We start from the raw sequence: 80,965 nt of genomic DNA on the forward strand, positions 1-80,965 counted from the left end.
CGAGCAGCCGCCAGGATGCCAAGGGCCAGCGGGTTCGCTACGAGTACGACAAGGCCATTCGCCTGACCGCGCTGGTCAACGAGAACAACGCCACGTACAGCTTTGCCTACGACGTGTCGGACCGGCTGAGCGAAGAAGTACGGGTGGATAACCTGACCCGGCGCTTCAGCTACAACGTCGGTGGCCATCTCACACGACTGGATGAGATTGGCTATGGCGAAAATGCCGAGCGGCCAGAGCGCCATACGCTGTTCGAGCGTGATGCCATTGGCCGCCTGATCGCCAAACTGAATAGCGACGCACAACAGCGATTCACCTATGACGACGGTGACCGCCTGCTGAGCATCGCGCGGCAACCGACCGGGATCGGCAAGCAGCTTGGGATCACGGAAGAAAAGCTTGAATACACCTACGACCTGCTCGGCCGTCTGACCCAAGAAATCACCCCTGACGGCACGCTCGGCTACGAGTACGACCCACTCAGCAACCTGACCACGCTGAACCTGCCGGATGGGCGCAAGGTCAATCACCTGTACTACGGCAGCGGCCACCTGCACCAGTTGAACCTGGACGGGCTGGTGATCAGCGACATGGAGCGCGATGACCTGCACCGCGAGGTGTACCGGACCCAGGGCAAGCTCACCAGTTGCTTCGGTTATGACGCCATGGGGCGCAAGGCCTGGCAGTTTGCGTCAACCTTGTCGGCTGACAAGCTCTCGCAGGTGCATAACACTGGCGTGAATACGTCGCTGCTGGTGGAGCATGCGTACAACCCGATTCACCGCCGTTACCAGTACGACCCGGCCGGTGAACTGGTGCGCACCCTCGACAAGCTGCGTGGCGAGATCAAATACGAATATGAAGCCAACGGCCAGTTGCGTAGCCGTGATACCGGCTCGCTGGTAGGCAGTGAAGAGTTCCGCTACGACCCGGCGGCGAACCGCCTGGACTTCAATGCGCGGCAGTTCGACAAGGTCAAGGACAACCGGATCAAACAGTGGCGGGACCAGGAGTACCGCTACGACCCGTGGGGCAACCTGATCGAGAAGCGCTCGGGGCATAGCAAGCTGCAGAGCTTTAGCTATGACTGCGAGAACCGGCTGGTGCGGGCGGAGACGTTGGTTAACGGCAGGCTAGAAAGCCAAGGTGAGTATCGTTACGACAGCTTGGGGAGGCGAATAGCCAAGCAGGCTGAAATCAATGGCGAGGTCGAGCAGAAGCGCTTCCTCTGGCAAGGGCTAAGGATGCTGCGGGAGGAAACGCCAGGGCAGAGCATCTTGTACCTGTACGAGCCGGGAAGCTATGCGCCGTTGGCGCGGGTTGATCAGGTTGAAGGGGAAGGGCAGAAGGTCTATTACTTCCATACGGATCAGATTGGTACGCCCTTGGAGTTGACGGACAGCGACGGGCAGATCGCTTGGCAGGCGACCTATCGCTCTTGGGGGGCGATAGAGCATCTACCTGTTAGTAAGGTTGAGCAGAACCTACGCTTCCAAGGCCAGTACTTTGATTATGAATCAGGCCTGCACTACAATACCTTTAGATATTATGATCCGGAAGCTGGGCGCTTTGCTACTCAAGACCCGATTGGATTAGCGGGTGGGCTAAATTTATATTTTTATACGCTCAATCCCATCAATTGGATTGATCCGTGGGGGTGGTCTGGTGTAGACGGTAGCGGCCGTCCGCTATCTAGTTCACAATATAGCGTATGGACCAGTGTAGAGATGCCGCAAGAAATTCATAGTTTGAACAGGGGCGCGCATTTCAAATATGCTAATGAAGAGCTATACAATCGTACGCTACAATACCCTGAGCTTAAGGCTGCTTTACCCGCTGAAGTAGTGGAGCATATTCAACCCGGACCCAGAGGAGGCTTCAGTGACAGAAGCCCACCAAACCACTCTTGGCACCATAATGCTCAGTCTCCTAAAGATATAGAGCTTATTCCGAGAGCGCAACACCAAGCGAAGGGACCGGTGCAAGCCAGTTTACACCCTAATCAAAAGGGTGGATTTAAGGCATTACAAAACACATCGTGCTGAGGTGGTTATGAGAGTTTATAGCATACGGGAAGTTCTAGAGAATCTGGATAAAATGCCGGACTCTTGGTTCTATTTACCAAATAGCAATTGGACCCTGGATACAAAGGGTGCGTTCTCATTAGATAGTCGTGACTTCCCCCCAGATTCGACTGATTATCTCCCGCCGCAGGTGGCTAATGAAGGATGGATCGAAACGCTAGATACTCCAATGATACAGGATGTAATTAATTATACGGACCAGCAGCTTCCCTCGGCCACTGTTGAGGATTACTTTGAGGCTTTTAAATACTATTTTGAAAATGACGCTTTTTTAGAATTCTAGATTGCAAGGTTTACTAAGGGTTGTTTCTAGGGCAAGAAGTGGCAAAGAGCTTATGTTGAGCGCAAGCCCGACGGCGAAGCGCAGCGCATCAGCCACCCGGACGGCACCACCGAAACCTTCACCTACAACGTCTACGGCCAGGTGCTCAGCCACACCGACGGCAAGGGCCAGACCACCCGCCTGATGCGCACGGCCCGCGGCCTGCCGAGCAGCCGCCAGGATGCCAAGGGCCAGCGGGTTCGCTACGAGTACGACAAGGCCATTCGCCTGACCGCGCTGGTCAACGAGAACAACGCCACGTACAGCTTTGCCTACGACGCTTCGGACCGGCTGAGCGACGAAGTGCGGGTGAATAACCTGACCCGGCGTTTCAGCTACAACGTCGGTGGCCATCTCACGCGACTGGATGAGATTGGCTATGGCGAAAATGCCGTGCGGCCGGAGCGCCATACGCTGTTCGAGCGTGATGCCATTGGCCGTTTGGTTGCCAAGATCAACCGTGATGCGAGCCAGACATTCGCCTACGACGACGGCGACCGGCTGCTGAGCATCGCGCGGCAACCGACCGGCATCGGCAAGCAGCTCGGGGTGACCGAGGAAAAACTGGAGTACACCTATGATCTGTTGGGCCGGCTGACCAAAGAGATCACCCCCGCTGGCACCTTGGGCTATGAGTACGACCCACTCAGCAACCTGACCACACTGACCCTGCCGGATGGGCGCAAGGTCAATCACCTGTACTACGTCAGCGGCCACCTGCACCAGTTGAACCTGGACGGGCTGGTGATCAGCGACATGGAGCGCGATGACCTGCACCGCGAGGTGTACCGCACGCAGGGCAAGCTCACCAGTTGCTTCGGTTATGACGCCATGGGGCGCAAGGCGTGGCAGTTTGCGTCAACCTTGTCGGCTGACAAGCTCTCGCAAGTACACAACACCGGTGTGAATACCTCGTTGCTGGTGGAGCACGCCTACAACCCGATCCACCGCCGTTACCAGTACGACCCGGCCGGTGAACTGGTGCGTACCCTCGACAAGCTGCGTGGCGAGATCAAGTACGAATATGAAGCCAACGGCCAGTTGCGTAGCCGTGATACCGGCTCGCTGATAGGCAGTGAAGAGTTCCGCTACGACCCGGCGGCTAACCGCCTGGACTTCAATGCGCGGCAGTTCGACAAGGTCAAGGACAACCGGATCAAACAGTGGCGGGACCAGGAGTACCGCTACGACCCGTGGGGCAACCTGATCGAGAAACGCTCTGGGCACAGTAAGCTGCAGAGCTTTAGTTATGACTGCGAGAACCGGCTTGTGCGGGCGGAGACGTTGGTTAACGGCAAGCTGGAAAGCCAAGGTGAGTATCGGTACGACAGCCTTGGGCGGCGGGTCGCCAAGCAGGCGGAAATCAACGGTGAGGTCGAACAGAAGCGCTTCCTCTGGCAGGGGCTGAGGATGCTGCGGGAGGAAACGCCTGGACAGAACATCCTGTACCTGTACGAGCCGGGAAGTTATGCGCCGTTGGCGCGGGTTGATCGGGTTGATCGGGTTGAAGGGGAAGGGCAGAAGGTCTATTACTTCCATACCGATCAGATTGGTACGCCGTTGGAGCTGACGGATAGCGAGGGTGAGATTGTTTGGCAGGCAACGTATCGCTCGTGGGGGGCGGTAGAGCAACTGCCCGTTAGCAAGGTTGAGCAGAATCTACGCTTCCAAGGGCAATACTTTGATCGCGAAACAGGGCTGCATTACAACGTTTTCAGATTCTATGATCCTAATATTGGCCGTTTTTTGACTCAGGATCCCATAGGCTTGGCAGGGGGCTTAAATATATATTTGTACGCTGCAAACCCGGCCCAAGAGATCGATCCGCTGGGGTGGTGCTCTACGAAACTGGGTAATAACATGGGGGCCAGAAAAGGTGATGGAATGGCTAATCATCATTTAATCCCCGAAGAAATAATGAAAAAGCCTCGTTACCAAAAAATGTTTAACAAGCTTCGATCAATGGGTTTTAATGATGATGGCGCATCCAACGGTATATTTTTGCCCGGTAGTAAAAAGCTAGCGCAAAACATTGATCTGCCTGGGCATTGGTCAAATCATGCTAAATACACTAAGGTCGTGGAGACGAAGATTTCTGCTTTGAATGACGCCTTTAGGGCCGGTAAACTTTCTGATACGCAATTGGTATTAGGTATAAGTAAAATTCAGAGTTTCGCGAGAGAAGGTCTGGAGAGTAATAATTTTGTAGTGGATACGATCACTGGGAGGCTTTTATGAGTGGTTCCAATTATTATGTTCTGCGCTATCATCCACAGGACACTGGGTGTCCAATCGTGCTGTCAGGTTTTTTTAATCATGATGAGTTTGAGTGGGATTCGTTTGAATTAAGTCCGCTGGAGCTACAAATAACTAAACAGTATGTTTTAAAATTGTCAGGGCTTGAGATGGAGTTGTCGGATCTGGAGTTCGATTACTACAGCATCGGTGATACTTACGTCTCCAAAAAATTTTTAGAGGTTTGCGATAAGGTTGGGGCGAAATATAAGGCTATTCCTTTGGAGATAACATATAAGGAACAGTCTAGGAAAGGGGATTTTTTCTTTTTTCTTCCTGGTGAAAGCTTAGCGGCTCTCAATAAGGTTGAGTCAGTGTTCGAAACATCCAAGGATCTGGAAACCGGCCTAGAAATTGAAAGTCATATTTATAGGGGGAGCTTGAATATTGATGCTATAAGTAGGTTTGTGGTTTCAACAGAACTGCAGTCGGATATTTTTAGATGCCAAGAAACATTGGAGTTGTTTTGTAGTGAAAAGTTCAAGTTAGCGGCAACTGGTTTGAAAGGTGTTTCGTTTGAAAAGGTCGATGATAATTATTCGTATGATGCATGGGCTGAATTGAACGATATTTAAAGGTGCTAAGGGGGTTTTGCAAGGGGTTAGATGTCTTCGATTGTTGCGCGTCACGCCAGACCTTGAATAGTATGCGGCAGCGTTGGTGCTGCCTAACAAGCGGCAGGGTCAGCGTTGCCTTGTTAGCGCAACGCGGGTAATCAAGTCTTCGCTGCCCATGCTTTAGGCCGCGTGTCTGGGGGGGTATGGTAAGATGGCTTGGGATAGATGACTTTCAATAACATCACGTATCTCGTGGTAGCTATCTAAGAATAATGTCGAGCAGATGGGCAAGTAACGCTTCACGAGTTATATAATATTGTTTGGCTGCCAAAATGTGAGGGGAGTCATCGGGTCTGAACGGTACATCAAGGCTATTACGCGCAATATACTTGGGCTGTGAAGAAACTGGATATTATTCATGATTGCGTAAAAGAGGGCTGAATCAAGGCGAACTACCAAAAGGCTACTCACGGAGTCATAGCTGATGAAAGACAGGGGTTGCGCGCAGGTGGGTCGATGCAGATAAAAATTCTGTTAGAGGGTCAACTTGTGGCTAAGAACTTTATACTTTCCATTTCAGATGATTACCCTGAGAGTTATTGGCTGAAGATAAAGATATTGTCAGGTGAAGATTCTGGGGTTTTTAAAGAGGGCGTTGCTGTAAGCAAGGATATAAAGGTCTGTTTCGAGGGATCAAAAAGGGTCAGTGCCTCCAGACTCCTGAGCTATGATTTTCTTTACAGTGACGGGCCCAATTTGATTTCGCCACGACTCTACGAATTAATGAGGGCAGAAAATATTTCTGGTGTTCAGTTTGTGGATGCGGATCTACTGATAGGTGAGGTTTCCTATGCTGGTTACAAAGTTTTAAATGTGATTGATAAGTCACCAGCTTTTAACTTGAGGGAGTCCATTAGTGAACCGTTGCTTAGCTATATGCCAGATGGCCCTGAATGGTTCAGCAAGATAGTTTTGGATGATGAGGCAATACTTTCTAGTGATGTCGTTAGGGCTGAAGAGGACAGCCCCGTAATTGTGGTAACTGCTCGCGTCAAGTCTATTTTTGAAAATAGTTCGGTTCGCGGAGTGCAGTTTAAGGATTAGATGTCTTGTATTCTAGTTTTTCGAGAATTACTTTCTGCATAAGTTTTTGCTGTAAGGGTTTGATGGCGTGATCTTTAACAGTTAATAGTTGGACTGGCTCTGCCAAAGTGTTGGCGGAGTCAGTTTGTTACGGCATTTATCGGCTAGCGCATCTATAACCCTTACAAACAGGTGTACTTGGTGTGCACTGAGGGCGACCACTTCCTGCACTTCACCCGCACGCCCGACGGTACGCTGACCGACATCAGCGCCAGCGGCGGCACCCGCGTGCACCTGCACTACGACAACCCGCTGGGTCGCCTGACCGACATCAAGCGGGTGGTGAACAACGAAGCGGTGGAAACGCTCACCCAGTACCGCTACGACGAACACGGCCAGCTGAGCGCGGTGATCAGCCGCCAGGATGCCAAGGGCCAGCGGGTTCGCTACGAGTACGACAAGGCCATTCGCCTGACCGCGCTGGTCAACGAAAACAACGCCACGTACAGCTTTGCCTACGACGTGTCGGACCGGCTGAGCGAAGAAGTGCGGGTGGATAACCTGACCCGGCGTTTCAGCTACAACGTCGGTGGCCATCTCGCGCGACTGGATGAGATTGGTTATGGCGAGAATGCCGAACGGCCAGAGCGTCATACGCTGTTCGAGCGTGATGCCATTGGCCGTTTGATTACCAAGCTTAATAGCGATGCGCAGCAGCAGTTCAGCTATGACGACGGTGACCGGTTGCTGAGCATCGCGCGGCAACCGACCGGCATCGGCAAGCAGCTCGGGGTGACCGAGGAAAAACTGGAGTACACCTATGATCTTTTGGGCCGGCTGACCAAAGAGATCACACCCGCTGGCACCTTGGGCTATGAGTACGACCCACTCAGCAACCTGACCACGCTGACCCTGCCGGATGGGCGCAAGGTCAATCACCTGTACTACGGCAGCGGCCACCTGCACCAGTTGAACCTGGACGGGCTGGTGATCAGCGACATGGAGCATGACGACCTGCACCGCGAGGTGTACCGCACGCAGGGCAAGCTCACCAGCTGCTTCGGTTATGACGCCATGGGGCGTAAGGCCTGGCAGTATGCGTCAACCTTGTCGGCTGACAAGCTCTCGCAGGTGCATAACACTGGCGTGAATACGTCGCTGCTGGTGGAGCATGCGTACAACCCGATTCACCGCCGTTACCAGTACGACCCGGCCGGTGAACTGGTGCGCACCCTCGACAAGCTGCGTGGCGAGATCAAGTACGAATATGAAGCCAACGGCCAGTTGCGTAGCCGTGATACCGGCTCGCTGGTAGGCAGTGAAGAGTTCCGCTACGACCCGGCAGCCAACCGGTTGGACTTCAATGCGCGGCAGTTCGACAAGGTCAAGGACAACCGGATCAAACAGTGGCGGGACCAGGAGTACCGCTACGATCCGTGGGGCAACCTGATCGAGAAGCGCTCTGGGCACAGCAAGCTGCACAGCTTTAGCTATGACTGCGAGAACCGGCTGGTGCGCGCGGAGACGGTGGTCGATGGCAAGTTGGAGAGTACCGGGCACTACCGTTATGACAGCTTGGGGCGACGGGTGGCCAAGCGGGCTGAGATCGACGGTGAGGTCGAGCAGAAGCGCTTCCTGTGGCAAGGCTTGCGAATGCTGCGCGAGGAGACGCCAAAGCAGAACACCTTGTACCTGTATGAGCCGCGTAGCTATGCGCCATTGGCGCGGGTTGATCAGGTTGAAGGAGAGGGGCAGAAGGTTTACTACTTCCATACGGATCAGATTGGTACGCCGTTGGAGTTGACAGACAGTGACGGCAAGATCGTTTGGCAGGTGGCGTATCGTTCGTGGGGTGAGGTAGCGCTGCTGATAGTTAACCAAATTGAGCAGAACCTGCGGTTCCAAGGCCAATACTATGATTTTGAAACGGGGCTTTACTATAATACTTTCAGATATTATGAGTCCAGCGTAGGGAGATATACTACTCATGATCCGATAGGTCTCTTGGGTGGATTAACTGGCTGGCTGGACCCTCTTGGTTGGGCAGGTAATCCTGCTAATGCAACTCATATAACTTATGAAGGTATCAAAAATGGTAGGCCATATATTGGCTATGCCAGCAAACCAGGACTGGGGCATTCGGCGGAAGATGTGTTACGGTATAGATATCCAAATACATCAGGCTTCGATCAAGCCCCTAAACCAATATTTGTTGGTGACGGCCAATCTGGCAAAAATATTGCTAGGGGGCTGGAGCAGCGGGTTTTTGAAGATCGCGGTGGGCTTGCGAAAACTTCGAACTTACAAAATCCAGTCGGAGCCAAAAATCCGAATGCGGCCACGTACCTCGCAGCCGCAGATGAATATAGAGCAAAAACCAACGCGGCTAAAGTTATGAAAACAGGAGCTTCTGGATGTTGAAAAGTGTAAAGTGGGTTGAGGATTCGGTTTTGGTCGTAAAGTTAGATGATGCTCTCTTTACTCTAGCCCAAATGAGAACTAATGGCTTGATGGAATTTTTTGATGTTTTTAGCGTTCATGATGATTGGCGAGGTTGTGATCTGAATAATGCTAATTTGCTATTTTGTATTTTTGTTGCAGAAAAGCGACTAAAGTCTTTGTTTGTGAGAGTTCTTGAAATCGGCGAGGTGGTTGTGAATCATCGCTCCATTAATAAGCAAATGCTTTCTTTTGAATGGGTTGCCGAGGATACCTATACTGCCAATCTTATCGAGTTAACTGACCGATACTCAAGCTTCGGGGCGCGCGTGATTAAATCGAATCTCTCTATCAGCGCTGATTTGGACATTATCAATTCGCATGAGTTTTGTGGTGTCTTTGGTGATCCGGATAAGCTGAAAAATAGACTTAAATTCTTTCATGATACAGGTGTTAACTGGGATGAGCAAAAAAGAGTGATATATCCAGGTTTGGAGCGGCCTAAAAATTTTCCCGGAAATTAGCATGCTCTTTATGAGAGGACTGGAACTCGAATATGGGACTTTCAAAGGTGGATGTTTTTGTTGGGCAATTGCAGTTTTTGGAAGGTGATGCGAATTGCTTGACTGATTTGCTGCCTATATTGAATCAGTTGGCGGCCGATTTGGTTGAAGTCCCTTGTTCTCAATATGGTATGGCAATGCTTCCGCTGTTTAGGAGGTGTATGCTTGATATCAATGCGTTGGCACTGCCAATTGAAACAGCCGAAAGAGACTCCTTGTTGGACGTTCTGTATAGGCTTGGAGAGCTTGTAGGGATACCAAGAGAAAGCTTTTACCTCGAGGCATGGCGAGGAGATTGGTAGAGTTGAGTGTTTTTGTATATTGCTGTGTTTTTTGGCTCTTTAAAATATAATGAAACGTTGATCGACATCAGCGCCACCGGCGGCATCCGCGTGCACCTGCACTACGACAACCCGCTGGGTCGCCTGACCGACATCAAGCGCGTGGTCAACAATGAGGCGGTCGAAACGCTCACCCAGTACCGCTACGACGAACACGGCCAGCTGAGCGCGGTGATCAACCGCAACGGCGACACCGTGCGCAGCTTCAGCTACGCCGACGGCCTGATGGTGACCCACAGCAACGCCCTGGGCCTGGGCTGCCACTACCGTTGGCAAACCCTGGGCGACAAGCCGCGCGTGGTCGAGCACTGGACCAGCGACGGCGAGCATTACCACTTCCGCTACGACCTCGACAGCCGCACCAGCTGGGCCACCGATGTGCTCGGCCGTGAGCTGCAAGTGCAGTACAACGCCGACCACCGCGTGGTCGCCAGCCGCGACTACGGTGGCGAACGTTACGCCATCGAGCTGGACGAGCACGGCAACATGGTCGGCCTGGGCCTGCCAGACGGCAACCGGCTCGCCTTCAAGTACGATGAATACGCCCGCCTGCTGGAAGAAACCGATCCACTGGGGCGCAAGATCCAGTACGAGTACCACCACCTGACCACGCTGGTGACCAAAGTCAGCTACCCGGATGGCAGCACCTGGCAGGGGCGCTACGACGACAAGGGCAACCTGCTCGCCGAAATCGATGCCCTCGGCCAGATGACCGAGTACCTGAACAGCGATGACGGCCTGCCGCACACCATCATTGATGCGACCTACAAGTCCAAGTACCTGTGGTGGAACACCCTGGCCCAGGTCGAGCGTTTTCAGGACTGCTCGGGCAAGAGCACGTACTACCGCTATGACGAGCGCCAGCACCTGGTCGCGGTAACGGACGCGCTGAACCAGACCACCACGCTGGAACGCAAGCCCAACGGCGAAGTGCAGCGCATCAGCCACCCGGACGGCACCACCGAAACCTTTACCTACAACGTCTACGGCCAGGTACTCAGCCACACCGACGGCAAGGGCCAGACCACCCGCCTGATGCGCACCGCCCGCGGCCTGCCGAGCAGCCGCCAGGATGCCAAGGGCCAGCGGGTTCGCTACGAGTACGACAAGGCCATTCGCCTGACCGCGCTGGTCAACGAGAACAACGCCACGTACAGCTTTGCCTACGACGTGTCGGACCGGCTTAGCGAAGAAGTACGGGTGGATAACCTGACCCGGCGCTTCAGCTACAACGTCGGTGGCCATCTCACACGAGTGGATGAGATTGGCTATGGCGAAAATGCCGAGCGGCCCGAGCGCCATACGCTGTTCGAGCGTGATGCCATTGGCCGTTTGATTACCAAGCTTAATAGCGATGCGCAGCAGCAGTTCAGCTATGACGACGGTGACCGGTTGCTGAGCATCGAGCGCTACCCGACCGGCATCGGCAAGCAGCTCGGGATGACCGAGGAAAAGCTGGAGTACACCTATGATCTGTTGGGCCGGCTGACGAAAGAGATCACCCCCGCTGGCACCTTGGGCTATGAGTACGACCCACTCAGCAACCTGACCACGCTGACCCTGCCGGATGGGCGCAAGGTCAATCACCTGTACTACGGCAGCGGCCACCTGCACCAGTTGAACCTGGACGGGCTGCTGATCAGTGACATGGAGCGCGATGACCTGCACCGCGAGGTGTACCGCACCCAAGGCAAGCTCACCAGCTGCTTCGGTTATGACGCCATGGGGCGCAAGGCCTGGCAGTTTGCGTCAACCTTGTCGGCTGACAAGCTCTCGCAGGTGCATAACACTGGCGTGAATACGTCGCTGCTGGTGGAGCATGCGTACAACCCGATTCACCGCCGTTACCAGTACGACCCAGCCGGTGAACTGGTGCGCACCCTCGACAAGCTGCGTGGCGAGATCAAGTACGAATATGAAGCCAACGGCCAGTTGCGTAGCCGTGATACCGGCTCGCTGGTAGGCAGTGAGGAGTTCCGCTACGACCCGGCAGCCAACCGGTTGGACTTCAATGCGCGGCAGTTCGACAAGGTCAAGGACAACCGGATCAAACAGTGGCGGCACGCTGGCAACGCCACACAAGGGTGCCGGCATACATGGGAATGCCTACAAGCAACATGTGTATGATTCATTGGTTGGTAGAACAACGAAGAAAGAGTTTCTGAGTGGGCTTGCTGAGCTGAAGGAACAATTAAATAGTGGTAAAACTTTCGCTGTTAGGAGGTAACTGTGATTCCCGATAAATTTAAGAATTTGCTTGAGCTTCTAAAATCTAAGCTTGAGTCTGATTTTTCTGAAGCCGTAGGTATGCAGTGCGTCGCAAGTGAAGAAATAAAATGGTCCAAAGGTCCAGGTTTTTCTATATTGCCTTATGGGCTGGAACTGTCTGGGGTGACTCCGTCTCCCATTTTGAGTTCGGAGCCAAAGAATAAAAAAAATTGCTTTAAGTTTTATTGCTCGAAGCAGGGTGGATTTCACAGGTCGGATATATATGGTGTGAGCTCTACAGTAATAGAGACTGAAATATATCAGTTGGAGGGGCAGTCGACTTATTCAGTGCGTTATGACGATGACGGAGAAGCGATTAGGGCGTCTGGGGTTGTATTTGAGGGAGGAGTTCCAAATATATCATGTCGTTTGGATGAAGATGGTGAATACTGGTGTTATGAGTATAGGTGTGAGGCAGGGCGGACAGTGTCAATGATTACATATGCCAGTAATAGTGTTCCTGGTACAGAGATATGCGTAGAGCGAGAAGGTGAAAATGTCATAGGGCTATATTTTTGCAATAAAGGATCAAAAATTTACGTTTATAGAGTCTAGCTGTTGGGTTTCCGTGTGATTGTTTGCGGCGTCTCAAATGTAGGATACTATTTTGGCACCATAATGCTCAGCCCCCTAAAGGACCGGCTTAGCGAAGAAGTACGGGTGGATAACCTGACCCGGCGTTTCAGCTACAACGTCGGTGGCCATCTCACGCGACTGGATGAGATTGGCTATGGCGAGAATGCAGAACGGCCAGAGCGCCATACGCTGTTCGAGCGTGATGCCATTGGCCGCCTGATCGCCAAGATCAACCGTGATGCGAGCCAGACATTCGCGTACGACGACGGCGACCGGCTGCTGAGCATCGCGCGGCAACCGACCGGGATCGGCAACCAGCTTGGGATCACGGAAGAAAAGCTTGAGTACGCCTACGATCTGCTCGGTCGGCTGACGAAAGAAATCAGCCCTGGCGGCACGCTCGGATACGAGTACGACCCACTCAGCAACCTGGCCACGCTGACCCTGCCGGATGGGCGCAAGTCGGCTCTGCCGCGCCATGGGGAGAGCCCATATTTTTTTATACTGCATATTGTGGGTCGCATCTAAAACGCGCACGAGCAGTTGTACCTGGTCTGCCCCGAGAGTGGCCATTGAATCCTGCTAACCCTCGATACGTTGGCCTGGATTGATCTATTAGGCTTGTGCAAAAGCGCGGAACTTGATGGAAATCGTCATCCAACAGCCGAATACATAGGGAAGTCTCGATCGTCCGTGGGTAATGTTTCCGGCCATCAAGTCTGAGAGTTATTTATGGCATGTTGATGGGGTTAGTGTGAATGGCCGATCACCACTAACAGGAAATTGAAGCCATGCAAACCTACCAACAACCCCCAGTACAAACAGGCAATGATGCCCTGCTGCGGGCATACACACCCTATGGTTACCACGCGGTTCGGGGCAGGCCTTTGTTGGCCTTTGCCGGCGAGGCTGTTGCGCAAGCGCCGCACTGTTATCTGCTGGGTAATGGCAAACGTGGCTACCACATCGTGCAAATGCGCTTTCTCAGCCCCGATGCATTCAGCCCGTTTGGTCGGGGAGGCCTCAATGCATACGCCTATTGCACGGGTGACCCCATCAACCATGTTGACCGCGATGGCCATTCGCCCACACGTGCAGTAGGGCAGGCCACCGGACTCGTATGGGGAACGGTGGGGATGCTCTCGTCGCTGAACAAGGCATCCAAAGCAATAGTCAAACGTTCGATTGCCAAGGATGAAGGGCGGCCAATACCGAAGGAGTTTGATGACGCGAGCCGAACCAACAATGCGATGATATTTATTGGTGGGTTGGCCGGTACCGTGATCAAGGCACCCGGGGCAGCGCTCGCTCTTTCAGCGCCCTTTGAGTCAATAGGGGCTGAACTGGTGGCTGGGGCCGGGATAGGGGCTGCGTCTCTTGCGGGGGTGGGCAAAATCAGGCAACTGTTGACCGATATGAGGTCGACCTATCATCAAGCCAGGTTGAATAGACTCCCCTTCGGTAGGTTGGCAATTGAGTCCATCAAGGAAGCTACTGGGTGGAATCGAATACGCGTCCAGGAGTCGGCCATCCTCGAGCCGTTGCCAGAAAAAGTATTATTGGTTCGCCTGCCTGCCGGCAGGGGATGAACAGTCTGGCAAACGGTGCCAGGTCGCCTCGATGCTTTCGGTTCCATGGTGTGAAACCAGATTCGATTGTGCTTCATCTCTCCTCGCGCTTATCTGTCAGCCAAGCACGACCTGCCTTACCCGTCGTGACCTCAAGGCGAACAACAAGAACGGGAAACCACCCGCGCGAGGAGACTCTACATGTCCCGACATCAGCACATCCTGGCCTGGCTGAACGATGTGGCCAGCGACCTGCACGCGATCCGTCACGATATCCACGCCCACCCGGAACTGGGTTTTGAAGAGAGCCGCACCTCGGCGCTGGTCGCCCGGCTGCTTGAGGCGTGGGGCTATGAAGTGCACACCGGCATCGGCAAGACCGGTGTGGTCGGTGTGCTGCGCAATGGCAGCAGCACACGCCGGCTGGGCTTGCGCGCCGACATGGACGCGCTGCCTATCCACGAAGCAACGGGCGCGGCCTACAGCAGCCAGCACCAGGGCTGCATGCACGCCTGCGGCCATGACGGGCACACCACCATGCTGCTTGGCGCCGCGCGCTACCTGGCGGCAACCCGGCAGTTCGACGGTACGCTGACGCTGATCTTCCAGCCGGCCGAGGAGGGCCAGGGCGGTGCCGAGGCGATGCTGGCCGATGGCCTGCTGGAACGCTTCCCCTGCGATGCGCTGTTCGGCATGCACAACATGCCTGGGCTGCCGGCCGGGCATCTTGGTTTTCGCGAGGGGCCGATCATGGCCTCGCAAGACCTGCTCATGGTGACCCTCGACGGAGTGGGCGGCCATGGCTCGATGCCGCACCTGACCGTAGACCCGCTGGTGGCAGCGGCCAGTGTGGTGATGGCGCTGCAAACCGTGGTGGCGCGTAACATCGATGCGCAGGAGGCTGCGGTGGTCACCGTCGGCGCGTTGCAGGCCGGCGAAGCGGCCAACGTGATTCCGCAACAGGCGCTGTTACGCCTTAGCCTGCGTGCGCTGAACGCCGAGGTGCGGGCGCAGACCCTGGAGCGGGTACGCGCGATCATCGTCAGCCAGGCCGAAAGCTTTGGTTGCCGTGCCAGCATCGAGCACCGCCCGGCCTACCCGGTACTGGTCAACCATGCCGCAGAAAACGCCTTCGCCACGCAGGTGGGGGTGGAGTTGCTCGGTGCCGAGGCGGTGGATGCCAACACCCGCAAACTGATGGGCAGCGAGGACTTTGCCTGGATGCTGCAACGCTGCCCGGGCGCCTACCTGTTCATCGGCAATGGTGTATCGCGGCCGATGGTGCATAACCCGGCCTACGACTTCAACGACGACATCCTGCTGACCGGTGCCGCCTACTGGGGCGCGCTGGCAGAACGCTGGCTCACGCCCGCCTGACCTTTCCTTTTTGACGACTGCCGCTGGAACCCGGGCGCGACCGCGCCTGGGCGATCACCCAATCATTGTGTGGAGTGTTCCCTATGCAGACTTCGAGCACCGGCGTGTCGCGTACCCGGCAAGTGGTCGCCGCCGTTATCGGCAACGCCCTGGAGTGGTACGACTTTATTGTTTACGGCTTTCTGGCCAGCATCATCGCCCGGCAGTTTTTTCCGTCGGATGACGAATACGCCTCGCTGCTGATGGCCCTGGCCACTTTTGGGGTGGGCTTTTTCATGCGCCCGGTGGGTGGCGTGTTGCTGGGCATGTATTCCGATCGCAAGGGCCGCAAGGCGGCGATGCAGATGATCATCCGCCTGATGACCGTATCGATCGCCATGATCGCCTTTGCACCCGACTACCTGGCCATCGGCATGGCCGCGCCGCTGCTGATCGTGGTGGCGCGCATGCTGCAAGGGTTTGCCACCGGTGGCGAGTACGCCAGCGCCACGGCGTTTCTGGTGGAGAGCGCGCCTGCACACCGCAAGGGCCTGTATGGCTCGTGGCAATTGGTAGGGCAGTGCCTGGCGGTGTTTTCCGGGGCGGCGATGGTGGCCCTGGTGACGCACTTGTGTTCGCCTGAGGCGCTGGACAGCTGGGGCTGGCGCATCCCGTTCGTGCTGGGCCTGCTGATCGGCCCGGTCGGGTTGTGGATACGCAAGCACATGGAAGAGCCCGAGGAGTTCGTCGAGGCGCGCCGCCAGGCCAAGGGCCAGTCGCCTAGCCTGTGGCAAGTTCTGCGTGAGCATCGGCGCAGCCTGCTGGTGTCGATGGGGCTGGCCTGTGGCGCCACGGTTTCGTTCTACGTGGTACTGGTGAACATGCCGACCTTCGCCCACAAGAGCCTCGGGCTGCCGCTGGACCAGGTGCTACTGGTGCAGATGCTGGCCGTGGGGCTGATGACCGTGGTCATTCCTCTGGCCGGGGCGTTGTCTGACCGGGTGGGGCGGCGCCCGGTGCTGATGGCTTTCACCCTGGCCTTTTTCGTGATGGTCTACCCACTGTATGTGTGGGTGGCCGCTGCGCCTTCGCTGGAGCGCCTACTGGTGATGCAACTACTGCTGTGCACGGCCATCGGCGGCTTCTTTGGCCCGGCCCCGACCGCCCTGGCCGAGCAGTTCCCGGTCGAGGTGCGCTCCACGGGTGTCTCGGTGGCCTATAACGTAGCGGTGATGGTGTTTGGCGGCTTTGCCCCGTTGATCGTCACCTGGCTTACCAAGGTGCTCGCTACCCCGGTGGCACCGTCGTTCTACGTGCTGTTCGCCTGCCTGCTGACGCTGCTGGGTACCTATTGCCTGAAAGAAGCACCCCGGGCGGGCAAGCCTGTCACTTTCAACCTTGGAGTAAAACCGTGAAGCCGTTAGCCATCGACCCCATCGTTGCCCTCGATGCTCAAGCTTTGTCCCAGGCCATCCATGCCCGGCAGGTATCGTGCCGGGAGGTGATGCAGGCTTATCTCGCGCACATCGAGCGCTGCAACCCGCAGGTCAACGCACTGGTGTCGCTGCGCCCGGCCGAGGCGGTGTTGGCCGAGGCCGATGAGCGTGACCGTGAGCTGAAGCGGGGCCATTCCCGCGGCTGGATGCACGGCATGCCACAGGCGATCAAGGACCTGGCTGCCACTGCCGGGTTGCGCACCACCCTGGGCTCGCCGTTGTTCGCCGAACAGGTACCCGAGCATGACGCCATCAGCGTGGCGCGGGTGCGGGCGAGCGGGGCGCTGATCGTTGGTAAAAGCAACGTGCCGGAGTTCGGCCTCGGTTCGCAAACCTATAACACCCTGTTCGGTACCACCACCAATGCCTACAACCCGCAGCGGGTGGCCGGCGGCAGCAGTGGCGGGGCGGCAGCGGCGCTGGCCATGCGCCTGCTGCCGGTGGCTGACGGCAGCGACATGATGGGCTCGCTGCGCAACCCGGCGGCGTTCAACAATGTGTTCGGCCTGCGCCCGTCGCAGGGCCGTGTGCCACATGGTCCTGCGCCCGAACTGTTCGTGCAGCAGCTGGCTACCGAAGGGCCGATGGGGCGCAGCGTGGTGGATGTGGCGCGGCTGTTGTCGACCCAGGCAGGCGTTGATGCACGAGTGCCGCTGTCGCTGAGCGAGGGCCGACGCGATTTCGCCGCAGGGCTGCACCGCGATTTTCGGGGTGTGCGGGTTGGCTGGCTGGGTGACTACAACGGCTACCTGCCGATGGATGACGGGGTGTTGGGCCTGTGTGAAGCAGCGTTGGCCGATTTCGCCGAACTGGGCTGCCGGGTCGAGGCTTGCCAACCGGCATTCGACCCGGCGCGTTTGTGGCAATGCTGGCTCACCCACCGCCACTTCCTGGTGCACGGCAACCTTGGCGCGGCCTATGCCGACCCAGCCAGGCGCGCCTTGCTCAAGCCCGAAGCACAGTGGGAGGTAGAGGGCGCCTTGCAACTGAGCGCGGCCTCGCTGTACCAGGCCTCGCTGGACCGCAGTGACTGGTACCGCGCCTTGGCCAACCTGTTCGAACGTTACGACTATCTGCTGTTGCCGTCCGCCCAGGTGTTCCCTTTCGATGCAAAACTGGCATGGCCGACGGTGGTCGGGGGGCGGGCGATGGACACCTACCATCGCTGGATGGAGGTGGTGATCGGGCCGACCCTGGCCGGCTTGCCGAGCATCAGCGTACCGGTCGGCTTCAACAACGCCGGCTTGCCTATGGGCCTGCAAATCATAGGCCCGGCCCAGGCCGATCATGCGGTGTTGCAACTGGCATACGCCCATGAACAGCTGACCCGGTGGGTTGAGCGGCGCCCGCCACCGTGCCTGCAGGCCTGATGAAAGCACTGGGCAGGCGCGGTTCTTGCTGGCTATGCTGACCATCCAGCTACAGGGAGGTCATACCCATGGGCATTACGGCAGACAGTGGCGGCGTGCGTTCGGTGGAGCGTGCGCTGGCCATTGTCGACCTGCTGGGCGAGCACCAGGCACTTGGCCTGGAAGAACTGCATTACCTTACCGGCCTGCCCAAGGCCACGGCGTCGCGCATGCTGGCCACCTTGCAGGAGCAGGGCTGGGTCTACCGTGGCCTCAGCGACCGGCGTTATCGCCTATGCGCGCGGCGGTTGTTCGGTGACCGGCAGATGCGCTTCAAGCGGCGCCTGGTGGAAAGTGCTGCACCGATGCTGCTGGACCTGAGCGAGCGCACCGGGCTGGTGGTGGACCTGTCGTGTTTCGATGGCGAGCGGCTAGAGGTGATGGAAAGCGCCATCCCTCAGGTATTGCGCAGGCGGTACCCGCATACCTGCCAGATCGTGGGCCACCATGCCAGCCTGTTTCACTCGGCAATGGGGCGGGCCTGCCTGGGTGAACTGGCGGTGGATGAAGTGCAACGCCTGGCGGCCCATGAGCGGCTGCGCGATGACACGGTGCTGCGCAACATCGAAGAAGACGCGCACAAGGGCTTTGGCCAGCGGACCGAAGGGTACTGGGAGTACCCGGTGCGTTTGCCATTCCTGATCCGCGCCATTGCGCTGCCGGTGCATGCCGAAGGTCGCCTGGCCGGGAGCATTGCCTTGCACTGGCCGCTGGATCAGGCGCCGGTGGAACGAGTGATGAATTTGCACCTGAGCAGCCTGGCGACCACGGTAGACGATGTGCAGCGGGCCTTGGCGGTCTAGTGCTGACCTGTGCCGGCCTCTTCGCAGCACAAGGCTGCTCCTACATCAGCACGCGATACCTGTAGGAGCAGCCTTGTGCTGCGAAGAGGCCAGTGCAGGCCACAGCAAAAGCCGGCAGATGTTACTGGCCCTCGCGAAATCCGCTAGGGCTCACCCCCGCATGCTTGCGAAAGAACCGGCTGAAATACCCCACATCGGCAAACCCCAGCTCATGGGCGATTTCTTTCACACTCAGGCTCGAATGCCCCAGCATGCGCTTGGCCTCCAGCACCAACCGGGCATTGATCACGTTCATGGGCGTCATGCCCAGGTGCTCCTGACACAACCGCCCCAGCGTAGCCAGGGTCATGCCGAGCTCGGCGGCGTAGTCCGCCAGTGGCCAGTGCGCGCGGTAATGCATGTCCACCAATTCCCGCAATGCGGTCAGCTGCTGGCTGCGCCTTGACACTGGGCGCTGCCCACCGTAGGGCATGTGCGGTTCATGGCGCAGCACCTGGATCAGCAGCGTCAGCAACAGGGCCATGCTGCTGGCCACATGTTCACGGGCGCGGTTGTGGTACTCCTCGCGCAAGGCCATGCACAGCGGCAGCAACGGGTCTTCGTCGGCTGCCCACGACGGCAAGGCGATTACCTGGGGTTTGCGCACCTGCACCAGCAGGTTGGGTGCCAGCACCTGGGTAATGCTTTCCAGCGGGTGCTGGGCGGCGGTGATCACCAGGCCCTCGACCTGGCCGGCCCAATGGAAACCATGCACCACTTGCGCCGGTACATATACAACGCAGGGCGCCTGCACCTGGAGCCGGTCACTGTCGAACAGCACTTCACCGCCGCCACTTTGCAGGTACAGCAGCTGCAGCAAGCCTTCATGACGGTGCGCGGAAATTTCCCAGTTGTGTGCGCCAGACCGCTGGGAGATCTGCTCCACATGCAGGGCTTCATGCCACACCGGTTGCGCGGTTTCACCGTACAGGGCGTAGTTGGGGATCTTGTTCATGATGTTGTAATTGTTCTGTTCGGTACCTGGCTACTGTGCCACAGCTGCCTGCAGGCTTCAGGCGGCAGGGCGAAAATTGTCGGGAATGTGGGGCTGGTTGCAGGTTTTGTCCATTCTGCCGGTGTGCCTGCCGGCCCTAGGCTGTGACCCAGATGAAGCGACACTCTGGAGAGCAGCATGCACAACAACAAGATCCCCTCTCAATGGCTGGGCCTGGACTCGGCCGTCTGCGTGGTCACCGGTGCCGCCGGTGGTATTGGCGCGGCGCTGGCCGGCGCCCTGGTCGGGCAGCACGCCCATGTGGTCCTGCTGGACCGTGACCTGGACAAATGCCGTGAACTGGCTGCCACCTTGGGTGAACACAGCGTCGGTGAGGTCAGCGCCCTGGGCTGCGACATCGCCGACCCGGCCAGCGTGGAGCGGGCCGCCGCCCAGGTTCAGGCGCTGCATGGGCGCTGCGATGTACTGGTCAACAACGCCAGCGTGCTGCGCCCCGGTGCGCTGGACGGCCTGAGCCTGGAGCAGTGGAACCAGGTGCTGGCGGTCAACCTCACGGGCTACCTGTTGTGTGCCCAGGCCTTCGGCCGTTCGATGTTGGCCCGGGGCCAGGGCCGTATCGTGCACGTGGCCTCGATCGCCGCCCATTACCCGCAACCCAATAGCGGTGCCTACAGTGCGGCCAAGGCCGGGGTCAGCATGCTGTCGCGCCAGATTGCCGTGGAATGGGGGCCGCGCGGTGTGCGCAGCAATGCCGTCTGCCCGGGGTTGATCCGCACACCCTTGTCCGCAGCGTTTTATGCCGACCCGCAGATCGAACGCCAGCGCAGCGCCATGACCGCCAACCAGCGCATTGGTGAACCACAGGATATCGCCGAAGCCGTGCTGTTCCTGGCCAGCCAGCGCGCCGACTATATCAACGGCGCAGAGCTGACCGTGGATGGCGGGCTCGAAAGCATGCCCATGGCGCTGATCCCGCGCCCAGGCTTTGAGGGGGCACGCGCATGACCACACGTAGCTGCGATGTGCTGGTTGTCGGGGCGGGTGCTGGTGGCCTGGCGACCGCCATTACTGCAAAGAAGCATGGCCTTGACGTGATCGTCATCGAAAAGGACGACTGCTTTGGCGGTACCACGGCGTTTTCCGGCGGTGTGTTGTGGGTGCCCGGCAACAGGCACGGCGCCAACGACAGCCCTGAGGCGGCCATGACTTACCTGCGCAACGAAACCGGTGCCTGCTTTGAAGCGGCCGGGGTCGAGGCTTTCTTGCGTTACGGGCCGCAGATGGTGGACTTTTTCGAGCAGGAAACCGCCGTGAAGTTCGTGCCCACGCTGTACCCCGACTATCACCCTCAAGTCGAGGGTGGCGTCGATGTGGGCCGCTCGATACTGGCCGCACCTTACGACATCCGCGGCCTGGGGCCGGACATGGCCCGCCTGCGCCCGCCGCTGAAAACCATCACCTTCATCGGCATGATGTTCAACTCGTCGAATGCCGACCTCAAGCACTTCTTCAACGTTACCCGTTCGTTGACTTCGTTCGTGTATGTGGCCAGGCGCCTGCTCACCCACCTGAAGGAGCTTGCCCTGTATCGCCGCGGTACCCAGGTTACCAGCGGCAATGCCTTGGCGGCGCGGCTGGTGCGCTCGGCATTGGACCTGGGCATCCCGATCCTCACCGGCACCCCGGCGCGGCAGTTGCTGCGCGACGGTGGGCGGGTGGTGGGGGCACTGGCCGGGCTAGGCGACAGCGAACTGCGCATTCAGGCACGGCGCGGGGTGGTGCTGGCCTGTGGTGGGTTCTCCCATGACCTGCAACGGCTGCGCCAGGCCTACCCGCATGTGCGCCGTGGTGGTGAGCATTTTTCACCGGTGCCAGCGGGTAATACCGGCGATGGCGCTCGCATGGCCGAGGCGCTGGGAGCCAAGGTGGATATCCGCCTGCAAGCGCCAGCCGCCTGGATGCCCGTGTCGAAGGTGCCGGTGGGGGGCGGGCGTTACATCGCCTTTCCGCATCTGCTCGACCGCTACAAACCGGGTGTGATCGGGGTGCTGCGTTCGGGCCAGCGTTTCACCAACGAGTCCAACTCGTACCACGACGTGGGCGCAGCACTGATCGAAGCCTGTGCCGGCCAGGCAGAAACCGCCATGTGGCTGGTGTGCGACCGCCGCACCCTGGCCAAGTACGGCCTGGGTTTCGCCAAGCCTGCCCCGATGCCGACGGGGCCCCTGTTGCGTAACGGCTACCTGCTCAAGGGCAAGACCCTGGCTGAGCTGGCAGGCAAGGCCGGTATCGATGCGCAAGGGCTGGAGCGGACAGTGCGCGATTACAACCTTGGCGCAGTGCAGGGTGAAGACCGCCAGTACGGCCGCGGCAGCACCAGCTTCAACCGCTACCTGGCCGACCCGCAGCAACAGCCCAACCCCTGCGTGGCGCCAGTGGGCGAGGGGCCGTACTTTGCCGTGAAGGTCATCATGGGTGATCTGGGCACCTTCGACGGACTGCGCACCAGCGTGGTCGGTGAAGTGCTGGCAACCGACGGGCAGGCCATCGAAGGGCTGTATGCGGTGGGCAACGACCGCGCCAGCATCATGGGCGGCAACTACCCCGGTGCCGGCATTACCCTGGGGCCGATCATGACCTTTGGCTACATCACCGGGCGCCACCTGGCAGGTATCGAGCAGGGGCTGGCGGCGGCGGGCAATACGCGGGAGGTGGCGTGATGGACAAGGCAGTGGTCGATCACCGCGTCTATACCATCCGGCCGCGCTGCATGGCGGCCTTTCTCGAAGCCTTCGACCAGTTGGCGATGCCGATCCTGCTGCGCCACCTCGGCGCACCACTGGCGTTCTACACCAGTAGCATCGGGCCGCTGAACCAGGTGGTGCACCTGTGGGGTTATGACAGCCTGGATGACTTTGAAAAGCGCAGCGCGGCGCGGGATGCCGACCCGGATTTTGCTGCTTATCTGCATGCCACCCGTGACCTCGTGGTGTCGCAGGAAACACGGATCATAAGGCCTGTGTATCTGCGCAGCCTCGACAGGCAGTGATGTTGCCTGTGCTGGCCCAATCGCCGGCAAGCCGGCTCCCACAGGTGAAGTGCTGTTCTCAGTAGCCATGATCCCCCTGTGGGAGCTGGCTTGCCGGCGATTGGGCCGCAACGCGGCCCCGAAACACCGTCATAAAAACAACAACAGGTGATACCCATGAACAACACACTCGACGTGCGCCAACTGATCGACCAGCAACCCATCGGCCGCTACCAGAAATGGGTGGTATTCCTCGGCTTCCTGATCATCGCCCTGGACGGCCTGGACGTGGCCATCATCGGCTTCATTGCCCCGCAACTGAAAAGCGACTGGGGCCTGGATGCGCAAAGCCTGGGCCCGGTATTGAGCGCTGCGCTGATAGGCCTGGCCCTTGGCGCGCTGATTGCCGGCCCCCTGGCTGACCGCTACGGGCGCAAGGCGGTATTGCTGTGCAGCGTGCTGCTGTTCGGCATCTGGACCCTGGCCTCGGCCTTTTCCCCAAACCTGGAAACCCTGGTTGCGCTGCGTTTTCTTACCGGCCTGGGCCTGGGTGCTGCCATGCCCAATGCCAGCACCCTGGTCAGCGAATACGCCCCGGCGCGCAGCCGCTCGCTGCTGATCACCCTGGCGTTCTGCGGGTTCTCCCTGGGGGCAGCGATGGGTGGTTTCGTCAGCGCCTGGATGATACCCAACCTGGGTTGGCGCAGTGTGCTGGTGCTGGGCGGGGTGTTGCCGCTGCTGGTCTTGCCGCTGCTGTACTGGCGCCTGCCAGAGTCAGTCACCTTCCTGGTCAGCAAGGGCGCAGATCGCCAGCGCATTCTGGCCATTGTCCGCCGCCTGGCCCCCGAACATGTCAATGCTGACAGCACCTTCGTCATGCCCGCCAAACCCCAGGGTACTGGCGGTGCGATTGGTACTATCCTCTCGCCGCGCTATCGCTTTGGTACCTGCATGCTCTGGGCCGGCTACGTGCTGGCGCTGTTCCTGGTCTATCTGTTCAGCGGCTGGCTGCCGACACTGGTGAAGGAGGGCGGGGGTTTTTCGGTGTCTGAAGCCGCCATTGTCACGGCCTGTTTCCAGATTGGCGGCCCGGTAGGGGCGATTTCGGTAGGCTGGGCCATGGACCGTTGTCAGCCGCAGCGTGTACTGGTGCTGACGTTTCTGTTCAGCGGCGCGGCCATCTTCACCATTGGCCAAGTGGTGGGTGATTTCGCCTGGTTGTGCGCTATTGCCTGGGCTGTGGGCTTTGGCTTGAATGGTGCGAGCGTTGGCATGAATGCATTGGCGGCGGCTTTCTACCCGACCCACGCGCGGGCGACCGGGGCCAGCTGGATGAGTGGCATCGGGCGCATTGGCGCGGTGCTCAGTGCGTTTGCGGGGGCTCAGATGCTGGCGTTAGGCTGGAGTTTTGGCCAAGTGTTCGCTTCGCTGCTGCTGCCTGCCGGGCTGGCGGCATTGGCGGTAGGGTTGCAGGGGCGCAATGCTGCGTTACGGGTTAGCGCTCAAGGCTGTACATCCGGCACTCCGCCAGCAGCGCCAGCAGGTTCGGCTCCCGCTCCCTAGCCTTCAGAAACACCACGCCAATATGTTGCTGCAAGCGGTATTGCGGCTTCAAGGCAATCAGCCTGACGCGGTTTTCGTACACCGCCGCGATGCGCCCGGGCAGCAAGGCAAAGCCCACACCCGAGCTGACCATGCTCAGCAGCGTGAAGATATCGTTCACCTGCATGGCTACCTTGGGCTCGAAGCCGGCCTGCTGGAATACCCGCGCGCCATCGCGGTGGGTGGCGAAGCCCTGGGTCAGGGTGATGAAGGTGGAGTCGGCGAGGTCGGCCAGGTCCACCTCGGGCTGTTCGGCGAAGGGCGAGTCGGTGGGGACAGCAAGGAAGATGTCGTCGGAGAACAGCGGTAGCTGCTCGCAGGCCGGGTCGCTGACGCTTTCGTCGAGTGACACCAGGATGGCTTCCAGTTCGTGGTTTTTCAGGCGCTGCAGCAAGTCGACGTTGGAGCCCAGGGTAAGGTCGATGTTCAGCTCGCTGCGGCGCAGCTTCAGGCCCATGACCAGTTTGGGCACGGTCTTCACCGTCAATGAGTAGAGCGCACCCAGGCGGAAGCGCTCAGCGTAGAAGCCCGCGGCCTCTCGGGTCTGGCGCACCATCTGCTCGGCGTCCTGGATCAGCTGCCGGGCTTTCTTTTCCAATACGTAGGCACTTTCCAGCGGGATCAGCTGGCGGCCTTCGTGCTTGAACAACGGGCAGCGCAGGGCGCTTTCCAGCGAGTGGATGGCGCGGTGCACGCTGACGGCACTGGTAGACAACTCGACCGCCGCGCGGCCGAGGTTGCCGGTGCGCATGAAGGCAAGAAAGGTTTCCAGCTTTTTGAGGGTCAGTTCTTCGTCGATGAGCATGGGCTGGCCTGGGTGCGAACAATAGCAGGGGCATGCAGGTTGGATTGAAGTGTTTGGGCCGCTGCGCAGCCCGTCGCCGGCAAGCCAGCTCCCACAGGGAAAGCACGGTCGGGGTGGGAGCCGGCTTGCCGGCGATGGGGCGCGAAGCGGCCCCGAATGGTCATTGCATGGACTCGATCAACGCCCACAACGCCGGGTCATTGAAATCATTCACTACCAGCTTGGCACCCGCCTCCAGCAACCGCTCCGGCGTCTGTGTCGTGGCCACGCCCACGGTAAATATCCCCGCACCATTGGCGGCCGCCACCCCCGGCAGTGAATCCTCGAAGGCCAGCGCCTGCCCGGCCTTGGCGCCCAGCCGCCGCAGGCCGGTGAGGTAGGGCAGCGGGTCTGGCTTGGGCCGCGCCAGTTCCTCGGCCACCAGCACATGCTCGAACTGCTGGCCAAGGCTCATGGCGTTCAGCATGTGTTCGGCGTTCAGCCGCGGTGCGTTGGTCACCACGCACATGCCGATGTCATGGGCCTTGGCATGCTCCAGCAGGCGCAACAGGCCTGGCATCGGGTCAAGAGACGGTGACAGGTCGCGAAACAGCGCCTCCTTGCGGTCGGCCAGCGCCCGGCACTGTTCGACGCTCGCACCGCTGAACAGCTCGGCGAACAGCTCGCCGTTGGCGCGGCCGCTGACTTGGGCATCGAACTGCGCCTGGCTCAGCTCACGGCCGTCCTGTTCACGCAGCAGTTGCCGGAAGGCCTGCAGGTGCAGGGTGTCGGTGTCGGTGAGGGTTCCGTCGAGGTCGAATAGCAGGGCGGTCAGCATGGGGTATCCAGATCAAGAAAACACAAGCCTTGGGATCATAACCAAAGCTGACGACGAAGGGGGCTGTTCAGCGTGCTCCGAAAAGAGTACAAATGTGCTCCATGGACAATCTTACCCCCAAACGCCGCGCCATTTTCGAATTCATCCGCGAGCGCATTGCCGATCTAGGGCAGCCACCGAGCCTGGCCGATATCGCCACGCGCTTCGGTTTTGCTTCGCGCAGCGTTGCGCGCAAGCACATCACCGCCTTGTGCCAGGCCGGTTATATCGATGTCACGCCGAACCAGGCGCGGGGCATTCGCCTGGCCGAACCGCTGCGTCGGCCAGAAATCCTCGAAGTGCCGGTGCTGGGCCAGGTGGCGGCGGGTGCCCCCATCGGCCCGGACCTCGATATCCACGAACAGCTGCTGATCGACCCCAGCCTGTTCCGCCGCACCCCTGATTACCTGCTTAAAGTGCGTGGCGATTCGATGGTCGACGACGGCATCTTCGACGGTGACCTGGTCGGCATCCTGCAACAGGCCGACGCCCGCGATGGCCAGATCGTGGTGGCGCGCCTGGACGGCGAAGTGACCATCAAGCGCCTGCAACGCCTGGGCAGCGGTTACCGGCTGTTGCCACGCAACCCGGCCTACGCACCCATCGATGTCACGCCCGACCAGGCGTTTTTCATCGAAGGCGTGTTCTGCGGCTTGCTGAGGCGTGACTGATGGGCGCGGTGGTCGACCTCGACAGGCTGCTGGACCAGCGCCGTGTATGGCGCGGCCGGCAGGCCCAGGCCCGGCCACTCGGTTTACAGCCGACCGGCCATGCTGCCCTTGACGAGCGCCTGCCTGAAGGCGGCTGGCCGGCGGCGGCACTTAGCGAGTTGCTGCTGGCCAGCCCCGGTTGCGGCGAATTGCAACTGCTGTGGCCCACATTGGCCCGGCTGAGTGCTGAAGGCAGCCGGGTGGTGCTGGTGGCGCCGCCCTTCATTCCTTATGCGCCGGCCTGGCAGGCAGCGGGCGTCGACTTGCGCTGGCTGGTGCAGGTGGACGCCGCCCCTGCCGATGCCCTGTGGGCCGCCGAGCAGTGCTTGCGCTCGGGCAGTTGCGCGGCGGTGCTGTGCTGGCCTGAACGTGCCGATGATCGGGCCTTGCGGCGTTTGCAGGTGGCCGCCGAAACCGGCCAGGCGCTGGCATTCGCTTGCCGGCCGCATCAGGCAGCTCACAACCCATCGCCAGCAGCGCTGCGCATTGCCGTCGACACCCGTCCCGCGCAGTGGCGTGTGCTGAAAAGCCGGGGCGGCATGCCGCCAGCGCTGCCCATCGCCTGCCCGGGGCGGGGCTGATGCACCATGCTCTGGGCCTGCATCCTGCTCCCGCAGCTGGCGCTGGACACGGTCCTGCGTGAGCGTGACGACCCCGACACTCCCTTGGTGCTGCTTGGCGGGCCTACCCAGCGACGTGTATTGCAAGCGGTCAGCCCGGCAGCGGCCGCACTCGGGTTGCGGGCAGGGCAGACCCTTACAGCGGCACGTGCCCTGGCGGAGGGTTTCACCTGCGTCGAAGCCGACCCCAGGCGTATCGAGCAGGTGCAGCAATTGCTGGCGGCCTGGGCCTATCGCTTCAGTGCCCAGGTCAGCCTTCATTACCCACGGGCGTTGCTCCTGGAAGTGGGCTCCAGCCTGCAACTGTTCGGCCCCTGGCCCATGTTCGAGGCACGTCTGCGCCAGGAGCTGGCTGACTTGGGCTTGCGTCAACGCATCGTCCTGGCCAGCAACCCGGTAGCGGCGCGCATGCTTGCCAATGGTCATGATGGCTTGGCCGTGGGCGATGCCGACGCCACCCGTGCCGCGCTGCTAGGCATGCCCATCGGCCGTATCGGCCTGCCGGCAGACGCCGCCGAAGCGTTTGCCCGCATGGGCCTGCGTCAACTGGGCCAGGTACTGTCCTTGCCGCGCGATACATTGGCCAGGCGCTTTCCAGCCCAGGTGCAGTTGCACCTCGACCAGTTGCTTGGCCTGCGTAAACCGGGGCTGGACTTCTACCAGCCACCGGACCGCTTCGAAACCCGACTGGAGCTGAACTTCGACGTCGAGTCGCACCAGGCGCTGTTGTTCCCGCTGCGGCGCATGCTCAACGACCTTGCCGCATTCCTTGGCGGGCGCGACTGTGGCGTGCAGCGCTTTTGCCTGCACCTGGAACATGCCGAAGGGCCAGACACCCTGCTCAAGGTGGGCCTGCTGGCGGCCGAACGCGATGCCGCCATGCTGTTCGAACTGGCCCGTGGGCGCCTGGAGCCGCTGCGCATTCCCGCACCCGTGCGCAACCTGCGGCTGGTTGCCGAGGACCTGCCACCCTTTGTCCCGCAACACCAGGCGTTATTCGACCCACGTGCGCAGCAGGCACAACCCTGGGAGCAATTGCGCGAGCGGCTGCGCGCCCGCCTGGGGGATGAGGCCGTCAAGGGCCTGAGCGCGGCAGCCGATCATCGCCCCGAATGCGCATGGCAACTGGCAGAGCAAGGCGCCCAAGGCAGCATGCCGGTTGCCCCGGGCACTCGCCCGGGCTGGCTACTGCCAGCCCCGATGGCGCTGGACGCCACCCGCTACCAGGTACAGGGCCAGGCCGAACGCATCGAGTCGGGCTGGTGGGATGGCGGCGACGTACGCCGTGACTACTACCGCATCGAAACCCGTGATGGCCTGCGCGGCTGGGCCTACCGCGACCTGGGCCAGGCCGGCCCGCTGTGGCTGCAGGGCTGGTTCGCATGAACCCGCCGGGTTATGCCGAGCTGCATTGCCTGTCCAACTTCAGCTTCCAGCGCGGGGCGTCGAGCGCTGACGAGCTGTTCCGGCGCGCGCGTGAGCAGGGCTACCAGGCCCTGGCGATCACTGACGAATGCACCCTGGCTGGCATTGTTCGGGCCTGGCAGGCTGCCAAAGAGCACCAACTGCGGCTGATCGTGGGCAGCGAGGTGCTTTTGCAGGGCGGCCCCAAGCTGGTGCTGCTGGTAGAGAACCTGGCCGGTTACCAGAGTTTGTGCGCGCTGATCACCCGCGCCCGTCGGCGGGCGCAAAAGGGCGATTACCAGCTGTTTCGCGACGACCTGCAACAACACCATCAAGGCCTGCTGGCGCTATGGGTGGCCGATGACTGCGCCGACACTGCCACGGGTGAGTGGTTACGCAGTGTGTTCGGCGAACGCCTGTGGCTGGCCGTGCACCTGCACCGAGGCAGTGACGATGCCCTGCGCCTTGAGCACTTGCGTGGCCTGGCGGCAGAAGTCGGTATCCGCGCCGTGGCCTGTGGCGATGTGCACATGCATGTGCGCGGTCGCCGTGCCTTGCAGGACTGCATGACCGCCATCCGCCAGCATTGCCAGGTCGCCGAGGCCGGGCGCTTTCTGTTTGCCAATGGCGAGCGGCACCTGCGCAGCCAGGCACAGTTGGGCGAACTCTATCCTGCCGACCTGCTGGCCGAGACCCTGGCCATTGCCGAGCGCTGCCAATTTGACCTGAGCGAGTTGAAATACCAGTACCCGCGCGAACTGGTGCCCCAGGGCCATACCCCGGCAAGCTGGTTGCGTGAACTGTGCGAGCAAGGCTTGCCGCTACGCTGGCCAGGCGGGCCGGGTGACAAGGTGCGTGACGTGCTGGCCAAAGAGTTGGCGCTGATCGAGGAGCTCGGTTATGAAAGTTACTTCCTGACCGTGCACGACATCGTCGCCTTCGCCCGCCGTGAGCGCATTCTGTGCCAGGGCCGCGGTTCGGCGGCCAACTCGGTGGTGTGTTTCGTGCTGGGCATTACCGAGCTCGACCCCATGCAGCATCGCCTGCTGTTCGAGCGCTTCCTGTCGCGTGAACGCAACGAGCCGCCTGATATTGACGTGGACTTCGAGCACGACCGGCGCGAAGAAGTGATCCAGTATGTGTTTCGCCGCTATGGCCGACACCGTGCGGCGCTGACGGCGGTGGTCAACACCTACCACGCCGCGGGTGCGGTGCGCGATGTGGCGCGGGTATTGGGTTTGCCGGTGGACCAGGTGGATGCCCTGGCCAAGTGCTGTGGTCGCTGGAGCGACCGCATTCCCGATGACCAGCGCCTGGCCGAGGCCGGCTTTGAGGCCGGCAGCCCTTCACTGCGGCGGGTGCTGGTGCTGGCTGGCGAGCTGATCGGCTTCCCCCGGCACCTGTCGCAGCACCCGGGCGGCTTTGTCATCTCCCAGCAGCCACTCGACCAGCTGGTGCCGGTGGAAAATGCCGCGATGGCGGAGCGCACTGTGATCCAGTGGGACAAGGACGACCTGGACATGGTCGGCCTGCTCAAGGTCGACGTGCTGGCGCTGGGCATGCTCAGTGCCTTGCGGCGCTGCTTCGACCTGCTGCAACGCCATCGCGGCCAACAACTGACCCTGGCCACCATCCCCGGCGAAGACCCGGCCACCTACGCGATGATCAGCCGCGCCGAGACCATGGGAGTGTTCCAGATCGAGTCGCGGGCGCAGATGGCCATGCTGCCCCGGCTGCGGCCCAACACGTTCTATGACCTGGTCATCGAGGTGGCGATTGTCCGCCCCGGGCCGATCCAGGGTGACATGGTGCACCCGTACCTGCGCCGGCGCCTGAAGCAGGAGCCCGTCACCTACCCATCGCCGCAGCTCAAGGAAGTCTTCGAGCGTACCTTGGGCGTGCCGCTGTTCCAGGAGCAGGTGATGGAGCTGGCCATGGTTGCTGCCGATTACACGCCGGGCGAGGCCGACCAGCTACGTCGCAACATGGCGGCCTGGAAGCGCCACGGTGGCCTGGAACCGCACCGTGAGCGGCTGGTGCAAGGCATGCTGCGCAATGGTTACGACCTGGCGTTTGCCGAGCGCATCTTCGAGCAGATCAAGGGTTTTGGCAGCTATGGCTTCCCGGAATCGCACGCGGCCAGCTTTGCCTTGCTGTGCTATGCCAGCAGTTGGCTGAAGTGCCATGAACCGGCAATTTTCACCTGCGCGCTGGTCAACAGCTGGCCCATGGGCTTCTACAGCCCTGACCAGTTGCTGCAAGACGCCCGGCGCCAGGGTATCGAGGTGCGCCCGGTTGATGTCTGCCACAGCGAGTGGGACTGCACCCTCGAGCCTGATGCTGAAGGCACATTGGCTATTCGCATGGGCTTGCGCCTGGTGCGCGGTTTGGCCGAGGCCGATGCCAGGCGCCTGGAGCAGGCGAGGGCGCAACGGCCATGGCGCGATGTCGAAGACCTGTGCCTGCGTGCCGGGCTCGACGCGCGGGCCCGAGCCCGGCTGGCCGATGGCGGGGCGCTGCGAGCCTTGGCCAGCGATCGTCACCAGGCACGCTGGCAGGTGGCGGCGGTGCAGCCGCAGCTGCCGCTGTTCGCTGATGTGCAAGCGGTGCCTGAAACGCCAGTGGACCTGCCTGTGCCCACCGTTGGTGAAGACCTGATGGCCGATTACCAGGCCCTGGGTACCACCCTGGGGCCGCATCCGCTGGCACTGTTGCGCTCACGCCTGAGGGCGCTGGGCTGTCGCAGTTCGAGTGAGCTGCAAAGTGTCGAGCATGGCGACACCATTGCCGTGGCCGGGCTGGTAGTAGGCCGCCAACGGCCCCAGACCGCCAGCGGAGTGACCTTCGTCACCCTGGAGGACGAGCACGGGATGGTCAACGTGGTGGTGTGGCGGGACATTGCCGAACGGCAGCGGCGGGCGCTGGTGGGGGCGCAGCTGCTCAAGGTCAGTGGGCGGCTGGAACAGGAGAACGGCGTGCGGCACCTGATTGCACGGCGGCTGGAGGATGTGAGCCCATTGCTGCAAGGGCTGGATGTGCGCAGCCGGGATTTCCACTAACCCCCGGCCCTACCAAAAACCCTGATTCTCGCGTATTCCTTGTGGGAGCGGGTTCACCCGCGAACACGGGCGAAGCCCGTGCCATCCACCGTGTTGCCTTCTTCGCGGGTAAACCCGATCCCACAGGGGCCGCGCACGCTTTCAGATTGGCAAGATTGAAACGATTCACGGCTCGCCGGTTACACCATCGCCAACCGCTGCTTGCGCGTCGGTGCCGGGAACGCCCGGTCGATTGCCCGCAGGTCTTCGCTGTTCAAGGTCAGCGAACCTGCGGCTGCATTCAGCCGAACATGCTCGGGCGCCACGGCCTTGGGGATGGCGATCACCCCATCACTGCGGGTCACCCAGGCCAGGCTGACCTGGGCCGGCGTGGCGCCATGGCGCTCGGCGATTTCTGCCAGCACCGGGTGCTGCAGCAAGCGCCCGGCCTGGGCCAGCGGGCAGTAGGCCATGGTCGGCAACGCACGCTTTTCACACCATGGCAGCAAGTCGAATTCGATGCCTCGCTGAGCCGGGTTGTAGAGCACCTGGTTGGTGGCGCAGTCCGGGTTGTGCAGTTCGCGCAGGTCGTCGAGGTCGAAATTGGACACGCCCCAGCGCCTGATCTTGCCTTGCTCGCGCAAACGCTCGAAGGCTTCGACGGTTTCTTCCAGCGGGTGCTGGCCACGCCAATGCAGCAGGTACAGGTCGATGCAGTCGGTACCCAGGCGGGCGAGGCTGCGCTCGCAGGCGGCCGCCATGCCGCGCTGGCTGGCATTGTGCGGGTACACCTTGCTGACCAGAAACACCTGGTCGCGGCGCCCGGCAATGGCCTGGCCAACCACCTCTTCCGCGCCGCCTTCGGCATACATCTCGGCGGTGTCGATCAGGGTCAGGCCCAACTCGATACCCTGTTGCAGGGCCGCCACTTCGGCAGCCTTGCGGCCGGGGTCCTCACCCATGTACCAAGTGCCCTGGCCGATGGCCGGAACGCTCGAACCTGCCAGTTTCACGTAACGCATGTCACCTCCGGGATGCGGGTATTGGAAAGCACAACCTCAAGCAGCGCCTGCGCTGCAGTGGAAAGCTTGTGTTCGCTGAGGGCAATCACGCCGATGCGCCGCTCGACCGTGGGCTCCACCAAGGTGATGCAGCGGGCGCCGAGCTCCTGCATCTGGTTGATGCAAAGCGCCGGTACGGCACTGACCCCCAGGCCGCTGGCGACCATGCGGCCAATGGTTGCCAACTGGTGGCTCTCGAATGCCACGGCCAGTTTGCCGTGGTGGGCGGCCACATTCTGCTCCATCAGCAGGCGCACCGCCGAAGGGCGTTGCAGGGCCACGAAGTCTTCGGCCATCAGCTGTGCCCAGCTGACCTGGGGCAGCAACGCCAGGGGCGAGTCGGCCGGTACCACCGCTACGAAGCGGTCCAGGTACAACGGGTGGAAATCCAGCCCGTCGATGTTTTCCGGCTCGAAGCCGATGCCCAGTTCGACGCGGCGATGGCGTACCAGTTCCAGCACCTGCTCGTTGATCACGTCATGCACCGTGACGTTGACCTTGGGGTAGCGCTGGCGAAATACCTTGAGCGAGTGGGGCAGGAGGTTGCCGGCAAAGGCTGGCATGGCCGCCACCGACACCCGGCCCAGTTGCAGGGTGAAACGTTGGCGCAGCATCTCTTCAGTGTCGTCCCAGTCTGCCAGCAGGCGCCGTGCCAGCGGCAGCAACACTTCGCCCTCGGCGGTGAGGCTGACGCTGCGCGTGGTGCGGCTGAGCAGGGCGCCGCCTAGGTTTTCTTCCAGGGCCTTGATGGTCAGGCTCAGGGCGGGTTGCGAGATATGCAGGTGCTCACCGGCCTGGGCGAAGCTCTGGTACTTGGCCACGGCGACAAAGGCACGCAGTTGCTTGACGTTCATGACAGGCCTATTGTTTGTTTTGTAAAAGTTATCAATCGATGACGAAAACAAAATTAACAAATCAGTCGCGTGCGGTGAAGATGTCTGCACACGCTCACCGACATCCTCGTCGGTTCTACAACTACAAAAGGCGGATCAGCATGGCCGGACTGGACAAGCGCGTTGCAACCTACGAACAGGCCCTTGAAGGCCTGACCGACAACATGACAGTACTGGCCGGCGGTTTCGGCCTGTGCGGCATCCCGGAAAACCTCATCAGCGAAATCAAGCGACGCGGCGTCAAAGGCTTGACCGTAGTATCGAACAACTGCGGCGTCGACGGCTTCGGCCTGGGCGTATTGTTGGAAGACCGGCAGATTCGCAAGATGATCGCCTCCTATGTAGGTGAAAACGCCGAGTTCGAACGCCAACTGCTCAGCGGTGAGCTGGACGTGGAGCTGACCCCACAGGGCACCCTGGCCGAGAAGATGCGCGCCGGCGGTGCCGGAATCCCGGCGTTCTTCACCGCTACGGGCTACGGCACCCCCGTTGCCGAGGGCAAGGAAGTGCGCGAGTTCAAGGGCCGCAAGTACATCCTTGAAGAATCCATTACCGGTGACTTCGCCATCGTCAAGGGCTGGAAGGCCGACCACTACGGCAATGTGGTGTACCGCAATACCGCGCAAAACTTCAACCCGCTGGCGGCCACCGCCGGCAAGATCACCGTGGTCGAAGTGGAAGAGATCGTCGAACCCGGCGTGCTGTTGCCCAGCGAAATCCACACCCCGGGTATCTACGTGGACCGTGTCATCGTCGGCACCTTCGAAAAGCGTATCGAAAAGCGCACCGTCAAGGCCTGAGCGCCCTCCATCAGAACAACAAAGAGACCCTGACCATGGCACTGACCCGCGAACAGATGGCGCAACGCGTCGCCCGTGAACTGAAGGACGGCTACTACGTCAACCTGGGTATCGGCATTCCGACCCTGGTGGCCAACTACGTACCCGCCGATATGGATGTGATGCTGCAATCGGAAAACGGCCTGCTCGGCATGGGCGAGTTCCCTACCGAAAGCACCCTCGATGCCGACATGATCAACGCCGGCAAGCAAACCGTCACCGCCCGCCGCGGCGCTTCGATCTTCGATTCGGCACAATCGTTCGCCATGATCCGTGGTGGCCATGTCGACCTCACCGTACTGGGCGCTTTCGAGGTGGACGTGCAAGGTAACATCGCCTCATGGATGATCCCGGGCAAGCTGGTCAAGGGCATGGGCGGTGCCATGGACCTGGTAGCCGGCGCCGAGAACATCATCGTCACCATGACCCATGCTTCCAAGGACGGTGAGTCCAAGCTGCTACCACAATGCAGCCTGCCGCTGACCGGTGCCGGGTGCATCCGCAAGGTGCTTACCGACCTGGCTTACCTGGAAATCGAAGACGGCGCCTTCATCCTGCGCGAAACCGCGCCAGGGGTAAGCGTTGAAGAGATCATCGCGAAAACCGCCGGCAAGCTGATCGTGCCGGATGATGTGAAGGAAATGACCTTCTAGTTACCCGCAACACACCGTCCCCTGTAGGAGCGGCCGTGTGTCGCGAAAGGGCTGCAAAGCAGCCCCGCGATTTCGGCATCGACGCTGAGATCGTGGGGCCGCTTTGCGGCCCTTTCGCGACACAAGGCCGCTCCTGCAGGGGTTTTGTGTTTTTGCTGATTCATCCAATAAAACCAATAAAAGGAATTCAACTGTGGCCGCTGAAATCCAAGACAGCCGTTCTGCGCGCTTTGCCTTGCGCTGTTCCAACTGGGCCGAACGCTGGTTCCCCGATTCCTGGGTGTTCGCTGCCCTGGCGGTGCTGCTGGTGTGTATCGGTGCCCTGGCCATGGGTGCCAAACCGACCGACACCGCCAAGGCCTTTGGTGACGGTTTCTGGAGCCTGATCCCGTTCACCATGCAGATGGCCTTCGTGGTCATTGGCGGTTACGTGGTGGCCAGCTCGCCGCCGGCCGCACGGCTGATCGATCGCCTGGCGCGCATCCCCGGCAATGGTCGCTCGGCAGTGTGCTGGGTAGCCCTGATCTCGATGCTGGCCTCCTTGCTCAACTGGGGCCTGTCGCTGGTGTTCGGCGGCCTGCTGGTACGCGCCCTGGCGCGGCGCACCGAACTCAAGATGGACTACCGCGCCGCTGGCGCGGCCGCCTACCTGGGGCTGGGTGCGGTGTGGGCGCTGGGCTTGTCATCGTCGGCGGCGCAACTGCAGGCCAACCCGGCCAGCCTGCCCCCTTCAATCCTGTCGATTACCGGGGTGATCCCGTTCACTGAAACCATCTTCCTCTGGCAGTCTGGCGTCATGCTGCTGGCGCTGGTGCTGGTCTCGCTGGTGATCGCCTATGCCACGGCCCCTGGCCCGAACAGCGCACGCAGTGCCGAAGACTGCGGCGTCGACCCTAGCTTCACAGCGCCCCCTACACCGCAGCGCACCCGCCCCGGTGAGTGGCTGGAGCACAGCCCGATCCTGATCCTGCTGCTGGTGGCTCTGGCCGCTGGCTGGCTGTACCAGGAGTTCGCCACCAAGCCGGCGATTACCGCGATCTCCGGGCTGAACACCTACAACCTGTTGTTCATCATGCTCGGTGCCTTGCTGCACTGGCGCCCGCGCAGCTTCCTTGATGCGGTGGCGCGTGCCGTACCGACCACCACGGGGGTGCTGATCCAGTTCCCGCTGTACGGGTCCATCGCGGCCATTCTCACCCAGGTGAAGGGCGTGGATGAACAGACGCTGGCCCACCATATTTCGCTGTTCTTCACCCAGATTGCCACCCATGACACCTACGCTGTGCTGATGGGGGTGTACTCGGCCGTTCTGGGCTTCTTCATCCCTTCGGGCGGGGGCAAGTGGATCATCGAGGCACCCTACGTGATGCTGGTGGCCAACGACCTTCAGTACCACCTGGGCTGGGCGGTGCAGATCTACAACGCTGCCGAAGCCTTGCCGAACCTGATCAACCCGTTCTACATGCTGCCGCTGCTGGGCGTGCTGGGGCTCAAGGCGCGCGACCTGATCGGCTTCTCGTTCGTGCAATTGCTGGTGCATGTGCCGTTGGTGCTGGTGTTGCTGTGGGCGCTGGGCACGACGCTGCAATACGTACCGCCTGTGATGCCATGAAGGCAGGGCCGCTGTGCGGCCCATCGCCGGCAAGCCAGCTCCCACAGGTCCGGCGCATGCCCAAAAAGTGACGCTGTATTTGTGGGAGCCTGGCTTGCCGGCGATGGGCTGCAAAGCAGCCCCAGCATTTCGCCGGCAGTCCACGTATCATTACCAGGCTGCCTCAGCCTGGGAAACCCGCGTCACATGTCTATCCGATTGAAACTGCTGCGTAAGAAACTGGGAATGACCCTGGAAATGCTGGCCGAGAAGACCGGCATGACCAAAAGCTACCTGTCCAAGGTCGAACGCGGCCTGAATACACCCTCGATTGCCGCCGCGCTAAAGCTCGCACGGGCATTGAACGTCAATGTCGAAGAGCTGTTCGCTGAAGAGCAGGTCGGCCAGAGCCGCTACAGCCTGGTGCGCCATGGCGAACGTCAGGCCCTGGTAGGCGATGGGCAAGGACCGGGCTACGCAGCCCTCACCAGCCAGGTCGGGCAGCGCAGCCTGCTGCCGTTTCTGATCCAGCCGCCGAACGAGTTCAGCGACCCGACGTTCAAGGAACACCTGGGCGAGGAGTTCCTGTTTGTGCACGCAGGCCAGGTGGAGGTGGATTTCATGAACGAACGGGTGCTGCTTGAGCAAGGCGATGCCCTGCATTTCAACGCGCAGACACCGCATCGACTACGCTCGGTGGGTGCTCTACCGGCGCAATTGCTGGTCGTGGTTCACCACGCAGACGAATAAACCCCTGGGGGGTAGAGCACGCCCCCCACCTGTTCTCATCCGTGAAACGCAGCCTCCATCACAGCACCACCCCTTTGCATATTTTGCATGTCGGTATTTTGACGAATACCCCCATCTCCCATTGAATTTTATTATGGTGTCGGATCATTGACGTAGTGTCATTGTGCCCATAAGCTCAAGTCAGCAGCTAAACAACTCCCGCCACACCGTGCAAATAACTAATTGATTTTCCTAATTTTAGGAGGGGCGTATGCGCACGACTTTGATTATCAAATCGATGTTCTTGCTGGTGTTGCTGAGTGGGGCTGCGCGTGCGGCAGATTCATACGTAAACCAAAACAGTATCATTCCTGTTTCAACCGCCGGCTGGTTGTTGGCATTCGCGGTTGTCGGCTTTGTACTGGTGGCAAACAGAAGAAAAATCTGAACCTGATCGGCTCGTTTTCAACGCGAGCGCAAGTTGTTGCAAGCCCAGGGCCTGGCTTGTGAATTTCCCAACCGTTGCTATATTCCCAGTAGCCCTTGAAAGGCCTTGGTTGCAGAGCAAGGCAGCCTACCTGTAAAGCGTCAAGGTTGGGGCCTCCAGGAAGGACGGGCCATCGCGGCGGGTTTAAGCCGCGAAGCAGAGCGAGAGTTGGTGTGCTGTTCTCATTCAGTGCTCTTTTTCGGGCCATTTGGCCGGAGGGACCCTCATGATGCGTTCAATGATTGCCGCATTCTGTGCGCTGGCCGTGTGGTCCAGTGCCGGTAACGCCGATCAGAGTGGTGCGGCTTACCTGCTCAGCCCTGGTGATGTGGTGATGGTTTCGGTGTGGCAGGAAGACAGCCTGCGTCAAGAAGCCACCGTACTACCCGATGGCAGTATTACCTTCCCCTTGGCCGGGCGCATCAATGTTGCCGGGCTGGATGTAACGGCAGTTGAGAAGCAAGTGGCTGCCAAACTCGAAAAATTCCTCCCCGACCCGAACGTCAGCGTTGTCGTCAAGAGCATCGCCGGCAACCTGGTCTATGTACAGGGTAAAGTGATCAAACCGGGCCCTGTGCAAATGGCGGGCCCTACCGCAGTGCTTCAGGCGCTGAGCATGTCGGGCGGCCTGGACAAATTTGCTGACGAAAGCGATATCAAGGTGGTCCGCGGCACCGGCGCTTCCCAAAAGATCCTGCCCGTGCGATATAAGGACCTGGTGTCTGGGCGGGACATGTCCACCAACATCCAACTTCAGGCTGGCGATACGCTGGTCGTTCCTTGATCTTGCCTTTAATAAGAACACTTAATGCCTCTTCTAAGAACAACTAGCATTGCAACGGCAATCCTGGCTTTGCCGTTTACGGACGCGGTCCTGGCGGCAAATTGGCAGTCTACGGTGGTGGTACCGACATCCGTCGAGTATGACAGCAACCCTTTGTTGCTGACGTCGGGGGAAAAGGGCGTAACGCGCACGATCATCGCGCCGGATTACACCCTGATCGGTACCTTCGACCAAGACGAATTGAGGTTGGGGCTGGGCATGCATGTGTTGCGATCGTCTGACACCGATGTGGTCGATGACCGTGAAGACCCCGATATCAGCCTGGGCTGGCAGCGCACCACCGAACGTGGGCGTTTCGGCCTGGTGGCCCGGTACAACGAAAGCTCGACGCTGTCGGGGACAGTGCTGGATACCGGGGTGATCACCACCGACGGTACGCAAAAGCTCTACACCCTGACCGGCAACTGGAGCCAGGCGATTACCGAGCGCAGCACCCTGAGCAACGAAACCACCTACAACCGTGCCCGTTATGACATCAGCACACTGACCGGCTACGACGAACTGGCAAACGTATTTACCTGGACCTACGCCTGGAGCGAGCGGGCCGATGTGTATACCCGCTTCGGTGCCCGACGCTATGACCCCGAGCAGGACCTTACCGCGACCGCGTCCAACAGCTACACCCCGGCAGTGGGCATCAAGTACCAGCTTGCCGAAGGCCTGAGCGCCGATGCCCACATTGGCGTCAACCAGGTGTCTGGCGATGACGGCGGCCGGCGCGGTGAGGGAGGGGTGGCGTTGCTGTACACCGGCACGCGTGCCATTGCCAGCCTGACCGCTGAGCGCAGCACGGTGGCCAGTGCCGAAGGCGGGTTCGCCGAGCTGGACCAGGTGCGTGGCGTGTGGAGTTACGCTGTCACCGAACTGACCCGGGTGGGCGCTGACGCTGCCTGGCAAGACAGCAAGGGGCAGAGCCCTAACACACTGCAGACTTACAGCGTTTGGGCCAGCCGGCAGTTTTCCCCGTACTGGGACCTGCGCCTATCGCTCATGTACAAGGAACGGCAACAGGACCAAGCGCCCGATGCAACCGCTACGATCGTTGGTTTGACGTTGACGTACAGGTACCCCGACATCTGAACTTCAGGCAGGTGGCCCCATGAAGTCTGACTACGAACTCTCCATCAGAGATTACATCGCCATTATCAAGGACAGGGCCCTGGTGTTAGGGGTGAGTGCCGTAGTCATTCTTGCCGCGACCGTGGGTGTCGCGTTGATGGTGCCGCCGATCTACCAGTCGACCGGCACCATTCTCGTGGAGTCGCAACAGATTTCCCCCGAGCTGGTGTCGACCAACACCACCAGCTTTGCCGATGAGCGCATCGAGGTGATTCGCCAGCGGGTGATGACGCGCGAGAACCTGCTGCGCATCATCGACAAGTACAACCTGTTCGCCGACAAGCGCTTGAGCGAGTCCGACAAGATCGACCAGATGCGCAATGCCATCGTGGTCGAAACCCTCACCACGTTCGTGCGCGGGCGGGGCGAGGCGACGGTTGCGTTCAATGTGTCCTTCGAAGACAAGCAGGCGCAAGTCGCCAAGGAAGTGGCCGACGAACTGGTCACTCTGTTCCTTAACGAAAACCTCAAGCAGCGCACCGAGCGGGCCAACGAAACCACCGAGTTTCTTACCCAGGAGGCCAACAAGCTGGGCGCCGAGCTGGCCAGCCTGGAAAACCAGCTTGCCGACTTCAAGCAAGCCCACGCCAATGCCTTGCCCGAGCACCAGACCCTGCGCATGAACATGCTCTCGCGTTCGGAGCTGGAGTTCCGCGAGGTCGACCGTGACTACAAGGCCGCCCAGGAAGAACTGCGCTACCTGGAGCTGGAGCTGTCTGCGGCCAATGCCGGCCTTGCAACCAAGGTTACCGAAGGCAGCAAACCGACCAGTCCCGACCAGGCTCAGGACCTGCCAAGCCTGAAAGCCGAGTACGCCCGGTTGCTGACCCGCTACAAGGATGCCCACCCGGATGTGGTGGCGGCCAAGCGCAAGATCCAGGCGCTGGAAGCCAGCGGCGGGCGCACGGCCACCACGTCCACGGTCAGCCTCGACGTGGCCCGCGTTCGGGCCAAGATGAGCGCGGCCCAGGAACGTATCAGATCGCTGGCCGATCAGAAGCGTGAGCTGACCAGGAAGATGGAAGGTTACGAGGCCGAGATCCTCGAGGCGCCGCAAGTCGAGCGTGGCCTGGTGACCTTGATGCGTGACCACGATAATGCGCGCAAGAAATACGAAGAAATCCGTGCCAAGGAAATGGGCGCGAAAATTACCGAAAGCCTGGAGCAGGAGAACAAGGCCGAGCGCTTTGTACTGCTGGAGCCACCGCTGATGCCTGAGAAACCGATCAAGCCTAATCGCAAGAAGATCGCTGCGTTGGGCCTGGTGCTGGCGCCGGCAGGCGGTGGCGCCCTGGTGATGCTGCTGGAAATGCTCAACCAGCGTGTGCGCGGCGTCGGCGCGCTGGAAAGCCTGCTGGGCAAACGGGTGCTGGTGGCTCTGCCCTACATCGATACCAGGGCCGACGTGGCCAGGCGCAAACGCTGGCGTAACTGGCTGATGCTGGCAGCACTGGCGTTGGCGGCTATCATGGTAGTGCTGGTGCACGTCTTCTACATGCCACTGGATGTGCTGCTGTTCAAAGTCATATCTCGGTTTGCATAGGGAAAGCAGTGATGGACAGGACCAAGCCGTCTGTTGGTAATAATCTTCACCAGGTTACCCCGGGTACCCCCCAGGTATTGTCACCCGCACCCGGCACGGCGCTGGCCGAAGTGCCTGGGCTGTTCGACTATGTGAACACCAAAGTGGTGCCACTGCGGGCGGACCATCTGGAGCGCCACCGCATCGTGGCGTACAACAAGAACTCCAACATGAACGGGCCGATCGACCTGCTGCGCACGCAGGTGCTCAGGGCCATGGAAGAGAACGGCTGGCGCACGCTGGGCATCACCTCGCCAACGCCTGAGGCAGGCAAGACGGTGCTGGCGATCAACCTGGCCATGAGTATCGCCCACTACACCACCAAAACCGCCTTGCTGGTGGATTTCGACCTGCGCCGGCCCAAGGTCGGCAGCTGTCTGGGCCTGCCCATGGAGCAGGCGCTTAACGAGTTTTTGACGGACAAGGCCGAATTGCAGGAGTGCCTGGTCAACCCGACCCTGCCACGTTTCGTGGTGCTGCCCACGCGGGTGCCGGTGCCGATGTCGACCGAGATGCTGTCATCGCCCAAGGTGAACAACCTGATCAGTGATTTGCGCAACCGCTACGAGTCGCGCATCTGCATTTTCGATTTGCCGCCGTTGCTCAGCTCTGACGATGCGATCACCGTGATACCCAAGTTTGATTGTGTGCTGCTGGTGGTGGCCAACGGGATGAACAACAAGAAGGAAATCGAGGACTGCCTGCATCACCTGGCCACGGTTAACCTGATCGGCACGGTGCTGAACAAGGCTGACGAGCAGCCGCGAACCTATTATTAAGGTTCGAAATTTTGGGGCTGCTTTGCAGCCCCCAAAGATCTCAGCCCTGATGCAGGCTCCAGGGATACTGCAACTCCCACTGCCACGCATGCCGCACAATCTGCTCCAGCGAAGCAAACTCCGGCCGCCAGCCCAGCACCTGCAGCGCCTTGCTTGCATCTGCCACCAGCCGTGGCGGGTCGCCAGCGCGGCGCGGGGCGTCAAGGGTAGTGATCTGCCGCCCGGTCACTGCCCGGGCTGTATCGATCACTTGCTGCACCGAAAAGCCCAGGCCATTGCCCAGGTTGAACGCGGTGCGCTCGCCACCTGCCAGTAAATAATCCACCGCCAACGCATGCGCCGTCGCCAGATCGGCCACATGCACGTAGTCGCGGATACAGGTGCCATCCGGCGTATCGTAATCCCGGCCAAACACCGTCACCGCCTCGCGTCGGCCTGATGCGGCCTGCAAGATCAGCGGGATCAGGTGGGTCTCCGGCTCGTGGCGTTCACCGAGCTGGCCATCGGGGTCAGCACCGGCGGCATTGAAATAACGCAGGCATACAGACTTCAAACCATATGCCCGGTCGAAATCTTCAAGAATCTGCTCGACCATCCATTTGCTCAGCCCATAGGGGTTGATCGGCCCTTTGACATGCGCTTCATCGATCGGCACGTACTGCGGGTTGCCATAAACGGCGGCACTGGAAGAAAACACCAGGTGCCGGATGCCCGCATTCACCATGGCCTGCAACAGGGCAAGGGTGGCAGCGACGTTGTTCTGGTAGTACTTGCCGGGTGCGCTGACTGACTCGCCCACCTGGATGAACGAGGCAAAGTGGAACACCGCATCGAAATGGCAAACGCCGAACAGCACATCCAGCGCAGCTTCGTCGGCAATATCGAGCTTGGCCCACTGGATGCCGGGGCCAGGCGAAACCAGGTCCGCCACCACTACCTCATGGCCGGCACCGAGCAGGTGCTTGACCATGTGCGAGCCAATGTAGCCCGCGCCACCCACTACCAGATATTTCATCCGCACCTCCTGGAATCTGCTGTTTACAGACGCAGTGAACCGTCCCTGAAACGTGCAGGTGGGATGATCAGCTACAGGTGACCTGAGCGTAGATGGCCCTATACCCTATTTCAAGAACAGCCAGTTGGACATGTAGCTGCCATCGAGCGTAATGCTGTAATACCCATCCTTGTAGGCCACCGGCAGTGCCTTCAGCTGTGCCTGTGCATCGCGGGCGAACAGTTTCAGACCGGCGGGTGCCTTGATGGTCAAGCGGCCTTCAAGAGGTTCGACGTTGAAGGGCGTCTTGTCATCGGCCTTGGGCATGGCACGTGTGCCCAGTGACAGCAGCAGCTCACGCGACTGGCCCAAGGGTTTACCGTCCAGGCTCTGTACCGCCACGCTGGCGTAAGGGGTTTTCGTCTGTACCTGTACGGCACCCAGGCTGATCGAGCGGCCACCCAGCCAGCCGGTGGCGGCCTGGGTCAGGGGCGTGTCGATGGTGTAGACGCCTTGTTGCCAGTTGCGCTTGAGTTCGCCGGTGTCGGTAACCGACTCCATGGCATCGGCGGCCAGCAGCGATTGCCCCGGGTCCTGCAGCACTTGCGCGCCAGCCGGGATGGCGGCAGGTTTCAGCCAGGGCAGTTCCGGGGTCGGCGGCAGTGCGATCTGCAGCTGGCCCTTTTCCAGGGCTGTACGCAACAGTACCGAATTGCGCGGGGTGATCTCCTGGTTGTAGAGGGTGGCGGGCGTCGGCGCGAATACGTAGCGGGTAGATGCCGGCTTGACGTCCGCACGGCGATAGAGCAGGGCGGCAGCGGGCAGGGTGGCGATCATCGCCGGGTCGTTGTACGCGTGCCAGTTGTCCGCCGTGCGCCAGCCCGGGTTGAAGCCTTGTTGGCTGTAGGCGTACTGCATCATGGCGTCCCAGCCCTGGTGGCTGGCGGTGCCGGCTACATACAACGGCAACGAGTGGCGGTCAGGCAGCGGGAACGGCTCGGCGTTCCACTCGGTGACGGTCAGCGGTTTGCCCACCACTTGGGCGGCGGCGAGCCAGTCGATCATGCCGTCGCTGGTCAACGGGTTCTTCTCCAGCTGGCCGATGGCGCCGTAGCTGTGGGCGTCGACTACATCGCCTGCGGTCAGCGCCGGCAGTGCGCTCAGGCCATTGCCGCCCCAGGTGCTGGTGGTGGCGATCGGCACTTTCACGCCCAGGCCGCGCAGGTGGGTGATCATGGCGGTGTTGAAGCGCTGCTCCAGGTCGTTGAGGAACAGCTTCGACGGGCCGTGCTCCCAGGCGCGCCAGGTAAGGTCGGCGGGCAGATCATGCTGCCTGGCGAAGGCCTTGGCTGCGGCCATGTAGCGCTCGCTATGGCGCGGTACATCCTTGTCCGGCATCAGCGCGTTACCGTAGTGCTGGGTGAGGTCGTTTTCGTTGGTGATCAGCACGGCGGCGATGGCTGGGTCGTCCTTGTAAGCCAGGCCGGTGTATTCATTCACATGGGTCAGGTACTGCTCGGCGAACCGTTTCATTGCGTTCTGGATACTGTCGTTCACGTAGGCGTAACCCTTCAGGTCGACGCGACCTTCCTTCTCGGGCAGCTCATCGAAGTCTTCAATATTGTCGCTGGCGGTAAACGCACGTTGCACGTGCATATCCAGCCAGATGTAGATGCCTTCGTCCTTGAGTGCCTTGATCCACAGGTCGAGCTTGCGCAGCGACTCGGCGCTGAGTTGCTGGGTGTCGCGCAGCAAGGTGCCGTCGCCAAACACGTTTGGGCTCACCCACGGCGAATCGTGATGGTGCAGGCGTACCAGGTTGAAGCCCAGTGCCGACAGGCGCTTGGCCTGTTGGCGGATTTCTTCGTCGGGGCTCTTGAACAGCGAATAGGCAGACAGGTTGGTACCCCAGAAGCGCACTGGGGAGTTGTCCTCAAACATCAACTGTTCGCCGACCGCCTTGACGAAGCCGCGCTTGCCGGCGGGCTTTTCAGCGGCATTGAGGAACGACAGGTCCACCGGTGAGGTGCGCCAGTCCAGCTGGTCATCGGGCCAGCTGGCGGGGTCGGCCAGGCCGAAACGCTCGGTGGGCGTGGGGCCCAGTTCGATGTCGCCGGTCACGTTGAGCACCGCCTTGAGCTGCTGGCGGCCGGCGCTGATCGGGTCTTTGTAGAGAAACGCACGCAGCTCGGACGGGTTGCCGCGCTCGAAATAGACCTTGGCCAGTGGCGGATCGAAGCGCATCTCGACCCGCCGCCCCTGGTCGGCCTTGCCCCACGACCAGCCGCGGTTGTCGGGCAACAGTTGCGGGGCGCCCATGTCGCCCGCGATTTGCGCCGGGTCGAACTGGAACACCATACCGCCGCCCATCACCCCGGCCTGGCGGCTGTGGGCGTTGAGGTCGAATGTCCAACTCAGGGTTTGTGCCTGGTCCTTGCGGATATCCGCCTTCAGGTCAAAGTCCAGGTCCTTGTTCTTGCCCAGCAGCGTGTACTGGTAGGGGCCAGTGACCTTGAAGTCGGTGTAAAAGCCGGTCCAGCTCCAGTTGGCCGCCCAGAAGTCGAACTTGGCTTTCATCACCGGGCCGCCGCCGTGTGTCACGGTGGGCAAGCCATTCTGCTCATCGACACTGACCTGCCAGTCTGACCCCCAGCCGGCCACCGGTAGCAAGGCCAGGCCGGCAATGGCCGAAAGGCGCACGAGATGATGCAGGGTGAGCACGTTCATTGACATTACCTGGGTTGTAGGTCGGGTTCGGCCAGTTCCATGACCGGGCTGCTGTTCAGCCGGCGGACCATCTGGATGTAGGCCACGCCAAGCCCCGCGATTGACCAGTACACCACCGGGATGAAGGTGATGCTGCTGACGGTGAAGATGATCACCAGAATGCCGATCAGCGTTGCCAGCAGCGCCCGCCCCAGCTGTCGCCGTTCGTCATCCTTGTCGGGAAAACTGAGCATGGCCCTGCGGATACCCCTCAACACCACGGCAAAGAACGCAACGAACAGCCCGAGCCCGACCAGCCCGACCCGCAGCGCCAGATTGATGTAGGTGTTGACGATGTCGATGATGCCTTCGCCCTGGATCATCGACTGCATTTCCGGGGTGTTGCGGAAGTCGAACGAGCCGAACAGCGGGTTGCGCTGGATGACGATCCAGGAGTTGTCCATCAGCCGCTCGCGGTAGGTGATGTTCTCTTTTTCGATGTTGCCGATGTACGGCAGCAGGTCCAGCACCTTGTCACCGCCCGGTATGACGGTCAGCAAGGGCAGCGCCAGCATGCCGGCCGCGCCTAGCAGCGCCAGGCGCCTGACCGCGCCTTTGCCCATGGCAATGAAGACCACCACGATGACCACGACCCCGATCCACGGCCCACGTGACAACGGCGCGAACAGCCCGGCGGCCAGCAGCAGTGCGCCCATCGCCCTGTGCAGCGGGCGTTGCACATAACCCTGCACGAACAGGAACAGGCCGATCGCCACGCTCATTACGTAACCCAAGGCAATCGCCTGGCCGGTGGTGACGCTGGCCCGCAGTGCGCCGCCACGGCTCAGGTAACCGGACATGCTCCAAGGCACGCCCATGGCGTCGATCAGGGCGCTGTACAGCAGCCAGTGGCGCACATATTCGGCCACGGCGATCAGCGCCATGACGAAGGCGGTGAGCACGAAGGCCAGCAGGGTGTCCTTGAAGTCGCTGATCTGGCGCAGGCCACGGCTGGCCACGTAATACGGCAGGAATACGTCGACATACAGGTACAGCGCCTGGCGCAGGGTGTCGGTGAGGGTGGTTTCGCGCAGATACAAAACGCTCATCAGCAGCAGCCCGGCCGCCAGCAGCCTGTCGGCCCAGGTACGGCCGAAGCGCAACGTGTCCGCCTGCCGGCGCAGCTGCAGCGCGGCCGGCAGCAGCACGCACAGGGTGAGCAGGCGGATATGGTTGAGGTCGACCAGGTAGTTGACCACGCCAAACCCCGGTACCTGCACCGATGCCGGCGGGATCAGGAACAGCAGCATGTAGAACAACGCCATGGGGTTGTGCTCGCGGCGCCCTGCAAGCAACAGGATGACCGCGCCTGCACCCAGGTACAGCCAGAAGCTGTGCGAGACAAAGGCCAGCACAGTCAGCAGAAACCAGAGATTGCGCCGGCGCTTGTAGTCGCTGAGCGGAATAAGGTCGGTGGCAGGCCGCCGCGCCATCAAGAAGACCACGCTCGCCAAAAACAGGATGACGATCAACGCACGAAAATGTTCAGGCATCGGCTATGTACACCTTTCCCTTGGTGGGCAACGGCTAGCATCGTGGCTAATTGAAACTATAGTGACTTTTAGCCAATCAGTCAGAGATTGAAGTCATGCCGTCGATTGATGTGTCAGCCGCTGCGAGCCTGCGCAACCGGGCCCTGAGGGCCGGGTCGTGGAACCTGGTCTCGCAGGTGGCTTCTCAGGTGATGCGCCTGGGCGGCAATCTGATCATGGCCCGCTTGCTGCTGCCGGAAATGTTCGGGGTGATGGTCATCGCCACCACCGTTTCGGTGCTTCTGCATCTGCTTTCCGATGTCGGCCTGCGCCAGAACATCATTCAGAGTCACCGTGGTGACGACCCGGATTTTCTCAACACCGCTTGGACCGTGCAGATCATCCGCGGCTTTCTGTTGTTTGCCCTGACCCTGCTGCTGGCCATGGGCGCCTGGTTGGCCCAGCTGGCAGAACTGTGGCCGGCCGACTCTACCTATGCTGCCCCGGTGCTGCCGATGGTGCTGGCGGTAACCGGCCTGTCGGCAGCCATCTGGGGGTTCCAGTCCACCAAGATAGATGTGGCTGTCAGAACTTTCCAACAAAAGCGCGTGGTGCTGGTCGACCTGGCCTCGCAGGTGGCCGGCCTGGTGGTGATGCTGGTGCTGGGCTTGCTGACCCATTCGATCTGGGCACTGGTGGTTTCAGGCCTGGTTTCGGCGGTGGCCTGGACTGTGCTGGGGCATACCGCCCTGGAGGGGCCGAACAATCACCTGCGCTGGGACCGTACGGCGCTGACCGAGCTGATCGTGTTCGGCCGCTGGATCCTGTTGTCGTCGATGGTCGGCGTGCTGGCCATGTACGGTGACCGCATCTGGTTTGGCGCCAGCATGTCGGCGGCGCAACTGGGGGTGTATTCGATTGCCGTGCTGATCCTTGGCGCAGTGCAGACCGCGCTGATGAAAATTGTCGGTGCCGTGGCGCTTCCCGCCTTCAGTGAAGCAGCCCGGGCTGATGACAAGGAGCGCCTCACAGCGCTGTATCACCGGTTCCGCCTGCTCGTGGACCTGCTTGTGCTGTTCATCTGTGGTGGCTTCCTGACCGCCAGCCCGTTGCTGATCGGCTGGATGTATGACGATCGCTACCGTGAAGCTGGCCAGATGCTAGCAATTCTTTCGCTGTCGTTCATCGTAATGCGCTATACATTGGCTCATCAGGTGTGGATTGCCTTGGGCCTGACCAAATACCAGGCCATGGACAACATCATCCGCCTGGTCTCGCTATGGGGGCTGCTACCGCTATTGCTGGCGATTGGTGGTGTGGAATGGGCGATCTGGGGCGTCGCCCTGCATGCCGTGCCAACAATGGTGCTGGTTGTGTATGTGAACTGCAAACTGGGTATGTTCAGCCTGAAACGTGAGCTTGTGGTGCTGCCGATGTTGCTGGTCGGGGCGCTGTGCGGAGCACTGCTGACGGCCTTTTTCAACTGGCTTTGAAGCAGCGTGCTGGGTGCAACTTTCATGGGTACAGGTCACGGGATTATGGGGAAGCTCACTTTTTGTACTGCGCAGTTGGGCCGTAGAGGCTTTCTCCAGAGTTGTGTCTTGCTGGGTGTGGGTGGCGCGGTGTTTGGCGCCTCGGCGTCCGGTGCTGGCAAACCTGTCGAACAGCCCGGGTTCGTGGTAATCAACGGTTGGGTATTGCCGTCCCGTTACTTGCGGAACCCGCCAGCATGATCAAGGACTTTCAGCAGCAGAAGGCGCTGCGAGACGACTACGATTTCTGCATCATCGGTGCCGGCCCGGCGGGTATCACCTTGGGCTTGCGGCTGGCCGCCGCTGGCTGGAACGTACTGCTCGCCGAAGGCGGGGGGCGCGAATATGCGCCGCACTCGCAAGGCTTGTACGCCTGTGCATCCACGGGCCTGGAGCTGTATGCCGAGGAGACCCGCCTGCGTTATCTGGGGGGCACCTCCAACCACTGGGCCGGCCGTTGCCGGCCATTCACGCCGTCAGACTTTACCGTCGCCCCGCCAGGTGATTTGCCGGGTTGGCCTATTCCCTATTCGGAGATCGAAGCCTACCTGCCGGCAGCAATGGACATTGTCGACCTGCCACCCGGTTCGAATTTTCGTACCATGAATACCGGCCTGGATGGCGGTGACTTCGAGGCAGACCGCTTTTTGCTCAGCACGCCGACACGCTTTGCGCAAAAGTACGCCACGGCGCTGGAGCAGACCAAAGGCCTGGACGTATTCATCAACTGCAATTGCGTAGACCTGGAATTCGACAAGGGCTCTGGCCATCTGGCTGCGGTGGTTTTATCCGACTACGAACGCAATCGGCAGCGCCTGGTGGCAAGAAATTTCATCCTGGCCACGGGCGCCATCGAGAATGCCCGGCAGTTGCTTAACAGCCAGACGTTGGTGGCGGCCGGCGTGGTGAGCAAGGAAGGGCTGGTCGGCGGATGCTTCATGGAGCACCTGAACATCGACCTGGGTACGTTCATCCTGAAGTCCGGGCAGGACCCGGAGCCGCGCCAGTACTACACCACCGATGCCTTCGTGGACGAGTACAAGGCCGGCAAGGGCAATGTCACCGCCGCCTTGCTGGCCGATGTGCAGACCTATGGCCGCACCGCCGAGGTCAAGCATTTTCTGGAGAACCTGGCCTGCGACATGGGGGTTGCCAGCAAGGTCGCCTTCGTCGCCAAGTTCAGCTGCCCGGGCGACGGCGTGATCAGCACCATGATCGAGCAGTTCCCCAACCTGCACAGCCGTATTTCGCTGCTGGACGAGAAGGACGCACTGGGGGTGGCCAAGGTCAATGTCAACTGGGCGCTGAGCGCTGATGACCGGCACACCATCAAGTGCATTGGCAGCGAACTGGCCAAGCAGTTCGCCGACATGGACCTGGGCTTCGTCAAGCTCAACGATTTCGTTTACGACACCTCGATACCGCTGACAATGGCGCCGCATGCCCACCACATGGGTACCACGCGCATGGCAGCTTCGCCGCAGTTCGGTGTTGTGGATGCCAATTGCAAGGTGTTCGGTACCGAGAACCTGTATGTCGCCGGCAGCAGTATCTTCGCCAAGGGGGGCGCCTCCAACCCGACCATGCCGTTATTGCAGTTTGCCGTGCGGCTGGCCGATCACCTCGATACCAGGATGAGAGCGGCCAGCGGCGCCGCTGCGTGATGCAGGTTGTACATCGGTTGAGTGCGCTGCGGTCAGCACCTAGAAAAATGAGACCGGAACGCCTCAGGACACTCCAGATTGTTCAGATCGCGAGGCCAGGCAGTATGAAGGGATGGATACGCAAGGCAGTGGCGCACTACGCCCATGCAACCGGGCGAGGGGGCAAGTTCTACAGGAGATTCTGCAACCCTTCTGGCCTTGAATGGGGTGCCTACCTCGCCCGATGGGGCAACTTTCACTCTGTCGGCAGCAATTTCTTCGTCAATACAGGCTGCAAGTTTCTCGACCCTTCGCTGGTACGTATCGGTAACAGCGTGGGCTTGTCCGACTGCACGTTGATCGGTCATGACGGGGTGGTATTGCTGATCGAGCATCGTTTTGGCAAGCACCTGGATTCGGTCGGCTTCATCGATATCAAGGACAACTGCTTCATCGGCCATGGTGCGATCGTGATGCCCCGCGTGACCATCGGGCCCGAATCCATCGTGGCCGCAGGGGCGGTGGTGACCAAGGACGTGCCGCCAGGTACTGTCTATGGTGGCAACCCGGCCGAGTTCATCTGCACTACCGAACAGTTGATCCAACGGGTCGAGGCACGTTGCGAAGCCTACCCATGGATCGACCTGGTCAAGCAGCGCAATGGCGCCTACGACCCGGAAGTGGAACCACAGCTGATGGCACAAAGGCGCCAGTACTTCTTCGGGGACAGCAAAAATGGCTAGCAAACCTGTGGATGTCATGGTGGTCAACTTCAATACCGCCGGACTGCTGCAGCCGATGTTCGATGCGCTGCGCCGGGCCGACAGCGAGCGGCTGGCCAGTTACCTGGTGGTGGACAACGCATCGCGCGATGACTCGGTGCAGCGCATGGCCCAGGTGTGCCCCGAGGCATTGCTGCTGAGCAACAAGCAAAACGTGGGTTTTGGCCGGGCAAACAACCAGTTGCTGGCGCACCTGAAAGGCAAGTACGCCTTGTTGCTCAATACCGATGCCTTCGTTGCCACCGACTCCCTGCAAAAAACCCTCGACTACATGGACGCACACCCTGAGTGCGGCGTGCTGGGGGTGCGCCTGGAGGGGCGCGACGGCGATTTGCAGCCCAGTTGCCGCTACTTCCCTACACCGCTTAACGTGTTTGTCGGGCGTACCGGGTTGGGGCGCTTCTTCCCGGGGTTGAAGATGGTCGATGAAATGACCTGGGACCACGCCTCGGTGCGCGAGTGCGACTGGTTGCCGGGTTGCTTCTACCTGGTACGCCGCGAAGTGCTTGACAAGGTGGGCCTGTTCGACCCGCGTTACTTCCTGTACTACGAGGAGGTGGACCACTGCAAGCGGGTGAAGGAGGCCGGCTGGAAGGTGGTGTTCTACCCGCATACCACAGTGGTGCACATCGGGGGCGAAAGCTCCAAGTCCGTGGCGGAGCTGGAAGCGGCCAGCCGGCAAATTTCCTCCTACCAGATCGAGAGCGAGCTGTTGTATTTCCGCAAGCATCACGGTCTGGCGGGGCTTGCCCTGCACATGCTGCTGGTCACCCTGGGTGACCTGGTGCTGGCACTCAAGGCGCTGTTGAAACGACGCGGCTGGGGCGCGATTCAGTCCTGCTGGCGTCATTGCCGGGCGACCTGGTCACTGTTGTTCAAGACCCGGTACGCCAGCCAACCGACAAGGTAGCTAGAGCCATGTTCGAGAATATTCGTGCCGACCTGCGGGCCCATGGCGGAGATTGGGGCGCGCAGGGTTTCTGGGTGTTGCTGGTATACCGCTTTGGTCGGTGGCGCTACACCGTGCGCCCGGCACTGCTGCGCAAACTCTTCTCGCTGATCTACAAGGTGCTGTTCAAGTTCGTGCAGATCATCACTGGCATCGAACTGCCGTGCGAAGTGGTGATCGGCCGCAACTTCGTCATCGACCATTTTGGCGGCATCGTCATCAGTGGCTATGCCCGGTTTGGCGATGACTGCCGTATCCGCAACGGCGTGGTGGTGGGCTTGAAGAATGTCGACGAGCCGATTGCCCCGGTGTTTGGCAATAACGTCGATATTGGTACCGGCGCCAAGGTGCTGGGCAGCATCCGTATTGGCAACAACGTGATCATCGGCGCCAACGCCGTGGTGCTGGTGGATGTGCCGGACAATTGCCTGGCGGTAGGGGTGCCGGCCACCATCAAGGCCAGGCAGCCCGCCGCCACGGCGCCCGTCGAGTGAGGCCCATGGCGACAGCAATCGGGGTGGTGGTCATCGGTCGCAACGAGGGCCCGCGTCTGGAGCGTTGCCTGCGTTCGCTGGTAAAGGGTGCGGGCAAGGTCATGTATGTCGACTCAGACTCCACCGACGGCTCGCTGCAGCTGGCCCGCAGCCTGGGGGTGGAGGTACTGGCGCTGGACCTGGCTATCCCGTTCACCGCAGCGCGCGCGCGCAACGAAGGCTTTAGCGCCTTGCAGCGGCTGCTGCCGTCGATGCAGCTGGTGCAGTTTGTTGATGGCGATTGCGAGGTGGATGCCCACTGGCTGGCCACGGCACAGCAGTTTCTCGACCACCACCCCGAGGTGGCAGTGGTGTGTGGCCGGCGGCGCGAGCGCTTCCCGGAACGGTCGGTGTACAACCTGTTGTGCGACCTGGAATGGGACACCCCAATCGGTGAGGCCAAGGCGTGCGGTGGCGATGCGCTGATGCGCGCAGACGCTTTTGCCGCTGTCGGAGGCTTTCGCGCCGAGCTGATTGCCGGTGAGGAGCCTGAGCTGTGCGTGCGCTTGCGGGCCAAGGGCTGGAAGGTCTGGCGCCTGGCCGCCGAAATGACCCTGCACGACGCTGCCATGACCCGCTTTAGCCAATGGTGGAGGCGCAGCCTGCGTGCCGGCCATGCCTATGCCGAAGGGGCCTACCTGCATGGCCAGCCGCCCGAGCAGCACTGGTTGCGCGAGTCGCGTCGGGCGTGGTTATGGGGCCTGGGCATACCCGTGGTGATCGTGCTGGCCTGCCTGCTGCTGGGTGGCTGGGGCCTGCTGCTGCTGTTGATCTACCCGCTGCAGGCCGTGCGCCTGGCGCGCCGCGGTGGCAAGTCGGCGCGCGAAAACTGGCTGCAGGCGGTGTTTCTGGTGTTGGGCAAGTTCCCGGAAATGCTCGGCCAGCTGAAGTTCATGCGCCACCGCTTCGCGGCCGGCAAATCGGCTTTGATCGAGTACAAGTGAGAGATAACCATGATGCTCGGCACCCTCGTGAAAAGCGTGTTTACCTTGCAACCGGGCTACTCGTTGCGGGCGTTGAACAACAAGTACAAGTTGATGCTGCAGATTGCCAGGCAATGGCCTGAGCTCAATGGTTTCATGCAGCGCATGACGGCGGCACTCGGCAAGCAAGGTGTGCAGCGGCTTGGGGTGGACTGCATCGGTGTGGTGCAGTGGCCTTATCTCAGCAAATGCTGGGAAGCCCCGCAGCGCCTGGCGGTGGTCGCTTCGCACTTTGAAGTGCTGGCAGGTCAGTTTCCGGCGCTGTTGCTGCTGGGGCGGGACGAAAGCTTGACGCTGTGCGATCTGGCCAGCCATTCGCCGGGCTGCCGCCTGGTGCTGGACCGGCCGATCTGGTTCAAACGCGAAGGCGAGTTGGTCCTGAACCTGTTCCAGGGCGACCTGCGCGTGGCTTCACTGGCGTTCACCCTGTGCCGCAGCCAGGGTGAGCTGTACCTGTTCATCGGCGCCGTGCAGGGCATCCACAAAGGCATCGACAGCGAAACCTCGCTGGCCATCTACCGCGACCTGACCAAGGACTTCGAAGGCCTGCGCCCGCGCAGCCTGGTACTCGAAGCGCTGAAGTGCCTGGCCCGAACGCTGGGTGTCGCGCACCTGTACGCGGTCAGCGATGCTTGCCGGCACCATCGGCATCCGTATTTTGGCAGCGACAAGGGCCAGGACCTTGCAGCGAACTATGACGTCATCTGGCAGGAACACGGCGCCAGCGCCTCGAATCAGGCGGACTTCTACACCCTCCCGCTGGCCCCGGCGCAGCGGGCGGAAACCGACATTCCGGCGAAGAAACGGGCGATGTACCGCCGCCGCCAGGCGATGCTCGACGATGTTTTCGCGCGGTTGCAGGCAGCATTGCCAAGCAGCGGTCACAACCTTGGACTACAAGGAAAACAGGGGGATGCATTTGTTGTGAGTGCATCGGCAGTAGACAGACCGCCCGTAGTCGACAGCCTGAAGTGAAGGTTGCCAGGGGAGGTAGGTCATCAAGCGGGTTTGGATCTGGATTCGTATGCGCATCGCTTACTTCATCAATCAGTACCCGAAGGTCAGCCACAGTTTCATCCGCCGCGAGATACTGGCGCTGGAGCGCCAGGGCGTAGAGGTGCAACGCATTGCTCTGCGGGGGTGGGACGCTGAGTTGCAGGACGCCGAGGACACGGCCGAGCGGGCCAAGACCCGTTATGTGTTGCAAGGCGGCATAAAAGGGTTGCTGACGCCTGCGTTGCAGGTACTGCGCGCACAACCGTGGCGTTTTTTCCAGGCCTTGAGGCTGGCGATGCGCCTTGGCTTGCGCGCTGACCGCGCGTGGCCCTACCACCTGGTCTACCTGGCCGAGGCCTGCCAGGTGTTGCACTGGCTGCAGGCCGGTGAGGCCAAACACGTGCATGCCCATTTTGGCACCAACTCTACCGAGGTGGTGATGCTGGCCAACCTGCTGGGCGGCCCGGCCTATAGCTTTACCGTGCATGGGCCGGAAGAGTTCGACAAGCCGCAGTTCTTGCACATGGGCGAGAAGGTGCGGCGTGCCGCCTTTGTTGCAGCGGTGAGTTCTTACGGGCGCAGCCAGCTGTTTCGCTGGGTGGCGCACGAGCATTGGGCCAAAGTGAAAGTGGTGCATTGCGGCCTGGAGCGGGCTTTCCATGAGGTGCTGCCGGTGAATGTTCCGGCGGTGCCACGGCTGGTGTGCGTCGGCCGGCTCTGTGAACAGAAAGGCCAGCTGTTGTTGCTTGAGGCGGCCCGTCAGCTTGCGGCACAGTCGATCGCCTTCGAACTGGTCCTGGCAGGTGACGGTGAGATGCGCGAGCAGATCGAGGCGCTGATTACCCGCCACGGCTTGCAGCAGCACGTACGCATCACCGGCTGGATCAGCAGCACACAGGTACGCGACGAAATCCTTGCCGCTCGCGCGCTGGTATTGCCCAGCTTCGCCGAAGGCTTGCCGGTGGTGATCATGGAGGCCATGGCCTTGCGCCGGCCAGTACTGACCACCTACGTGGCAGGTATCCCTGAGCTGGTGCGCCCGGGCGAGAACGGCTGGCTGTTCCCTGCTGGCGCGGTGGACGAACTGGCGCAGGCCATGGCCGAATGCCTTGCGCAACCCGCCGACGTGCTGCAGCGCATGGGTGAGGCGGCTTACCAGCGCGTGCTGCAACGGCATGATATCGACACCGAGGCGGCCAAACTGGCCGGCTACTTCAAGGCATCCGCATGATGAGTGTATTGAGTTGGTTACTGGGCCTGCTGGCGGTCATCGCCCTTGTGCCTGTGTCGGTGTTTTTCCTGCAGATGCTGCTGGCCTGCCTGCCGCCGCGCTCGCGGCCCCTGGGCACCAGCGTGCGTCCGCGGGTGGCAGTGTTGGTACCGGCCCATGATGAGGCTGCGATCATTCGGGCAACGCTGGCGAGCATTACCCCGCAATTACTCGCAGGCGACCGCTTGCTTGTGGTGGCCGACAACTGCAGTGACGACACGGCGCGGCTGGCCCGCGAGGGCGGCGCCGAGGTGGTGGAACGCTTTGATACGTTGCGACGTGGCAAAGGCTACGCCCTGGACTTCGGCGTACGCCACCTGGCCGACCAGCCGCCCGAGGTGGTGATTGTGGTGGATGCCGACTGCCAGGTAGGCGAGGGGGCGATTGACTGCCTGGCGCGTCGTTATCACCAGGTCAAGCGCCCGGTGCAGGCGCTGTATCTGATGCGCGCACCCGCCGGTAGCGGGCTGAAGGTACAGGTCGCCGAATTCGCCTGGCGGGTCAAGAACCTGGTGCGTCCGCGTGGTTGGGCCCGGCTGGGGCTGCCGTGCCAGCTGATGGGGGCAGGCATGGCATTCGGTTGGCACGACCTGGCCTTGATCAACCTGGCCAATGGGCACTTGGTGGAGGATGTAAAGCTGGGGCTGGATCTGTGCCAGCAGGGCAAGCCGCCGGTGTTCTGCCCCGAAGCGCTGGTCACCAGCCAGTTTCCGGCCAGCCAGCAAGGCATGAACAGCCAGCGCACCCGCTGGGAGCATGGCCATCTGGGCTTGATGCTGGCCGATGCACCCAAGCGTGCGCTGGCCGCCATCAGCCAGCGCAACGGCAGCCTGCTGGCCATGACCCTGGACCTGTTGGTGCCACCTCTGGCGTTGCTGGTGCTGGCGTTGCTGGGGCTCAATCTGGTGACCTGGTTGGCGTGCTGGCTGTCAGGCCATGCGACGCCTGCGTGGATCGCACTGGCTGCGCTGGTCATGCTCGGCCTTGCCGTTGTGCTGGCGTGGGCACGCTTCTGCCGTGAACTGATCCCGTTTTCCGTGCTGCTGTACGCGCCTTTTTACGCCGCAAGGAAGATCCCCCTGTACCTGGGGTTCCTGATCAAGCGCCAGGTCGAATGGGTGCGCTCCAAACGGGATGATGACTGATGGCCCAGTGGCAATGGCAGAAACGCTGGAAGGGTATTATCGACACGCTTGAGGTGGTGCCTGACAGCGCCGCGGCTCAGCACCTGCTCGACAGGCTTGCCGCCCCGGAATCTGCAACCGTGCTGGGCTTCGTTAATGCACATGCAATGAACCTGGTGGTGCGCGACGGTGCGTATTGTAAGGCGTTGTCGGCGGCCGATGTGCTATTGCGCGACGGCTCTGGCATGGCGATCCTTTATCGCCGGTTGGGGCTGGAGCCTGGGCTCAACATGAATGGCACCGACTTCATTCCCAGTCTCATGGCGGCATACAGTGGGCGACGGGTAGCGTTCTGGGGCACGCAGCAACCTTACCTGAACCAGGCTGTGCAACACAGCGAAGCCTTGTTTGGCGTAGTGCCGGTCTCGGTCCACGATGGCTTCGCCAGCATCGACACCTACCTGCAACTGGCCAGGGAACAGCAGCCGGAACTGATCGTGCTGGGCATGGGCATGCCCAAGCAGGAAGCAGTAGCAGCCAGGCTGGCAGCCGTCGGTGGGCCGTGCCTGATCGTGTGCGGTGGGGCGATTCTGGATTTCCTCGGTGGCAAGGTCAGCCGGGCACCGCACTGGCTACGGCATTTGGGTGGCGAATGGGCCTACCGGTTGCTACGCGAGCCGAAACGCCTGTTCATGCGTTATGTGGTGGGCAATCCGTTGTTCCTGCTGCGCACCCTGCTGTGCCGCAAGGCCGCCGATTCGGCCAGGGGCATCGTATGATTCGGCCAAAGTCCGCGCCGATGGCAGGTGGCTGCTACAGTGAGATCAGTGGCTTGGGGGCTGCGCGATCCGGCTTCACTGGCGTTGAACACGCTGTATTCAAGACTTGATGTTTGATGGACGGCACTTGCTACGCTCAAATAGATGAGGTCTGAAATGGTTTTCGAACCCAGAAGCAGTCGTTCCTTACTCCAAAGAAGAAGCAGCGTAAGTAACGCCATTCAGGCGGGGCTCGATGGTATTGCAGTAACCGGTATTGCCTGGTATCTCATCTATGACCAGTTTGGTTACATTACCTCCGATTATGTGATCATGTTACTGTTGCTGGTCGGCGCACTGGCCGTCATCTACGACCATTATGCAATCTATCGCACTAACGTCGGTCTTTCTATCAAGGCCTTCCGCCTGTTCAAGGCCTGGTCGGCAACGTTCTGTTTTCTTGTGGTCATGGCCTTTTTGACCAAGCAAAGTGAAACGTATTCACGGCTGTTGGTCGTGCAGTTGTTCATCATTGGTTATATTGCCCAGTTGTTCTTGCACTTTGCTGTTCGTGAACTGCAAAAGCGCTTTACCGCGCATGCACGTCTGGACAATGCACTGATTATCGGCAACGGTGACCTGGCCAATTTTCTGTATCAAAAAATCAGCAGCAACCCCTGGTTTGGCGAGCGGGTGCTGGGGTGTGTGGTGACTGACATAGCTGGTGAGCAGGGGCAGGAAAGTGCTGAGGGCAAGCAACGCCTGCCCGTGCTTGGGCACATTGCAGACCTGGATGAAATCGTTGCCCAGCATGGCATTCGCACCGTGTACCTGGTGACCCCGCTGGGGGGCTCAGAGGTCATCAACGATGTGTACTTCAAGTTGCTCGACAAATGCATCGCTGTGAACTGGGTGCCGGACATCTTCTCGTTGCGCCTGATCAACCACAGCGTGCGGGAAATTGCTGGTATTCCCGTGCTGACCCTTTCTGAAACGCCGCTAACGGGTATGAGCCTGTTCCTGAAGAATATCGAGGACCGGGTATTGGCGGCATTGATACTGCTGTGTGCATCGCCTGTCTTGCTGGGCGTTGCACTGGCCATCAAACTTACCAGTCGCGGGCCCGTGTTCTTCCGTCAGGAACGCACGGGTTGGACGGGCGAGTCGTTCCGTATCTGGAAGTTCAGAAGCATGCATGTTCATCAGCCGGACAATGGCGTGGTCAAACAGGCGCAGAAGAATGACCCGCGGTTGACCAAGATTGGCGCTTTCATCCGTCGCACCAGCCTCGATGAACTGCCACAGTTGTTCAACGTGTTAACGGGCGAAATGTCGCTGGTGGGGCCAAGGCCACATGCGTTGCAACATGACACGTTATATTCACAAGACATCGTCGATTACTTTGCCCGCCACAACATCAAGCCGGGCATGACCGGCCTGGCGCAAGTGCGCGGTTTCAGGGGGGAGACCAAGGACATCGAACAGATGATCCAGCGGGTGGATTCGGACATCGAGTACATCAACAACTGGTCGCTATGGCTGGACTTTGTGATTCTGGTGCGCACCCTCAATGCGTTTACCGGTAAGCACGCTTACTAGCCATCGAAAGCACAACACATACTCTGTGGGAGCGGGCGTGCCCGCGAAGAATGCGACGCGCTGTATGGCACCGGCTGTGCCGGTGTTCGCGGGCACGCCCGCTCCCACAGGGCCCGATCTGAATCAGATAGTTAATATGTTGTTCGAAGAAAGCGACCGCTTACAGGCGGGCTAGTCCTTGTTCAGTGGATGCAATTCCCTGAACCCCCGTGCTTCCTCCACCAGCCAGTCATGCACTGCCCGTGCGCCCGGCTGGTTCAACCCGCCTGGCGGGTAATGCACCATGTAGCGTTTGTGGTTGGCGATTGGCACGCCAAACGGCACGATCAGCGCGCCGCGCTCCAGTTCGTCATTTAGCAGTGTGCGCCGGGCGATGGCTACACCAATACCGGCAATTGCCGCCTCGATGGTCAGGTGGTTGCGGTTGAAGGTATGGCCACGCCGCACATTCAGGCCGGCGGCGCCAATCCCCTCCAGGTAGAACTCCCACTCCGCATACTCCGAACTGCCACGCCAGGCAGTGATGTCATGCAGCAGCGGGTAGTGCACCAGGTCTGCCGGCCCATGCAGTGGCGGGCGCCCGCGCAGCAGGGTGGGTGAGCACACCGGGAAGATCTGTTCGTCCAGCAGGGGTGTCGAGAGCATGCCAGGGTAGCTGCCATCGTTCAGGTCGATAGCCAGGTCGAAGTCGCCTGGGGTCAATGCCTGGGCGCTGTCTTCGGCCACCAGGCGCAGTTCGATGTCCGGGTAACGCTGCTGAAAGCGCGGCAGGCGTGGGGTTAGCCATTTGGCCAGGAACGACGGGATCGAGCGCACGCGCAAGGTGCCACGTATCTCACCGGCGTCCAGGCGCAGCAGTTCAGCCTCGATACTGCCGTAGGCCTCGGCCACCGTCTGCGCCAGGCGTTGCCCTTCGGCACTCAGCTCCACGCCACGCGCCCGGCGCAGAAACAGCCGGTAACCCAGGCGCTCTTCCAGCTGGCGCATTTGCTGGCTAACCGCGCCGGGGGTGATGTGCAGCTCTTCGGCGCAGCGGGTAAAGGACAGGTGTCGGGCTGCGCAGGCGAATACATGCAGCCAGACAAAGACCTGGCCATTGAGTTGTCGTCGCATTGTTTAGTACCACTAAAGGCTTGCTTAGAAAGATTCGTTGGTCATCTGTGAGCCAGCGCGTCAGTATCGCGCAAAATCGCACTACCGCTCAATTTCATCAGATAACCGTGCTGTGGATTCATATCAGGGCACGGTCAGGCATTAGCATGGCTATCAGTGTTTTCGACCTTTTCAAAATCGGCATCGGCCCGTCCAGTTCCCACACCGTCGGCCCCATGCGGGCAGCGGCGACGTTTGCCCAGGCCCTGCGTGAGCAGGGCCTGCTGGCGCAGGTAACGCGCGTCGAAGTGCGGTTGTATGGCTCGCTGTCGGCCACCGGGGTTGGCCACGCTACCGATCGCGCCTGCCTGCTGGGGCTGATGGGCCAGTGGCCAGACCGCATCGACCCGGCCACCATTGACTCGCGCATTGGCCAGGTGTTGCAGGAGCATTGCCTGATGCTGGATGGCAGCCACCCGCTGGCCTTCGAGTATGGCTGTGACATGTTGCTGCTCGACGAGAGCCTGCCTTACCACCCCAATGCCATGAGCCTGGAAGCAATGGACGGGGAGGGCAGCCTGCTGCTGCAAACCTATTATTCGGTTGGCGGCGGCTTTATCGTCGAGCAAGCCGAAATTGATGCCCTCTCTGCCAAAGCCAATGACGTTGTGCTGCCTTATGAGTTCGACAGTGCTGCCCAGTTGCTGGCCTTGTGCAAAGCACACAGCTTGAGCGTGGCGCAACTGATGATGGCCAACGAACGGGCCTGGCGCCCGGAAGCGGAAATACGTGAAGGCCTGTTGCGCATCTGGGCGGCCATGCGCGAGTGCGTTGATAACGGGCTGCGCAACGAAGGCATCTTGCCTGGCGGGCTGCACGTCAAGCGCCGCGCCGCGCGGCTGCACCGCAGTCTGCAGGAACTGGGCAAGCCCAACGTGATTGGTTCGACGCTCAGCGCCATGGAGTGGGTGAACCTGTTCGCCCTGGCGGTGAATGAAGAGAATGCCGCCGGCGGGCGCATGGTCACCGCGCCCACCAATGGTGCCGCAGGCATTATTCCGGCAGTGCTGCATTACTACATGAAGTTCAACCCGACCGTTTGCGATGCCGATGTGGTCGACTTCCTGCTGGCGGCAGCGGCCGTCGGTATCCTGTGCAAGAAAAATGCGTCGATCTCGGGGGCAGAGGTAGGTTGCCAAGGCGAGGTGGGTTCGGCCTGCTCGATGGCTGCCGCCGGCCTGGCCCAGGTGTTGGGGGCGACGCCGCCACAACTGGAAAACGCGGCCGAAATTGCCCTGGAACACAACCTGGGGCTGACGTGCGACCCGGTTGGCGGCCTGGTGCAGGTGCCGTGTATCGAGCGCAATGCGATTGCTGCGGTCAAGGCGATCAACGCGGTGCAGATGGCGTTGCGTGGCGATGGCGAGCACTTCATTTCGCTCGACCGGGTGATCCGCACCATGCGTGATACCGGGGCAGACATGCATGCCAACTACAAAGAGACCTCGCGCGGCGGCTTGGCAGTTGCTTTTGTCGAGTGCTAAAAAACCGCATCGGGCAATGCGGTCTTTTGTGGGAGCGGCCCCTTAGCGGGCTTTCTGCTTGGCTTCAATGAAGCTGGCGCGCATGTCCTTGGCCCAGCCATCCAGTACCGGCTTGACGTCATTCAGGGTCAGCTTCTGGGTATCGTTCTCCAGTTCCTGGCCCGCGCCTTTGCGTACCACCTGGGCCAGCACTTTCTGGCTGGCACCGTCCAGGAACGCCGCCTCCACGCCCACGTCCACGTCCTGGTCACGGCCGCCCGTGGCGGTGTTCACGCCTGCGGCGATCAGCGCGATGGGGATCACCTCATAGGGTCTGAGGCCCTCGTTGCTGGTAGACACTGCCGTGATCGCCGGCCGCACCACGATCACGCCCGGGCCAGGTCCATTGGCCAGCGGCATGACACCACCGATTTCACGCCGCAGCGCTTCGTTGAAGTAGCGGGTGATTTCCCCCAGTGTCTGCGCGGAGATGACCGGGGTGGGTTGCGGCTTGGGGTAGAACTGGCTGGGCTCGATGAATACCTGGCTGTACTGGTTGATATTGACCTTGGGGTCGATCCAGCGCATCACCGAGGCACCCGACGGGCTCTTGGCTTCTTGCAACCGGCTGTAATCCTTGAGGAAGCCGGAGTAATCCTTGGGGTCCACGCGATTGCTGGAGCAGGCGCCCACGGCAAGCAGTGCGGCGCACAACAGGGTAATGCGAGGCAGTGATTTCATAATAAAGGCGTATCCATGAGAGGTCGGCCTGAACAACGCTAGCAGCTGCGCCGCAGTTGGCCAGTGCGCGAGTTCAATCCCCGGTGGAAAGGCGAAAAGTGGGCGTAGATGCACCGCGTGGCTTGCGGCCAGCTCAACCCAGTGCTTCGCGCAGCCGGTACCACAGCATGCCCAGTGCCAATAGCGGCGAGCGCAAAGCCTTGCCGCCAGGGAACGTCAGGTGGGGAACAGCGCTGAACACATCCAGGCCTTGGCTGTGGCCGAGGGCGATGCTTTCGGCCAGCAATTTCGCCGTCCAGTGCGTCACGTTCAGCCCATGCCCGGAATAGCCCTGGGCGTAGTAGACGTTCGGGTGCTGGCTCAGGCGCCCGACTTGGGGGAAGCGGTTCGCGGTGATGCCGATCATGCCGCCCCACTGGTAGTCGATGCGCACGTTGGCCAGTTGCGGGAACACCTTCAGCACCTTGGGCCGCATGTAGGCGGCAATATCCTTAGGGTCGCGGCCGGAGTAGTGGCAGGCACCGCCGAACAGCAGGCGGCGGTCTGCCGTGAGGCGGTAGTAGTCCAGGCCGACCTTCTGGTCGCACAGCGCCATGTTCTGCGGGATCAGGGCAGTAGCCAGTGCTTCGGGCAAGGGTTCGGTGGCGACTACGTAACTGCCGGCCGGTAGCACCTTGCCGCTCAGCCGCGGTTCCAGCTCATCGAGGTGGGCGTTGCAGCCCAGCACCAGGCTGTCTGCCCGCACCTTGCCACGGGCCGTGTGCAAGGTCACGCGGGGGCCGTGCTCGATACGCAGCACGGGGCTTTGTTCGAAGATGCGCACGCCCAGGCTATAGGCGGCACGGGCTTCGCCCTGAACGAGGTCGAGTGGGTGCAGGTGCCCCGAGCCCATGTCTACCAGGCCGCCCGCGTACTGGTCGCTGGCGACGATTTCATGCAACTGCCCAGGGCCTACAAGGCGGGTTTCAGGGCGATAGCCAAGCGTTGCCAGGTCATCCTGCTCGTCCTTGAACGCGGCGAACTGCTCGGCTGTGTTGGCCAGTTCGCAGAAACCCCAACGCAGGTCGCAGGCAATGCCGTACTGGGCGATGCGGCTGGCCACCAGCGCCACCGAATCGATGCCGGCCTGTTTCAGGTAGCGCACGCCGTCCTGGCCGACATGCCGGGTGAAACCGCTGACGTCATGGCCGATGCCGCGAATCAGCTGGCCGCCATTGCGTCCGCTGGCGCCCCAGCCGATGCGCCGGCCTTCCAGCAGCACCACCGACAAGCCACGTTCAGCCAGTTCCAGGGCGGTGTTGACGCCGGTCAGCCCGCCGCCGACCACGCACACATCGGCCGTCAGTTCGCTGTCCAGGCTGGGGTAGGGCGCCGCGTTGCGTGCCGTGGCAGCGTAGTACGAAGCAGTGTGTTGGGAATCGAAAGACATGGGCGTTCTCGGCTCAGCGGTTGGACTTGATCTTGCTCCAGGAGCGGGTCATGACGCGCATGATCTTCGGGCTCGGGGTGCTGGAGATGTACAGCTTGTCCAGTACGTCCTGGGGTGGGTAGATCTCGGGGTTGTGCACCAGCGATGCATCCATGTAGGCCTTGGCGTCCGGGTTGGCGTTGGCATAGCCGACCGTGGCACTGACTTTGGCGATCACTTTCGGGTCGAGCAGGTAATTGATGAAGGCCAGGGCCTGGTCGGGGTTGCTGGCGTCCTTGGGGATGGCCAGCAGGTCGAACCACAGGTTGCTGCCTTCCTTGGGAATGCTGTAGGCGACTTTTACGCCGTTCTTCGCTTCGACAGCGCGGTTGGCGGCCTGGAACACGTCACCGGAGTAGCCGAAGGCCACGCAGACATCGCCATTGGCCAGGTCGGAAACATATTTGGATGAATGGAAGTAGGTGATGTAGGGGCGCAATTCGAGCAGGCGTGCTTCAGCCTTGGCGTAGTCGGCCGGCTTTTCGCTGCGCGGGTCCAGGCCCAGGTAGTTGAGCATCGCCGGGAACAGTTCGTCGGGCGAGTCCATGAAAGCCACGCCGCACTGCTTGAGCTTTTTCAGGTTTTCGGGCTCGAACAGCACCGCCCACGAGTCGATATGGTCGACGCCCAGTGCAGCCTTGACCTTGTCGACGTTGTAGCCGATGCCGTTGGTGCCCCACAGGTAAGGCACTGCGTACTGGTTGCCGGGGTCGTTCTGTTCAAGCTGCTTGAGCAGCTTGGGGTCCAGGTGTTGCCAGTTGGGCAGCTTGCTGCGGTCCAGTGGCAAAAAGGCACCGGCCTGGGCCTGGCGGGCGAGGAAGTGGTTGGACGGCACCACCACGTCATAGCCGGTGCGCCCGGCCAGCAGCTTGCCTTCCAGTGTTTCGTTGGAGTCGAACACGTCATAGACCACCTTGATCCCGCTGCTGGCCTGGAAGTCGGCCAGGGTGGTGTCACCGATGTAGTCGGTCCAGTTGTACACACTGACCGAGGGCGTGGCCTGGGTGGTGGTGGCGAACAGCAGGGTGAACGCAGCGGGGATCAGGGCTTGCAGATGACGCATGGGGACACCTCGTTGGTCTTGTTCTTTGAGTGCGGTGTACGGGGGCGCAGAGCGCCCCGGGGTGGGTCAGACGCTCATCATCAGGAACTCACGCTCCCAGGAGCTGATGACCCGCTTGTAGTTCTCGTGCTCGGCACGCTTGACGGCCACATAGCCCTGGACGAACTGCTTGCCCAGGTACTGCTGCACGGTCTCGCAGTCTTCCATGTGCTGCAGCGCGTCTTCGATGGTGATCGGCAGGCGCAGGTTGCGCCGTTCGTAGGCACGGCCCTGCACTGGCGCGCTGGGATCAAGCTTTTCGACCATGCCCAGGTAGCCGCACAGGAGGCTGGCGGCGATGGCCAGGTAGGGGTTGGCATCGGCGCCCGGCAGGCGGTTTTCCACCCGCATTGCGTCTGGGCTGGAGGTGGGCACGCGCAGCCCGGCGGTGCGGTTTTCTTCACCCCACTCGACGTTCACCGGTGCCGAGGTGTCTGGCAGGAAGCGGCGGAACGAGTTGACGTTGGGCGCGAACATCGGCAGCAGCTTGGGGATGTACTTCTGCAAACCGCCGATGTGGTGCAAAAACAGCTGGCTCATGCTGCCGTCTTCATTGGCGAAGATTGGCTTGCCGGTGGCGATGTCGACCACGCTCTGGTGCAAGTGCATGGCACTGCCTGGCTCGTCGGTGATCGGTTTGGCCATGAAGGTTGCGGCCACGTTGTGTTTGAGCGCAGCCTCGCGCATGGTGCGCTTGAACACAGTGATCTGGTCGGCCAGGTCCAGCGCGTCGCCGTGGCGGAAGTTGATTTCCATTTGTGCAGGGCCGTCTTCGTGGATCAGCGTGTCCAGGTCCAGGCCCTGGATCTCGCACCAGTCATAGACGTCCTCGAACAGCGGGTCGAATTCGTTGGCGGCATCGATCGAGAACGACTGGCGGCCGCTTTCGGCACGGCCAGAACGCCCCAGCGGTACTTGCAATGGCAAGTCCGGGTCTTCACAGCGCTTGGTGAGGTAGAACTCCATCTCGGGCGCGACGATGGGCTGCCACCCCTTGTCGGCGTAGAGCTTGAGCACTTTCTTGAGAACGTTGCGCGGCGAGAGCTCGATGGGGTTGCCTTGCTTGTCGAAGGTGTCGTGGATCACGATCGCCGTTGGCTCGATCGCCCACGGGATCTGGTACACGGCGCTGGGGTCGGGGCGGCAGACCATGTCGATGTCGGCGGCATCGAGCAGGTTGTAGTAGATGTCGTCGTCAACGTAGTCGCCGGTGACCGTCTGCAGCAGCACGCTTTCGGGCAGGCGCATGCCACGCTCGTGGAGGAACTTGGCGGTGGGCGCGATCTTGCCGCGGGCGATGCCGGTCAGGTCGCTGATCACGCATTCGACTTCGGTGATGCGGTGTTCTTTCAGCCAGGTGTACAGCTGATCGAAGGGGGCGTTCATACAGACCTCTTGGTTGGGTTTTAGTGTGGGAGCAACGCGGCTTGCAAGGTGTTGCACTTCCCAGGTGACGCACTGGAGACTATCTTGGTCGCAGCCCCCGGGGCCGATCTATCCATTTTCTTCGGCAAGCAATGCACCAAAAGAGTGCAACTAGGATCTCGCGTGACAACGCCCAATGCGCTGCAAGTCCAGGCCTTCCATACCACCGACGTCTCCGAGCAAGTGCGCGCTACCCCCGGCTGGCAGCAGCAGTACCGGCAGATGTCGCCGGGGCATTTCAGCGGTGAGCTGCGCTGGCTGGGCATGGAGGGCGTGGAGGTGTACGAGGAGCGACTGAATACCCGCGTAGAGCAGTTTTTCCGGGCACCGAGTGGTTCACTGGCGTTTTGCTTCGACCGCAGCGAAAACAGCCTGTACTTGCTGAACGAGCAAAGCCGCAATATCTGGATAACCCCGGAGAACTACCAGGAAGTGGCAGTGGTGTTCGACCAGGCCTTCCTGGCCCGCCATGGGCTGGACCCGCAGCGCCTCGAAGGGTTGTTCATGGTGCCCCTGGGCAGTGGGCAGAACGCGTTGTTTGGCAGTTGGCTGAGTGCCACGCTGACGCGCCTGGGGCAGGCCGATTGCCCATTGCAGGGGCAGGCTCTGGCGGAGCAGCTGCTGGAGGATTGCCTGTTCATCCTCGATAACGCCAGCCAGCGCCTGCAGGGCGTAGCGTTGGGGCGGCGCGACGAAGAACGGGCGATCATGCGTCGGGTCAGCGAATGGGCGGCCGATTGCCCCGAGGAGACGTTGAACCTGATGGAGCTGGCAGATGTTGCTGGGGTCTCGTTGCGCCAGTTGCAGCAGGCATTCAAGGCATTTACCGGCATGCCGCCAGCGCAGTGGCTGCGCTTGCGCCGGCTTAACGGCGCCCGGCGCGATTTGTTACGCGATGGCAGGGCGACCGTGGCCGAGGTCGCGATGCGCTGGTCATTCTGGCATTTGGGAAGGTTTTCAGAGAGTTACCGGCAATTGTTCAAGGAGTTTCCGAGCGAGACCTTGAAGCGGGGCAGGGGCTAAGGTAGCGAAATAGCTGCTGGCCTGTTCGCGGGCTTGCCCGCTCCCACAGGAACCTGAGGCGATCCTGTGGGAGCGGGCGCGCCCGCGAACAGGCCGGCCCAGCCAACACTGAACTCAGCATCTCACGCCGAAAGTTGCTATCGTGCCGCCCTGATCCAACCCGAGGTGCCGATGTTCTACCTGCCTTTGCCCAGCGACCAGGCCGACCGCCTCGCCAGCGAGCCCAACACCGACTTTTTCACCACTGCAAGCGTCCTCGAAGCCGCCGCAGTGTTGTTCGTGCAAAACCTGCCGCGCCAGCCCGCCACCGCCTCGGCCGATGCACAAGAACGCCGTTTCGCCGAAATCGTGCGCATCGCCAACGAAGTTGAAAGCGCCGCGCCTGGGCGCTTTCAAAGCCAGGTAGCGCAGCACTTCGATCGTGAAGCCTTTGCCATGGGCCTGGGCATGCTGGGCGAAAACGGTATTGCTCTGCTGTCGGCCGAGGTGCAGTACACGCTAGACGAACTGTTAGATAACGAAGGCCAGTGGAATTTCCAGTTCGCCGACACCTACCGCCAACGGGCCACACCGCTGCATCCGGTGTACCTGCCGTCGCTGGCCAGCAACCTGATGCTCAGCGACCAGCAGAACCGCCTGCTGCGCGAGTTTCTCAGTGGTATCGACGAGTCAGTGGCGGTGCAGGGATTTGCTGGCACTGGCAAGACCTTCCTGATTCACCAGTTCGCCCGCCTGCTGGAGCCACAGCGCACGTTGCTGCTGGCAATGACCGAAGGCCAGTTGCGCGCGCTGCAGGCGCGGGTAAAGGACGCTGCCGCCTACACGGCGCTGACCTTCGGCCAGTTGGCTGACGAACTTCTCAACCGCGACCTCACCAGCAACGGCTGGCGTCTGCGCGACCCGTATCGCACCAAACTGTCGTGGCGCCCGCAGAATGACCAGGTTGTACGCTGGCTGGCCATCCCTGACATCGGCCCGCTCGCCGCGCGCGATGTGGTTGCCTTGTGCATCCGCGCCGTGCGCACGTTCTGCCACAGTGCCGACACCCAGCTTCAACTGCACCACTTGCCCTGGGCCGGGCCTGGCACTTCACCGCTGGACCAGGAGGTGCTGCTGGAAAAAGCCCGCCTGTACTGGCAAGAGCTGATTCGCCCGTCCGCGCGGGACGTCCAGTTGCCTGTGCGCGACTACCACCGGGTCAAGCTGCTGTCGTTGACCGGTCATGTGATCGATAGCCGCTACACCCACGTGATCGTCGACGAGGCCCACGAGCTGTCGGCACCGATGCTTGACGTGCTGGATCGCAGCCCGCAGTCGATCATTGCCCTGGGCGACGAATTGCAGAACCTCAACGGCCTCAGCCCGCACCATGGCAGCTTCATCCGCCAACGCTGCATCGACCATTCCCTGCGTGCCGGGCCGGCGATGGACAATGTGCTCAACCCGCTGATCCAGGCACACCCGGCGGCGATCCAGGCGGCCTTTAGTGGCAGCGCCGAGCATTACACCCGGGTCAGTTTCTTCGATACCGTGACGGTGCCGGAACAGCCTACGGCGCTGATCGTCGATGACGAATGGGGGCTGTTTGGCTGGTTCCAGCGCCTGACGCATCAGGGCGTGCCATTCGTATTGCTGAAAAGCGCACGCAAGGACTTCGAACTGTTCGTCGAAGACTGCATGGAGCTGTACCGCCACGGCACCCGGCCGCGACACCCGATGTTGTTCCGCTATGCCAGCTGGCAGGCCCTGGAGCAGGACAAGGGCGATGACAAGGCGTTCAATGCCGTGGCCAACATGCTGCGCAAAGGCTATACCCCGGAGCACTTTGCCAAGGCCAAGAGCCGTTACCGCTGGGACAAGGCGCCCAAGTTGTTCCTGGGGCGGGTACGGGATGTGAAAAACATGGAGTTCGCTCGGGTGATGGTGTCGCCGGAGCTGATGGTGCCGCCGCAGGTGGCGGGTAACCGCAATGAGCGGGCGCGAATGCTGGCGGGGCTGTATACCGCCTGTTCGCGGGCGCGGCATGAACTGATCGTGCCGGGGGGGATGCTGGACTGGGTCAAGGACCAGGTTCGGGACTGAGGCATCTGGGGCCGCTCTGCGGCCCCAGGGTCGTGAATCAGTTACGGTCCAGCCACACTGTCTGGGCATTGGTGAACTCGCGCACCCCAAAGTGCGACAGCTCTCGGCCGAACCCGCTCTTCTTCACGCCGCCAAACGCCACGCGGGGGTCGGAAGCGCAGTAGCCGTTGATGAACACGCCACCGGTATCCAGTGCCGCAGTCATGCGCTCAGCCAGTGCATAGTCGGCGGTGTAGATGGTCGCGGCCAGGCCAAACTCGCTGTCGTTGGCCAGCTCCACCGCGTGGTCAGCATCACGTGCCGTGATGATCGCGGCCACCGGCCCGAACAGCTCCTGCTTGAATGCGGTCATTTGCGGGGTGACGTTGGCGAACACGGTCGGCGCGTAGACGTTGGCCACGCCTTCGACCTTGTTGCCGCCCAGCAACAGGGTGGCGCCTTCGGCGAGGGTCGCCTGAACCTGGCCGTCCAGCTCGTCGCGCAAGTCGTAACGGGCCATCGGGCCGATATAGGTATCGTCTTCCAGTGGGTTGCCGACTTTCAGTTCGCGGGTTGCTTCAACGAACTTGCGCGTGAATTCCTCGACAATGCTGTCTTCCACGATCAGGCGTTTGGCCGCTGCGCAGACTTGGCCAGTGTTCTGGTAACGGCCAATGACCGCGGCCTTGACGGCGGCATCCAGGTCGGCGTCGGCCAGCACGATGAACGGGTCGGAGCCACCGAGCTCCAGTACACACTTCTTCAGTGCGGCACCGGCCTGGGCACCAATCGCCATGCCGGCACGCACGCTGCCGGTCAGGGTCACGGCGGCGATACGCGGGTCGTTGATGGCGCGGGTGACGCCGTCCGGGGTTACGTTCAGCACTTCGAACACGCCTTCCGGCAGGCCGGCATCCTTGAACAGCTCGCCTAGCAAGTACGCGCTGCCCATCACGTTTGGCGCATGCTTGAGCACGTAGGTATTACCTGCCAGGACCGCCGGCACGGCACCGCGCAGTACCTGCCAGACAGGGAAGTTCCATGGCATCACGGCCAGGATCGGACCCAGTGGGCGGTATTCGATTCGGGCTTTTTCAACCTGGGTCGGTTCCGGCGCAAGCATGGCCGGGCCGTGTTCGGCGTACCAGCGGCACAGGCCGACGCACTTGCTGACTTCGCCACGGGCCTGGGCAATCGGCTTGCCGATTTCGCGGCTGATCATCTGGGCAAAGGCTTCGGCCTTGGCTTCGAGGGTGCTGGCCAGCGCCAAAAGGTACTCGCTGCGCTGACCCAGCGACACTTGGCGCCACTGGCGGTAGCCGACCTTGGCACGTTGCAGCGCCGCTTCCAGTGCGGCGTCGGAGTCGAACGGGTAGGCGCCGATCTGCTCGCCGGTGTACGGGTCGAGGGAGATGGCGTGGGTCAGGCTGCTGATCGCACTCATGGCGGACACTCTCGTTGTTGTTAATCAGTGACGCCAGACTAGTGGGCTATGGCTTTAATGAAAACTGAATAATAATGAGCGAAACATTCACGTTTGGAGAAAGGCTGTGGACCTGGTGCAACTGGAGATTTTCAAGGCCGTGGCAGAGCAGGGCAGCATCAGTGCCGCCGCGCAGCACATCCATCGGGTGCCATCCAACCTGACTACGCGCATCAAACAGCTGGAAGAAGACTTGGGCGTTGAGCTGTTCATTCGCGAGAAGAGCCGCCTGCGCCTGTCGCCTGCGGGCTGGAATTTTCTCGAATACACCCGGCGCATTCTTGATCTGGTGCACGAGGCGCGACTGACTGTTGCCGGTGAAGACCCCCAGGGCACCTTCGCCCTCGGTTCGCTGGAAAGCACCGCAGCCGTGCGCATTCCGGCTTTGCTGGCGGCGTACAACCAGCGCTACCCCAAGGTCGACCTGGACCTGTCCACCGGGCCATCTGGGACCATGCTCGAAGGCGTGTTGTCTGGCCGGCTGGTGGCCGCGTTCGTCGACGGCCCGGTGCTGCACCCGACACTGGAAGGCATGCCGGTGTTCGAGGAAGAGATGATGGTCATTGCACCGCTCAACCACGCGCCAGTTACCCGCGCCCAGGATGTGAACGGTGAAAGCATCTACGCCTTCCGCGCCAACTGTTCGTATCGCCATCACTTCGAAAACTGGTTCGTCAAGGACCAGGCAGTGCCGGGCAAGATTCACGAGATGGAGTCGTACCATGGCATGTTGGCCTGCGTCAGCGCTGGCGCAGGCCTGGCCATGATGCCGCGCAGCATGCTCGACAATATGCCCGGGTGCAGCACGGTCAGCGCCTGGCCGATGTCGGAAGATTTCCGCTACCTGAAAACCTGGCTGGTCTGGCGACGGGGCACGGTATCGCGAAGTCTCAGCATGTTCGTGAAACTACTTGAAGAAGGTCGCTCAGCCTCCTGATAAATATGCAAATTCATAGTGGTTTGATGGTTTAGTGCCGAATGTCACGAGCACAACCGTGCATCAGCCAGAACACCCTCAACCCGAGAGGATCAGATAGTAAGTAAGCCATCCTTTGAAGGAGGGTTGTCCCATGCGTAACCACCACTATGCCCTCGGCGCGGCGTTGCTGGTCACCCTGGCCATGCCATGGACCCTGGCTGCCGCTGCCGACCTCAATGCCCCCATCGACATGCAGGCCGTGCAGTTGCAACCGCAGGAACAGAACGGCGTGCGCTACTTGCAAGGCGGCATTGGCCAGGACGAAGCCAATGCGCTGCGCAAGACCACCGGCTATGACCTGCACGTGGAGCTTTCGACCGGCCCGGAAGGCAAGTTCCAGAGCGGTGCCACAGTCGACATCCAGAATGCCCAAGGCCAGCCCGTACTGAGCGTCACGGATGCCGGGCCGCTGCTGTATGTGCAACTGCCTCCCGGCAAGTACAAAGTCACTGGCAACGCCCAGGGTGAGACGGTGCAGCAATGGGTGACCGTGAACGGCAAGGCCCCCACGAATGTGAACCTGAACTGGCGTTGATGGACAAACAGGCGGGAGTACAGATGTACCCCGCCTGGAAGGGACTCTCTGAACACTGCAGATGGGGGCTAAGCGCATGAAGCCCTGCACACGGCAAGGCACATCTTGAACAGTGATTTCGCCAATAGTGGCAATTCACTTTCAACTTTCTGATTATCTGGACAATAATCCAAAACTATTACTTCATGTGACCGCTCTGGATCGGTCGGTCACCCTTTAAAAAAGATCGAGGGGCCCAAGCCCCCGCTTGCCGTGTAGACCATCAGGAGAGTCGTTGATGAAAACCCTTTTCGCAGCTTCGCTGGCCGCTGCAGTGCTGGCCTGTGCAGGGGCCAACCTGGCCCAGGCCGCGCAGGTGTCAGGCGCCGTGGGCGCCACTAGCCAAGGTGACATGACCTACCGTATCGGCCTGTCGTTCGACTGGGACAAGAAATGGCTGGAAAGCAGCACCGGCTATGTGACTGGTTACTGGGATGCAGCCTACACCTACTGGGAAGGCGGTGACGCCAGTGGCGCGCACTCTCTGTCCTTCAGCCCGGTGTTCACCTATGAATTCAGTGGCTTCACCTACACCCCGTACATCGAGGCCGGTATTGGCCTGGCGGCGTTTTCCAAGACCGACGTGGGTGACCAGCGCATGGGGTCGGCGGTCAACTTCGAAGACCGCATCGGTTTCGGGCTGAAGCTGCCCGGGGAGCAGAAAGTCGGGATTCGCGCGATGCATTATTCCAATGCGGGGATCAAGCAGCCTAACGACGGGATCGAGTCCTACTCGCTGTTCTACAGCAAAGGTTTCTGAAGCAGGGGGCCGCTGTGCGGCCCCAGCCTTTCAGAACGTATAGGAAACCCCGGCCTGCACCGTCCGAGGTGCTCCCGGGTAGGCGTAGGTGTTGAATGCACCTTCGTCATATTCCTTGTTGAACAGGTTTTTCACGTCCAGGTTCAGGCGTACGTGCTCATTGAGCTGGTAGAAGGTCAGCAGGTCAACCACGGTGTACTGGTCCATGTTGTAGGTGACCGCCTCGGTCTGGCCATTACGGTCATCCACGTATTTCACGCCAATACCCAGGCCCAGGCCTTTGGCGAAGCCATCCTGGAATTCATAGGTGTTGAGCAGGCTGAAGCTGTTACGTGGAATGTTTGCCAGGCGGGTGCCGGTGGGCAAGCGGTTGTCCTTGGTAACTTCGGCATCGACATAAGCGTAGCCGCCGATCACCCGCCACTCTGGGGTGATGTTGCCAGCAATGTTGATGTCCAGGCCGCGGCTGCGCACCTGGCCAGCGGCGACGCTGTAGTTGGGGTCCGCCGGGTCGCGCGTCAGTACGTTTTCCTTGACGATATGGTAGATCGCTGCGTCCACGCTCAACTGGCGATCAAGCGCTTCCCATTTCACGCCCAGTTCGTAGGATTTGCCCTTCTCAGGGTTAAAACCACGCCCCGTCGCACCTGCAGGCGCACCGCTGTTGGGCTTGAATGAACGTGCGGTGTTGGCATACACCGCCACGGTGTCGGTCAGGTCATACAGCAGGCCGAAACGCGGAGTGACACCGTTTTCGCCCTTGCTGAAGTCACCCGCTGCGCTGAGCTTGTTGACGTAATCGTGTTCGAAGCGCTCGAAACGCACGCCTGCCAAGGCCTTCAGACGCTCGGTCAGGGCCACCTGGTCCTGGACGAAGAAAGCCCAGGTCTTGAGGTTTTCCTTGTCGTGGGTGGTGGTACGGGTCAGGGCAGGGCGCGCCTGGCCCAGCACCGGGTCGAAGATATCAATCGGGTAGGCGGTGGCGCCTGCCGCGGAGCGCTGGATAATCGAGTTGTAAACGTAGTCTTCGTACTCGATGCCGGTCAGCAGCGTATGGGCGAAGCCAGCGGTGTCGAAGTGCCCGGTAAGGTTGAGCTGGTAATCGCGGTCGGTCCACTCCAGCTTGCGGTAGTTGAAGTTGCGCCCCAGGGTACGGCCGTCGGGCTGCAAGCCATTGGCTTCCACGGCATTGCCTTTGAGCGAGCCGTCCAGCCACTGCATGCCGCCGCCCAGGGACCAGTTGTCGTCAAGCAGGTGCTCGAAGCGTAACTGGGCCATGTTGTTGTCGTTGTGCAGCAGGTTGTCGCTGCCTTTTTCCCAGATGTTGGTATCGCGTGAGGCTGTTCCGAGCTGCCCGGGCAGCCGTGTCAGGCCGCGGTCCAGCGGGTGGTTGTTACGCATGAAGTCGCCTTCGAAGATGATCTTCGTGGCGTCATTGACCTGCCAGCTGATGACCGGTGCCACATCATATCGCTCGCTTTGCACGTCATCGCGGAAGCTGTCGCCACCTTCGCCCAGCAGGTTCAGGCGGTAGGCCAGCGAGCCGTCCTGGTTCAGAGGCCCGGTCGCATCAAGGGTTGCCCGGTGCATGCCTTGGTCATCGAACTGACTGCCCAGGGTGACCTTGGACGCTGGCAGTGGCTGTTTGCTGACCACGTTGAACGTGCCGCCGGGATCGCCGCGGCCATACAGGCTGGTGGCCGGGCCACGGATCACTTCCAGGCGCTCGACGGTATTGGCGTCCGGGGCGTTGGGGTAGCCGCGGTTGATCGGGAAGCCATTGCGGTAGAACTCGCCGGTAGTGAAACCACGCACAGTGAAGGTGGTCAGGCCCTGGCCGCCGAAGTTGTTGGCGCGGCCGACACCGCCGGCGTAGTCCAGCCCGTCCTGCAGGCGCGTGGCGCCGGTGTCCTGCAGCACATCCTTGGGCACCACGCTGACCGATTGCGGCGTTTCGTGCAGCGCCGTGTCGGTACGGGTGGCACTGGCCGAGCGGCTGGCCTTGTAGCCTTGGACCGGGCCATCGGCGCGTTCGCTGTCGGCGGTGTCGGTGATGCTGAGGGCCTGAAGTTCGATCCGGGCGGGTTCGCTGAGCGGTTCAGGCTCGGCCAAGGCCAGTGGGGAGACAGCATGGAGCACACAAAGCGAAACGAATGTGCGACGCATCGACGGTACGATCCTGAAGTAGGGCGCTGAAGGAAAGGTGGGCAAGCGCCGCGAAACTACTACGAATCATTATCAGATGCATTATTTTTAAGTGGCACTGGTGTACCAGATACCAGCGGGTGGACGCTGTGCCAGCCTCCTCGCGGGCCAAACCGCGCAGAGGCCGGCGCAGGCATACCAGCACTCAGCCAACGGCCTTGATTGCCAGCACATTGCACAGCGGGTGCTCCAGTACATGCGCTGTGGTGCCGCCCAGGTAGGTCTGCATGGCGTCATGCCGGTGGCTGCCCATCACGATCACATCCGCCCGGCTGTGGCCGACAAACTGGGCAATGGCCCTGATCGCTGCGCCTTCCAGGAAGTGCCGGCGCTCCAGCGGGATCTGGTGATGGTCACCCAGGCGATTGAACGCCGCACGCTGCGCAGTACGCACGCTGCCATCGAAGCCGGGCATGGTCACGGTGCCGGCGCCGAAGTCGGCGATATGAGTCTTGGCCGCGTCGCACACATGCAGCAGGTGCAGCTCGGCGTTGCATTGCAGGGCCAGGGCACGGGCGCAGTTGATTACCTGCTCATCCAGGTGCTCGCCAGCACCGTGGCTGTTCAGGTCCACGGCGGCGGCAATCTGCCGGGGCAGGGGCAGGCGGATGTCGCTGACCAGGTGCACGGCAACCGGGCTGTCCTTGAGCAGCTGCCAATCCAGTGGCGTGACCAGCAGGCGTTTGAGCACCGGTTCGTGCTGCACGTCCTTGACCAGCAGGTCACAGCCTTGCCGTTCGACGCGTTCCAGCACGCTGCCCAGCGGGTCGCGGGTCAATAACAGTTCGGTGGACACGTCCAGGCCCGCATTGCCCAACTGCTCGGCCTCATCGGCCAGCCACTGGCGGTTGTCACTGAGCAGCCGCTCACGTTCGCGGCCATCGCCCATCAAGCCAAAGGTGTCGACATCGTCGACGAACACATTGATATCCAGCAGTGCACCGCTGGACTCCGCCAGCGCCGCCGCGCGTTGCAGCGCGGGCGTATGGCGCATCTGCGGGCCGAGCATGACAAACAAGCGCTTGAACTGGCTCATCTCACACCTCCACGTGTGGCAGCCCCCCGGTTAGCTGGTTCTGTTGAGTCTAGACCCGTGTGCACCCGATAAAACCAATCAGCTTTTTTTTACCTGGCGTCTGCCCGAGTGCGGCTGGCGCCGCGTGTCGGGTATGATGCGCGCCCCATCATTGTCACGAGGCCTGTCCCATGTCCCTGAGTGCTGAACAGATCGACGAATTTCGCGCCTTCGCCGAGCAGTTGGCCGATGCTGCCGCAGTGGCGATCAAGCCATACTTTCGCGCCAGCCTGGATGTGGAGGACAAGGGCGGGCGCCTGTACGACCCGGTAACGGTGGCTGACAAGGCGGCCGAGGACGCCATGCGCGAGCTGATCCAGGCCCGCTACCCTGACCACGGTGTTCTTGGTGAAGAGGCAGGCGTGGCTGTCGGCAGCAGCCCGTTGACCTGGGTGCTCGACCCGATCGACGGTACCCGTGCCTTCATCACCGGCCTGCCGTTGTGGGGCACGTTGATTGCCCTGAACGATGGCACGCGCCCAGTGGTTGGCGTGATGAATCAGCCATTCACCGGCGAACGCTTTGTCGGCACCCCTGGCGGTGCCTGGCGCAGCGGTACGCCACTGAAAACCCGTGCCTGTGCCGACCTGGCTTCAGCCACGCTGATGTGCACCACGCCGGACATGTTCGACACCGCCGAGCGTAAAGCGGCGTTCGAGGCGGCTGCCGGTAAGGCGCGCTTGATGCGCTATGGCGGCGATTGCTATGCCTACTGCATGCTGGCGTCGGGCTTTGTCGACGTGATCATCGAGGCCAGCCTGCAGCCGTATGACGTACAGGCGCTGATGCCGATCATCGAAGGGGCCGGCGGGGTGATTACGGCCTGGGATGGCAGCTCTGCGCAAAATGGCGGGTGCGTGGTGGCATGCGGGGACCCAGTGCTGCATGCGCAGGTGGTGGAGCTGTTGCGACACGCCATGTGAGCCACAAATCCCCGATCACTGCACTTTTTACGATTTCCGGGCTCTATGCTTGGCCAGGCTGCACTACCCCCCGGTGCGGCCGCCGAATATCGACCCGGTGCCGATGGTTGCAAGCTACCCAAATTTCCTCCCGCGCCTGCTATTGGCAGGCGCGCTCACATGCCTGTGCGCCTGCACCCAGGAGCAGGGCCGCGATATTGTCAGCCAGTTTGGCAACGGCAAACCCAGTGAGTTGTTCCAGACCAGCGTCGACCGCCTGGCCACGCTGTCGATGCGCGACAACTTGCAAAGCCTGTACGTGCTGATGAACAAGCTGTACCTGCGCAACCCCAACCAGTGGAAGATGTCGGGCTACGTGGATGCCGCCACGGCCGAGCGCCAGATACGCATGGCCATCGAACAACGCCTGCCACTGCCGCAACTGGGCAACCGCCGCGACCTGGCTGCGTTGAGCTACGCCCTGAGCCCGGAGTTTCGCGGTGATCGGGTGGGGGCCTTCATCTACGCGATCGGCAGCATGCTGATCACTGCACATGGCGGGCGTACCGAGTTCTACATGACCGATACCATCGACCCGTTGTTCGTCAACAACGCGGCGCGCAATATCGAGAAGGCGACATGGATGCTCAGCCAGCGGCAGGATGCCAATGGGGTGTTGCTGCTGTTCTCCAATGAGATCTCGGAGGAGGGCAGCAACCTCAGCTTTGCCGTGGAGTTCGGCAAGATCGTGGCGCGGCTGGACTTGCTGGCCGAGTTGCTGGATGAGCGTTATCGGCGGATTGGCTTGAATTACGCGCAAAGCCTGTTGCTAATGAACTTTTTGCCGGTGCAGTGAGCCTTAGCCGTTGCGCAGGCCCTTGTGGGAGCGGCCTTGTGTCGCGAAAGGGGCGCGCAGCGGCCCCAAGATCTCAGCCACCAAGGGCCATTGGACGGTTCAGAGCAGCGCCTGTATTGCCTGCCTGTAACGCTGCCCGGCCAGGCTCATGCTGTTGTTATGGGTCGCCCCCGGCACCAGCAGCAATGTCTTGGGCTGCCGGGCTGCGTCGAACAGTTGCTGGCTGAAGCGCGGCGGTACGAATCGGTCATCCATCCCATGCACCAGCAGCACCGGCAGGCCGATGTCGCTGATCTTGTCCAGCGAGTCGAACTTCTGCGACATCAACCAGCGCACCGGCAGGGAGGTATTGGCCACCGCTGCCGCGACATCGCCCAGGGAGGTGAAGGTCGACTCAAGGATCAACCCGCGTGCCGGCGCCGCGACGCCGTTTTGCTGCGCTTCACGGGCCAGTTCACTGGCCAGTTCCACCGCCACCGCGCCGCCCAGCGAATGACCGAATATCAGGCGCTTGCCGGCATCCGGCTGCAGCTGGGCGAAGCGCTCCCACGCAATGCGGGCATCTTCGTACACCGTGGCCTCGGATGGCAGGTCGCCCCGGCTCTGGCCAAAGCCACGGTAATCCACGGCCAGCACCGAGTAGCCCATGGCATGCAGCTGCTCGATGCGGAACAATTGCCCGGTCAGGTTCCAGCGCACACCGTGCAGGTAGAGCACCGCCGGGGCATTGGCGCGCTTGGCTGGCCACCACCAGGCGTGCAGGCTCTGGTTATCGCTGAAGCTGCGCGGGCGCAGGTCGAGTTCCTGCACGTCGCTGGGCAAACCGCGGAACCAGCTGGCTTGGCCAGGCTCGATGCGGAACACCAGCTCGCGCTCCTTGTGCTGCAGCATGGCGCAGCTGGAGGGTAGGCCAATGACCAGCAAGGTGGCGCACAACCAGGTGAGCCAGCGGCGGCGCAGGTGGGTAAGGAAGAGGGTAGGCATGTGCGCTTTCTAGCAGAAGCACTGCGCCGGGTGTTGAAAAAGTGACCGAATGGCAGGGTGGTTTGGTTGCAAGCTGTTTCTGGTAGAACCGGAATATTACCGGTCTCGCGCGGGTTTACTCCCGAAGCGGCCGGTACAGGAAAATACTGTTCGATAAACGAACGCCAGCTCCATCTGGCTTGTCCGCTATCCGCCCATCCAATCCCTTCGCCGCATTGATCAACCCCCGCCATTTTGCTGTAGTGTGCCCATCCACCGGTTGTCGCCTGCCCCCGCTATCCGCAACCGGCCCGATAGAATGACCGTGACGACCGCAACCACCGCCCACAAGGCTGTAGGAAGCGGCGACCAGAACAATAACGATACCGAGTGCCTTGCCTATGGAAAGTCGCCTGCTGAGCGAGCGCAGTAGCGTGTTTCACCACGCCGACCCTTATGCTGTGTCCGATTATGTGAACCAGCATGTAGGCCAGCATTGCATCGGACTGTCCCGCACCACCCACCCCCAGGCCAGCCT

The 80,965-nt window shown here is 61.1% G+C and carries 65 protein-coding genes and 5 pseudogenes; 53 read left to right on the plus strand and 17 right to left on the minus strand.

The genetic code is table 11. From position 1 onward, the window contains the following. The 16 genes and pseudogenes from JOY50_RS21330 to JOY50_RS21405 all read left to right on the plus strand — a co-directional run. The coding region (locus JOY50_RS21330) for an RHS repeat-associated core domain-containing protein (protein ID WP_243055771.1) at window positions 1-2,045 on the plus strand (2,045 nt) is incomplete at its 5' end. A 7-nt stretch (window positions 2,046-2,052) separates the two neighbouring features. Beyond that, the gene (locus tag JOY50_RS21335; protein WP_031322798.1) at window positions 2,053-2,367 is read left to right on the plus strand and encodes a hypothetical protein; all 315 of its coding nucleotides are present in this window, start codon (window positions 2,053-2,055) and stop codon (window positions 2,365-2,367) included. Between the two features lie 54 nt (window positions 2,368-2,421). Continuing rightward, window positions 2,422-4,644: pseudogene (locus JOY50_RS21340) on the plus strand (RHS repeat-associated core domain-containing protein); the annotation flags it as partial. After that, window positions 4,641-5,276, plus strand: a complete 636-nt coding sequence (locus JOY50_RS21345; RefSeq protein ID WP_243055773.1) for an imm11 family protein — start codon at window positions 4,641-4,643, stop codon at window positions 5,274-5,276. The pseudogene JOY50_RS21340 and the gene JOY50_RS21345, both read left to right, overlap by 4 nt. A 498-nt stretch (window positions 5,277-5,774) precedes the next feature. Further along, window positions 5,775-6,362 carry a hypothetical protein gene (locus JOY50_RS21350; protein ID WP_243055775.1) on the plus strand — a complete coding sequence of 196 codons (588 nt, stop codon included), beginning with the start codon at window positions 5,775-5,777 and terminating at the stop codon, window positions 6,360-6,362. A 393-nt stretch (window positions 6,363-6,755) separates the two neighbouring features. Then, window positions 6,756-8,393 (plus strand): annotated as a pseudogene (locus JOY50_RS21355) (RHS domain-containing protein); the annotation flags it as partial. A 362-nt stretch (window positions 8,394-8,755) separates the two neighbouring features. Beyond that, window positions 8,756-9,304 (plus strand): hypothetical protein, encoded by a 549-nt coding sequence (locus JOY50_RS21360; RefSeq protein ID WP_243055778.1) that lies wholly within the window; start codon window positions 8,756-8,758, stop codon window positions 9,302-9,304. A gap of 32 nt (window positions 9,305-9,336) precedes the next feature. Further along, window positions 9,337-9,645 (plus strand): hypothetical protein, encoded by a 309-nt coding sequence (locus tag JOY50_RS21365; RefSeq protein WP_243055780.1) that lies wholly within the window; start codon window positions 9,337-9,339, stop codon window positions 9,643-9,645. Between the two features lie 54 nt (window positions 9,646-9,699). Beyond that, window positions 9,700-11,745 (plus strand): annotated as a pseudogene (locus JOY50_RS21370) (type IV secretion protein Rhs); the annotation flags it as partial. A gap of 168 nt (window positions 11,746-11,913) precedes the next feature. Next, a complete protein-coding gene (locus JOY50_RS21375) occupies window positions 11,914-12,507 on the plus strand; it encodes a hypothetical protein (protein WP_138736336.1) in 594 nt (197 codons plus the stop codon). Window positions 12,508-12,588: 81 nt separating this feature from the next. Beyond that, window positions 12,589-12,990: pseudogene (locus tag JOY50_RS21380) on the plus strand (sugar-binding protein); the annotation flags it as partial. Between the two features lie 329 nt (window positions 12,991-13,319). Beyond that, window positions 13,320-14,117 carry an RHS repeat-associated core domain-containing protein gene (locus JOY50_RS21385; protein ID WP_243055781.1) on the plus strand — a complete coding sequence of 266 codons (798 nt, stop codon included), beginning with the start codon at window positions 13,320-13,322 and terminating at the stop codon, window positions 14,115-14,117. A gap of 180 nt (window positions 14,118-14,297) precedes the next feature. Further along, window positions 14,298-15,473, plus strand: a complete 1,176-nt coding sequence (locus JOY50_RS21390) for a M20 aminoacylase family protein (protein WP_243055783.1) — start codon at window positions 14,298-14,300, stop codon at window positions 15,471-15,473. 83 nt (window positions 15,474-15,556) lie between these two features. After that, complete coding sequence (locus JOY50_RS21395; RefSeq protein WP_138736339.1) at window positions 15,557-16,867, plus strand: citrate-proton symporter; 1,311 nt, start codon at window positions 15,557-15,559, stop codon at window positions 16,865-16,867. After that, window positions 16,864-18,318: an amidase gene (locus JOY50_RS21400; RefSeq protein ID WP_243055785.1), complete on the plus strand. Its 1,455-nt coding sequence runs from the start codon at window positions 16,864-16,866 to the stop codon at window positions 18,316-18,318. Before JOY50_RS21395 ends, JOY50_RS21400 begins: the two co-directional genes overlap by 4 nt. A 68-nt stretch (window positions 18,319-18,386) precedes the next feature. After that, window positions 18,387-19,160, plus strand: coding sequence for an IclR family transcriptional regulator (locus tag JOY50_RS21405; protein ID WP_243055787.1), 774 nt, complete (start codon window positions 18,387-18,389; stop codon window positions 19,158-19,160). A gap of 121 nt (window positions 19,161-19,281) precedes the next feature. Here the strand turns inward: JOY50_RS21405 and JOY50_RS21410 are convergent, their stop codons facing one another. Further along, on the minus strand, window positions 19,282-20,154 hold the full coding sequence (locus JOY50_RS21410; RefSeq protein WP_132840721.1) for a helix-turn-helix domain-containing protein: 873 nt from the start codon (window positions 20,152-20,154) through the stop codon (window positions 19,282-19,284). A 177-nt stretch (window positions 20,155-20,331) separates the two neighbouring features. On the opposite strand from JOY50_RS21410, the gene JOY50_RS21415 reads away from it, so the two are divergent. The 4 genes from JOY50_RS21415 to JOY50_RS21430 all read left to right on the plus strand — a co-directional run bounded on the left by JOY50_RS21415 (window position 20,332) and on the right by JOY50_RS21430 (window position 24,745). Beyond that, entirely contained in the window at window positions 20,332-21,159 is an 828-nt protein-coding gene (locus JOY50_RS21415) for an SDR family NAD(P)-dependent oxidoreductase (protein WP_132840725.1), read from the plus strand. Continuing rightward, window positions 21,156-22,874 (plus strand): FAD-dependent oxidoreductase, encoded by a 1,719-nt coding sequence (locus JOY50_RS21420; protein ID WP_243055789.1) that lies wholly within the window; start codon window positions 21,156-21,158, stop codon window positions 22,872-22,874. Before JOY50_RS21415 ends, JOY50_RS21420 begins: the two co-directional genes overlap by 4 nt. Beyond that, window positions 22,874-23,203 carry an NIPSNAP family protein gene (locus JOY50_RS21425; protein ID WP_243055791.1) on the plus strand — a complete coding sequence of 110 codons (330 nt, stop codon included), beginning with the start codon at window positions 22,874-22,876 and terminating at the stop codon, window positions 23,201-23,203. The genes JOY50_RS21420 and JOY50_RS21425 overlap by 1 nt, the downstream gene beginning before the upstream one ends. A gap of 156 nt (window positions 23,204-23,359) precedes the next feature. Next, window positions 23,360-24,745, plus strand: a complete 1,386-nt coding sequence (locus JOY50_RS21430; protein WP_019473549.1) for an aromatic acid/H+ symport family MFS transporter — start codon at window positions 23,360-23,362, stop codon at window positions 24,743-24,745. On the opposite strand, the gene JOY50_RS21435 is transcribed toward JOY50_RS21430, so the two are convergent. Together JOY50_RS21435 and JOY50_RS21440 are read right to left on the minus strand one after the other, a co-directional pair. Continuing rightward, complete coding sequence (locus JOY50_RS21435) at window positions 24,678-25,589, minus strand: LysR substrate-binding domain-containing protein (protein WP_019473550.1); 912 nt, start codon at window positions 25,587-25,589, stop codon at window positions 24,678-24,680. The two genes, JOY50_RS21430 and JOY50_RS21435, sit on opposite strands and share 68 nt — an antisense overlap. A gap of 160 nt (window positions 25,590-25,749) precedes the next feature. Next, window positions 25,750-26,406, minus strand: a complete 657-nt coding sequence (locus JOY50_RS21440; RefSeq protein WP_243055793.1) for an HAD family phosphatase — start codon at window positions 26,404-26,406, stop codon at window positions 25,750-25,752. A gap of 92 nt (window positions 26,407-26,498) precedes the next feature. On the opposite strand from JOY50_RS21440, the gene lexA reads away from it, so the two are divergent. Genes lexA through JOY50_RS21460 form a run of 4 tightly spaced genes read left to right on the plus strand, consistent with a single transcriptional unit; the run spans window position 26,499 to window position 32,238 of the window. Further along, entirely contained in the window at window positions 26,499-27,116 is a 618-nt protein-coding gene (gene lexA / locus JOY50_RS21445) for a transcriptional repressor LexA (protein WP_192902552.1), read from the plus strand. Further along, window positions 27,116-27,736, plus strand: a complete 621-nt coding sequence (gene imuA, locus JOY50_RS21450; protein ID WP_028613930.1) for a translesion DNA synthesis-associated protein ImuA — start codon at window positions 27,116-27,118, stop codon at window positions 27,734-27,736. Before lexA ends, imuA begins: the two co-directional genes overlap by 1 nt. Before the next feature lie 6 nt (window positions 27,737-27,742). Continuing rightward, window positions 27,743-29,161 (plus strand): DNA polymerase Y family protein, encoded by a 1,419-nt coding sequence (locus JOY50_RS21455; RefSeq protein WP_132840746.1) that lies wholly within the window; start codon window positions 27,743-27,745, stop codon window positions 29,159-29,161. Continuing rightward, window positions 29,158-32,238, plus strand: a complete 3,081-nt coding sequence (locus tag JOY50_RS21460) for an error-prone DNA polymerase (protein ID WP_243055794.1) — start codon at window positions 29,158-29,160, stop codon at window positions 32,236-32,238. The genes JOY50_RS21455 and JOY50_RS21460 overlap by 4 nt, the downstream gene beginning before the upstream one ends. A 179-nt stretch (window positions 32,239-32,417) precedes the next feature. On the opposite strand, the gene JOY50_RS21465 is transcribed toward JOY50_RS21460, so the two are convergent. Then, on the minus strand, window positions 32,418-33,239 hold the full coding sequence (locus JOY50_RS21465; protein ID WP_243055796.1) for an aldo/keto reductase: 822 nt from the start codon (window positions 33,237-33,239) through the stop codon (window positions 32,418-32,420). Further along, window positions 33,227-34,132: a LysR family transcriptional regulator gene (locus JOY50_RS21470; RefSeq protein ID WP_028613934.1), complete on the minus strand. Its 906-nt coding sequence runs from the start codon at window positions 34,130-34,132 to the stop codon at window positions 33,227-33,229. Before JOY50_RS21470 ends, JOY50_RS21465 begins: the two co-directional genes overlap by 13 nt. Before the next feature lie 140 nt (window positions 34,133-34,272). Between JOY50_RS21470 and JOY50_RS21475 the strand changes: the two genes are divergently transcribed. From JOY50_RS21475 to JOY50_RS21515, 9 genes are all read left to right on the plus strand, one after another. Continuing rightward, window positions 34,273-34,971 (plus strand): CoA transferase subunit A, encoded by a 699-nt coding sequence (locus JOY50_RS21475; RefSeq protein ID WP_016499567.1) that lies wholly within the window; start codon window positions 34,273-34,275, stop codon window positions 34,969-34,971. Window positions 34,972-35,006: 35 nt separating this feature from the next. Next, complete coding sequence (locus tag JOY50_RS21480) at window positions 35,007-35,663, plus strand: CoA transferase subunit B (RefSeq protein WP_028613936.1); 657 nt, start codon at window positions 35,007-35,009, stop codon at window positions 35,661-35,663. A 193-nt stretch (window positions 35,664-35,856) separates the two neighbouring features. Continuing rightward, entirely contained in the window at window positions 35,857-37,275 is a 1,419-nt protein-coding gene (locus JOY50_RS21485) for a short-chain fatty acid transporter (RefSeq protein ID WP_028613937.1), read from the plus strand. 186 nt (window positions 37,276-37,461) lie between these two features. Next, window positions 37,462-38,004, plus strand: a complete 543-nt coding sequence (locus JOY50_RS21490; protein ID WP_019473928.1) for a helix-turn-helix domain-containing protein — start codon at window positions 37,462-37,464, stop codon at window positions 38,002-38,004. A gap of 250 nt (window positions 38,005-38,254) precedes the next feature. Continuing rightward, window positions 38,255-38,431: an EPS-associated small membrane protein EppA gene (eppA, locus tag JOY50_RS21495; protein ID WP_016487266.1), complete on the plus strand. Its 177-nt coding sequence runs from the start codon at window positions 38,255-38,257 to the stop codon at window positions 38,429-38,431. Between the two features lie 265 nt (window positions 38,432-38,696). Then, window positions 38,697-39,254 carry a polysaccharide biosynthesis/export family protein gene (locus tag JOY50_RS21500; protein WP_028613938.1) on the plus strand — a complete coding sequence of 186 codons (558 nt, stop codon included), beginning with the start codon at window positions 38,697-38,699 and terminating at the stop codon, window positions 39,252-39,254. A 24-nt stretch (window positions 39,255-39,278) separates the two neighbouring features. Beyond that, on the plus strand, window positions 39,279-40,394 hold the full coding sequence (locus JOY50_RS21505; RefSeq protein WP_019473989.1) for a hypothetical protein: 1,116 nt from the start codon (window positions 39,279-39,281) through the stop codon (window positions 40,392-40,394). A gap of 19 nt (window positions 40,395-40,413) precedes the next feature. Next, the gene (locus JOY50_RS21510) at window positions 40,414-41,976 is read left to right on the plus strand and encodes a Wzz/FepE/Etk N-terminal domain-containing protein (protein WP_243055797.1); all 1,563 of its coding nucleotides are present in this window, start codon (window positions 40,414-40,416) and stop codon (window positions 41,974-41,976) included. Window positions 41,977-41,987: 11 nt separating this feature from the next. Then, on the plus strand, window positions 41,988-42,794 hold the full coding sequence (locus JOY50_RS21515; RefSeq protein WP_132840759.1) for a CpsD/CapB family tyrosine-protein kinase: 807 nt from the start codon (window positions 41,988-41,990) through the stop codon (window positions 42,792-42,794). Window positions 42,795-42,834: 40 nt separating this feature from the next. Here JOY50_RS21515 and galE read toward each other — a convergent pair whose 3' ends face one another. The 3 genes from galE to JOY50_RS21530 form a co-directional block, all read right to left on the minus strand. After that, window positions 42,835-43,809, minus strand: a complete 975-nt coding sequence (gene galE, locus JOY50_RS21520; RefSeq protein WP_243055799.1) for a UDP-glucose 4-epimerase GalE — start codon at window positions 43,807-43,809, stop codon at window positions 42,835-42,837. A gap of 105 nt (window positions 43,810-43,914) precedes the next feature. Then, complete coding sequence (locus JOY50_RS21525) at window positions 43,915-46,515, minus strand: cellulase family glycosylhydrolase (protein WP_243055800.1); 2,601 nt, start codon at window positions 46,513-46,515, stop codon at window positions 43,915-43,917. Window positions 46,516-46,520: 5 nt separating this feature from the next. Beyond that, window positions 46,521-48,047, minus strand: coding sequence for an O-antigen ligase (locus tag JOY50_RS21530; protein ID WP_132840766.1), 1,527 nt, complete (start codon window positions 48,045-48,047; stop codon window positions 46,521-46,523). A 95-nt stretch (window positions 48,048-48,142) separates the two neighbouring features. Here JOY50_RS21530 and JOY50_RS21535 point away from each other — a divergent pair, with 95 nt between their 5' ends. The 11 genes from JOY50_RS21535 (at window position 48,143) to JOY50_RS21585 (ending at window position 60,195) form a co-directional block, all read left to right on the plus strand. Beyond that, window positions 48,143-49,519, plus strand: a complete 1,377-nt coding sequence (locus JOY50_RS21535) for an oligosaccharide flippase family protein (protein ID WP_132840769.1) — start codon at window positions 48,143-48,145, stop codon at window positions 49,517-49,519. A gap of 236 nt (window positions 49,520-49,755) precedes the next feature. After that, window positions 49,756-51,222, plus strand: coding sequence for an FAD-dependent oxidoreductase (locus tag JOY50_RS21540; protein ID WP_132840773.1), 1,467 nt, complete (start codon window positions 49,756-49,758; stop codon window positions 51,220-51,222). A 104-nt stretch (window positions 51,223-51,326) separates the two neighbouring features. Then, window positions 51,327-51,944, plus strand: a complete 618-nt coding sequence (locus JOY50_RS21545) for an acyltransferase (protein ID WP_028613946.1) — start codon at window positions 51,327-51,329, stop codon at window positions 51,942-51,944. Further along, window positions 51,937-52,893, plus strand: coding sequence for a glycosyltransferase family 2 protein (locus JOY50_RS21550; protein ID WP_132840775.1), 957 nt, complete (start codon window positions 51,937-51,939; stop codon window positions 52,891-52,893). Before JOY50_RS21545 ends, JOY50_RS21550 begins: the two co-directional genes overlap by 8 nt. 8 nt (window positions 52,894-52,901) lie before the next feature. Beyond that, window positions 52,902-53,426, plus strand: a complete 525-nt coding sequence (locus JOY50_RS21555; protein WP_028613948.1) for a serine O-acetyltransferase — start codon at window positions 52,902-52,904, stop codon at window positions 53,424-53,426. 5 nt (window positions 53,427-53,431) lie between these two features. Then, on the plus strand, window positions 53,432-54,409 hold the full coding sequence (locus JOY50_RS21560) for a glycosyltransferase family 2 protein (protein WP_132840777.1): 978 nt from the start codon (window positions 53,432-53,434) through the stop codon (window positions 54,407-54,409). 9 nt (window positions 54,410-54,418) lie between these two features. Further along, window positions 54,419-55,423, plus strand: coding sequence for a VirK/YbjX family protein (locus tag JOY50_RS21565; RefSeq protein ID WP_132840779.1), 1,005 nt, complete (start codon window positions 54,419-54,421; stop codon window positions 55,421-55,423). Window positions 55,424-55,472: 49 nt separating this feature from the next. Then, entirely contained in the window at window positions 55,473-56,675 is a 1,203-nt protein-coding gene (locus tag JOY50_RS21570; protein WP_028613951.1) for a glycosyltransferase, read from the plus strand. Next, window positions 56,672-57,859, plus strand: a complete 1,188-nt coding sequence (locus JOY50_RS21575; protein ID WP_132840781.1) for a glycosyltransferase family 2 protein — start codon at window positions 56,672-56,674, stop codon at window positions 57,857-57,859. Before JOY50_RS21570 ends, JOY50_RS21575 begins: the two co-directional genes overlap by 4 nt. Continuing rightward, complete coding sequence (locus JOY50_RS21580) at window positions 57,859-58,617, plus strand: WecB/TagA/CpsF family glycosyltransferase (protein WP_138736349.1); 759 nt, start codon at window positions 57,859-57,861, stop codon at window positions 58,615-58,617. Before JOY50_RS21575 ends, JOY50_RS21580 begins: the two co-directional genes overlap by 1 nt. Before the next feature lie 156 nt (window positions 58,618-58,773). After that, complete coding sequence (locus JOY50_RS21585; protein WP_243055802.1) at window positions 58,774-60,195, plus strand: undecaprenyl-phosphate glucose phosphotransferase; 1,422 nt, start codon at window positions 58,774-58,776, stop codon at window positions 60,193-60,195. A 171-nt stretch (window positions 60,196-60,366) separates the two neighbouring features. Here the strand turns inward: JOY50_RS21585 and JOY50_RS21590 are convergent, their stop codons facing one another. Continuing rightward, a complete protein-coding gene (locus tag JOY50_RS21590) occupies window positions 60,367-61,308 on the minus strand; it encodes a LysR substrate-binding domain-containing protein (protein WP_132840788.1) in 942 nt (313 codons plus the stop codon). A gap of 146 nt (window positions 61,309-61,454) precedes the next feature. On the opposite strand from JOY50_RS21590, the gene JOY50_RS21595 reads away from it, so the two are divergent. Further along, complete coding sequence (locus JOY50_RS21595) at window positions 61,455-62,831, plus strand: L-serine ammonia-lyase (protein ID WP_132840790.1); 1,377 nt, start codon at window positions 61,455-61,457, stop codon at window positions 62,829-62,831. A 42-nt stretch (window positions 62,832-62,873) separates the two neighbouring features. Here JOY50_RS21595 and JOY50_RS21600 read toward each other — a convergent pair whose 3' ends face one another. From JOY50_RS21600 to JOY50_RS21615, 4 genes are all read right to left on the minus strand, one after another. Then, window positions 62,874-63,551 (minus strand): DUF3313 domain-containing protein, encoded by a 678-nt coding sequence (locus JOY50_RS21600; protein ID WP_132840792.1) that lies wholly within the window; start codon window positions 63,549-63,551, stop codon window positions 62,874-62,876. Window positions 63,552-63,684: 133 nt separating this feature from the next. Then, window positions 63,685-64,980, minus strand: coding sequence for an FAD-binding oxidoreductase (locus tag JOY50_RS21605; RefSeq protein ID WP_138736352.1), 1,296 nt, complete (start codon window positions 64,978-64,980; stop codon window positions 63,685-63,687). Between the two features lie 13 nt (window positions 64,981-64,993). Next, the gene (locus JOY50_RS21610) at window positions 64,994-66,082 is read right to left on the minus strand and encodes a polyamine ABC transporter substrate-binding protein (RefSeq protein WP_028613959.1); all 1,089 of its coding nucleotides are present in this window, start codon (window positions 66,080-66,082) and stop codon (window positions 64,994-64,996) included. A 66-nt stretch (window positions 66,083-66,148) separates the two neighbouring features. Further along, the gene (locus tag JOY50_RS21615) at window positions 66,149-67,507 is read right to left on the minus strand and encodes a glutamine synthetase family protein (protein WP_132840797.1); all 1,359 of its coding nucleotides are present in this window, start codon (window positions 67,505-67,507) and stop codon (window positions 66,149-66,151) included. Window positions 67,508-67,669: 162 nt separating this feature from the next. On the opposite strand from JOY50_RS21615, the gene JOY50_RS21620 reads away from it, so the two are divergent. Beyond that, on the plus strand, window positions 67,670-68,569 hold the full coding sequence (locus JOY50_RS21620; protein ID WP_132840799.1) for a helix-turn-helix domain-containing protein: 900 nt from the start codon (window positions 67,670-67,672) through the stop codon (window positions 68,567-68,569). Between the two features lie 171 nt (window positions 68,570-68,740). Further along, entirely contained in the window at window positions 68,741-70,651 is a 1,911-nt protein-coding gene (locus JOY50_RS21625) for an ATP-binding protein (protein ID WP_132840801.1), read from the plus strand. Window positions 70,652-70,688: 37 nt separating this feature from the next. Here the strand turns inward: JOY50_RS21625 and JOY50_RS21630 are convergent, their stop codons facing one another. Beyond that, window positions 70,689-72,074, minus strand: coding sequence for an aldehyde dehydrogenase family protein (locus JOY50_RS21630; RefSeq protein ID WP_138736354.1), 1,386 nt, complete (start codon window positions 72,072-72,074; stop codon window positions 70,689-70,691). 106 nt (window positions 72,075-72,180) lie between these two features. On the opposite strand from JOY50_RS21630, the gene JOY50_RS21635 reads away from it, so the two are divergent. From JOY50_RS21635 to JOY50_RS21645, 3 genes are all read left to right on the plus strand, one after another. Further along, window positions 72,181-73,050 carry a putrescine utilization regulator PtrR gene (locus tag JOY50_RS21635; protein ID WP_132840806.1) on the plus strand — a complete coding sequence of 290 codons (870 nt, stop codon included), beginning with the start codon at window positions 72,181-72,183 and terminating at the stop codon, window positions 73,048-73,050. A gap of 133 nt (window positions 73,051-73,183) precedes the next feature. Further along, window positions 73,184-73,627 (plus strand): hypothetical protein, encoded by a 444-nt coding sequence (locus JOY50_RS21640; RefSeq protein WP_028613965.1) that lies wholly within the window; start codon window positions 73,184-73,186, stop codon window positions 73,625-73,627. Between the two features lie 277 nt (window positions 73,628-73,904). Next, on the plus strand, window positions 73,905-74,426 hold the full coding sequence (locus JOY50_RS21645; protein ID WP_132840808.1) for an acyloxyacyl hydrolase: 522 nt from the start codon (window positions 73,905-73,907) through the stop codon (window positions 74,424-74,426). A 30-nt stretch (window positions 74,427-74,456) separates the two neighbouring features. Here the strand turns inward: JOY50_RS21645 and JOY50_RS21650 are convergent, their stop codons facing one another. Both JOY50_RS21650 and JOY50_RS21655 read right to left on the minus strand, forming a co-directional pair. Then, a complete protein-coding gene (locus JOY50_RS21650) occupies window positions 74,457-76,592 on the minus strand; it encodes a TonB-dependent siderophore receptor (protein WP_243055803.1) in 2,136 nt (711 codons plus the stop codon). A gap of 184 nt (window positions 76,593-76,776) precedes the next feature. Further along, on the minus strand, window positions 76,777-77,667 hold the full coding sequence (locus JOY50_RS21655; protein WP_028613968.1) for a universal stress protein: 891 nt from the start codon (window positions 77,665-77,667) through the stop codon (window positions 76,777-76,779). A gap of 170 nt (window positions 77,668-77,837) precedes the next feature. Here JOY50_RS21655 and hisN point away from each other — a divergent pair, with 170 nt between their 5' ends. Next, complete coding sequence (gene hisN, locus JOY50_RS21660) at window positions 77,838-78,629, plus strand: histidinol-phosphatase (RefSeq protein WP_243055804.1); 792 nt, start codon at window positions 77,838-77,840, stop codon at window positions 78,627-78,629. A gap of 103 nt (window positions 78,630-78,732) precedes the next feature. Beyond that, the gene (locus tag JOY50_RS21665) at window positions 78,733-79,464 is read left to right on the plus strand and encodes a hypothetical protein (RefSeq protein WP_028613970.1); all 732 of its coding nucleotides are present in this window, start codon (window positions 78,733-78,735) and stop codon (window positions 79,462-79,464) included. 99 nt (window positions 79,465-79,563) lie between these two features. Here the strand turns inward: JOY50_RS21665 and JOY50_RS21670 are convergent, their stop codons facing one another. After that, on the minus strand, window positions 79,564-80,448 hold the full coding sequence (locus JOY50_RS21670) for an alpha/beta hydrolase (protein ID WP_132840816.1): 885 nt from the start codon (window positions 80,446-80,448) through the stop codon (window positions 79,564-79,566). A 380-nt stretch (window positions 80,449-80,828) separates the two neighbouring features. On the opposite strand from JOY50_RS21670, the pseudogene JOY50_RS21675 reads away from it, so the two are divergent. Beyond that, window positions 80,829-80,965 (plus strand): annotated as a pseudogene (locus JOY50_RS21675) (AraC family transcriptional regulator); the annotation flags it as partial.

Source organism: Pseudomonas sp. BP01 (assembly GCF_022760795.1).
Lineage (GTDB): Bacteria > Pseudomonadota > Gammaproteobacteria > Pseudomonadales > Pseudomonadaceae > Aquipseudomonas > Aquipseudomonas putida_Q.

Bases quoted from the DNA above. Each gene is read 5' to 3' on its own strand.
- JOY50_RS21565 (WP_132840779.1), top strand. From the start codon at position 54,419: ATGATGCTCGGCACCCTCGTGAAAAGCGTGTTTACCTTGCAACCGGGC.
- JOY50_RS21500 (WP_028613938.1), top strand. From the start codon at position 38,697: ATGATGCGTTCAATGATTGCCGCATTCTGTGCGCTGGCCGTGTGGTCC.
- JOY50_RS21350 (WP_243055775.1), top strand. From the start codon at position 5,775: ATGCAGATAAAAATTCTGTTAGAGGGTCAACTTGTGGCTAAGAACTTT.
- JOY50_RS21410 (WP_132840721.1), bottom strand. From the start codon at position 20,154: ATGAACAAGATCCCCAACTACGCCCTGTACGGTGAAACCGCGCAACCG.
- JOY50_RS21575 (WP_132840781.1), top strand. From the start codon at position 56,672: ATGATGAGTGTATTGAGTTGGTTACTGGGCCTGCTGGCGGTCATCGCC.
- JOY50_RS21365 (WP_243055780.1), top strand. From the start codon at position 9,337: ATGGGACTTTCAAAGGTGGATGTTTTTGTTGGGCAATTGCAGTTTTTG.
- JOY50_RS21510 (WP_243055797.1), top strand. From the start codon at position 40,414: ATGAAGTCTGACTACGAACTCTCCATCAGAGATTACATCGCCATTATC.
- JOY50_RS21335 (WP_031322798.1), top strand. From the start codon at position 2,053: ATGAGAGTTTATAGCATACGGGAAGTTCTAGAGAATCTGGATAAAATG.
- JOY50_RS21625 (WP_132840801.1), top strand. From the start codon at position 68,741: ATGTTCTACCTGCCTTTGCCCAGCGACCAGGCCGACCGCCTCGCCAGC.
- JOY50_RS21630 (WP_138736354.1), bottom strand. From the start codon at position 72,074: ATGAGTGCGATCAGCAGCCTGACCCACGCCATCTCCCTCGACCCGTAC.
- JOY50_RS21540 (WP_132840773.1), top strand. From the start codon at position 49,756: ATGATCAAGGACTTTCAGCAGCAGAAGGCGCTGCGAGACGACTACGAT.
- JOY50_RS21560 (WP_132840777.1), top strand. From the start codon at position 53,432: ATGGCGACAGCAATCGGGGTGGTGGTCATCGGTCGCAACGAGGGCCCG.
- JOY50_RS21645 (WP_132840808.1), top strand. From the start codon at position 73,905: ATGAAAACCCTTTTCGCAGCTTCGCTGGCCGCTGCAGTGCTGGCCTGT.
- JOY50_RS21545 (WP_028613946.1), top strand. From the start codon at position 51,327: ATGAAGGGATGGATACGCAAGGCAGTGGCGCACTACGCCCATGCAACC.
- JOY50_RS21475 (WP_016499567.1), top strand. From the start codon at position 34,273: ATGGCCGGACTGGACAAGCGCGTTGCAACCTACGAACAGGCCCTTGAA.
- JOY50_RS21460 (WP_243055794.1), top strand. From the start codon at position 29,158: ATGAACCCGCCGGGTTATGCCGAGCTGCATTGCCTGTCCAACTTCAGC.
- JOY50_RS21580 (WP_138736349.1), top strand. From the start codon at position 57,859: ATGGCCCAGTGGCAATGGCAGAAACGCTGGAAGGGTATTATCGACACG.
- JOY50_RS21570 (WP_028613951.1), top strand. From the start codon at position 55,473: ATGCGCATCGCTTACTTCATCAATCAGTACCCGAAGGTCAGCCACAGT.
- JOY50_RS21650 (WP_243055803.1), bottom strand. From the start codon at position 76,592: ATGCGTCGCACATTCGTTTCGCTTTGTGTGCTCCATGCTGTCTCCCCA.
- JOY50_RS21385 (WP_243055781.1), top strand. From the start codon at position 13,320: ATGCAAACCTACCAACAACCCCCAGTACAAACAGGCAATGATGCCCTG.
- JOY50_RS21440 (WP_243055793.1), bottom strand. From the start codon at position 26,406: ATGCTGACCGCCCTGCTATTCGACCTCGACGGAACCCTCACCGACACC.
- hisN (WP_243055804.1), top strand. From the start codon at position 77,838: ATGTCCCTGAGTGCTGAACAGATCGACGAATTTCGCGCCTTCGCCGAG.
- JOY50_RS21640 (WP_028613965.1), top strand. From the start codon at position 73,184: ATGCGTAACCACCACTATGCCCTCGGCGCGGCGTTGCTGGTCACCCTG.
- JOY50_RS21420 (WP_243055789.1), top strand. From the start codon at position 21,156: ATGACCACACGTAGCTGCGATGTGCTGGTTGTCGGGGCGGGTGCTGGT.
- JOY50_RS21515 (WP_132840759.1), top strand. From the start codon at position 41,988: ATGGACAGGACCAAGCCGTCTGTTGGTAATAATCTTCACCAGGTTACC.
- JOY50_RS21595 (WP_132840790.1), top strand. From the start codon at position 61,455: ATGGCTATCAGTGTTTTCGACCTTTTCAAAATCGGCATCGGCCCGTCC.
- JOY50_RS21615 (WP_132840797.1), bottom strand. From the start codon at position 67,507: ATGAACGCCCCCTTCGATCAGCTGTACACCTGGCTGAAAGAACACCGC.
- JOY50_RS21600 (WP_132840792.1), bottom strand. From the start codon at position 63,551: ATGAAATCACTGCCTCGCATTACCCTGTTGTGCGCCGCACTGCTTGCC.
- JOY50_RS21665 (WP_028613970.1), top strand. From the start codon at position 78,733: ATGGTTGCAAGCTACCCAAATTTCCTCCCGCGCCTGCTATTGGCAGGC.
- JOY50_RS21670 (WP_132840816.1), bottom strand. From the start codon at position 80,448: ATGCCTACCCTCTTCCTTACCCACCTGCGCCGCCGCTGGCTCACCTGG.
- JOY50_RS21490 (WP_019473928.1), top strand. From the start codon at position 37,462: ATGTCTATCCGATTGAAACTGCTGCGTAAGAAACTGGGAATGACCCTG.
- JOY50_RS21395 (WP_138736339.1), top strand. From the start codon at position 15,557: ATGCAGACTTCGAGCACCGGCGTGTCGCGTACCCGGCAAGTGGTCGCC.
- JOY50_RS21555 (WP_028613948.1), top strand. From the start codon at position 52,902: ATGTTCGAGAATATTCGTGCCGACCTGCGGGCCCATGGCGGAGATTGG.
- JOY50_RS21455 (WP_132840746.1), top strand. From the start codon at position 27,743: ATGCTCTGGGCCTGCATCCTGCTCCCGCAGCTGGCGCTGGACACGGTC.
- JOY50_RS21465 (WP_243055796.1), bottom strand. From the start codon at position 33,239: ATGCGTTACGTGAAACTGGCAGGTTCGAGCGTTCCGGCCATCGGCCAG.
- JOY50_RS21405 (WP_243055787.1), top strand. From the start codon at position 18,387: ATGGGCATTACGGCAGACAGTGGCGGCGTGCGTTCGGTGGAGCGTGCG.
- JOY50_RS21425 (WP_243055791.1), top strand. From the start codon at position 22,874: ATGGACAAGGCAGTGGTCGATCACCGCGTCTATACCATCCGGCCGCGC.
- JOY50_RS21480 (WP_028613936.1), top strand. From the start codon at position 35,007: ATGGCACTGACCCGCGAACAGATGGCGCAACGCGTCGCCCGTGAACTG.
- JOY50_RS21435 (WP_019473550.1), bottom strand. From the start codon at position 25,589: ATGCTCATCGACGAAGAACTGACCCTCAAAAAGCTGGAAACCTTTCTT.
- JOY50_RS21550 (WP_132840775.1), top strand. From the start codon at position 51,937: ATGGCTAGCAAACCTGTGGATGTCATGGTGGTCAACTTCAATACCGCC.
- galE (WP_243055799.1), bottom strand. From the start codon at position 43,809: ATGAAATATCTGGTAGTGGGTGGCGCGGGCTACATTGGCTCGCACATG.
- JOY50_RS21390 (WP_243055783.1), top strand. From the start codon at position 14,298: ATGTCCCGACATCAGCACATCCTGGCCTGGCTGAACGATGTGGCCAGC.
- JOY50_RS21525 (WP_243055800.1), bottom strand. From the start codon at position 46,515: ATGAACGTGCTCACCCTGCATCATCTCGTGCGCCTTTCGGCCATTGCC.
- JOY50_RS21415 (WP_132840725.1), top strand. From the start codon at position 20,332: ATGCACAACAACAAGATCCCCTCTCAATGGCTGGGCCTGGACTCGGCC.
- JOY50_RS21505 (WP_019473989.1), top strand. From the start codon at position 39,279: ATGCCTCTTCTAAGAACAACTAGCATTGCAACGGCAATCCTGGCTTTG.
- JOY50_RS21590 (WP_132840788.1), bottom strand. From the start codon at position 61,308: ATGCGACGACAACTCAATGGCCAGGTCTTTGTCTGGCTGCATGTATTC.
- imuA (WP_028613930.1), top strand. From the start codon at position 27,116: ATGGGCGCGGTGGTCGACCTCGACAGGCTGCTGGACCAGCGCCGTGTA.
- JOY50_RS21655 (WP_028613968.1), bottom strand. From the start codon at position 77,667: ATGAGCCAGTTCAAGCGCTTGTTTGTCATGCTCGGCCCGCAGATGCGC.
- JOY50_RS21585 (WP_243055802.1), top strand. From the start codon at position 58,774: ATGGTTTTCGAACCCAGAAGCAGTCGTTCCTTACTCCAAAGAAGAAGC.
- eppA (WP_016487266.1), top strand. From the start codon at position 38,255: ATGCGCACGACTTTGATTATCAAATCGATGTTCTTGCTGGTGTTGCTG.
- JOY50_RS21535 (WP_132840769.1), top strand. From the start codon at position 48,143: ATGCCGTCGATTGATGTGTCAGCCGCTGCGAGCCTGCGCAACCGGGCC.
- JOY50_RS21430 (WP_019473549.1), top strand. From the start codon at position 23,360: ATGAACAACACACTCGACGTGCGCCAACTGATCGACCAGCAACCCATC.
- JOY50_RS21360 (WP_243055778.1), top strand. From the start codon at position 8,756: ATGTTGAAAAGTGTAAAGTGGGTTGAGGATTCGGTTTTGGTCGTAAAG.
- JOY50_RS21605 (WP_138736352.1), bottom strand. From the start codon at position 64,980: ATGTCTTTCGATTCCCAACACACTGCTTCGTACTACGCTGCCACGGCA.
- JOY50_RS21470 (WP_028613934.1), bottom strand. From the start codon at position 34,132: ATGAACGTCAAGCAACTGCGTGCCTTTGTCGCCGTGGCCAAGTACCAG.
- lexA (WP_192902552.1), top strand. From the start codon at position 26,499: ATGTGCTCCATGGACAATCTTACCCCCAAACGCCGCGCCATTTTCGAA.
- JOY50_RS21530 (WP_132840766.1), bottom strand. From the start codon at position 48,047: ATGCCTGAACATTTTCGTGCGTTGATCGTCATCCTGTTTTTGGCGAGC.
- JOY50_RS21610 (WP_028613959.1), bottom strand. From the start codon at position 66,082: ATGCGTCATCTGCAAGCCCTGATCCCCGCTGCGTTCACCCTGCTGTTC.
- JOY50_RS21345 (WP_243055773.1), top strand. From the start codon at position 4,641: ATGAGTGGTTCCAATTATTATGTTCTGCGCTATCATCCACAGGACACT.